The sequence below is a fragment of the Chlorobaculum tepidum TLS genome (assembly GCF_000006985.1).
Taxonomy (GTDB): Bacteria; Bacteroidota; Chlorobiia; order Chlorobiales; family Chlorobiaceae; genus Chlorobaculum; species Chlorobaculum tepidum.
Window position 1 is genome coordinate 1,811,676 of the sequence record NC_002932.3, and the last position, 115,343, is coordinate 1,927,018.

The following is a 115,343-nucleotide window of genomic DNA, read 5'->3' on the forward strand; positions in this document are numbered from 1 at the left end:
GTCATTTGGGTCAGGTTCATCAAAGCTTACTTGGCAGAATTGTTTGATGTAATTAGTGCTATCTTCTGATAGGATGCTATCAATAATACTTTTTCCAATCTGCGTATTACTTGTTTCAAAGAAGTTTAAAAGCATTAAGGTTCTTTCAAGGTCATTTGGATGTCTTGTAATTCCATAGGTAATAACTTCGTTTGCCTTTACACCATTAGGCAAAAGTTGCCAAACATTTTTAAGAGCGGAATTATTGTCCTGAACATTTTCATTTGCATACTCACCATTTGGGTCAAAAATAATTTGCCCTATTCGTAGCGGTCTGTCATTAGGATTTTCATTTTTTCTTAATTCAAATACTGATTTGGCGATAATTTTAGTGGTGTTTGATTTACCCGTTCTTGTCATACCGAACAATGCAGATTTTTGAGATAGCAAGTCCGCAGGATATATATAAACTGGAACATCATCTACTTGCTGATATTTACGATTTGTTGAAGCATAGCGAACAAATCCAAGTTTCACTCTCTCTGTGTTTCCGTATTTCTCTGTGTGAGCCTGAATACTTGTAGGGTCTGCGTAATTTACGATTTGTTCAAGTGCTTTTCCGTTTGGCTTATAAACTTTCAAGCCCCTGTTTGGGTAATAATTAGAAATATCGCTACCAAATTTCAGGTTAAGAGGGGCGTCACCATTTTGACCGTTTTCTTCAAGAAAGAATGTTCCAATAATTCGGCATTGAACACCAGCAAATCCAAGAATGTTTTTTGTTCGCAAGTCCATTGAACCTGCATCATCCCAATGTTTTTCAGTTTCTCCGCTTATTCTTTGAGCCGTTTCAACTCTAATTCTTTCTGCTTCTTTGTCTTGTGGTAAAGCTGCTGCATCCATTACTCGTAAAAGAACAAATGAAGCATCTTCCTTTTTAAAGTCAATATCTGTTTTACTTGGGTCAACTCGTGTCGCAATTAGAAAACTTAAACTTGGTATTCCACCAACTTTCTCTCTGTAAAAGTCGTGAATGATTACTCTTGCTGTCTCATAGTTGATAGAGTAAATGTCACCAACATACTGGTCTGCTTGAATAAGCTTTTGAAACCATTGTTGGCTTTCAACTTGTTTGTCGTTTTCTCGTCTTGAGTTAAGTCCCTGTTCTATACTCATATTGTCAATTTATTAGTTGTCAAATTTATTAATTTCTGTCGGTGCGTTGGCAAAAAAATGACTCTTTTGGTTTTTTGAGTTTTGGCTCATGTGTAGGCAAAAACCAAATGTGCCATTTGCGTGTCGGCTGTCTTTTTTACACTGACGCACAACTTGCTTATATGCGCTACTCTATTGCGCCTTACATCCCATATCAGACCAATAAGCGCAACAAAGTAGCGCGTTATTGCCCGGTGTTCTCTTGTCGTGTTTATTACAAATCATCAAATGGGCTTTTAATTCTCTCCAAACTTTGTTGGCTCCATTCCCCCCATCCGCATCCGAGACAACCCAACGACCGCAACTCCGCCAAACGCCTGACAGCAGCGGCTTTACACCTGCGAATTCGAGCAGCGCGTTCTTTATGGAAGTACTTGCGTGAGGCATTTGCTGTGGGAGAAAGGTGAAACTACCTTGTACTTCAGCCAACACATTCATTGAAAGTAAAAAATCTGTTCCGCCGCGCAAACAAATCAGGGAAACTTGCCACAGGATTTCCTTTTTCATCTCCCCCCAGAAACGCAAAAAACCGGGCGATGCCCGGCTTTTGCAATGGTGTCGATTGTCGAAAGAATCGTAAAAGCATGATGCGGAGCCTCCAGCTCCATTGCCGAGCAGGCGCTCGGCGCTCCCAGGGAAAATTCCCGCCCCTACCCTTCTCCCCCCTACTGCCGCAGCGAGTCGATCAGGGCGAAGAAATTCGGGAACGACACGCCCGCCACGTCGCGATCCGAGAGGCGCAGCGATGCGCCGGCGGCTTCGGCGGCGATGGTGAAGCTCATGGCGATGCGGTGGTCGTCGAAGCACTCGATCTCAACCTCTTCTGAAGCGACGGTTTTCCGTCCCTTCACCACAAAGCCATCGGCGTACTGCTCGCACTCGAAGCCGAGACGCTGAAGATTCACCACCAGCGCGTCGATGCGGTCGCTCTCCTTGGTGCGCAGCTCGGCGGCGTTGTGCAGCTCGAACTCGCCCGAGGCGAAGGCCGAGAGCACGGCAAGCATCGGCACCTCGTCGATCACCCCAGCCACAACGCCGTGGTCGCTGATGCGCAGCGGCTTCAAGCCGGAGCAGCTCCGGACGACGATATCACCCACCGGCTCGCCGCCCTCCGAACGCACGTTCTCGATGCCGAGGCCCGCGCCCGCCTCCTGCAACACGTCGATGTAGGCCACGCGCGTCGGATTGAGGCAGACGTTGCGCAGCACGATCTCCGAGCGCTCGCCGAGCAGGCCGAGGGCGATCATGAAGCAGGCCGCCGAGGGATCGGCGGGTACCTTGAACGGTTTGGCGGCAATCGGCTTGCGCCCGTCGATGATGATCTCGCGAACGCCGTCGGGCCGATCGATGGTTGCGAGGCCCAGCATCAGCTCGGTATGGTCGCGCGAACGGATCGGCTCGATGATTTTCGACTGGCCATCGGCGTGCAGCGCCGCAAAGGCCACGAGCGACTTCACCTGCGCCGAGGGCACCGGCAGACGGTACTCGATCGTCTTCAGCGCTTTGGTGCCGTGGATGACGACCGGCGCGGTTCCGGCGTCGGAAAGCGAAATTTCGGCGCCCATCTGCCGCAGCGGATCGGCGACGCGCTTCATCGGGCGCTTCATCAGCGAAGCGTCACCCACCAGCTCGCTCCGGAAAGGCTGCGCGGCCATAATACCCGCCATCATGCGCATCGTACTGCCGGAGTTGTTGCACATCAGCGGCACGGAGGGCTCACGGAAACTCCAGAGGCCGTTCGACTCGATCACCACGCGCCGCTCGATCCGCCCGTCACCGGCGGAAAGCTCCTCCTGTCGAATGGAAATACCGGCATCGCGCAGCACCGACAGGGTTGACTGGTTATCGTATCCACCCGAAAAGTTGGAAATCTCGGTCGTGCCTTCGGCGAGCGCGCCGATAAGCGCGGCGCGATGCGAAATCGATTTGTCCGGCGGAAGGGTCGTCACCTCGCCCTGAAAAGTGCTCATTGCTGGCTGTTTTTGAGTTCGATAAAAAAAGCAGCCCCAAGGGAGCTGCTTTTCAATACTGAATTCCTGAAAAATCAGGAGTTGCGCTCTTCGTTAGCGCGCTGTGCGCGACGCTTGCTTCTTGAACGCTTCAGACGTTTTTCGATCGAAGGCTTCACGAAGTACGCCTTTTTACGAAACTCCTTCAGAACGCCTGCTCTCTCGTATTTCTTTTTGAAACGTTTGAGCAGCTTGTCAATCGATTCGTTTTCATTCACCTGAACGCTGACCAATGAAATTCACCCCCTTGCCTGTGATTCGACTCTTAACGCCGTAATTTAAGTTTGATAATATCCGTAACCGACTCGGTGCTTTTCGGCTTGCCCTGGTTGAGCTGCACGTTTTCGAGAAGCTGCTTCCGGCCGCTTTTGCAAAATTCCACGATGATAACATGCGCGCCGCTTCCGGTCGCATGTTTTTCACGAACAACGCCCACTTCATCAAGGGATTTGTGATACAAAGCATCCCCCTGCGCATAGATTCCATGAGGAGTATAGAGCTGGCAATCCTCGGGCTTCAGCTCGTCGGGGCTCAGCTCCTTGTCGATCTGTATCTGCCACTCCTTGAGAAGATGCACCTGGTTGCAGGAGGTGCACCGGATCCAGTACTGGTTTTCGGCAGCCGAAGCCTCCTCTTCCGCGGCCGGATTCTTCTCCTTCGACTTTTTATCGGACAATCCGAAAAGCGGATCCTCATCCTTAGGCTTGTCGCTCGGCTTCCATTCACCAACAAACACCCGCTCGGTGACACAACCACAGCCATCGCAAAAACCAGGTTTGATCTTGCCTTCGAGTATGTACTGCCTTTTTCTGGACTCTACCTTCATAAATGTCGCTGTTGTTGGAGTGCATGTCCCTGCCCTCTGTCATGCGCTTGCACAAGGTTCGGAAGTACTTTCCTGAACAGGTTCCGGGGACGTTACCCGGTTTAGGCCATCGATCATGCCTCATGTCCAAGGAAATATGGCTTCAGCAGAGACGTACAGGAACCATAGCTGATGATGGTTCCGTAAAGCTCTCTGCTCAGGAGTGCTTAGATAAGTAAATCACCCCAAAAAAACAACCATATAATTCAGACAGACATCACTTGCGAGTCAGCACATCGATAAGGTCTGATTTGTTAATCAGTTGCAAGCGGCCATCGCTGAGGCTGATGAGCACGCCGGATGCATTTGTCTGCAATTTTTCCGACAGTTCGGAAATGGTTGCATCGGGCTGGCAGACCGGGAACGGCTTTTCCATGAAGGCAACCACCTTGGCGTTCATGGCCGAATCGTTCTCAATGAGAATCGAGAGAATCCTGTTTTCACTGATGCTGCCGATGGGCGCGCCGAACGAAACAATGGGCATCTGGGAAACGTCGTTCTGCTTCATTGTTTCGAAAACCTCGGCAAGCGTCTGCTCAGGCTGGGCGAAGATGAGGTCTTTGTGGGCCTTGCGTTGCAGAATGTCGTCCGCCGTGATCTGGTCGAGCGCGGTCTTGGATTTCCGGTAAAATCCCTGACGCCGCATCCAGTCATCGTTGTACATGCGCGACAGGTCGTAGCCGCCAAAGTCGGTCATCATCACCACCACCAGCGCGTCATCGCCGTACGCCTCGCCCTCCCGGAGAGCCGCAGCCATCGCCGCGCCGGAGGCTCCGCCCGCGAAGACCGCTTCGGCACGCAGCAACTCGCGGCCGCAGTTGAATGCGTCGGCATCGCTGACCTGCACGATCCGGTCGATCACGTTGGGGTCCCAGAAAGAGGTCGGCCTGACCGCGCCGATATCTTCGAGCTGGAACGCGGAGGGAGTGCCTTGGCTCTTGCCGCCATGCAGATCGCCGTAAACCGAACCCTCCGGCTCAACGCCAATGATCTGAACCTCCGGATTGACCGATTTGAAGTAGCGGCCGATCCCGGAGATCATCGCGCCCGAAGCCATCGGCACGAAGAGGTGCGTCACCTTGCCCTCAGTCTGCCGGAAAATCTCTGGCCCCGTGCCATCCTGATGCACCTGGCGGCTGACCGGATTTTGGTACATGTTGGCAAACCAGGCATTCGGCAGCGTGCGGACAAGGTTCTCGGCTACATCGACGCAGCTTTGCAGATCGCCCGGCAGCGCCTCGGACGGGGTGAGCACCAGCTCCGCGCCCAGCGCCCGAAGGACCTCCTGCTTCTCGCGGCAGATGCTCTCCGGCGCGGCGAGCAACACTTTGTAGCCCCGGCTGACGGCGGCCATCGCGAGCGCGATGCCGCTGGTGCCGAAGGTCCAGTCCACGAGCGTCATGCCGGGATGAATCGCCCCGCGCTCCTCGGCGTCACGCACGATGGCCCCCGAAACCCGGCAATAGTGCGAAAAGCAGGGGCTCATGTATTCGAGCTTCGCCATGAACCGTGCGCGCTTCTGCCGGGTAAGCTGCTTCATGAGAACCAGCGGAGTGTTGTCCGAGATGTCAAAAATGTCGTTGGTCATGGTGCTCGATACTCTGATAATGGTTTTTCCGTGAATAATAATACATAGAACAATAATTGTCCATTCCCGTCAGTTAATCGCCATTGTTTTGAAAATCATGGGCAAAAAGCGTTTTTTAGAGCATGTCCGGCTTCCAGCCTGAACCTCAACCATAAATCACCCTTGTGAGCGCCAGTCACGAACAGAACTCCGCCGCCGCGCCGAACGGCCCTAACCTTTCGGAAGCGCTCATTTCACTCGGCAATCTCCGCCACAACCTCGCCTGCATCCGCGCCATCACCGGGCCGCAATGCCGTGTCATGGGCATCGTCAAGGCCAACGCCTATGGTCACGGAGCCACGCAGGTCACGGCAACGCTCGAAGCAGAGGGAGTGCGGGATTTCGGCGTGGCCAACATTTACGAAGCGATCGAACTTCTTCAGGAGCACCGGATGCTGCCGGACTCGCGCATCCTCGCTTTCGCCTCGCCTCTCGCCGGACATATCGATCTGTATCTGCAACACGGCGTGGAAATGACCGTCTGCGACCACGAAACTGCCCGAGCTGCCGAATCGATTGCCGCCGCATGCGGTAGACGGCTCCAGGTGCAGCTCAAGGTCGATACCGGCATGGGGCGGCTCGGCGTCACGCCCGAAGAAGCAGCGGAACTGCTGGAGCTGATCGAGGCCTGCCCGAACCTTGAGTTGACCGGCATCTACACCCATTTCGCTGAAAGCGACAAGCCTGAAGGATTCACTGCCCGGCAACTCGAACGTTTCCTGCACGTAACCGGCGCTTACGAGCGTCGAACGGGCAAAACCGTGACGAAGCATGCGGCAAACAGCGGAGCCATTATCTCGATGCCAGACGCACGGCTCGACATGGTGCGCCCGGGGATTCTGCTCTATGGCTGCCATCCGGTTGACGCCGCACCCTCGACCGTTCCCGTCAGGCCGGTGATGCAGTTCCAGAGCCGTGTGATCTTCGTCAAGGAGGTGCCCGCAGGCACGGCCATCAGCTACAACCGCACATGGAGCGCGCCTAAAGCGACACGAATCGCGACGATCTCCGCCGGATATGCCGACGGCTTCCATCGCGCGCTTTCCAACCAAGCGCGGGTGAGCATCGGCGGCAAAAGCTTCCCGCAGGTCGGCACGATCACAATGGATCAGACGATGGTCAATCTGGGTAGTGATGATTCGGTCAAGGTCGGCGACACGGCAGTGCTCTTCGGCTGGGACGGCCCGTCGGCAGGTGAGCAGGCCCTCGCCGCCGGAACGATCAGCTACGAACTGCTCTGTTCGGTTTCCCGCCGCGTCAGAAGAATAGTTGTTTAACAAGCATCGCCATTGCGATGACCTGAATCCCCTAACAGAAAATTCAACCCCTATGAATTTTCTCAACAACATCGCCGTCAAACTCGGCATCACCAGAGCGGAAATAACCGCCGTCACACTGCTCACCTTCTTCCTGCTGCTCGGAGGAGCGCTGAAGTACAGCGGTTCGGTGCAGAATACCGACAAGGCGATCAAAAAAGCCGAAACGGCCCGCTACTCCGAAGCCGAGGTGGACAGTCTGCTCAGCCTCGCCATGAAGCCCGGCGATACGGTGGCGGCTGAAACCTCCGGCGTCGTTGCGGAAAATGCGGAACAGGAGGAGACAGCGCCGAAATCTTCGGCAAGGCGTACATCGAAAAAACAGTTTTCCGGAACCATCGTTTTCAGAACGGCGTCGGCTTCGCAACTCCAGATGATCCCCGGCGTCGGTCCGATGATGGCCAAGCGCCTTATCGAGTTCCGAAAACAGAATGGGGGAAAAGTCGAACATTTTAACGATTTTCTGAAAGTCAAGGGAATCGGCAAGAAAAAACTCGAACTCCTCCAAAAGCATCTTACCCTCAACTGATGAGCCGGAGCCAGACAGCCTGTGCGTTCGACGCGAACAGCACCACCATAGCGCGAGTCAAATCGACCGGTCACGGCTCGTTTACGATGACCATGTGCCGCACCATCGAGGGAGGGCTTGACGATCTGGGCAGTCCGAGAGGTTCGAAGCTCGCCGGAAAGCTCCTCTCAGCGCTCAAAGAGTGGCGAAACGAACCGGTCGCCCTCAGCTTTTCCCCCGCAGAACTCATGACCCTGCCGGCCTGGTTCCCGTCCGGAAGTTCTGCCGAATACTGCGACAGCCTGTGCAGGATAGAGGCTGGCTATTTTCTCCATGAGGCCGATAGATGGCAATGGCACGATATGGTGCTGGAACCAACCCCTGACCAGCCCTCCGGACTGGATCGGCGGATGCTGCTCTTCTATCCGGTCAAACCGGCGCAATTCATCGAAAACGAGCTATTAAAACATGCTCGTGTTGGCTGGCGGGGAGTACATGTCGAAGCAGTGGCCCGCCTGTCCTCCGTGACAGGAGAAACACTGGCAGTCCTGGAGCTCGAAGAACGCTATGCGGCGCTCTCTATTTCGACAAACGGTAAAATCAGCTATTTCCGGTACTGGCCGGTAAAGGATGGGAGTGAACGGGAATACTTTGCCATCAGAGAGCTGACCTCGGCTCCCATCGATGGAGCACCTGTTAAAGTGACCGGCTCGGCTGCGAGCGCAAAAGTCATTGAGCGCATCGGCCGGGAAACTGCCTGTGCTATCGAGCCGCTCGAACTGCACCCGTGGGTATCAGTAGAAAAAGGCGCCAGCAAAGGAAAATCACCAACCGCCACCATTCGCGCCGTCAGCACAGCCATCATGGCGCTGAACGGCGGGTGATCCACTATTTTTGACGAACTGCTAATGTTGTTTAGATTTGAAGAGTTGGTGGTTTCATTTTTCTGAATCCAGAGGGTGGTCGCTATCATGGATCGAAATTCATCGCGAAGAAAAAAACCACTTCTAATCAAGGGACTTGACCAGTGAGAATTGCAGAAGTTAATCCGCAACCGGATTGGGCGTTGTCGATTGTCGCGGAAGATGGCCGCCTTGACCTGTTGGATGTCGCTCCTTGTCTGGATGATAAAGCCTTTGAAAAGTTTGGCTCTTCGCAGAATATCGTGGAAAGCTGTGGCTGTAATGGGTAACTTGGCGTAGTCGTGCAATTCAAGCAAGCTAACCACATTGATCCGCCCATGCAGAGCCTGTCAAGCCATTACCACCAACTGTTAGGTCTTCCCTCAAACTGGGAAGTCGAGAACGTCAACTTGTCGATGAGTAGCCGGCAAGTGGAGATCAGACTGGCCTTTACCGGCAAGCAGGGCGAGTGTCCAATCTGCGGCCAATCATGCCTCATCTATGACCATGCCGCTGAGCAGCGGTGGCGTCATCTTGATACGATGCAGTTCGAGACGATTCTGGTGGCCCGTTTGCCTCGTTGCCAATGCAAGGAGCATGGAGTCAAAACCGTTCAGGCGCCATGGGCGGCACGGCATTCTCGTTTCACGTTGCTGTTCGAGAGCTTCGCCGTCGAGCTGTTGTTGCACTGTGCCAATATCAAGGCGGCGTCGCGCCTGTTGCGCTTGAACTGGCATACCGTCAATCAAATCATGCGACGCGCCGTTCAGCGAGGATTGGTTCGCCGGAAAACCGAAACCGTCGAGTATCTGGGCATCGATGAAAAAAGCTTCAAGGCGGGCCAGCATGACGTCACAACGCTGACTGATCTCGGCGAAAGGCGCGTGCTTGAGGTGGTCGAGCATCGCACGACCGAGGCGACCAAAGAGCTGCTTGCATCGCTGAACGACAGCCAGCAAGCAGGGGTCAAGGCGGTCTCGGTCGATATGTGGAAACCCTTTATCCATGCCGTTCAAGAGCTGTTGCCGAAGGCCGATCTGGTGCATGATCGCTTTCATATCAGCAAGTATCTCAATGAGGCTGTCGATCTGGTGCGTCGCAAGGAGTGTCGCCAACTCGACAAGGCCGGAGACAAACGCCTGATCGGCTCAACATATGTCTGGCTGCGTAATCCGGAAAACATGGGTGAGCAGCAACAGGCCGAGCTGGGCAAGCTGATGGACGCGGAGTTCAGAACCGGGAAGGCGTGGTCGTTGAAAAATATGTTTCGAGCCTTCTGGCAGCTTGGTTGCGCTGATGCCGGGACGTTTTTTTTCGAGTACTGGTCGAAGCGGATCGATGAGGTTGGTCTGGTTCCGTTGACGAAGGTCAAAGAGCTGCTTCAGCGCCATTTCGGCAACGTCTTGACCTGGTTCAAACACCCGATCACCAACGCAGTTTCCGAAGGCTTGAACAGCAAGATTCAGATCGTCAAGGCCTCTGCAAGAGGGTTTCACCGGTTCGAGAGTTACCGAATCCGGATTTTGTTTTACTGCGGAAAACTCAACATGGCTATCGGATCATGACGTAACCCAGCGCTCCTTTACCCACGATATTCTGCGAAGAACCCAAAAAAGCCTTCAATCTCTCCTGTCGCAGGCTCTGGAATATATTTTCATGACAATTCAGATCGTATCGGAAATAATTTTAATAATTATTTATATATCACCCGTGCATCAGCAACAAGCGGAAAGCGTTCCGGATTTTCTATAATTTCCTCCGTCAAATCGACATCCAGATCGGGCCACCAGAAATGACCGGGCGACTGCTCCTTGACGTTGAGAATCGATTTTACCGTCTGATCCCTAAACCACGGAAAATCAGCATACGACAAAAAAAGCTCTTTCCCGTGAGCAAGAAGCCAGATGCCGTGCTGTGATATATTCGACACCTCAACTGCTGAAATGCTTTCTCCATGCTTTAACAAGTTCATCGCTGTGCGCCTCCACTATTGATTCAATCTGCTTCAACTGAATTCTGGAATATCCATGATTCTTTGCAAGTTCAAGTTCAGGTTCCAGCCAAAACTTCGCCTCGCCGTCCCCCGATATAACGTGCACATGCATCCTTTTCTCTTCACGCAAAAAGAAGAAAAATCGAAATCCCTGCTCACAAAAAACGGTAGGACTCATACACGCTCCCCAAGATTTGGATTCCTCAACCGCAGAACAATATAACAATCCCTCTCCTCCCTCACCAAAAGCCAAAAACGCCCGCCCCTGCTGTCCTTGCCGTCCTGTCCTCCCAAATAAAAAGAGCGGCCACAAGAACCGCCCCTACAAGAAATTCAGTCACACATCAATCCTCACAGATTCCCCACCAGCAGCTCAGCAATCTGCACGGCATTGGTGGCGGCGCCTTTGCGGAGGTTGTCGGCAACGACCCAGAGATTCAGGGTGCGCGGGTGCCAGTAGTCGGGGCGCAGACGGCCCACGAACACCTCATCGCGCTCGTAGGAGGTCATCGGCATCGGGTAAAGACGCGCCGACGGGTCGTCCTGCATGACGATGCCCGGTGATCCCGCGAGCAGAGCACGCACCTGGTCGATATCGAAATCGCTCCTCAGCTCGACGTTCAGCGCTTCTCCGTGGCCGCCATAAACCGGAATGCGCACGGTGGTCGGCGAGACCTGGATGGTGTCGTCACCCATGATCTTTTTCGTCTCGTTAACCATCTTCATCTCCTCTTTGGTGTAGCCGTTCTCGGTGAAGGCGTCGATCTGCGGTACGGCGTTGAAGGCGATCTGGTGGAAGTGGGTGAACTCGTCGGGGATGTTGCCCGCCAGCTCGCTTTCGAGCGCATCGCGTCCGGCCTTGCCCTTGCCCGTCACCGACTGGTAGGTCGAAACCACCACGCGGCGGATGCCGTAGGCGTCGTAGAGCGGCTTGAGCACCACAACCATCTGGATGGTCGAGCAGTTGGGATTGGCGATGATCGGAGCCGCCTTGCCTTCGCGGTCGAAGATAGTTTCAGGATTGACCTCCGGGACAACAAGCGGAATTCCCTCGTCCATACGGAAAGCCGAGGAGTTGTCGATCACGATCGCGCCTGCCTCGGCGGCCACGGGCGCCCACTCCTTGCTCACCGTCGCGCCAGCCGAGAAGAGCGCAATGTCAACGCCTTTGAAAATCTCCGCCGACGGCACTTCGGTCACGAACTCGCGCCCATTGAAGGTGATCACTTCGCCCCGGCTCCGCGGAGAGGCGAGTGGCACCAGCTCGCTGACCGGAAAATTGCGCTCTTCGAGCACCTTGATCATGGTTCTGCCAACCAGGCCGGTTGCGCCAAGAACGGCTACTCGATAGCCTGCTTCACTGCTCATATACGTAAGAATGGATGATGGTTTAGTAATTGAGAATCAGTCTGGGCGAGTGATCGTTCAGGTTTTCACCCCCCTCCTTCAGAAGCCCCTCGCGGTCGAGCGCTTCGCACGCAGCCTCGAACTCCCGGAGCAATTCGACGATCACCGCCGGATCGGGTTCGCGCACCAGCAGGTTGCGCACTTTCGAAACACCGGGAAGTCCTTTCAGATAAGTCGAGTAGTGGCGGCGCATCTCAAGCACACCGTATTTCTCGCCCTTGTACTCCAGTGAAAGCCGAAGATGATCGACAGCAGCCTGAATCCGCTGACGATAGGACGGAGCCGAAAGGCGCACGCCCTCTTTGACAAGACTTTTCGCCTGCTCGAAAATGAAGGGGTTGCCGATCGAGCCGCGCCCGATCATGATGCCATCCGCACCGGTGCGCTCGAACATGGCCACCGCGTCTTCCGGCAGCCAGACGTCGCCATTAGCGATCACCGGAATGCTGCACGCCTGCTTCGCTTCGGCGATGCGTCCCCAGTCGGCCCGCCCCTTGTACATATCGCTGCGCGTCCGCCCATGCACCGCCACCGCCCGGATACCCGCATCTTCGAGCCGCCGCACAGTGTCGGTGATGTTGATCGAGTCGTGATCCCAGCCGATACGGGTCTTGGCCGTCACCGGCAGCGAGACCGCGTTGACCACTGCCGAGGCGATCTCCGAAAGCTTTTCCGGCTCCTTCAGCAGCGCAGCTCCGGCGCCGCGACCGGCAACCTTTTTCACCGGACAGCCAAAGTTGATGTCGAGGTAATCCGGCTCGTACGTCTCGGCAATCGCCGCCGCCTCGACCATCGACTCGACCGTGTTGCCGAAAATCTGCACCGCAACCGGCCGTTCGTGGTCGGCCACAGTGATCTTGCGAATCGATTTCTCCACGCCGCGCCGCAGTGCCTCCGCGCTGATGAACTCGGTATAGACGATATCCGCCCCGTGCTGCTTGCAGAGCTGCCGGAAGGCCCGATCGGTCACATCCTCCATGGGCGCGAGAATGATCGGGCGGTCGATGTCGATGGTTCCGATGCGCATGGCGCTTTGTTCCATTTATGCGGTTGGCGCTCCGGTGAGCATGTCGCGAACCTGCTGGCGGATCGTATTGCGCAGGGTCTCATCCTCCTTCAGCAGCTTCTTGACGTTCTCGCGCCCCTGACCGAGCTTTTCAGTGCCATAACTGAACCACGCGCCAGATTTCTTGATGATGCCGAACTCGACAGCCAGGTCGATCAGCTCACCCAGCACCGAAATGCCTTCACCATAGAGAATGTCGAACTCGGCGGTCTTGAAGGGCGGAGCGACCTTGTTCTTGACCACCTTGACCTTGGTTCGGTTGCCAACCAACTCTTCGCCATCCTTGATCTGCGCAATCTTGCGGATATCGAGCCGGACTGACGAGTAGAACTTCAGCGCCTTGCCGCCGGTGGTGGTTTCGGGGCTGCCGTACATCACGCCGATCTTGTCGCGAAGCTGGTTGATGAAGAGGCAGACGCTGCTCGACTTGGAGATCGCCCCGGTGAGCTTGCGCAACGCCTGGCTCATGAGGCGGGCCTGAAGGCCAACCACGCTGTCGCCCATCTCGCCTTCGAGTTCGGCCTGCGGCACCAGCGCCGCCACCGAGTCGATAACGATGATGTCAACCGCACCGCTGCGCACAAGCGTCTCGACGATGGAGAGCGCCTGCTCGCCCGATTCGGGCTGGCTGACCAGCAGCGCATTGATATCGACGCCGAGCTTCCGGGCGTAGGTCGGATCGAAAGCGTGCTCCGCATCGACCAGCGCCGCAATACCGCCGTTTTTCTGTGCCTCGGCGATGGCGTGCAGGGCGAGCGTGGTCTTGCCAGAGGATTCGGGGCCGTAAATCTCGGTCACGCGGCCTCGCGGCAAGCCGCCCACGCCAAGGGCGTAGTCGAGCGCCATCGAACCGGTGGAAATCACCTGCACGTGCATGACCGCCGAGTCGTCGCCAAGACGCATGATTGCACCTTTGCCGAACTGCTTTTCAAGTGTCTCTATCGCAAGATTGAGCTGTTTGAGCCTGGCCGGATCGACGACCGGCGGCTGTTGCTGCGGTGTTGCCTCTTTTTCCATAGGGGTATGCTCTGAATTTGTAAAAGTATGGTCCTGGTTTACTGCATAATAGCGCTTCGAAGCGTCTCCTCGAATGGGCGGTACGACATGCCTAGCTCGCGCACCGAACGCTGGTTGCTGTAGCGGGACAAATGCGCAGCCTGCCTGAGACTCTCGATGCTGATGAACGATGGCCGTTTCGTCAGAAGCGAAAAGAGTTCACCGCCGACGCCAGCCAGCATCCTGGCAACTCGGTTAACACGAAACACCTTGCCGCTCCGGCTGCCGGGCAGCGCGGCGATCCGCTCGAAAAGCTCTCTGAAAGAGAGATTCTCGCCAACGATGATGTAGCGCTCTCCCGCTTTTCCCTTCTGCCATGCGGCGATATGGGCGTCGGCCACGTCGCGCACATCGACGAATCCTGTCGCGCCATCGGGGCAAAGCGGCAGGCGGCCCTCGTAGATCATCCGGAGCACCTCGTTGGAACTGCTGCCAGACATCCCCGGCTCGGAATTCTTGCCGATCACCACGCCTGGATTGACCATCACCACGTCAAGCCCTTCGGCCACGCCGCGGCGGCATTCGAGCTCGGCCAGATACTTGGACTCCATGTACACGTTGTGACGCTGCCACTCGGTGAAGGGGGTCTGCTCGTTCGACTCCCGAATACCACTCTTCGCGTCGGACGAACCGACGGCGGCAATCGAGCTGGTGGCGACCAACCGCTTTACGCCCGCCTCCAGACAGGCATCGACAATGTGGCGGGTGCCGAGCACATTGGTATCGTAAAGCCGGTTGCGGAAATTTCTGGTGTAGGCGATCAGACCTGCGCAGTGGAAGACGACCTCCGCACCTTTGACCGCCTCGTTGACAGCGATCGGATCGTGCATGTCAGCCTGGGCGATCTCGACCGGCAAATTGCGGAGAAACGATGCGTCCGATCCCTCCCGAACGGTGACCCGGCAGCGGACGGAGTCGCCGTACCGTGCGATCATATCGACGAGAAGCCGTGCCCCTATGTAGCCGGTTGCACCGGTGATGAGAATCGGTATACCTGACATGAAAAAATGGCGTGTCTGCAAAACCTTCCGTTTGGTTCTCCGTCCGCTTGTGGCGGCACGGGAGATACCGCGGAACCGGCTGGAGCGCAATCCATGCAGATGCGGCCCAGAGCCAATTTGTGCTTAATAATAAGAAGAATAACTTACATTGCACCCAAATCCATCCGCAATCGTGAGAAAAAATATCGTATCGCCCTCCATCGGCAACGCCACACACCCTGCAGAACGCCTCTCAACCGGCATTGTCGAAAGTGGAACCCTTCCCAACGGCCTGCGCATCGTCAGCAATCAGGTGCCCTGGATTCACAGCGTCACGCTTGGCTTGTGGATCAACGCCGGTTCGCGCGAAGATCCCGAAGGATTCGAGGGTATGGCCCATTTCATCGAACACGCACTTTTCAAGGGCACGCAAAAGCGTGACTACGTCGAGATTGCCCGCTGCGTCGAAGAAACCGGTGGCTATATCGACGCCTGGACCACCAAGGAGCAGACCTGCCTGTGCGTCAGGTGCCTCCGGGAGCATCTGCATCTGGCTTTTGACCTGCTCGCCGATCTCTGCTGTAATCCGGTTTTTCCGCCCGACGAGATCGAGAAAGAAAAAGAGGTGGTGCTCGAAGAGATCGCCAGTGTGAACGACACCCCGGAAGAGCTGATCTTCGAGGATTTCGACCGCCGCGCCTTTTCCCGGCATCCCCTCGGCACAGCGATTCTCGGCACCGAAGAGAGCGTCGAAAGGCTCACCGGCAAAGAGATCAGAGACTTCATGCGCCGCCACTACGTGCCATCGAAAATGCTCGTCACCGCCATCGGCAACATCGAGCACGATGCAGTGACCGGGCTGGCGGAATCGTTTTGGGGCCACCTGAAGGACTCGCCGCAGGAAGATTCGGTGAGGCGGCTGTTCGATCTATCGGCGTACAGGCCATTTACAAAAACGCTGAAAAAAAGTGTCTTCCAGTCGCAGATTCTGCTCGGCACGATCTTCCCGCGAGACGACCGTCGCTTCTGGGGACTGATGGTGCTGAACGCCATGCTGTCGAGCGGCATGAGTTCGATCCTGAACCTCGAACTGCGCGAGAAGCGCGGACTGGTCTATCAGGCGTACTCTTCGGTCTCTTTCTACGACGAGGTCACTGAATTCAATGTTTATGCGGGCACCGACAAGGGCAAAACCTCGAAAACCCTCGACACGATCGCCGAACTCCTGACCGGCAACGTGCTGAAGGAACCCGATCCCTTCGAACTCGCGGCAGCCAAATCGAAGATGCTCGGTTCGATGATCCTCGGCATGGAAAAGATGACCCGGCGCATGTCGCACATAGCGCAGGATATGTTCTATTTCGGGCGATACCTTTCACCTTCTGAAAAGGCTGGAATGATTGATGGGGTGACGGCTGAAGATGTGGCGGTGGCTGCCGCCGCACTCGGCATCCCCGAGCAAATATCGACTCTGGTCTACAAGCCCGGCGGCAGGTAACTTTCGGCACTTGACGACGAAGTGTGGCCACGTTGAACGAAGTACGGAAAAACCCGTTGAACGATCCGTTTTAAAAAAGCCTGAAAAAATAGTATAATTCAGGCTTTAAAATTTCAGGGATACTCTCTGTACCGATCCACGCTTTCCGGCTCACCGGAAACGGAGAGACCCGCAACTTAACCGGTCACGAAAAGCCTTGCAAAAGAATATCACGAATGTCAGCGAAATCGCGCAGGAACTTGAAATTATTCTGACTGCCGAAGAGTACCAGCCCGAATATGACCAGCAGCTCGAAGAAGCGCGCAAGTCCGTCAGAATTAAAGGCTTCAGGCAGGGGCACGTGCCCGTGGGCATGCTCAAGCGCATTATCGGACCCTCCATCGAGGCCGAGGTTGCCGAGAAGATGGCCTCGAAGTATTTCGCAGCCATCGCCGAGGAGGAGAAGATCAACCCAGCCAGCCGCGCCCAGATCGAGAGCTACAACTACGAGGATGGCAAACTGACCATCAAAATTTCTTACGAAATCCACCCCGAATTCGAGTTGAAGGATTTCAGCGAATACACCTTCACACAGGCAGAATACACCATCTCCGACGAGGATGTCGATCGTGAAATCAAACTGATCCTGCGTGGTCACGGCACCATGGTAACCAGCGAAGATGCTGCAGCCGAGGGCGACACGGTCATCGGCGACGTTACGAAGCTTGACGCCGATGGTGCTGACATTGAAGGCTCGAAGAATGAAAACCACCATTTCAACCTCGAATACCTCCCGGCTGACAACCCGTTCCGCATGGCCCTCGAAGGCAAGAAAGCCGGGGATGTGGTCGATGTCACCGTCAAGCCAAAGGAAGAGGGCGGCGAAACGAACCGCTTCCGCATCGAAATCAAAGAGGTCAAACACCTCGAACTGCCCGAACTGGACGACGAACTGGTCAAGGAGATCAGCCAGCAGCGCTTCGAGAAGGTCGAGGACTTCAGAAACGACATCCGTTTGCAGCTCCAGGCACATTTCTCCGACAAATCCGAGTATGATCTGCTCGAAGCCATTTCGTCAAAGCTTATCGAAGAGCATCCGGTGCCCACGCCAAGCGCCATGGTGGCCCATTTCCAAAATATACTGCTCGAAAACGCCAAGCGCCAGGTTGGCGGCCAGTTCCCTAAAGGCTTTGACGAGAGAGAGTTCTTCAACGCCATGAAGCCGAATGCTGAAAAGCACGCCCGCTGGCTTCTGATCAGCCAGAAGATCGCCAAAGAGAACAATCTTGAGGTAACTGACGAGGATATCAAGGCATTTGCCGAAAAAGAGGCAGAAAAGGAACCGTCACTGACTGTGGATCAGCTTCTCAACACCTACCTGTCCACCGAGTTCAAGGACTACATCATCGACACGATCCTGAAAGAGAAAATCTACGATGTGATCAAATCGAAGGTGACCATCACCAAAGAAGCTACACCGGTTCCGGCGCACAACTGAAGTAATCGAAAAATAAGGCTTTCTGAAGCAAAAAGGCTCATCGACTGATGAGCCTTTTTTTATGCGCGACGGGGAAATTGCCGGATGCTCAGCGCGGCTCAAAGAGCGCCATCGCCACTGCGGAGTAGCGGTCGTGGGAGATTGAAATACTGACTCTACCGGAAAAGGAGGGCGCGTAAACGCTCACACAGGGTTTGCCCGTCTCGTCGTTCAACACCTCGATGGAGTGCCAGGTCAGGCCTTTGGCGATGCCAGTACCGAGAGCTTTCGAAACAGCCTCTTTGGCTGCAAAACGTCCGGCAAGGCTCGCCACGGGATCGGGTTTGGAAAGGCACTGGGCCATCTCGGCCGAGGTCAGAATTTTCTTCATGAAGGCCTCTCCGAAACGGTCATAACTCGAACGGATACGAGCTATCTCGACGATGTCAACCCCGATCTCCATCGACGGGATCAGGCACGTTCGATCTTCATGGACATATCGAGCGCCTTGACGCTATGAGTCAGCTCGCCGATTGAAATAAAATCGACGCCGGTCATGGCGACTTCGGAAACATTGTGCAGACCGATGTTTCCCGACGCTTCAAGCAGAATGTTGCCAAAACCGTTCGCCTTGATCCAGCGCACCGCTTCGGCCAGGTCATCAACCATGAAGTTGTCGAGAAGAATCATGTCCGGGCGGCTGGCACAGGCGCGAACCAGCTCGGAGATGCTGCGGACTTCAGTTTCAATCTTCGCTGAAACCCCCTGCTCCTGGCAATATGCCTTCGCCCGTCTTATGGCCTCCTCCACACTTCCGGCAGCATCAATGTGATTGTCCTTGATCAGGATCATATCGAAAAGCCCAAAGCGGTGATTGGTCCCGCCCCCGATCCGGACGGCTTCCTTGTCGTAATAACGCAGAGCTGGCGCTGTCTTCCGGGTATCGAGAATAGATGCGTTGGTGTGGCTGACCCGTTCGACATACATGTTCGTGCGGGTGGCGATGCCGGACATGCGCTGCATGAAATTGAGCGCCGTACGTTCACCAATCAGAATCGAGGCTATACGTCCCTTTACCTCGAGCACTCGTTCTCCAGGATAAACCCTCTTGCCATCCTTGACGTACGCCGTGAATTCAAGCGCGGCATCCAGTGACTGGAACACCTGTCTGGCGACCTCCACTCCGGCAATGATCCCTTCAGATTTGACCTCGATGTAACCAAGACCAAGCTGATTCTGATCGACAGTCGCCTCGGTAGTGATATCCCCCTGGAAACGGTCCTCTTCGAGTGCAAGTTGCATGGCCTTCAACCTGCATGTCTCAAAAAACTCCCTGAACGCATGATTGGTTCTTTTTTCTGCCATAACTGCCAAATCAGAAAGAGGTTAGAGGAATCCGGAAAACGCTCTGAGAACGTTAAATCCTTCTCATGCAAGGTAATACTTTTTTGGTATTCGCAATGTCTCACGGTACACGCCATTGCCATTTATACCGGCTGTCAGGAACCGTTTTGCAATGAAGTTGCGAATAGGTTACATTCTTGCAGATTCCTCCTGAATACTGATCTCTCGCCGCGCGACCATGAAGCTTCATCATCGTTCCTGTATCAGGCTTGTCAACGCCGTTTTTTACGCCCGGCACGGTGTCCACGAAGAGGAACGCCGTCTTGGCGGACGGTATGAGGTCGATGCCGAGCTTTTTTTTGACAGCACTGAGGCCGCCGCTGCCGATGATCTCTTGAAAACCATCGATTACGGGCAGGCATATACCATCATCAGCGAGGTTATGATTGCTGGTGAACCGGCGGCACTCATCGAGACGCTGGCCGCAAGAGCCGCCGCAAGGCTGATTGAGGAGCTGGCCCTCGCGGAGAAAGTCACCGTGAAGGTGCGCAAGCGAGCGCTGCCTCTCGGCGGGCTGTGCGATTATGCTGAAGCCGAACACGTGATTGAAAGGCACTGAACAATGGCGCCAGTTACCGCCTATATCGGCATCGGCTCGAATGTCGGAGACCGGCTCGGCTACCTTCAGCAGGCCGTTGACCACCTTGCACAACTGCCTGGCATGAGGGTGAGCGGAGCCTCACGGGTGTATATGACCGAGCCGTTCGGTGATCCCAACCAGGAACGCTATTTCAACGCCGTCATTGCAGTGCAGACATCGCTCGATCCGACTGACCTTCGCACCCGCTGCAAAGCAATCGAGCATGACCTGGGCCGCCCCGACCGGTACCAGCGCTGGAGTCCGAGAACCATCGATCTCGATATCCTGCTCTACAGCGATCTCTGCATCGAAAGCGATCTGCTCGTTATTCCTCATGCCGAGATGCACCACCGGAAATTCGTCCTTATACCACTGCTCGACCTCGCCAATCCGGTTCACCCCCGCCTGCGCCACTCCATCGCCGAGCTACTGAAAAGCTGCGAAGATCACTCGGTTCCTGTACGACTGGTGCAAGAGTTGAAGATCAGGCCGACCTGACTGACCCGGCTGATCTTCCAATAAAAAAAGCGGACCACCGTGAAGTAGCCCGCTTTTATATTAAAACCTCGCTTTCCGCTCAGTTCGCGAAAGTGATATTCAGTGTACCCTGTTCGAAATCGGCACCTTCGGTTTTGCGGCCTACCAGCACGTTGGGCAGCACGATGCTCTTACGGAAGTTGTTGATATCGACGAGCAGCTCGTCACCCTTGATGTTCACCGCGAGCTTGTCCACCTCAACGTTCGGCAGATAGAGGCTCAGTACGTACTTGCCGTTGATCTTTTCAAGCGTCTGGGTCTTGTCGTTGCTGTAGAGCACCTCCATCGGATTACGGCCACTGAAAAGCTCCTGGCTCAGGTCATACAGCCTGTCAGTACTGATAACCTCCTTGGAGGACTGCATCGCCCTGAAAATCGGCACCGGATAGAAGCAGTTGTCGATCACGCGGAGATACTTTGCCTGTTGATCGATCAGAGCCTGGAGGTAGGGATCGCTAGAGTTCGAAGGCAGCACCTTGTTGACAACCGCCGCGTCGAGCTTGTACCCAAAAAGGTTGAGATAGGTCTGAACGCGCAAAGCTTCTTTGATGACCATGTTCTCCGGATTAAGCACCACCCTGAAAGTGGTGATGCTCTTGTCCTGCAACATGCCGTGCAGCTCCTTCATGTGCTCGTTGACCTCGGGCATGAGCTTGAAGATGTTCTTCTTCGGCATGAAGCGGCTCAGAAGCGGCGCGGCAAAGCCGATCGCCTTGGAGTGCCAGCCGCCGATCTTCTCGGAGTACCAGCCGTAAGACTCGGGCATACCGAGCAGGCGCATCGTTTCGCCGGTCGGAGCGGCATCGACCACGACGGCGTCGTACTTCCCGGATTTTGCGGCTTTCCAGATGTAGCGAAGGCTGATCATCTCCTCCATGCCGGGCACGATGGCCAGCTCTTCGGCGACGATTTCATTTGTACCGTCGTGCATGAGAATCGAGGAGAAATAGGAGTACAGTTCGGTCCAGTTTTCCCTGATTTCAGCAAGAATGTTCACCTCCATGGCAAAGAGATTTTTCTCGACCTCCACAGGAGTCGAACTCAACTCGACGCCAAACGCATCGGCCAGGCTATGGGCGACATCAGTGCTCATGATCAGCACGCGCTTGCCACTGCGAGCGATCGCCGTCGCGGTGGAAGCAGATACGGTGGTCTTACCCACTCCACCTTTGCCCAAATAAAGGATGATTCTCATGGTGTTGAAAAACTATAGTGTAAACTTGACTGTAAACTGAATGCTTGCTTCCCTCAGGCTTATCACCGTCAGACTTATCTGCCGCGCCGTTTGCCGTGACTGACTTTCCCGGAAGAATGCCGGACCTGTTCAGGCTTTTTCTCGATAACCGGCTCGCTGACCGGCTCCTTGACCGGCTCACTAACCGCTCTGCGAACCGGAATGTCGGACTCAATGATCATATATTCTTGTGATATACTGGAACCTTCCATCTCCTCTATTTCGCCAAGGGCTGAAAAGATAACCTCTTCAGAGATATCGATCTCTTCTTCCGGCTCAGCCTCGATTTGGCTCGCCTTCTGAACAGGCACCTCCAGTTGTGGCTCAGGCTCAAGCATGGATTTGATTTCCAATTCAGGTGATACCACCGGCAGTTCCGGCTCAGTTTCAGTTTTGATCTGAATCTTTTTTCTGGTTGGCTCTTCTGGTTCAGCTTTAACTATAGGTTCGCTCTCTTGCTCGACGTCCGCCTTAATCTGGATTTTCTTTCTCCGGAGAGGCTCTGGCTCAGACGGCTCTTCACTGGAAACGCTTCCCGGAACTTCGCCAGACAACGCAGATGTAACCGCACTGCGTGATGCTTCGTCGTAATCCATCAGTTTCCGGGCAATATCCGCCTCCGCGCCACTGCCCTCTTCGGCTTTGATCGCGATCTTCTTGCGACGAATCCCGGAACCATTTTCAGTGCTTACGGCTGATGATGCTTCGACTGGAGCAGGTGACGGTGCCTCACGCTCGGGCTCGTCGTAACTCATCAGCTTCCGGGCGATCTCGTTGTCGTCCTCCATTTTGATTGAAAGCTTCTTGCGACGCCCACCCGGTTCCGCGCCTGAATCGCTGTCATCCGGAACGCTGCTGCGGGAAACTGGTGGACGACTCTCGCGGGAAGTGATCGGCTCGTCATTGCCTGCGAATAAATCAGCACCAGTATGATTGTCATCATCTTTGATGCTGATCTTCTTGCGGCGAATCGTCGAACCGTCCTCATCCGGCTCCTCATCGACAAACGGCGATTTCCGCTCCTTCGCAGTGCTACGCTCCTCTCGAGGTGACTCGTTCGCCGGTGGCCTCGAACTCTTTTTTCCACCGCCGCTGCCGAAACCGGTCATCTTGATGATTTTGCTGAGAGAACCAAGCACCCCGTCGTTGGCTACAGCGGTTTTGATTGCGTTCATGACGAAACGCTCGGCCATAGGATTGCCTGCGATATTGGAGAGAAGCTCGTTCAGGGCGTTCAGCACCGTGGCCATGTCTCCAGGCACATGCTGCAAATCTTTCATCACCTGGTCACGCATCTTGAACGGAGCATCGCCAACCATATTCTTGATCTGTTCGGCAATCCGTTTCAGTGATGCGGGATCAGCCGGCAACATCGACTCCAGACCACGCATGGCATCCTGCGACCCCATGGAACGGGGACTCGCCCCGCCAGTGCCCGAAGGCTGGTACGGCGGATAAGGCATTTGCGGTTGCTCATAACCAGCAGACGCACGATACTGTTCGAGCAGATCCTGCCCATAGCCAATACCAGCGTCAGGCGTGGGAGCCTGCGGAGTATCGAGCTGAAGAGCGATCTGTCTCGGCGGGCAGAGCGTCCTTGCTGCCTGAAAAATCCTGTCCGCAGTATCCTGGGGAATTTCCTGACGGTAATTGATACCGAGATAATCCTCGATAATCGATTCGACGAGAGTCTGAAGCCTGACGATTGTATCGGCCTCACGAATCTCGACCATGTCGAAAATCACGTAGATCGGCTCCTTGCCTTCACGACGGATCTTGAGATTCATGGTCGCGAAAGCGCTGTCCTTATTGCGGCTGTTGACCGAAACAGCACCAAGGCTGAACCGGTCAAGAAAGTCTTTCGAAGCTCCTCGCGCCCAGAGGTAGAGGGCCTTGTCGGTATAGATCAGATAATCCTGATACACGATGTTGCCCACCCGTTCCTGATGAGACTCGTAAAACACCCCGTCAAAAAAAGCGATGGGAGTTTCACCCTTGCCTATCAACCGCTTCTGGAAAAACTCGGAGACGTCATCCAGCTCTGTCTGTCCTGAGATATAGAGAGAAATATTAGCCATTTACCGCTTCCGGTCACGTTACCTGTAATACCCGTTCATCATCGATGGAATACCGAACAACTAAAATATGAAAACAAAAATAAATTACGTAACAAAGAGACAGAAAAGCAGGGTATGACGGCCAGCGGCAGCCAGCAGCAGAAAAGGCGGAAAGCGGCAACAAAGGAGGAATTGCGAAGGAAAGCTTGTAAACAAAAAAGCAGTGAAGGCGGAAAACCTGTCACTGCTTCTGAAAACCGGCTGAACGGTTTGCTTATTTGGCAAACTTCGATTCAACTTCTTTGGTAGGAACGGCATAGCCGGATACCTCGGGGGAAGAACCACGAAGGCTGCCACCACCCATGGAACCATAAGCATTACGGTTGATCCTCATGGTGCCTTTGCCCAGCGAGTCAAAAAGCATACCGACGGTTTCCCAGTGACCTTCGACCATAACCTCGAAAATACGGCCTGCGGCGGCTAAAATGTCGGTAAAGACGCCTCCTCCACTCATAACTCCTCCTTTTGGAATTTAATTGACGGAAAAAACAAAAATTAAAATTGAGACTCTAAGACAAAAATAATCGAATAAACGAAAAAACACAAATAAAAGATTTCATGGGCCAACCGCCTCTATGCCTTGGCGATGGCCGCCGGGGAAAACGGCCTTACTTGTTTCCGGTTGTTTTCTGGAATGAGCCAGCAATGTTCTTAACTGCCTCAGACGCCGAAACCCCTACATCACCAACCGCTTTTGCCGCGTTGCTGGTCGCGTTTTCGACATTCCTCACTGCATCGTTGTACAGCTCACCTGCCGAACGGGACACGTCCTTCACGGTAATCGCAACGCGATCAATGGTTTCCCCAACAACTCCGCCCGAACCACCAAGTATATTGGTGATACCAGATGCATCGATCAAAGAACCAACTGTTCCCGTAACCGTTTCTACAACCCTGCCAGCGACCTCAAGCCCGCCAACGATGGCGCTCTGACCGGTCAGGAGCAGGCTTTCCGCAAGAAAGGTCAGCCTGTCGGTAAAATCAAGTTCCTTGAAGTCCTTACGAAGTTTCTGATACGATTCTGACATGGTACTTCTCCTTTTTGCCGACGGCCGGTGCAGCCACCGGTTACTGGTTTTATGGTGAAATTTACATCTACTTAAACCTAATAAAAAAATCAGCCATGCTCAAACAGAACCAAGCCACGCGTTATGCCTTGTTATACTCCCTCGTGCGGTGATGCTGCCCCTGCTTTTCGAGATCAAACGGAATATGGAGCCACTTGTCCTTGAAAACGGCATCGCCGGGTTCCAGACCAGTCAGACTGACCGGCAGAGTGATGATCTTACGCTGGTTACCGATCTGCACAAACAACTCATCACCAGTCACCCACACGTCGATATCGACAGGGTTGGCAAACATAAGCTTGAGCTGAACTTCATACACGTCTCCTTGGCGGACAAACTTGATCGGCGGTTCGTCATACATCATACCGGACGGATCGGTATCGCCGTAGATGTCATGCGCGAAGACCTCCAGCGACTTCACGCCAACGATCTCCTGATCATACATTTTCAGCTTTTTGACTGGCAGCGGAGAGAATCCCTCTTCGATCTCACCGAGATATTTTTGTTGGATACCTTTCCACTTTTCAAGGTAACCGCTGTTCTCTTGCGCGTCGAGAAGTTTGTTGACCAGTACCATATCGACCTTGAAACCATAGAGGTTCAGGTAGGTCAAGGCGCGCATGGTCTCCTTGATTGACATCTTCTCAGCATTCATCACCAATCTGACGGTTGACTTGACGTTGTCAGTCAGAATCTCGCGGATATCTTCGAGCTCGTCGAACACCTGATCAACCGACTCGATGGCGTCTTCCGGAGGAATGTAGTAAGCAATCTTGTCCGACATCTTGGAAAGCGGTTTGCTGAGCGGACGGACAATGTATTTGTTGACGTTTTTGACCGCCTTCATGCCCCACGAAAGAGTATCGGGCAATGAGAGCAGGCGAAGGGTTTCACCGGTCGGCGCCGTATCAAGCACAAGCGCATCGTAGAGACCGGCGGATTTGTAGCGTTTGATGCGGAGCAGAGAAAAAAGCTCCTCCATGCCGGGAAGAATCGTCATTTCATCGGCCATGACGCCGGAGACGCCCTGGGCCATGAAAATACGGGTATAGTACTTCTGTACAGAATGCCAGTTCTGCTTGAGGTCAACATAGGGGTTCACCTCGATGGCGTGAAGGTTTTCCTTGATCTTGGTCGGCTCGGCGCCAAGCTGAATGTTGAACGAATCGGAAAGACTGTGGGCGGGGTCGGTGGAAAGCACGAGGGTGCGGTGACCCATTTCGGAAAGACGAACTGCCGTGGCGGCCGAGACGCTTGTCTTGCCCACACCACCCTTGCCAGTAAAAGTTAATATTCGCATGAACCAGGCATTGGAAGTTTATTGTACAGCCAAGATCGTTAAGATATACTTCTCACATCATTCTGCAAAGGAACATTCACCACATCGCACATGCAGAGCCCTACCGCACTGCGACACAGCAACGTATTCCCGAACTTCGCGAATTATTATATGATTTTTTTTCAATCGCTTATCTTGATTAAGACAAGTGTTGGCCGGGGATACTCATTTGCAAAATCCCGACAGGGACTCTTAATTATTGTCAAATACTTTTCAAAAGCGGGACGGCTGTAGACCAAAATTGCTCCGCTCGTCTGAAAACCGCAATCCGAAACGCTCGCACCCATGCTTCAAACCAGCGCTATTTCCGACGTCAGAACCCGCATTTCAGCCATCCGGCCTGCTGGAGCTGGCGTTTCGATCCTGTCGATGCCGTGCCCCAAAATCGCCGCTGCCGCAAAGCCGGGCAACTTCGTCAATATCAAGATCAACGCCGCCGATCAGCCGCTGCTCAGGCGTCCCTTCTGTATCCATAACGTGCAGGGCGACATCATCGATGTCATGGTCAAGAACGTCGGAAGAGGCACCGCGCTGCTCTGCGAAGCATCCTGCGGAGAGAGCCTCTTGGTGCTCGGCCCACTCGGCAACTCTTTCGGCACCGGCACCGGAGATTTCGATACCGCCCTGCTGGTATCCGGCGGCATTGGCACCGCGCCGATGCTGTTCCTCGAAAAAACACTGGCCGCAGCTGGCATTCCATTCCATCACCTGGTGGGTGGCCGGAGCCGTTCCGATCTCCTGACCACCAGCCTGTCCAACGTCAGCACCGCCACCGACGACGGCTCCGAAGGGTTTCACGGCAATGTCGTCCAGCTGCTCGAAAAATATCTGACTGAACAAACGGACGCCGGACGGGTCAAGGTGTTCGCCTGCGGCCCCAATCCGATGCTCAAGGCGCTCGCCAGCTTCTGCCGTGCTCGCGCCTTTCCGTGCGAGCTGTCGCTCGAGTCGATCATGGGTTGCGGCGTCGGTATCTGCTACGGCTGCATGGTCGAACTCAGCAACGCCGATGGGGAAAAGGAGAGCATTCTGCTTTGCCGAGAAGGGCCCGTCATCGACGGCAACCGATTCACCACCTGACTTGAACAATAACAAATAATCATGTAGCTTGTTGTGGGCGAAACCAACAACAAGAAAATTGCATAAATCCCGCACCATACTATGGCAAGAGGCTTGAACAAAGTAATGCTGATCGGTCACCTTGGTAACGATCCTGAACGCCGCGAAACCGCATCGGGCCAGTCCGTCGTCAATTTCACCCTTGCAACCAGCGAGGGCTTCAAGGACAGCAGTGGCAACCTCCAGGAGCGCACCGAATGGCACCGGATCGTCGCGTGGGGAAAGCTGGCCGACATTTGCAGCCAGTACCTCAAGAAAGGACGTCAGGTTTATATCGAAGGGCGCTTGCAAACGCGCTCATGGGATGACAACAAGACTGGTGACAAGAAATACGCGACGGAAATCGTGTGCACCGATATGCAGATGCTCGGAGCAAAAGATTCCGGCGGCGGCACGAGCGACGCTTCTTATTCGCAGAATCGCCCATCTTACTCGCGTCCGTCGAGGCCGGAACCATCTTCCGGCAATTACGGCGCAAGCCCATCATCTGGCGGAGCACAGGAGTTTGAAAAAGACGACTTGCCTTTCTGACCAGAATTTCCGGCACTGACCCCGCATGGCTGACCTGAAAAAACAGATTGCCTCAGGCAAAATCGCCCCTGTCTATTTTTTTCAGGGTCCGGAAAGCTGGCTCAAGGAGGAGATTGAAACGCAACTGAAGGCGGCCATTTTCCCTTCGGAAAACGAGGCTGCCCTCAACACGCTTGTCCTGTACGGGCCAGACCTCACCCTCGGCCAGATCGTTTCAGCGGCCTCAGAATACCCGATGTTCACCGAAAAGAAGCTGGTCGTCGTCCGCCAGTTCGACAAGCTGAAAAAGGTGACCGACAAAACGGAAAGCCAGCGGCAGGAGAAGTCGCTCCTGAGCTATCTTTCCGATCCGCCGTCATTTACCGTGCTGGTGCTCGATGCAGACGAGATCGAAAAAACGGAGCTTGAAAAAGCCCCGTACAAACATCTCAAAGCGTTTCGCCATGACTTCGGGGCGATCAAAAATGCGGAGATCTTCGCCGCTGAAAGAGCCCGGGAAGCGGGATGGGAGTTCGAGCCGGAAGCCCTGAAAACATTCTCGGGATACATCGAGCCATCATCGAGGCTGATCTGCCAGGAGATCGAGAAGCTCACGCTCTACGCCTCGAACAAACGCCCCGAACGGCGCATCACCCTCGACGACGTCTGCGACTGCGTCGGCATCTCTCGAAAATATAATGTCTTCGAGCTTGAAAAAGCACTGGTCAGCAAGAACCTCCGGCAGTGTAGCGGCATCGCTTTGATGATCATGGAGCAGGAGGGGCAGAAAGAGGGGCTCATGAACATCGTGCGCTACCTGACCACCTTTTTCCTGCGGATATGGAAGCTCCAGACACCGGGCGCACAGCAACTCTCCCTTCAGGAAACAGCAGCGATGCTCGGCATGTACGGACGCCAGGAGTATTTCGCCAAAAACTTCATCGGCTACGCCCGCCAGTTCAGCGCCGCCGAAACCGAAAATGCCATTCTCGCCCTGCGTGACGCCGATGCCGCCCTCAAAGGCATTATTCCCTCGCCCGACGACAGATTCACCCTGCTCAAACTGATGCAGCAACTCTTCAATTGAGGAAAACAGCAGCGGCTTGAGTGAACAGCTGTTCTCTACAGCCACCCCTGCTGCCGGTACCACACCAACGTTTCGGGAACCCCCGTTTCCAGTGGAATGCTCGCGGTAAACCCGAGTTCCCGCTCCGCTTTTTCCGGGCTGCATACCCAGAAATCCTGCACCAGTTCATTGGCTTTGTCCTTGTTGATCAGAGCTGGGCAGCCGGTCAACTTAGCAACGCCGCCGAGCACCGCGCCCAAACCGAACACCAGCGGCTTCGGCAGGTTGAGGCGAAGCAGTCGCCTGAAACCGAGCACCGGACGGGCCGCCGCGATCACCTCGTCCCAGGCGTAGCCGCGAGGCGAGGTGATAAAATAGTCCTGACCGGCGGCGTTTTCCGAGTCAAGTGCGAGCAAAATTCCGCGGATCAGCTCATCGACATGGATCATGCTGAAACGCTGGCGTCGCCCGGGACCCGCCGAGAGCAGATATCCGTTCTTCATCATGGTGAAAACTTCGAGAATATCGCGATCGCCAGGACCGTACACGGCAGGTGGCCGAACAATGGTGAGCGGAACGCTTCCGGCGTGTCGCCGCGCAACCGCTTCGCCGAGCAGCTTGCTGCGCCCGTAAGCGCTCACCGGGCGAGGCCGGTCAGATTCCATGACGCCCGGAGACGGTGACGATGCCGGGCCCATGGCGGCAAGCGACGAAACCAGCAAAAAACGGCCAAGCCCCGGATTGTGGCGTTTCACCGCTTCGAGCAGATTTTCAACCGGCCTCACGTTTCCCTCGGCAAATCCTGCTTCATCGACCGCTTTGGTCACGCCGGCAAGGTGGATGATCGATGCCACGCCAGAAACCGCTCTCCCGAGGGCTTCCGGATCGCCGTAAGCGGCGCAAACCTCTTCAACGCCTTCGCGATATCCCGCCGACAATGTGCTGCGGCTTTCAGGCCTGAGCAGTACCCGCACCCGCCGGCCCTGCCCAACGAGGGCATCGACCATTCTCGAGCCGATAAAACCGGTCGAACCGGTAACCAGAATCACTCCGTCCATAAACATTATCCTCTTTTATCCAGAAATTACCGTCCTTTACTGCCCGTGCACACCAACAGACAACGCCCTGACGAGCGGACAAAAAACACAGCCCTGTTTATCAAAAAAATGAAAATTTTAATACATTTCTGTTTCATAGCAGAATCCGCAATACTGCTCAAGCCTTGCTAACACGATTTGCGGAAGAGCTCCATCATCAATTTCAAGTGCCTGGCAAAAACGTGGAAGTAAAACCGCAAACTGTGGAAAAAACGAAAGATATATTCAAAAAGTGTGTGGATTTCACCCTTGCCGACGAAGTCAAAGCACTGGGAGTATATCCTTTTTTTCGCCCTATAGATGACTCCGAAGGGCCGGTCGTCTCTTTCGAGGGCCGGAAGCTCGTGATGGCCGGCTCGAACAACTACCTTGGCCTGACCAACGATCCGAACGTCAAGCAGGCCTCGATCGACGCCATCAAGAAATACGGCACGAGCTGTTCCGGCTCGCGCTACATGACCGGAACCGTCAGGCTTCATATCGAACTTGAAGAGCAGCTTGCCGACTTTTTCGAAAAAGAGTGCTGCCTGCTGTTCAGCACCGGCTACCAGACCGGCCAGGGCATCATTCCAACCCTCGTACAACGAGGAGAGTATGTTGTTGCTGACCGCGACAATCACGCGAGCCTCGTCGCCGCGTCGATCATGGCGATTGGCGGCGGCGCAAATCAGGTGCGCTACCGGCACAACGATATGGCCGACCTGGAGCGCGTGCTTCAGAACATTCCCGAAAGCGCAGGCAAGCTGATCGTTTCGGACGGCGTGTTTTCGGTCTCGGGCGAAATCGTCGATCTTCCGGCGCTGGTGGCGCTGGCCAAAAAGTACAATGCCCGCATCGTCATTGACGACGCGCACGCCGTCGGCGTCATCGGCAAGGGCGGACGCGGCACCCCCTCGGAGTTCGGGCTGGTGAACGAGGTCGATCTCATCATGGGCACCTTCTCCAAAACCTTTGGCTCGCTCGGAGGCTACGTCGTCGGTGAGCGCTCGGTCATCAACTACATCAAGCACACCGCCTCGTCACTCATCTTCAGCGCCTCTCCGACTCCCGCCAGCGTTGCGGCGGTGCTGGCGACTCTCAAGATCATCCGCGAGCAGCCGCAACTGACCGAACGCCTGATCGCCAACACCGACTACGTTCGCCAGGGATTGCTGAAAGCCGGATTCACGCTTATGCCGTCTCGTACGGCGATCGTAACCGTGCTGATCGCCGATCAGATGAAAACGCTCTATTTCTGGAAAAAGCTTTTCGATGCCGGAGTCTATGTCAATGCCTTCATCCGGCCTGGCGTCATGCCTGGCCACGAAGCGCTCCGCACCAGCTTCATGGCCACCCACGAAAAAGAGCACCTCGACAAGGTCATTACCGAATTCTGCTCCATAGGACGCGAACTTGGCGTGATATAAAGCGTTGCGTCAAATCATGCCATTGATTACCATCAAAGCCCTGCGAAACCCGCAGGGCTTTTTTTTCTGCGAACAGACCATCAGCAAAACGACATACTTTGGAGTTTGCGTTAATTCACCATAAATTTACAACGTTCTGCACGTCCCACAACATGATGCGATGATGCGTACGACCAGATATACCGATACCCTTCCTCCCGCGCCGATGAGCAACAGCGGATCGCAACAATCAACCACTGTCCGCTGGAAAGCTATGTCCTACAACGCTCAGACAACACAAACAACCCAATACTCACATTATGAAAAAGCAGCAGGCAAAGGGTTCTGGCATGAAAAGGCTCGCGCTTTCGGCGACCTTTCTTGCAACAACGCTGGCTCCAGTGACAACCTGGGGTGCGGATGGCGTCATCCGGGGACGCGTCACGGACAAGGCAGACGGTGAAGGCGTCGTCGGCGCCGCAGTATCGATCGCCGGCACCAACATCGCAACCGCCACAGACATCAACGGCAACTTCGTGCTCCGGAACGTTCCTGCCTCGAAACAGCAGAAAGTCATCGTGACCAGCATCGGTTACGCGCCAACGACGCAGGTCATCAACCTCGGCGATGGCCAGACCGCCACGCTGAATATCGCTCTCGGCCAGACCACCATCATGGCCTCGGAAGTGGTTGTCGGCGCCGCGCTGTACAAGCAGGACAGGCTTGACGTGCCGGTTACCGCTAACATTGTCACCAAAGAGCAGATCAGGGAAGAACCAAATCCGACACTCGATGAAGTGGTGCAAGACGTGCCCGGCGTCGTGGTCAGTCGCGCTGGCGGAACCTCGTCATCGAACTTGCAGATTCGCGGATCGAATACCTACAATGGCGGCGGTATTGGCACCAGGGTGAACGCTTTCTACGACGGCTTCCCGATCAACAGCCCGGACAGCGGCGAAATCGTCTGGCAATCGGTCAACATGAATGCTGCCGACAAGGTCGAGGTGCTCAAGGGCGCAGCCGCAACGCTCTACGGTTCCGGAGCCATGGGCGGCGTAGTGAACATCACGGGCCATTTGCCAGACAAATTTGAAGTCAAGGCGGGAAGCGGCATCGGCTTTTACGACAAAACGCCATCGAGCGATGAGAGCGAATATCGCAAAGGCTTCACCCCGGTATTCTGGAACACCTATGCCGGTTTCGGAAACAAGTCCGGCAAATGGACATACGACTTCCTTTACTCGCACAGCGATGACGACGGCTACCGCCAAAACGCCTGGAATTACATGAACGACGTCAAGTTCAAAGCACGGTACGACATCGATTCAAGGCAATACTTGCAGCTCACTTCGTTCTACAACTCGACGGTCGGCGGCTATGCGTACCAGTGGCCTTACAATGCGACAATATCGACATCCACATTCACCCCAATTCTCGATCAATCGTATGATGTATTTGTAAATGCCAGATTGTTTCCCACCCACACGGCGGCATTCTCGTACGCTCAAACCATGTATCCTACTAGCCCTTTTCTATGGGATATACTTGCAAATGCCTGGTCAACGTATACAAAATACGACGTCTATACCGATGACTTGATCAGCCGGAAAAACGCTCTGGTAGGCATCAATTATGTCAACCTGCTCAGCGACAAGCTGTCACTCGACACTCGTCTGTATTACACCTACAATGCCTCGCGAATCGAGTACAACCGCACTGATGCTGATCAGACATACGCAACCGGCAGAATCAGAACTATCGGCGAGTTCAATGAAACGGATGACAGCCGCTATGGCGCAGGGATAAAACTCGATTGGCGTGCCAGCGATAACCATCGCCTTCTGTTTGGTGTGGACGGCAATATCGTTGACACAAGAACAACTCAGGTTGCTGTGGAATATCCGGTAAAAAACGAGTTCAACAACATCCAGGAAAAGAATTTTGCTGTCTTCCTGCAAGACGAGTGGAAAATCACTGACAAGCTGACTTCACTGATGTCGTTGCGCTATGACTGGAGCGGTGTCAACAAAGATGAAGTAGAGATAACCCCGGGAGTCTGGATACCCATTAACAAAAAAAGCGTTGATGCCTTAAGCCCAAGGGTCGCCTTAAACTACAGAGCAACCGACGACATGGCACTTCGCGCATCTTGGGGCCGTAGTTTCCGTGCCCCGTCTTTATATGAGCGGTTCGTGCATGATGCGGGATTCCTGACCGTTGTACCAAATCCAGACCTTGACAAGGAAACCATGACAGCATGGGAGGCTGGCATTTTCAAGCAGTTCAGCGATAAAGTCTCACTCGACATCGCCGGGTTTATCAACAACTATGATAACCTTATCGAGTCGCGGCCTACCGCTGCTCCATTAACCTACATGTATGGCAACATAACCAAAGCTCGCATCTGGGGTATTGAGACAAACCTGAACTACAGACCAAACACAGACTGGAACCTGAGCGTGGGCTATACCTACATGAATGCAAAAAACCGTTCGTTCGATGCATCAACGGCCACCGCTACAGAACTGAACAACCCCGATCCGGAATGGCTGCCCTATCGGCCTGAGCACACGGCTTCGGCCAGCGTGACCTGGAAAGCAACCAAAAAACTGACTCTGAATGTCAACGGGCGTTACGTCGGCAAGTACAAGGCTGTCACCTTGTACACCAATCCTGATGGCAAGTGGTATCCCGGCGATTTCGTGGTGTTCAACGCTGGCTTGAAGTACCAGTTCAACAAGAACGTCACAGCCACACTGGCCTGCAACAACATCAACAACACACAGTACAGTGAGGCTGAGTGGTTCCGCGCTCCGAACCGCAGCTTCATCGCCGGTATCGATCTGACGTACTGATCGATCAAAACATCGTCTCGCCGCCAGCTCGGCACAAAAACGGAAGGGCTGTCACTGTGGCAGCCCTTCCGTTTTGTCTTCTCGTAACCATTAACATCACCAGCCGATAAAGCCGACCTGAAAGAAGCCCGCCAGGTATCGATTTCCTTTATTTTTCAACCCGATCACATTGTTGCCATTCCGGATCACCCCAGAGATCATGACTGCTTTCACTGCCTTCCATGCTCGCCACAAGCGACCGGCACCGCCAGATTCTTGATCCTTAACTCTTTTCATTTAACAACTATCCGGGAACGATCCGCAACTACTTCTCATTATCAGGAATACTGCTGGATCAACCGGCGAACAGCATCGCGCCAACCTGCCGATTCGCCTGTCGAGCCCGGCAAAAAGCCTCGTACATGTTTTTAGCCTGTTATATCAAAGCGGGATTTATTACATTACGTGGCCTGAAAAACCTCAATCAAAGCACATCTCAGTTATTTATGGGCGACAAAATCCGAATTGCCGCGGTGGTCGGAATGGAACAGTGCAACCAGCGCGTATGGAGAGAAGTGAAAGATTTGATCGGCCAGAACGCCGAGCTGACTCAGTGGACCGATCAGGATCTCGAACACCAGAACCCGGAGGCCGGTAAGGCGATCCGCGAAGCCGACTGCATCTTCACCACCCTGATACAGTTCAAGAATCAGGCAGACTGGCTTCGGGAGCAGATCGATCAGTCGAAGGTCAGGACGATCTTCGCCTACGAGTCGATGCCCGAAGTGATGCAGATGACCAAAGTCGGCAACTACGTCGTTTCCGAAGACGGTAGCGGGATGCCCGACATCGTCAAGAAAGTCGCCAAAATGCTCGTCAAAGGCCGCGATGAGGACGCCCTCTACGGCTATATGAAGCTTCTGAAGATCATGCGCACCATGCTGCCGCTGATCCCGAAGAAGGCTAAGGATTTCAAAAACTGGATGCAGGTTTACACCTACTGGATGCATCCGACCGCCGAAAATCTCGCCTCGATGTTCAATTACATCATGGCGGAGTATTTCGACGTAAACGTGAAGGCAGACAAGGTTCAGGAGGTACCGACCATGGGATTTTACCATCCCGATGCGCCGGAATACATGAAAGACCTGAACCACTACGAAAAGTGGCTGCATAAAAAGAGTCGCGACGCCAAATCCCGCAACAATATCGCAATGCTCTTCTTCCGCAAACACCTCTTGCAGGAGAAAGAGTATATCGACAACACCATCCGCGCCATCGAGGCCAAGGGACTGAATCCCCTACCGGTGTTCGTGATGGGCGTCGAGGGCCACGTGGCCGCGCGCGAGTGGTTCACCCACACCAAGATTGACATGCTCATCAACATGATGGGCTTCGGCTTCGTCGGTGGACCTGCCGGCGCAACCACGCCGGGCGCTTCGGCTGCCGCGCGCGAGGAGATTCTCGGCAAGCTCAACGCGCCGTACGTCGTCTCCCAGCCGCTCTTCATCCAGGACATCAACTCGTGGAAAACGCAGGGCGTCGTGCCGTTGCAGTCGGCCATGACCTACGCCCTTCCGGAGATGGACGGCGCAGTCTGCCCCGTCGTTCTCGGCGCGATCAAGGATGGCCGCCTGCACACCGTGCCTGACCGCCTCGACCGTCTTTCCACGCTTGCAAAAAAATTCTCTGAACTGCGCCACACCGCAAACCGCGACAAGAAGGTCGCTTTCGTGGTCTACGACTATCCGCCCGGCATGGGCCGCAAAGCCAGCGCTGCACTGCTCGACGTGCCAAAGAGCATCTACAAGATGTTGCAGCGCCTCCAGAACGAGGGCTACAACGTCGGCGAACTGCCGGAGTCCCCGGAAGCGCTGCTCGCCATGCTCGACCGCGCCACCGATTACGAAATCCAGGCGCACGAGCCGGACTGCTTCGCCATCGACCGCGCGACCTTCAACGCCATCACCACCGAGCGCGAGCGCGAACGCATCGAGGCTCGCTGGGGCGGCTTCCCCGGCGAAATCGCCCCGGTCGGCGTGGACAAGATGTTCCTCGGCGGGCTCACGCTCGGCAACGTCTTCATCGGCGTCCAGCCGCGCCTCGGCATCCAGGGCGACCCGATGCGCCTGCTCTTCGACAAGGAGAACACGCCGCACCACCAATACATCGCCTTCTACCGCTGGATCAGCCGCGAGTTCGGCGCGCACGCCCTTGTGCACGTCGGTATGCACGGCACGGTCGAGTGGATGCCCGGCCTTCAGCTCGGCGTCACCGGCGACTGCTGGCCCGACGCACTGCTCGGCGAGGTGCCGCACTTCTACATCTATCCGGTCAACAACCCGAGCGAGGCCAACATCGCTAAGCGCCGCGGTTACGCGACCATGATTTCGCACAACATTCCACCGCTCTCCCGCGCCGGTCTGTACAAGGAGCTTCCGGCCTTCAAGGAGATGCTCAACGACTACCGCGAGCGCGGCCTTGAAAAAATCGTCGATGTCGAAACCGAGATGGCCATCATCGAAAAGGCTGAAAACCTCAATCTGGCCGACGACTGCCCAAGGCTTGAAGGCGAACCGTTCAGCGACTACATCAGCCGCCTGTACATCTACCTGCTCGAACTCGAAACCAAGCTCATCTCCAACACGCTGCATGTGTTCGGGGAAACGCCGGAACTCGCGACCCAGGTCACCACGATCTCCGAGTACCTCAAGGTTCGCGGCAACGAGCGCTCACTGCCTTCGGTTATCATGCAGGCGATCGGTGAAAGCGAAACCTGGGGCGACTATGCCGCACTGGCCACCAAAGCCCGCAAAGGCGATCCAAAGGCGCTCAAGGTGAGAGAAAAAGTTGACGACATCACCCGTAACTTTATCGAACAGACCATCTTCGGTAATGCGAATGCCAGTAACGTCTTCAGCGTGCTGACCGGAGGCGCGAAAGCCAACGAAGAGATGGCTGCGGCGATCAACTCCGCCTTGCAGGAGGGCGTGGCTCTCAAGCAGGGACTCCAGGACAACAGCCACGAGATGGAGAGCTTCGTGCGCGCTCTGAACGGCGAGTACCTCCCCTCCGGCCCCGGCGGCGACCTGGTGCGCGACGGCGCTTCGGTGTTGCCGACCGGCCGCAACATTCACGCCATCGACCCGTGGAGAATTCCCTCGGAGCTGGCCTTCAAACGCGGCAAGCAGATCGCCGACACCATCATCCAGAAACATCGCGACGAGAACAACGGCGAGTATCCCGAAACTATCGCGCAGGTGCTCTGGGGTCTGGACACCATCAAGAGCAAGGGCGAAGCGGTCGCGGTCATCATTGCGCTCATAGGCGCGGAACCAGCCTACGACGCGCAGAACAAAATCAGCCACTACCGGCTCGTACCGCTCGAAAAGCTCGGACGCCCGAGAATCGACGTCCTGATCCAGATCAGCTCGATCTTCCGCGACACCTTCGGCGTCTTGGTCGATCACCTCGACAAACTGGTCAAGGACGCCGCCAAGGCCATCGAACCCGCCGAGATGAACCACATCAAGAAGCATGTCGATGAGGCGCTTGCCCAGGGCAAGGACTTTGAAAGTGCCACCTCGCGCCTCTTCACCCAGGCTCCAGGCACTTACGGATCGCAGATCGACGAGCTGGTCGAAGACTCCGCCTGGGAGTCCGAAGAGGATCTTGACAACATGTTCATCAAGCGCACCGCCTTTGCCTACGGCGGCAACCGCTACGGCGACGAGCAGTCGGACATTCTCAAGAATCTGCTCGGCACCGTCGATCGCGTCGTGCAGCAGGTGGACTCGGCGGAGTACGGTATTTCCGACATTGACCGCTACTTCTCCTCGTCGGGCGCGCTTCAGCTTTCAGCTCGCCGCCGCAACCCGAAAGGCGACAACGTCAAGCTGAACTATGTCGAAACCTACACGGCGGACATCAAGGTTGACGATGCCGAGAAGGCGCTCAAGGTTGAGTTCCGCACCAAGCTGCTCAACCCGAAATGGTTCGAGGGTATGCTTGCGCAGGGCCACAGCGGCGCAACCGAAATCAGCAACCGCTTCACCTACATGCTCGGCTGGGACGCCGTCACCAAGGGCGTTGACGACTGGGTGTACAAGGAGGCTGCCGAAACCTACGCCTTCGATCCGGCCATGCGCGACAAGCTGATGAAGCTTAATCCGAAAGCTTTCAAAAACATCGTTGGCAGAATGCTCGAAGCGAGTGGCCGCGGCATGTGGTCAGCCGATCCCGACACCATCGAAAAGCTTCAGGAGATCTACTCCGATCTGGAAGATCGCCTCGAAGGCATCGAGGTCTGAGAAGACTGAACGGGACAAAAAAAGAAGGGCGCTGAATCAGCGCCCTTCTTTTTTTGTCCCCCGCCTTAGTGAATAAAAAATAGTACGTCTGGAACACAGCAACAAGGCAAGAAACACCCGATTGACAGGCTTCTGCGCCTTCACTTTCAAAACATTGTTTCATATATTGATACTGTTTAAAAGCATATCATCCTTCTGTAATCAGTCGCTATTCCGAACGAAAAACTGCACTCGCCTGCATGACGTAGTAGCAACAAACTTATTGCGCAGATCAGGTCAGTAGCGCACTCACAGAACCAGTTTATGCATATCCGAAAACATAGCGTCTGCAGAAATATTCTCCGCACTTTCGAGATCGCACTATTTTTTGCAATCTCGGTGCTCGGATACGGCCTGCTGCTCAAAGCATCCTCATTTAACACCAAATCGAAAAAACGCGACCGTGAATCGATCGTTGTCCAGAACGCTGTTGATCTGAATGGACGGCACCGCGAACTAAAGGTACTCTCCGGCACGTTACTTTTTCCGAACGATACAAAAGCCGCCCTGCCGAACCGGTACACCTTTACCGGCCAGTCTTTTTTGGCTATCTCCCCATTGCCGGCTCTCGCCCTTCATCTCCTGTGTGAGAAAGAACTGACAGTCAACTATCGCAACAGGAACAGCCGAATATCCCGCCCATACAATCTTTTTGAACAGAACCCTGTACTGCTGAATTAGCCCCGGAACACGGCAAAGCGCCAGTACTTTGCCAAATGGCAGTCGCTGCTGTTGCCCATATCATCGGGCGCGCGACATCGGCCATATTTTGGTGGTCAGTCTTATGCTGCGTGTCAAACTTCTTAATTGACACGCCATATGACCTGAAAATGGTTTTTCGGGAAAGTTCTTATGAATGCGGGTAACGAAATCTGATCTATGCGATTTCTGTTCATCACCATGGAGCCGACGAACAACGGCGTGCTCAAGTCTGCGGCAGCCGAACTGAACCGTGAGTTCGACCTCGACCTGAAGGTTTCCATATTCAACCTCGGCCTGAATCATGGCCGCCACTTCTGGGAGAAGCTCGAACAGGAAATTCCCAGAGCTGATTTCATCTTCGGCTCGATGCTCTTCAGCGAGGAGATCGTACGCCCGCTCGAAGAGCTGCTCGCAACCGCCGCATGCCCGGTTTGCATGATTACGAGCAACCCGGCGCTCATCAACCAGACCAGGATTGGCAAGTTCTCGCTCCAGAAAAACGCTGAGAAGGAGAAACAACAGGGCATCTTCAAGCAGCTCGCCTCGAAGCTCAAACCGACCCACAGCAGCTCCGAAAGCCAGCGCCAGCTCTCGCTGGTGCGCAACGTCGGCAAGCTGATGAAGCACATCCCCGGCAAGGCGCGCGACATTCACACCTTCATCTCGGCGCACCAGTTCTGGCTCAACGGCTCGAAGGAGAACATGCGGCGCTTCCTGTGCCTGCTCATCGACCGCTACATTCCGGGCTACAAAGGGAAGCTGCCGCAGAACGACCCGATCTTCTATCCCGACACCGCGCTCTACCACCCAGACGCGGGCAAGCCCTTTTCGACCACTTTCGAACTCAGGGAGTGGCAGGAGAAGCACCTGCCTGCAAAAGGTGCGGGCCGGGTGGCAATTCTGGTCATGCGAGCCACGTTGCTCTCCGAGAACATGCTGCATGTCATCAATCTGCTGCGCGAACTCGAATCGCGTGACGTGCAGTGCTGCATCGCCTACAGCGGCGGCCTCGATTTCCGGCCAGCACTCGAAGGCTTTTTCGATCCCGCCAGCAGCGAATCAATATCCATCGATCTGATTATCAACGCCACAGGATTCTCGCTCGTGGGCGGCCCGGCGGAGACCCGGTCGGCGGAGGCGGTCGGCATTCTGAAAAAGATCGGCGTCCCCTGCTTCAACCTCATTCCGCTCGCCTTCCAGCCAATCAGTCAGTGGAGAGAGAACAACCTCGGCCTCGCGCCGTTGCAGGCCGCGTTGAGCGTAGCCGTACCGGAGCTCGACGGCGCCATCGAACCGCACGTCTTCGCGGGACTCGAAGAGGGAAGCGACCGCACCCTGCCGCTCGAATCCGAGACCCGCGCCCTGGCTGACCGGATCACACGGCTGGTAAGGCTGCGCAAAAAGTCGAATGCAGAGAAGAAGCTCGCCATCGTGCTCTTCAACTTCCCGCCAAATCTCGGAAACGCAGGCACAGCGGCCTTCCTCGATGTTTTCGAGAGCTTGCTGCAGTTGATGCGCAAGCTGAAAAACGAAGGATACGACATCGAGCTCCCGGCGTCGGTCGATGATCTGCGCAACAAGCTGCTCGAAGGCAACCGGCTCGTGTTCGGCACCGACGGCAATGTGGCGGCGCACTATCCGGTCGAGCAATACCGAAAGGCGTTTCCGGCTTACGAGCGAATCGAACCGTTCTGGGGCGACGCGCCCGGCGAGCTGCTCAACGACGGCAGCCGCTTCCACATTCTCGGCGCAATGTTCGGCAACCTGTTCATCGGCCAGCAGCCATCGTTCGGCTACGAACGCGACCCGATGCGCCTGCTCATGGCCAAGGACGCCGCACCGAACCACGCCTTCGCGGCGTTCTACTCGTGGCTCGACCGCGAGTTCGGCGCGGACGCGCTCTTGCACTTCGGCACGCACGGCGCGCTGGAGTTCATGCCGGGCAAGCAGGTCGGCCTCTCGCAGGAGTGCTGGCCGAAACAGTTGATCGGTGGACTGCCGCACTTCTACTGTTACTGCGTCAACAACCCGAGCGAAGCAGCGATAGCCAAGCGGCGCGGATTTGCCACGCTGGTGAGCTACATGGCCCCGCCGCTCGAACACGCCGGTCTGTACAAAGGAATGCGCCAGCTCCGTGAGCTGGTCGGCGCATGGCGCAGCCATCCTTCCGCCGAAGCGCTGGAGGAAATTCGCAAGATGGCCGGAACGCTTGACCTCGACCATCCGTCCGACGAAATCGGCGACGAGGAGTACGTCACCTGGCTCAACAACGAGCTCTACCTCATCGAGGAGCGCATGATTCCGCTCGGCCTGCACGTGCTTGGCCAGGCGCCATCAGCCGAAAGCCTCGTGGACAACCTTGCACTGCTGGTCAGCCACTCCCGCCCTGAACTTGATAACCGCTCACTGCCAGAGCTGGTCTGCACCGGTCTGCGCCTTGACTACGACAGACTGATCGAACACCACGAGGAGGAGATGCTGCTACGCGAATCGTGGCAGAAGGTCACCTCGATCTGCCACGAAGCGGTCAAACGTTTCGTTGGCAAACTTCCGGAAACGCTTCCCGAAGGCGTCAGCACCGCAGCCTTCCTCGAAGGAACGCTCCCCGTCCGCATGAACGAGGCAAACACGTGGCTCCAGAAATCGGCTGCTATCAAGCCCCGGCAGCTCGACAGGCTCTGGCACTTCCTGAACGGCATTCTTGCCGCCATGCTCGAAAACCGCGAAATCGAAGCAATCACGCAAGCGCTTGCCGGAGCCTACATCCCGCCATCGCCAGGCAACGATCTGGTGCGCAACCCGGCCATTGTGCCAACGGGACGCAACATCCACAGCCTTGACCCCTACAGCATTCCAACACCGTTCGCAACAAAGGCTGGCGAGCGTTCAGCCGAGGAGCTGCTGGAGCAATATCGGCGCGAAACCGGCGAGCTGCCGGAGTCGATCGCACTCATCCTCTGGGGCACCGACAACCTGAAAAGCGACGGCGAAGGGGTCGCGCAGGCGCTTGCGTTGCTCGGCGCACGAACGAAAACCGACGAACTCGGCAAAATCGGCGACGTAGAGCTGATTCCGCTCGAAAAGCTCGGACGGCCGCGCATCGACATCGTCGTAACGGTCAGCGGCATTTTCCGCGACCTGCTCTCCCACCAGGTGCGCCTGCTCGACCGCGCCGTCCGGCTGGCGGCGGCGGCGGACGAGCCAGAATCGATGAACTTCGTCCGCAAGCACGTGCTTCAGCAGGCTACCGAACTCGGGATCACGGCGAACGAAGCGGCAGACAGAATCTACTCCAACGCCCCCGGCTGCTACGGCTCGAACGTCAATCACCTGATCGAAAGCAGCACCTGGGAGGAGGAGCAGCAGCTCGCCGACGCCTTCGTCAACCGCAAAAGCTTCGCCTTCTCGCCGGAGGGCGACTGGCGGGAAAGTCCGGAAATCCTCCGTTCCGCCCTGAAAAATGTTACATTGACCTTTCAAAATATCGACAGTTTCGAAATCGGATTGTCTGATATTGACCACTATTATGAGTATCTTGGCGGCGTCTCGAAATCGGTCGAGGTGCTCGGCGGCACGAAACCAAAGGTCATGGTCGGCGACACTGGCGGATTCGGCAAGGGCCAGAAAATCCGCTCTCTGGAGAGCATGGTCGCTCTCGAAGCCCGCACCAAGCTCCTGAACCCGAAGTGGTACGAGGCCATGATCGAACATGGCTACGAAGGAGTCCGGGAGATCGAGGCGCACCTGACCAACACCTACGGGTGGAGCGCGACCGCCTCGGCGGTCAAAAACTGGACATACCAGCAGTTCACGGAGACCTTCCTGCAAGATCGCCAGATGCTGGAGCGCATGGCGGCGCTCAACCCCAACGCCACCATGTCGATGACCCGGCGGCTGCTCGAAGCCAGTTCGCGCGGCTTCTGGGAGGCTGACGAAGGCACCATCGAACAATTGCAGGAGCTGTACGACGAGCTTGAAACCAGAATCGAAGGCGCCCACACTCCGGAGGTTTGACCGGGAGCAAGCGACAAACCAACATCAACCACGATAAAACACCATGAGCAGCCCATCATTCAACGTCGAGGAACACAAAAAGATGCTTCAGTCCTATTTCAATGGCCAGGGCTTCCAGCGCTGGGCATCGATTTACGGCGACGACAAGCTCTCCACCGTCCGCTCCACCGTGCGGCAGGGCCACGCGGTCATGATGGACAAGGCGTTTGAATGGCTCCAGAAAACCGGCCTGCCCAAAGGCTCGAAAATTCTCGATGCCGGATGCGGCACCGGCCTGTTCACCATCCGCCTCGCCAAAAGCGGCTACCGCGTCAAGGCAGCGGACATCGCCGAGCAGATGGTCAACAAAACCCGCGAGGATGCCGAAAAAGCCGGCGTGGCGGGTAACGTCGAGTTTGAAGTGAATTCCATCGAGTCGGTGTCGGGCACATTTGACGCCGTCGTCTGTTTTGACGTCCTGATCCACTACCCGGCGGAAGGATTTGCCCATGCATTCAGCAACCTGGCGGGCCTCACCAAAGGACCAATCATCTTCACCTACGCCCCGTTCAACAACATCCTCGCCTTCCAGCACTGGATCGGCGGCTTCTTCCCGAAAAAAGAGCGCCGCACCACCATCCAGATGATCAAGGACAAGGAGATGCAGCGGGTGCTCAGTGAACTCGGCCTCAAGATCGTCAGCCAGCAAAAGATAAGCTTCGGCTTTTACCACACGATGCTGATGCACGTGGCTCGCCGCTGAACGGCGCGGATGCTGAATTCTGGCTCAGGAATTTTAGGGAATAAGTTGTAAATTAAAAATTCAAGAATTTTTTACAGCGCACACAGCGTTGCATAACAAGCGTGTAACCACATGCCGATCCAGTCGAATTTGTACACAACAATCTATCCGGAGGGTGGAAACAGATGAAAATTCTGATGATTCAGCCGAATTATCACTCAGGCGGCGCCGAAATTGCAGGCAACTGGACGCCAAGCTGGGTTGCCTACATCGGCGGTGCGTTGAAGCAGGCTGGCTTCAATCAGGTAAAGTTTGTGGATGCAATGGCTGACGACCTGCCGGACGAGACCATTGAAGAGATCATCCGCAAAAACCAGCCGGATGTGGTAATGACCACCAATATCACCCCGTCGATCTTCAAGGCGCAGGACATCATGAAGATCGCCAAGAAGGTCAACAAGAATATCCGCACCATCATGGGCGGCATTCACTCCACCTTCATGTACCCGCAGGTGCTCACCGAAGCCCCGGAGACCGATTACGTCGTTCGCGGCGAAGGCGAAGAGGTGACCGTCAACCTCATGAAGGCGATCGCGGCAGGGAACGACAAAGAGACACGCTCCGAAATCACCGGCATCGCCTATATCGATGAGAACGGTAAAGTATTCGCGACGGCGGCCCACCCGGTCATCGAAGACCTCGACACCCTGTCACCGGACTGGAGCCTCTACGACTGGGACAAGTACATCTACACCCCTCTGAACTGCCGTCTGGCCGTACCGAACTTCGCCAGAGGCTGCCCCTTCACCTGCACCTTCTGCTCGCAGTGGCAGTTCTGGCGCCGGTACCGCGCCCGCAGCCCGAAGAACTTCGTGGACGAAATCGAGATTCTGGTCAAGAAATACAAAGTAGGCTTCTTCATTCTCGCCGACGAAGAGCCGACCATTAACAAGCAGAAGTTCGTTTCGCTCTGCCAAGAACTGATCGACCGCAAGCTCGACGTCACTTGGGGCATCAACACCCGTGTGACCGACATCATGCGTGACGAAGACCTCCTGCCGTTCTACCGCAAGGCCGGCTTGGTGCACGTCTCTCTCGGCACCGAGGCCGCGAGCCAGATGAACCTGAACCGCTTCCGCAAGGAAACCACCATCGAAGAGAACAAGTACGCCATCAAGCTGCTCCAGAAAAACGGCATCGTAGCGGAAGCGCAGTTCGTGATGGGTCTCGAGCACGAAACTCCAGAGACCATCGAAGAGACCTACCAGCTCTGCAAGGACTGGGATCCCGACATGGCCAACTGGACGATCTACACGCCGTGGCCCTTCTCCGACCTCTTCAAGGAGCTTGGCGACCGCGTCGAAGTGCGTGACTACTCTCGCTACAACTTCGTCTCGCCGATCATCAAGCCAGACAACATGGAACGCGAGGACGTGCTCAAGGGCGTGCTGAAATCGTACGGTCGCTTTTACGCTCGCAAGACCTTCTTCAGCTACCCGTGGATCAAGGATCCGTATGTGCGCAAGTACATGCTCGGCTGCCTAAAAGCGTTCGCGAAGACTACGCTCACCAAGCGTTTCTACGACATCGACCGCGTCAAGACCAAGAACCGCAAGATCGAGATCGACCTCGGTTTCGACCAGTCGCGAATCCTGACGCAGGAAGAGGCGAAGAACCTGAAAGAGCGGAGGCCAGAAATGATCGCCGACATGAGCTTCGGTCTCAAGGAAGCCGGCTACCAGCGAGAGCACGACGAACACAACTGGGACGAGTTCGACGAATCAACGATCAGGGATCGTACATCCAGCACCGTCCGCAACTGCTGATCGTCAGCGACAACATCAACAGAAAACCCTCCGAACTCCGGGGGGTTTCTGTTTTTCTGATTCTCCCCTCTCTCAATCATACCAGAACGAACAGGCGACAGAAAGAGATTTCATAGTGGCAAGGATATACTCAAGACCTTCACGACGTTTTTCAACAAACACTACCTGCTCATGGAGATGCGACGGTTGGGAACGACGGATATGGAGCTCACGCCGGTCGGGTTCGGCTGCTGGGCTATCGGAGGCGCGAACTGAGCTTATGGCTGGGGAGCGCAGAGCGACCGTGACGCCATCGAGGCGATTGAGAAAGCTGTGGAGCGTGGCATCAACTGGATCGATACGGCGGCGGTGTACGGCCTCGGCCACGCCGAGGAGCTTGTAGGCAAAGCGCTGCGAGGTCTTTGCGAGAAGCCGCTGGTATTCACCAAGTGCGGGCTTGTGTGGGACGAGAACCGCGCCATCGGCGTCATCGTCTATTCGCCAATGCTTTCAGGAATGCTCACCGGCGCGATGACGCGCGAGCGGGCGCTGAACCTTCCTGCGGACGACTGGCAGCGCAACGCTTAAGCTCACCTGTCGTTATGGAGCGTAGCGGAATAGCGGTCAGGTGGAGCGCCTTGTTAGCTTTTACTGAGCATCTTTTGGGCCAATATGCCAAATGCTTCCGTCAGAGTAGGGTGCGGATGTATTGTTTCGGCGACATTTTTGAGAATTAATCGATTTGCTATAATCAATGAGGCTTCTCCTGCCAACGATGATGCGTTATTCATGCAAATGTGGACGCCTATAATTTCCGAGTTTTTTTTGTTGACCACATACTTCAGATAGCCAAAAGGCGAATTCATAACTTGAGCAGCTGCGTCAATTTTGTAATCATACACACCGGTAATAATATCATACCCTTCTTGAACGGCCTGAGCCTCTGTAAACCCTGCTGCAACAATCTCCGGCTCAGAGAATAGTACCCAGGTGTTTTTGGAAAAATCGACTTTCTGATTATTTCCCGCTGAAATATTTGCTGATGCTATATGAGCTTCATAGGTGGCAGTATGAGCAAATTTCGGCCCATGAGTGACATCGCCTGTAGCATAAATACCCTTCACGGAAGTTTCAAGATATTCATCAACGATGATCCCTTTTCGGTCGTATTTTATATCAGTCGAATCTAAATTGAGAGATTCAATATTCGGTACTTTTCCTGTAACTACAAGCACATCCTCGAAATTTTCTTTGTGCTCAGAGCCATTTGCATCTGTGAATGTCACATCAAAATGCCCATCGGACTTATTGATTTCCTGCACTTGGGATGAGGTGTAAATGTTGACTCCTAAGCTAGAAAGCTGATTGCTAATGATTGAGACAAACTCTGTCTCAACAACGCCATACAGAATGCTATCAAGCAGTTCAATGATTGTGCATTTCGTGCCTAACTTGGTAAGCATTTGAGCCAATTCAATACCGATTGGCCCCCCTCCGATAATAAGTAGTGATTCGGGAAGTTTATCTTGCGAAAAAAGTACTTCGCTTGTCAACACATCTTGAACACCATTGCCCTTGAAGGGAGGTATGAAAGAGTGAGACCCCGTGGCTATAATGGCCTTATTGAAGGTATATTTTTCTTTTCGTCCGGTATCTTTTTCGTTGATAACCAATTCATTATTAGAAACAAATTTGGCATGACCAGCAACAAACCTTAGATTTGACAAATGCTTTAACATTTGCATCGCTGCACCAGATCGTTGACTGAGAATGGTCTGCATTTTACGCATAATCTCATTCCACGCCGCTTCTCTGTCCTCTGGTGACAGAGCCTCCTGAGCAGAGTATTTGAGCTTAACAGCATACTCATCCGCCCAATGCCGGATAATCTTGGACGGAATGCAACCGACAAACAAACATGCACCTCCAAGTTTTCCAGATTCTTCAACAAGTAAAACGGTTTTGCCTTGAGAAGCTAACTGCATAGCGGCCGGGGTTCCACCAGGGCCACCTCCAATTATGATAACATCGAATTTAGTGCTCATAATAAGTCTCCTTTGAATAGTAAAAGCTAACGTTTGACAATATGAAACGGCTGGTTTTTTAGGCTACGTTCTTGTCCACCGATAAGAAAGTTGGCGCGAGAACCAAACCATCGCAAACCACTGAACCCTAACTGTTTTATATTGTGTGTTGTGTGCTTGGCGTTATTAATTTCAGTTTTTATTTTGCATTTTTAAAGGCTTTCAATCCTGCAAATTGAGCTGATTTACCCAATTCATTTTCAATCCGCATAAGTTGATTGAATTTTTCTATTCTTTCTCCTCGACAACCACTACCACTCTTAAGATGTCCAGCATTAATTCCTACTGTCAAATCGGCAATAAAACTATCAACCGTTTCTCCACTCCGATGGGAAACAAAACAATTATATGAATTTTTATATGCAAGTTCAATCGTTTCTAAAGTCTCTGTCACAGTACCTATTTGATTCAATTTTATCAGGATAGAATTTGCAACGCCTTTATTTATACCATTTAATAAAATTGATTTATTAGTACAGAACAAATCATCGCCAACAATCTCGATTTTGTTTCCGATTACATCTGTAAGATTTTTCCAACCTTCCCAGTCATTTTCAGCCATTCCATCTTCTAGTAATACAATTGGGTATTGATTTACCCAGCTTTCCCACAATTTCACCATTTCATCACTGGAAACCAATTTCTGAGTACTTTTAAAGAATTTGTATTTCCCATTTTCCCACATTTCACTTGAAGCCGGGTCAAGACAAATACTAACATCTACACTTGGCTTATAACCAGCTTTAGTAATCCCTTCTAATATCATTTCAACGGCTTGTTCATTGGATTTTAAGTCTGGAGCAAAACCGCCTTCATCTCCAACGCCAGTGCTTAATCCTTTTAACTTTAATACAGCTTTCAAGGCGTGAAAAACTTCTTCGCCCATACGGATTGATTCTCTAAACGATGGAGCGTTATGTGGAGCAATCATAAATTCCTGAAAGTCTATTGTATTGTCTGCATGTTTACCTCCATTGATGACATTCATACAGGGAACAGGCATAATGTGAGCATTACTGCCGCCTAAATATTGATATAGCGGAGTACGTGAACTTTGCGCTTTTGCACGGGCAAAAGCCATTGAAACACCAAGTATCGCATTAGCCCCTAGTTTAGATTTGTTATTAGTTTCGTCAAGTTCAATAAGAAAATAGTCCAATTCTCGTTGATTGGTAAAGTGTTTATTCTCAATGGCTTTTGCAATGGCTGAATTAACATTCTCGACAGCTTTTAAAACACCTTTACCGCCATAGCGCTTTTTGTCGCCATCTCTAAGTTCTGTTGCTTCTCTTTCTCCCGTTGATGCTCCACTTGGAACCATTGCACGAGAAATAGTACCGTCTTCAAGTTTTAAATTCACTTCAACGGTTGGGTTTCCTCTCGAATCGAGAATCTCGATAGCATTAACATTTTGAATTTTCATAACTTATTTCCTCCATTTTTTTAAAAAAAATTTTCAATCAATTTACAAAAATTAAGATGTTCAATCAATTTACAAAAATTAAGATGATGATGCGTATGTTTCTTCACCTTGCACACAATGTTTAACTCACTGGCTTGTCCATGTGTAGTGGCTTGTTGATATGCCCCTGGAAAGTGGGGGTGGTATAAGGCCACCTCTAAAAAGTCGGCAATAATATAAAGCGTTGAAATATATTGACGTAGCTGCGATATAAGTCTTGAAATATCCGTATGTTGACGTAGTACCTATCAACCCGACTGCGCTGCTATGAAAAACATCAACCCGCCTGGCTTTTTTGATGAGCATTTTCTGCTCGAACGCCTCACCAAACTCAAGGATCCGCTCGTCAAACTTGAAGCGCATATCGACTGGCAACTTTTTGCTCCCATTCTCGAAGTAGCTTTCAGCAAGCCAGCCAATCGCAAGAACATGGGTCGCCCACCGTTCGACCGGTTGATGATGTTCAAACTCCTCATTCTCCAGAGCCTGTACAACCTTTCCGACGACCAGATGGAGTACCAGATCACCGACCGTTTGAGCTTCAAGCGATTCCTTGGCCTGAAAGCGAGCGACAAGGTTCCGGACAGCAAAACCATCTGGAAATTCCGGGAAACCCTTATTCAGGAAGAACTTATCGAGGCGTTGTTTTTCCGCTTCAATCAGGCGCTCGATGAGCAGTGTATCTTTGCTCGAAACGGACAACTGGTCGATGCCAGCATTGTCGAGGTGCCGCGCCAGCGCAACAGCCGCGACCAAAACGCTCAGATCAAGCAGGGCCAGACGCCGGAAGCCTGGAAACAGAAGCCCAACAAGCTGCGCCAGAAAGATGTCGATGCCCGGTGGTTGAAGAAAACCATGTCAAGGTCGATAAAGGCACCAAACTCATCAACAACTGGATGGTAACGCCCGCCTGCAAGCACGATTCCCAAGAGCTGGAAGCGCTGCTCGAAAAACAAGATATGGGCCAGCCGCTGTACGGCGACAGCGCCTATGTCGGACAGCAAGCTATTATCGACGAGTGTGAAATGACCAATGAAGTCCACGAAAAAGGAACGAAAGGCCATCCGCTGACCGAAGAGCAAAAAGCCTCGAATCGGGTGAAATCAAAGAGCCGTGCGCGAGTCGAGCATGTGTTTGGCTTCATGACCAACTCGATGAAAGCGATGTATGTCAGAACGATCGGCTCTGTGCGGGCCGTTGCAAAGATCGGTCTGACGAACCTGACCCTACAACCTGATGCGCTGCACGCAGCTCAACAAAAAAGTGCACAACGTCTTTCTCTGGGGATAACTACGCCCTGTCGCGGCTGAAAAGCTGTTTACAGGGACAATACTGTCAATAAATAACTGCTTTGCAGGGCAGAATGGCCCTGTTTCGTTGAAATACAAAACCGGGAATATTTCAGATCACCCTTTTTAGAGGTGCCCATAATTCTCCTTTGACTGCGGCGAAGCCTTGCTTCGCTCTGTCCGTCATAACGAGCAAGCTGTGCGGCGCAAACTACGCTCCGCTTCGTTTGCGCCCAAACAAGCGCCTTGTTATGCGCTGTGTTCACGGAGTACCTGAGCATGCGTGCCACCTTTCCAGCCAGTATTTGATATTTTTACGAAATCTGTATGTTTGCAGTTTTCTCAATATAACTTAAACACCAAAGTGAACCCATGTTTAGTTTTTTTCTTAAAATTTAAGTTTTACGGGTTATCTGGTGTTTCTTCTCTCACTCCATACTCCAAAATACGCATAATATATTTATCAAGGCAATTGAGGGAAAAAAGTAAAAAACTATTTTTAGTAGGTTCTAAACTAGCAAAATATATTTTTCATGTTTCATCATTTTTTTCTTTTTTGACTTCAATGTTCAATGCCTCAAACAACGTCAGTATATTCTCATCTAATTCTGCATTACCCATGACAATCGTGTCTGTATGGATAGAAAGCAGATAGGCAACCAGCCTGAAAGCCTTGCCTTTGGGTGCTATAACTGCGGAATTTTTGACAAATTCCTTGCTGATTTGCTTATTATCTGCTTCAATATGCGTGATCTCCAACCATGCCGTTTGACCGAAGTGTATGCTCAGGTGTTTTTTGTCTTTATCCAGAAGCCTGACAACAGTCCTGTAGGGTGGATGATCGGGCTCATAATGGATGGTCACCGCTTCGAGTGTGTTTATCTCTTCATGCAACCTGTTGACCACTTCATCAATGCTTTTGTGTGCTTTTGCCGTAGCGACTTCTGCAATACTCAACTCGATATCGGCAAAATAGACGCTGCCCGATTTTCGTACATTTAATCGTTTGATATTAGTAATATCCGGCTCTGCCATGACGATGTTACGGATGGTATCGTTCATCTCTATGTCGGCTGCATCAAGCAAGGAAAGCAATCCCTCTTTTAGTACATCATAAGCGCCCTTTAGAATCATCAGTACAATGATGATCACCGAGACTTCCTGAGCATATGGGACCTTGTAATGATGGGCTACCAGACCGATGACGACGATCATCCCCGCTCCGATGTCTCCCAGCCAGTTTACCGCATCAGCTTTGACACCAGGCGATCCGAGCCGTTGTGCTGCTTTGAGCTCGAAAAAGTAGAAAGTGTACTGTATAAAGACAATCGCCAAAATGAAGCCAATCGTGGTCCAGATTGCTTCTGGAGTTTTGATACCTGCTTCAAAAAAGACCGAATGGATGATCTCATACCCTGCGTAGAGTATCCCCAAACCACCAAGGACTGCCGCCATATCTTCAAGTTTGTGCAAACCGTAGGGGAAGCGCTCGGATTTATGAGCGGCAAAAAAAAGCGCAAGGAAGATGAGCAGCGCCCCGAACACATCGGAGATGGAGTGTATACCGTCCGCGACAACGAGTGTGGAACCCATCATCCATCCCCATCCCAGTTTGGCCACTGCCAGCGTAGCATTGAGCAGTGTGGAAAAAAAGAGCCAGCGCTGTTTCTCGTCGGTTCTGCGTATATGGATGATCATTTTCTTTTCCACTTTATTTTAGGCATCCTTTCATGGCGGCCTCTGAGCCGTGATATGGCTTGCCATTATTAAATTTAAAGGCTGTCCATCTGAGTGCTGTGGGCACAAGATATTGCGACGTCATCTAAGGAATGCGCTCTTTTGTTCACCACCAATAGGGATTACAGCATTTACATGGATACCCCTTTTTAAATTTTGCCATTTATACATTTCTCATTTGTTTGCACATAACGCTTAAGCTCACCTGCCGTTATGGAACGTAGCAGAATAGCGGTCAGGTGGAGCGCCTTGTTAGCTCCTTGATATTTCATAACGAAACATCCGCACCATACAATAGAAAATATAGCCCTATTGATACAAATAATGCAATGTAACCTATGACGAGAAACTTGACAGTAAATCCAACAGTATCATTTGTACCCTTGTTTTTGACATATATTTTGTAAGCTATCAGATTTGCCAGTGAACCAAATAAACTGCCAAATCCTCCTGCATTCACGCCCCACAACAATGCCTGCCACTTGGGCGTGCAATTAGCAAACAACAGTGCTGCTGGAACATTACTCATAACCTGGCTTGCCAAGACTGAAAACAGGAAAATATGCTCAGAATGAGTGATTTTGGGACCTAAAATTACCTTGAGATTGTCGGCAATACCAAAAAAGAAAAGGAAACTAAATAATAGCGCATAATCAACATTCAGAGATTTTCGGTCAAAAATCAGCGCAAAAAGGATGACCACAACGGCACTTAAAACAGGAAGAACATGAAAGACTGCCAGGAGCACAATAGCAAGCAACACACCATAAACAAATGCTTTTTTATTTATGTTCTGAACATGGTTTTCCTGTAACACTCTTTTGGTTCTAAAAGAAAGCGAGGCAATTATTAACAAAACGAGAAACATCAAAGAAAACGGTGCTATTGTTTTGATAAATACGCCTGGGGGAACATTATAGAACCAGTAAATAAAAAGGTTTTGAGGATTGCCTACTGGTGTTAATGCCGACCCTGCATTGGCAGCCAATGCCTCGAGAATTACAAGTATTCCTTTCCTATTTACAGTAAGTGATAACGTGAGCGGTACAATAACTATTAGAGAAATATCGTTCGTTACCAGCATTGAAAGGAAAAATGTTATTACTACCAACTTTAAGGGTATGAGCTTCCCTTTCTCTATTTTTTGAGCGATTTTTAATATAGTTCCGCTTTTCAGCAGTCCATTTACTGCAATAAATAAAACAAACAGGAGAAATAGAACCTGTATTTCATTGGCTGAGTATTCTGGCAAACGCTTTATATAAACGGACGTCAACACCAAAACCACGCCAGAGCCTACCAGCAACCATTCCTTTAAGACAAAATCAATCAATGACGCTTGAACTTTCAAAAACACTCCGCTTATTGTATTTGGGGGCTAACGCCGAAGCTCAGGGGCGGACTGACCGACCGACGCGGAGCGGCGGTCGGTCAGTCCGCTGGAGCGCCTTGTTGGGCATCATTTTAGTCCGAGATCGACGAGAGCCTTATCGCTGGACCAGTATCCACCTGATACCTCTAACTTGTAGTGCTTGCCCCGCGGAACATCAAAAACAATATACCCGCGTTTCTCTACACCCGGATTCAAACTATCCAGAATACCGATGCTGCCATCAACCGACCATGCGTTGCTGCTTGTCTCATATTCGGCGCCGTTTTCGTCTATGAGCTTGAAGGGTGCGATTGTTCTCGCCTCTTTATCGTCGTTGCGAACCGTGATGTCGACGAACAGATACGCGGCATCTGGAGGTTGATTGATGTATGGATTATCACTGAGCTGGTTTCGGTAGAAGGCTTTCCATACAGCGTATGACATATACCCCACGTGTGCTGTCTCTCCAATCTTGTAATTCGTGGTCGTAGCGCCATCGTCGGAGTTTCCTGCCGCGCCAACGCCAAAGCTTCCTGCCGCCAATATACAGAGCATTAATAATAAAAGCCCAGACAGTACATGTTTATAGACCTTTTGCATCGCTTACCTCCTTTATTGCGTGATTTTTGTTACCTATGGTAATTGCTAGCGGAATGAAGATGAGCATTAGAGATATGTCAGTAGTATCGTAGGTTCCCGGAACGATTCCTACCAATTGGCCAATTTCGGAGCCAACTGCTGTCATGGAAAACAATAGCACCCAGAACATCCTCTCTGAACAGGCATCCTTCCAAATGCTGTAAAAAAGCAAGATGCCTCCAAACGCCCACAGTGCATTTGGCAAAGAAAAGTAAACCCATTCTGGCATGACCAATGAGTATGAATGAGCAAATTCTCTCAATAAGGCAACAAAAGGTTTTAGCCCTATGGAATAAAACCATGAAAACATGAGCAAGCTTTGCTTACGCCATAACACATAGATCATGCCTCCGAAAACAATGCTAAATATTCCGATTACCGTATTTCTGTTCTTTTTCATGTTCTTGAAGCTAACAAGTTATTAGTTCTTTTCTTCATATTTCGTTTCATGTGACGCTCATCAACAGTGTTCTGTAATGAAATCCCTTAAAAGCTACCACAAAAGCCAAGCAAAATCAAGAATAGTTTGAATTTTATCTTTATTGATATGATATTGAAAGCAGGATAAACGAGAATAAGGGTATCACTTATGATCACCTTGCCGAAAGCGCTTGTAGACAAATTCAACAGGGAGTTCCAGGAACCGCGCCTCTCCGCCAATCTTGAACTGGTCGAGCTTTTGCGCCGCATCGGCAAGCAGCACAACACCTCGCCGGGCGAAGTCGCCATCGACTGGACGCTCCGCCATCCGGCGGTCACGGCGGCGATTGTCGGCGGACGCACCGCGGTGCAGGTCGAAGACACGGTTAGGGCCGCCAGCCTCGCGCTTTCGGAGCAGAAGATCAGTGAGATCGAAGCCTTTCTCGCCTCCATGCCTGCATAAACGCGCAAAAAACAGCTACGCCAACCTCACCGGAGAAGCTATGAGCGGCATTTACGAAAGCAAATTGCGAGCGCTGCTCGAATCGGCGGGCATCGCCATCGGAGGCAGCAATCCGTGGGACATCACCGTCCACAATCCGCATTTCTACAAGCGCGTCGTCACTGAGTCGCACCTCGGCATCGGCGAATCGTACATGGACGGCTGGTGGGACTGCGAGGCGCTCGACCAGTTCTTTTACCGTGTGCTTCGCGCACGGCTCGACGCGAAAGTTTCGCAAGCGAGCCGCGCCCTCGGCAACATCCTCGGCGTGCTCGTCAACCTGCAAAAACCCTCGCGGGCATTCACGGTCGGCGAAGTCCACTACAACGTGGGCAACGACCTGTACGAGGCAATGCTCGACAAGCGGATGCTCTACAGTTGCGGCTACTGGAAAGACGCCCGCAACCTCAACGAAGCGCAGGAGAACAAACTGCGCCTCATCTTCAACAAGCTTGAACTCCAGCCCGGAATGCGGGTGCTCGACATCGGCTGCGGCTGGGGCGGCGCGGCACGCTTCGCAGCGGAGCACTACGGCGTGAGCGTCACCGGCGTCACGGTATCGAGCGAGCAGAAGAAGATGGCCGACAAGCTGCGAAACAACCTCCCGGTCGAGGTGCGGCTCGTCGATTACCGCCAGCTCGACGGCAGCTTTGACCGCATCTACTCCATCGGCATGTTCGAGCACGTGGGCGTAAAAAACTACCGGCGCTTTTTCGAGATCGCACGCAACTGCCTCAAAAGCGACGGCCTGTTCCTGCTGCATACCATCGGCAGCAAACGCTCCTCGACCCACACCGACAAATGGACGCACAAGTACATCTTTCCCAACTCTATGCTCCCGTCGGCCCGGCAGATCACCACAGCCGCCGAGGGCCAGCAGCTCATCGAGGACTGGCACGCCTTCGGCAACGACTACGACCGCACCCTCATGGCCTGGCACCGGAACTTCGAAGAGCACTGGCCGCAACTTCGCCACGCCTACGACGAGCGCTTCTACCGTATGTGGCGCTACTACCTGCTCAGCGCCGCCGGATCGTTCCGAGCCCGAAACGTCCAGCTCTGGCAGATACTCTTTTCAAACAACGGAATTACCGGGGATTATTACGTGCCGCGGGAACACAAAGCCGTCCTGTTGAAAAACTGACGGACACAATCGCCTTCCCCGCACCACGAAACCATAAAAAAAGCCCCATGTCTGAAACATGAGGCTGGGGAAGTCCTGTGTTCTGAAGAAAAATCAGCTGACGGCGATCTCTTTGCTCTTTTTCTGTTCGGGTTCCTTTTTCGGAATAACGACCTTCAGCACGCCATTATCGTAATTGGCGGTGATGTTGTCACTATCCACGTTGTCACCGATGGTGAAACTTCTTGACAGGCTACCCCACGAGCGTTCGACCCGGTGGTAGTTTTTCTTTTTCTCCTCCTCTTCCTGAGTGCGCTCCGCACTGATGCTAATGACATCGTCCTCAATGCTTACCTTTACATCCTCTTTCTTTACGCCGGGAATGTCGGCTGAGAGATAGATAGCCTTCTCATCTTCACTGATATCCACCTTGAAGGCCGGCGCCATCATCGAGCCCATCGAACTGATGAACGGTGTCAGCCTTTCGTTGAACACATCTTCGAACATCTTCAGGGGGTCTTTGCCATAAAGTGTGAGTGCCATAGTTATTTCCTCCTTTTATCTGTTCATAAAAAATGTTTGACAACAACAAGTACAAAACATTGAAACACTTTTCCACCCGCCAAAGTTCCATTCAGGCTCTCCGTGGGATCACCTCAGCGCAATGTCACCAAACCGGCACTGACGCGAAATCTGGCGAATTTTCTTGCTATTGCTATTTCAGACCGCTGAGCTCACGTTTCTTTGTACCAGATTTTTACATTGATATGTTACCCCGACCCCGCGCGCCAGCAATTCCGGTTCATTGTGGCCCGGTTGACCGTTTTTGCCTTGCATGACAACGCCGTTCAAACCTCACAACCCGATCGCATATGCGTCACTACCCCAAATCCCTGAAAAATGCGGATGCGCCCGTTGAGCATCCGCCGCTGCCGCTCGAACGCTGCCTCGCGAAATCACGGAAAATCGACGCCAGCCGCTCCGTTGCCGGGCGAACGGTGCTCGACCACTGCCGCATCGCGGGCGAGGTGGCACGGGAGCTGATCGCCCGCTCGCCCGCCTTCCTGCGCGAGTCGTTTTTTCCGGACGGCTCGGCGCTCGTCGCCGCCAGCCACGACATCGGCAAGGTCAGCCCGACCTTCCAGAAAAAAATCTACACGGCGATCGGGAACGCCGATCCGACGATTCTCGATGTGTTGAACGATGTCGATTCGGAGATCGAAAAAAATTGGGGCGGCCACGCGGGCGTCAGTCAGTGCGCTCTCGAAGCACTGGAGGCAGGCAAAGACATCGCCGCGATTGCCGGTTGCCACCACGGCTACGCGCCGAAACTCGCGGGCAAAACCGCTGATGCGGAGGCGTTCGGCGGCGCGGCGTGGCAACGTCAGCGGGCGCGGCTGCTGGAGCGGCTCGCGGAGGCGACAGGCGAGCGGTTCCCGAAAATCCGCAATTTGCTGCACGCCCGCGTGCTGGCCGGGCTGACCTCCGTGGCGGACTGGATCGGCTCCGGCGCGACGTTCGACGATCCCGGCGAGGCGTGGCAAAGCTGCATCGCCGACGCCGTCGATGCAGCCGGATTCACGCCGCCGCGCCTCAGGCCGGGGCTGTCGTTCCGGGAGATTTTCGGGTTCGAGGCGCGCCCGATCCAGCGCAGCCTGATAGAAAAGGCCTGTCGCCCCGGCGCGTACATCCTCGAAGCGCCGATGGGCATCGGCAAAACCGAGGCCGCGCTCTACGCCGCCTACGCCCTCGTATCGGCTGGCAAGGCTCGCGGCATCTACTTCGCCTTGCCGACGCAGCTCACCTCCAACCGCATCCACGAGCGGGTCGAGCGCTTTCTCGACAAAGTGCTCGAAGCGGACTCGCCCCACCGAAACGCGCTGCTCGTGCACAGCAACGCTGGGCTGCAAAAGTTCGAGTTCGGCGCGGATGCCGCCCCCGGCTGCTCGTGGTTCAGCGCATCGAAGCGCGGGCTGCTCGCCCCCTTCGCCGTCGGCACCATCGACCAGGCGCTGATGGCCTCGATGAACGTCAAACACGGCTTCGTCCGCGCCTTCGGCTTGGCGGGCAAAGTGGTCATTCTCGACGAAGTGCACAGCTACGACGCCTACACTGGCACCATTCTCGACCGGCTGGTGCGCGAGTTGCGGCAGCTGCATTGCACGGTCATCATCCTCAGCGCCACCCTCACCGGAGAGCGCCGAAGCGCCCTGCTCGGCGCGGCCCGAAGCGCGGAGGCGGCCTACCCGCTCATCTCCGCCCTGCCCGCCGAGGCGCGGGAACCGGTCGAAATCGCGCCGGAAACGATGCCCGGAAACCGTGTCGCCATCCACCAGACGCTCGACATCGACGAAGCAATGGATGAAGCGCTCAACCGGGCGGATTCCGGCCAGCAGGTGCTTTGGATCGAAAACACCGTCACCGAAGCGCAGGAGGCGTTCAAACTCCTCGCCGCCCGGTCGAGCGGCATGGCGATCGAGTGCGGCCTGCTCCATTCGCGCTTCATCCACTGCGACCGCGAGGCGCTCGAAGAGAAGTGGGTGACGCGCTACGGTGCGGATGGTGCGGCGGCGCGGCGCGAGCGGGGGCGGATTCTCGTTGGCACGCAGGTGCTCGAACAGTCGCTCGACATCGACGCCGATTTCCTCGTCACGCGCCTCTGCCCCACCGACATGCTTTTGCAGCGCATCGGACGCTTGTGGCGGCACAGCTTCCACCAGCGCCCTGCCGGAGCGAGGTGCGAGGCGTGGATCGTCAGCGCACAGTTCGAGGCCGCCGAGCAGAATCCCGGCGAGGCGTTCGGCAAAAGCGCGAAAGTCTATAGCCCATACGTGCTCTTGCGAACGCTTCAGGCGTGGAGCGGCGTGGAAGCGCTTTCGCTGCCGGGCGACATTCGCGACCTGCTCGAACGCACCTACGAAGCGAGGCCGGAGAGCGAGGCGATGGCAAAACACAAAGCCGACCTCCAGCGGCGCAGGGAGATACTCGAAAGCTTCGCGCTCCAGGGGGTCTCGTTCGGCCTCGACGCAAGACCCGACACCAATGTCGCCACCCGTTACAGCGACATCGACACCGTCGAGCTGCTCCTGCTGCAATCGGTCAGCCACAACCATGCGGCGCACGAAACCACGGTGACGCTGCTCGACGGCCAACAGCTCACCCTGCCGCACGACTTCGCCGCCGGGCGGAAGCGCGAGCAGCGGCAGCTCGCCGCCCGCCTCGCCACGCAAACCCTCAAGGTGGCCGAGTACGCCGCGCCCGCCGACCCCGGACGCAACACGCTCACGTGGCTCAAGCCCTACTTCTACCTCGGCGATCCGTCGAAGAGCGAAAGCCTTTTGCGCGTCGCCATCGTGGGCGAGGGTGGCCTGTTGAGGTTGCCCGGTGGCGGCGCGGCGGCGGAGAAATACGAACTGAGTTACAACCCACGACTGGGCTACCAGTACAAAAAACGATAACCCTCATCGACACAGCCATGCACAACCGTTTCAACCTGATCGACGAGCCGTGGATTCCGGCCATCGGCAAAGGCCTCGTGAGTCTCGCCGACATCTTCAGCGATCCACGCATTCCCGCGCTCGGCGGCAACCCCGTGCAGAAGATCGCCCTCACCAAGCTCCTGCTCGCCATCGGCCAGGCCGCCTGCACGCCGGAAACCACCGAGGCGCTCGAACAGCTCGACGCCGAAACTTTCCGCCGCGCCTGCCGCGCCTACCTCGAAAAATGGCGCGACCGCTTCTGGCTCTTCGGCGACAAGCCGTTTTTGCAGATGCCCGCAATTCTTGACTGGATGGAATCTCAACGCGCTGCCGGAATTTTATCTGAAACAGAGAATGCGAAACAAATTGGACCCGGATTTTATCCAAGTCTTCCGTCTGAAAATGATTCCATTCTGAGTCAGTTCCAGACACTTAAGGCTCAAACAGATGCCGAAAAAGCGTTATTCATTGTTTCGGTCATGAACTTCGCTTTTGGCGGAACGCAGATTAACAAGAACATTTATCCATCAGAAGAAAAAGTCAAAGGCAAAGGAAAACCGGCAAAACCCGGACCGAGTTTAGGTCGAAATGGTTATTTGCACACCTTTCTTTTCGGTTCGACGATAATTGATACGCTCATCATGAATCTTCTTTCGCAGGAAGAGATCGACAACTTGCCATTCTGGGAAAAAGGAATTGGAACTCCACCTTGGGAAAACATGCCTGTCAGCAGAGAATGCGACGCCGCACTATCTCTCAAAAAATCTTACATGGGGACTCTTGTATCGCTTTCACGATTCGTACTCTTGCACGACGACGGGATTTATTATATCGACGGCCTCCCTTATCCAAGTCATCAAGAGGGCTGGTTAGAACCAAGTATGACGATCGATAATCAGCAAAATCCGCCGAAAGCCATACTGGTCAATCCAGAGAAGCGCCCGTGGCGCGAGTTAGTATCAATCCTTGCTGTTTTCGATAGCAACAAAAACAACAAGTTTGTTTGTCTGTTCATAAAATACGGTTTGAGCAGATGGCCAAAACGATACAATAAACCTGGAGATAAAATCGGCGTTTGGTCGGGAGGACTTCAGGTGTCATTTCAAACTGGCGAGCAATATGCAAAAGCTACTAATGATTTTGTAGAATCATCGGTAGAACTCGACCCCGACATGTGGAACAACTTATGGTATGACAAATTCTTCGGAGAAATAAGCATTCTTGAAATAATGGCAAATAAAGTCAAAAATGGAGTCATAAATTATTATGACTCATTTGAACCAAAAAAAGAAAAAAAGCCCAAAGAAAGAGCTTCAACAATAATGGGGAAAAAAGCTGTAGAATTATTCTGGCAGCTCTGCGAACGGCGCTTCCCGGAGCTGGTCGATGCCTGCGGCGAGCCAGACAAGCTTCCCGCCATCCACGAGGCGATAAACTTGCTCGCCTTGCAGTCTTACGACGCCTACTGCCCGAAGGAGACGGCACGGCAGATCGATGCGTGGGCGGAGTGCCAAAAAGACCTTAAAAAATTCATCCGCGAATTGATGGAGGCAGATCGACGCGTGGGCGGAGTGCCGTCCGAATTTTGAGTAGAATTTCATCAACAACCGATAAATCCAACCGTTATGGACAACGAAAAAGAAAAGAAAACCGGTAGGCAGAAACAGTTCGTGGAGTTCGTGATCGGCCTGTGCCAGCGCGACAAGGGGGCCGCCGCCGCGCTTCGCCGAGCCGATAATCCGGCGACCGAGTACCAGAGCTGGGAGTACCTGGCGGGCTTCAACATCGACCTCGAAAAACCGTTCGAGCGCATTCCTTACGCCGCCATCGCCGCAGCCATCGCGCGGGCCAAAGCGGAGCGCAACGGCTCAGCGGGCATCGGCAAGGCTATCGCCTTCTGCTACGAAGATCGGAGCAAGAGCGATCAGGCCAAAGCGCGGCTCCGGCGGCTGCTTGCCTGCAATTCGGTTGAGGAGGCGTGCCGGATTCTGCGCCCGCTCTTCAGCCTTATCGACTCGAAAGCGGCGGTAACGCTCGACTACGCCGAGTTGCTCAGCCAGCTCCTCTGGTTCAATGACGACAGCAACCGCATCAAAACGGATTGGGCGACCGACTTTTACCGCCACGCCGCCAAAACCGAAAACGAGGAGGTGAAGGCATGATTGCCACGATGCTCACCCTCAGCCGCAAGGACGTCAAGGCCTTGCGCATTACGGACAGCTATTCGCTGCACCGCGTCATTTACAGCCTCTTCGAGGACGTGCGCTCGGAAGCCGAAAAGCGGTCGAGCGTGCCAAGCGGCTTTCTGTTCGCCGACAAGGGGGGCGACGCCAAAGGGCGCAAAATCCTCATCCTCTCCGACAGGCCGCCGCTGCAACCGGCGCACGGCGAACTGGTTTCCAGACCTGTGCCGGAAGAGTTCCTCCAGCACCGCTTCTACAAGTTCGAGGTAACGCTCAACCCCACGCGCAAGGAGAACAAAAGCGGCAAGCGCGTGCCCATCAAAACCCGCGAGGAGGTGGCGGCGTGGTTCGGCGGCAAGTCGCAGACGTCGTGGGGATTCAGCGTCGATCCGGCGCGGCTCGACGTGCGGATGCTGCCGGTGATGCAGTTCAGCAAGCAGGGCGACCGTACCGTCACCCACGGAGCGGCCCGCGTGTCGGGAATGCTGCGGGTCGAAAACCGCGACCTCTTCATCGAAAGCTTCAACAAAGGCATTGGCCGGGGCCGCGCGTTCGGCTTCGGGCTGTTGCAGATCGAACCTCTCAAAGACAACTCAAACCACTAAAACCATACCACCATGAACAACAATCCATTCAAGGGCCAGCGCATCGAATTCCACATCCTCCAGTCCTTTCCGGTTACCTGCCTGAACCGTGACGACGTTGGCGCTCCGAAAACGGCGATGGTCGGCGGCTCCACCCGCGCCCGCGTCAGCTCGCAGTGCTGGAAGCGGCAAGTGCGCCTCGAAATGCACGAACTCGGCGTGAGGCTCGGCATCCGCAGCAAAAAGGTCGCCGATTACGTTGCCAAAGCCTGCGTCGCACTCGGCGCGGATGATGAGGCTGCTAAGGCGTGTGGTGAGAAGATTGCCGCCGCCTTCAGCAACGACACGCTCTTCTTTTTCAGCGAAACAGAGGCCAGCGCCTACGCGCAGTACGCCGCCGAAAAGGAGTTCGACGCCGCGAAGTTCAACGACAAGGAGCTGGCGAAGCTCTCGAAGAAAACGCTCGACCCGGCCAAAGACGGCCTCGACATCGCGCTGTTCGGGCGGATGGTGGCGCAGGCTGCCGAGCTGAACGTCGAGGCTGCCGCGTCGTTCGCTCATGCCATTTCGACCCACAAGGTGAGCAACGAGGTCGAGTTCTTCACGGCGCTCGACGACCTTGCCGAAGAGCCGGGTTCGGCGCACATGGGCAGCCTTGAGTTCAACTCCGCCACCTACTACCGCTACGTCAGCCTCGACCTCGGCCAGCTTTCGGCGAACCTCGGCGGCGCGGACATTGCCGACGCGGTGGAGGCGTTCACCAAAGCGCTCTTCGTGGCCGTGCCGAGCGCCCGGCAAACAACGCAGTCGGGCGCGTCGCCGTGGGAGTTCGCGAAAATCTATATCCGCAAGGGCCAGCGCCTTCAGGTTCCGTTCGAGACTCCGGTCAAAGCCGAAAGAGGCGGCGGATTCCTCCAGCCGAGCATCAAGGCGCTCACCGACTATCTCACCAAAAAGGAGCAGCAGGCCGGCTCGCTCTTCGGCAAGGAAAAGGAGTTCACCTTCGGCGGCGAGGACGAAACGTTCAGCATCGACACGCTGGTCAGCGAAATCCGCAACTTTATCGAAGCGAAATCATGAGCAATCCATTCATCCTGTTATGGCTCGAAGCGCCCCTCCAGTCGTGGGGCGCTGACTCGCGCTTCGGACGGCGCGACACGCTCGATTTCCCCACGAAGTCGGGCTTGCTCGGGCTGCTCTGCTGCGCCCTCGGCGCGGGCGGCGAACAGCGCGAACTACTCGACGAAATGGCCGAACTCCGCCAGACGGTGCTCGCGTTCCAGCGCGAACGCGGCGAGCGACCGCCGCTGCTCCGCGACTTCCAGATGGTCGGCAGCGGCTACAACGAGAAAGACAAGTGGGAAACTTTGCTGATTCCGAAAAAGCGCGATGGCGGCGGCGCGGTGGGCGGCGGCACGAAGATGACCTACCGTTACTATTTGCAGGAGGCCGCGTTCGCCGCCGCATTGGAGGTTCCGGCGGCACGGGCCGGGGAGTTCGCCGAAGCGCTTAAGGCTCCCGTGTGGGACATCTACTTCGGGCGGAAGTGCTGCGCGCCGACCGATATGGTGTTCCGGGGCGAATTCGACTCGGAGGTGGCAGCGCTCGAAGCGGCCTCTTCGATCGCCAAAGAGAAGCGGCTCCGGGAGGCGTTCCGCGTTCGCGACTACGCGCCGGGCGACGAAGGCGAGGCGGAGGTGGTGGCACTCAACGACGTGCCGGTGCGGTTCGGCCCAAAGAAAAAATATCGCCAGCGGCGAGTAACCATAATCCACCACAACGATGAAGAGTAACACACTCGGCGACGAAGGAAATCCGGCCCGGCTCTTGATAAAAGTGACGCGGGAGACCCTTCCGCAGGTCAAGGAAAAGTATCCGTTTCTGTATCTTGAGAAGGGCCGGATAGAGATTGACGACAGCAGCATCAAGTGGATCGACTGCGACTGCAACGTCGTGCGTCTGCCGGTGGCCATGCTGAACTGTATTTTGCTCGGCCCCGGCACGACGGTAACGCACGAGGCCGTAAAAGTAATGGCCGCCGCCAATTGCGGCATCTGCTGGGTGGGCGACGACAGCCTGATGTTTTACGCGAGCGGGCAGACGCCGACCAGCAATACGCGGAACATGACGCATCAGATGAAGCTCGCGGCCAATCCGGCAAAAGCGCTTGAAGTGGCGCGGCGGCTCTTCGCCTATCGCTTTCCGGACGCGAATCTGGAGAACAAGACGCTGCCGCAAATGATGGGCATGGAGGGTTTGCGGGTGCGGAAGCTTTACGAAGAGATGGCCGTGAAGTACAAGGTCGGCTGGAAGGGGCGGCGGTTCGAGCCGGGAAAATTCGAAATGAGCGACACGACGAACAAGATTCTGACGGCGTCGAACGCGGCGCTGTACAGCATCATTCTGTCGGCGGTGCACAGCATGGGTTACTCGCCGCACATCGGGTTCATTCACTCCGGCAGTCCGCTACCGTTCATTTACGACCTGGCCGATCTGTACAAGCAGCAGGTCTCGATCGACCTGGCCTTTTCGCTGACCGCCGACATGGCCGGGTATTACGACCGGCACAAGATCGCCTCGGAGTTCCGGAAGCGCGTCATCGAAATCGACCTGCTTGGCAAGATCGGGCCGGACATCGAAACCATTCTGGGGAAAAAACAATGCTCGTCGTAGTCGCCAATGATCTGCCCCCGGCCGTGCGTGGCCGGATGAAGCTCTGGTTCATCGAACCACGGGCGAACGTTTTCGTCTCTGGTGTGCGGGACAGCCTGGCCAGAAAGGTGGTGGATTATCTGCACCAGCACTGCCCGCCGAAAAGCGGCCTGATGATTTTCAACAGCTCGAACACGTGCCCCGGCTACGAAATTTTCGGTTTGGGCGACACGCGCAAAGAGATCACGGAAATATCGGGCCTGCCGCTCGTGATCGAAAAATCCGCCGCCTCGCCACCAGAAAACCAAAACAGATTGACGCCAGAGGCCCCGAAAGTCCAGTAAAACCCAGTGTCTTCCCCACGCCCGTGGGGGTGTTTCCACCGAAACCGCGCAATTGCTGTACGCATGGGACGTCTTCCCCACGCCCGTGGGGGTGTTTCTTTCTACCCATTACCAACACAAGGGGCGCGCGTGTCTTCCCCACGCCCGTGGGGGTGTTTCCAACAACAACCAAAAAACTCAAAACTTACGGAGTCCGTCTTCCCCACGCCCGTGGGGGTGTTTCCATGCGACGCCTTTTGTCTAACTTGACAACGATGTCTTCCCCACGCCCGTGGGGGTGTTTCTCACGCGATTGCGGCGTTCGCGCTGATCAAAAAGGTCTTCCCCACGCCCGTGGGGGTGTTTCCCATGTTATCATTTCAGAAACAAGAAAAGAATGAGTCTTCCCCACGCCCGTGGGGGTGTTTCTGGGATAACCGTATAGGAAGCGTAGCAGTGCAGGGTCTTCCCCACGCCCGTGGGGGTGTTTCCCTTGATTGCCCGCGCCGTTATGGGCGGCGGGCGTCTTCCCCACGCCCGTGGGGGTGTTTCCAAGGAACAATTTGAAATTCTCACGCAAGGAACGTCTTCCCCACGCCCGTGGGGGTGTTTCCACTACAATATCATAAAGCAAGGCGTCTCCGCATGGTCTTCCCCACGCCCGTGGGGGTGTTTCCTCTTGGGGGATCGAGGGCCTTCAATTTGCCGGGTCTTCCCCACGCCCGTGGGGGTGTTTCTCACGCGCTGGCGGCAAAGGCGTTAATTGAACGCTGTCTTCCCCACGCCCGTGGGGGTGTTTCTAAAAAAGTGCTTGCTTTTTGGAAAAAATGAATGTCTTCCCCACGCCCGTGGGGGTGTTTCTGGTGTATAGCATCTAATCCAGTAATCTTTTTAGTCTTCCCCACGCCCGTGGGGGTGTTTCTGTCAGGACATATCACTTAGAGCTTATGAGCGAGTCTTCCCCACGCCCGTGGGGGTGTTTCCAAGTATATGGCTCACTTCCCGGATAATTACGGGTCTTCCCCACGCCCGTGGGGGTGTTTCCAAAAACCGGAGACCAACCATGAAACAGGAACAGGTCTTCCCCACGCCCGTGGGGGTGTTTCCGCCTCGGGTCGCCGGGGCGTTGTCTTTGACCCGTGTCTTCCCCACGCCCGTGGGGGTGTTTCCTTGTCCAGCCCGGATGGGGTTGCTTCGTTTGCGTAAAAAAAGGCGACCTCGCAAATCGAAATCGCCCCTGCAAAAACAGCAAACCCTGCCGCGCAATCACAACCTTGTGCCTATTCCAAGCAGGTCGGCGATGTTGGCTTTGGGGTCTATGACCGGGCGGATGCCGCGAGTGGCGCAGGTCATAATGGTGGTAACGCCGGGACCGTGGCCCGCTTCGCGGCAGTCGCTGTGCACCACGACGCCGATGGTGACGGCCCCCTTGCGGTAGGCTCGCCCGTAGCGATTGTCCTGGTCGAGCAGCGCCACGAAGTCGCCGAAGCGGATACGGTCGAGGCCAAACTCTTCGACCGCACCAGGATCGCTGGTCACGATGTCGTAATCGCCCTTGGCCACGTGCGCCGAACCGATACCGGAACCCATGCAGTACGCCGGGACCAGTGTCGTTACCGGCACTTCGAGCACACCGTCCTCGGCAATATTGATCTTCATTTTCGCCAGCAGCGCCGGGTCGAGGTTGAAGAGCGAAACATCCGGAAAGTCGGTCAGCTTGAGTCCCTGCCCTTTCGAGCGCACCATGATGGTGTCGCCATAGGCCATCTTCTCCTTCACTTCGCGCGGAAAATCGACAATGATGTGCTCCGAACCGCCGTGATGGCCGATCACCACCCCGCTCTCGCCCTTCGCCTCGCCGGAGACGATGGTGGCCGTGTTGCCCACGCAGCTCAGCATCTGCACGGTAACGTTGGGGTGCTCGAAAGGTTTGTGCGTATCGGCAGTGCAGCTCACGCCTGGCTCGATGTGGTCACCCTCCCAGCCAAACGCCGGGTCGCCGACCTGAAGATTGAGGGTGATGCCGCCAATGGAGGGCAAAATGAAGGGCGTGCCCTGATGATCAACCTCCCATGTGCCACGGGTACGTGGCTGGCCGGGCTGGCATTGAAGCAGGATTTCAACAAGGCGGTTTTCGTTGGTTGCAAGCATGGTAAAGTCAATGGTTTGATTGTGAAATAACACTACCCGAGAAGTACCCGGCGCGACGTAACGCTGTGACTACTCAACAATGAAAAGGTTCGATACAAACATCGCTATCCATGAAAAAATCCTCTTAAAAAAAGAACTTTTTCGTCAGCTTCGGGCAAATTCAGCGTATCAAAGAAGTAACTCATTTTCCTTTCCGGGCTTTTTTTATAACATTGTGATCTTTTAGGTCTCTGCGAGGTGGTTCCCCTTTGTTTTTCATGAATTTACACAGTCATCATGTCCAGTCCACAGTTTCACCATTTTCTCTTGCGATTACGCCGTTCAGCGCTTTTCCGAAGTCGTCCGCTTCTTCTCGCCTCATCGACGGCGCTACTCGTTGTCCTCTTCTTTTCTGTCAGCCTCATCCTTTCCGCCACATCCCGGCAAACACCATCCGGACACTGGTCAGCCTCACCAATTCACGCGCTCGGTAAATCCCTCGGCCTGAAGAGTGACGACGAGCTTGGCTTGAACAACGAGTCCGACAAGGTAACACTCGACGAGGGCGAAAACGATCCTGCCCACCGCGTCGAAAAGAAAATTCTCCAACGGGGCGAATCGATCTACACCATTCTGACCGCCGCCGGACTGACACCAGCAGAAGTCCACGAACTTACCTCGCAAATCAAGGGCAACCGTGCCATCAAAGGGCTGAGGGCCGGAAAAACCTATGAACTCGAAACAGGCAAAAACGGAACGTTCATCAGCTTTTCCATGCAATCGAGCCCGTACGAAGTCCTTCATCTCGTCAAGGATCAACAAACCGGCAAGCTGAGCGCCGAGAGCGAAACCATCGAATACGATACCCGCGTTGCCACCATCGAGGGTACCCTCCGCTCCTCGCTGTCGAGTGAGCTGCGCAGCCGGAACCGCGGTTCGCTCAACCCCAAGATCAGAAAAATTCTCTCCTCCCGACTCAATTTCAGAAGAGATATTCAACCCGGCGCAACCTACCGGATCCTGTTCCAGGAAATGTGGAACGAGAACCATTGTGTTGGAACCGGTGATATTCTCGCCATCGAAATCAACTCGAAAGGGCAGCGCTTCAACGCCTATCAGTTCACCAATGCCAAAGGCGATACGGCATACTACGATGAAAACGGACGCGCCATGATGCAGGGCCGCTCCATGTTCATCAAGCCGTGCAGCTACCGCCGCATTTCGAGCGGTTTCGGCTACCGCATCAACCCGGTCACCGGCCAGCACCAGTTCCACGGCGGCGTCGATCTGGCCGCGCCGGTCGGCACGCCGGTCAGAGCCGTGGCCGACGGGCGCGTCATTTTCCGCGGACGCAAGGGCAACGCTGGCAATCTGGTCACCATCGCGCATGGCGGCGGGCTGCATACAATGTACATGCACCTGAGCCGTTACGCAGCCTCCTGCCGTTACGGCAAGCGGGTCAAACAGGGTGACATTATCGGCTATATCGGCTCGACCGGACGTTCGACCGGGCCGCACCTCGATTTCAGAATCGTCAGAAATGGCCATTTGCAGAATCCGCTGGTTGCGCTGAAGCAGACCGCGCCGCGCCGCTCGCTTTCGCCCGCGGAGCTGCACAGCTTCTTGGCCAGGGTGCAAACCTATCAGCACCAGCTCAACACCGACCGTCCCGTCATGGTTGCCGATACCGGCAAATCCGGCGAGCCGGTGCTCTGACACTTCAGAGACATTTTGTCAAAAAGCCTCCGGAATGCTGATCGGTATTTCGGGGGTTTCTTTGTTTCGGTCGGGAACGTACAGAAAGGCTTCGACAAGCGGCTCAGAATTTACAATGAACAATATCCGTTATTTAAACACAACAACATCGACTCGCATTAACAACTTTACTGAAGCGATGAGTACCGTTCAGTTTTCTTTGAAGGCTTTTTTTTATAACCTTTACTAAAGGTTTTTGTGATGTGCCCGCACCTTCATGTTTTATGAATTTATGCCCTCACTATGTCTAATGAGCGTTTTCAACACTTTCTGTTGCGGTTAAAGCGTTCGGAGCTTTTCCAAAAACTCTTGCACTTCCGGGCCTCATCAGAGGCGTCGCTTTTTATTGCCCTGTTTTCAGTCACGTTCTTTTCAGTCAGTTTATTCCTTTTCGCAACATCCAGACAGGCATCATCTGAACATCCGTCAGACTCGCTGGTTCAAACAATGCTCAAATCCATCGGCTTTGCCAGTGACGCCGAGCCGGGCACGAACAACGAAGACCAAAACGATCCATCTCAGATGACCGGGCAAAACGCCCTTGGCAAAGAAGAGTCCGGCTACACCATTCTCACCGCTCCCGGGCTGACGCCAGCCGAAGTCCAGCAGATGACCGAACAACTCGAAAAGCTCACCCCCCGGCAGAAAACCATCGTTAACGATACCCGCATCGTCTCCATCAAAGGCACGCTCCACTCTTCGATGGCAAATGAGTTGCACAAACGGCACCTCTCGTGGCTCATTCCAAAACTCAATAAAATCCTCGATGCAAAATTCGATTTTGCAACAGACGTCAAGGCTGGAGCAACCTACCGGATTCTTTTCCAGGAACAGCGGAACGGCAGCCAATTCATCGGCACAGGAGATATTCTCGCCGTTGAAATAAGTTCGAAAGGGCGGAACTTCAACGCTTACCTGTTCACCAACGACACAGGTGAAACCGCATATTACGATGAGAACGGGTGGGCCATGTTACAGGTGCGAACCATGTATATCCAGCCCTGCCGCTACAGCCGCATTTCAAGCGGGTTCGGCTATCGCATCCATCCGATAACCGGCCGGAGCGAATTCCATGCAGGCATAGATCTGGTTGCGCCAATGGGCACACCGGTCTTTGCTGTCGCAGATGGGCGTATCGTTTTCAGTGGATGGTACGGCTATTCGGGCAATATGATCGCCATCGCCCATGATGCAGGAAGAATCCAGACCATGTATCTGCACCTGAGCGGTTTTTCCCCGGCCGTCCATTACGGCAACACGGTAAAACAGGGCGAAATAATCGGTTATGTCGGTTCGACCGGCCGCTCGACCGGGCCGCACCTCGATTTCAGAATCGTGAAAAACGGACAATGGCAGAATCCGCTGTTGGCACTCCAGCAACCCATGCTGTGGCGCTCGCTGTCTTCGACGGAATTTCAACACTTCATGGCCAAAGTGCAAACCTACCACGAGCAACTCGGCAGACAATCGCCGGACATGGTTGACCAATACCGGCAAACACCGCGAAACGTTGCACTGAAATGACGGACACGCCTCAGCGTTTTTTGCAACATTTTTGGCGCCGTTCAATCTTCTGTGCTCACCTCTTTTCTCGACGCCTTGAGTTCAGCTCTTTTGGCTTTCTGTTCGAGCCGTTTAACCGAGGCGCTTTTTGGCGGCTTCGTCGCTTTGCGCATTTTCTGTTCGACCAAAGCCTTGGTCAGAATGCCCTGAAACCGCTCGATGGCGTCCTGACGATTTTTCTCCTGCGTGCGGTAGCGCTGGGCGCGAATGACGATCACTCCCTCCCGCGTTATCCGGCGGTCTCGCTGCTGCATGAGCCGATCTTTCAGCTCCGGCGGCAGGAACGACGCGGCGATGTCGAAGCGCAGATGCACCGCCGTTTCGACCTTGTTGACATTCTGCCCGCCCGCGCCCTGCGCGCGCATGGTTGTGATTTCGATTTCACTGTCATCAACCGAAACGCCTCTGGCTATACAGATCATCGGCGCACCTCCTTTGCTGCGAAACGTTGCAAAAACGACGCCAGCTCCGGAACAGCATGCTTGCGATACCCGCCGCCGCACACGTGCGGGTGTTGACCTCACGGTCATCGATCAACAGAAATCCGGAAGCATTGAGTACATGCAGAAGCGTCTCTGGTGAGCGCTTGAGGTAGACGTGCTCGTGGGAAAAAAATAGCGCTCCATGATCACTGCCGCACCCTCTTCGCCGTCACGCGAAACCGCCCGGCAGAAACTTGCCAATATCGAGAAGAATGATACCCATACGAGAGAATTGTCATGATCGATCTCTGAAACAGGCGAAAAGAAGTGCTGCCGTCAGCCGACCCGAGGTTTATGACAGATATGTTAACCAAACGGCGGGAAAGAGACAATGACAAAAGAGCTCTTCCGGCGACAAAGCCTCGCCCTTGGAACTCTTTGCGCCTCCGCCGCGTCATCGTAAGGACACCCGTGCTAACGGGCAAACACCACATTCTACAGGAGGGGAAAAGCTATGGCCAACAAAGAGATGAAGCACCCGGGCAATGTGCCCGGCCCGTTTTACGTCACCAGCCCGGACGATCCCGACGGAGAGGGGTGCAGCGCCTGCACCATTTGCTACAACGCAGCGCCGGACTTCTTTGCCGAAGATCCGGACGGATACGCCTATGTAGCGCAGCAACCGCAATCGGATGCCGATATCGCTCTTTGCCGCGAACAGATAGCGGCCTGCCCGACAAACTCCATCGGCGATGACGGCTGACGCGCTCCAAACCTTCAAATTCTTCTCTTATCCACACCCATACGTCTATAAACAAAACTGCCGGGCATCAACCCGGCAGATTCGCTAAACTCCTGAAGCTTTAGACTACGCCCCAGAGCTTGATTTTGAAGTCGTCGCTTCCGCTGGCGATCACCTTGCCATCCGGCGAAAAGGCGACCGACTGTACTTCGTGGGTGTGACCACGGTAGGTGTGCACAAGCGCTCCCTTCGCCACATCCCAGAGCCTGACCGACTCGTCGTTGGCGGCGCTGGCGATGAGCGTGCCTGCCGGATTGTAGCAGAGAGCACGAACACCATCTTCATGACCTTCGAGCACCTTGAGCATCTGGCCGGTGGCCGCGTCGAGCACCTTGACCTTGGCGTCGCGACCGCACAGCGCGATCTGGCTGCCATCCGGGCTGAACGAGACGAAGTGCGAAAGCGTGTCGCCGGTCGGATAGTTGGCGATATTCTTGCCGGTTTCGAGATCCCAGATTTTCACCACAGGCTCCTCGCCGCAGCTCACGAGCTTTTTACCGTCGGCGCTGAAAGCGATGCACTCGATGTACGATTTGTGTCCGAAGAGGGTTTTCACCTCATTGCCGGTTTCAGTGTCCCAAAACTTGATGGTGGTGTCGCGCGAGCAGCTCGCCACCGTCTTGCCATCGGGGCTGAAAGCGATCATGCGCACCTCGGTATCGTGCCCCTTGCAGACGTGCAGGCACTGGCCGGTCGCCACGTCCCAGATGCGCACCGTACTGTCGATGCTGCCGCTGGCGACCTTGTCACCCTTGGGGCTGTAATCGACGCACTTGACCCAGGTAGTATGACCCGACATGGTATGGATCGCATTGCCGGTCTCGACATCCCACAGCTTCACCTTTTCGTCGAAACTGCCGCTGACCAGCTTCTTGCCATCGGGGCTGAAGCGCACGCCAAGCACCCGGTCTTCGTGACCGACGAGGGTTTTGATCAAGGCCGCGTCTTCGCGCACCTGAGGCCGTTTCAGTTCCACCTCTTTTTTGCCGAATATCTTCGAAAGAAAACCCATGAGTGTTGATCGTTTGATAGTTGCCGGGCGACGGCGCAATGATGCCGGAAAACGCCTGAAAAATTGTTCGCTAATTTAAAAAATTTTATCCGTAACACCACCCCTACCCGCTCTGCGGCGTCAGTGGCCGTGACCGGAAAGCGGATAGTTCCTCCCCTTCCACTCCGGACCTTTGCCGAACACTGTCAGACGAAAAGAGTTGAACGCGATCAGCAAAAGCATCACCTGCGAAAAAAGATGAAGAGCCGCCGGCCACGGCGGCTGCCGGAACTTCACGGCAATCAGGAAGCGGATGAAAAGTGCTACACCTACCTGCGCCAACGGCAGCCAGAACAAGGCAACGGTGCGGTCACCAAGCAGCGCCGATGAGGCGAGGAATGCATACGGCGCAAGGTAAAGAAGCGCGACAAACGCCATCAGAGCAAAGAGGCCGACGATGTTGTTGCCGAGTCCGGCGAAAAGATTTTTGGAAAATCCCTGCCACACCTCGCCGAAACCGCGATACATACGGCAGTTCACCACGTCGGTGCCATCGAAAGCCGCCACCTTGCCGCCCGAACGCTTGACCGCCTTGCAAAGCCAGACATCCTCGACGATGTTGTTACACACCGATCGGTGGCCGCCGATCTGCTCGTAAGCCTCGCGCCGGAACAGAATGAACTGACCGATAGCGTAACAGAAAGCCGGAGAAGAACTTTTCGAGACCATCGAGATGGGCAGATAGCTAAAGAGGATGTGGTAGACCAGCGGCACGATCAGCTTCTCCCAGAAGCTCTCCATCTCTTGCGCTGGAGTCAGCGAAAGCATCCCCGCGCCGCACCGGCGCATCGCCTCGACCGCCCGCGCGAGCGCGCTGGGCTGGTGGCGCGTGTCAGCGTCGGTGAAAAGCAGCAGCTCGCCCGTCGCCGCTTCGGCAAGCTGCTGGCAGGCCCACGCCTTGCCATGCCAACCCTCCGGTAGCTCGCGGCCTTCGAGAATGCGCAGTCTTGCGCCGGCTTTTGTGTCGGCAATCCGCCGAAGCACCGCCAGCGTGCTGTCGCTTGAGTGGTCGTCGAGCACGATCACCTCGAAATCCGGATAGCGCTGGCCAAGCAACGACAAAACGCACGCCTCGATATTCAGCTCCTCGTTGCGTGCAGGCACCAGCAACGACACTTTCGGACGATACGCCTCCTCACCCGTCACCTCAGGCAACGAACGAAGATCGCCGAGGTTCTTCAGCACAATGCCGAGAAATACCAGTAGCGAACCGAGGATGAAGAGCTGATAAAAGATGATCATAGTAAAAAAAAGGCCGCCCCCGGCGGCCTTGCAATGCATCTGATTGGCGTTTAATCAGGAATCAGTAGGTTTTCTCCTCTCAGTCCCTGTTGTCCTTAATCAATGAGTTTGTTGATGTTGTACTCGAAAATCCCCTCTGCGCCCGCACGTTTCAGCTCGGGAATGAGCGTGCGCACGATCTTCTCGGAGACGATCACTTCGAGCGCAACCCACTCCTTGTCGGCCAGGTCGGAGACGGTCGGCTGGCGCAGGGCGGGAATGCCGCTCATGATCTTGTCGAGCGCAGCCTTCGGGGCGTTCATCTTCAACCCCACCTTGCCCTGGGCGTTGATCGCACCTTGCAGCAGCATGGCCATGTTTTCGATCTTTTTGCGCTTCCACGGGTCTGCCCACGCCGCCTTGTTGGCGATCAACTGGGTATTGGACTGAAGCACCGTTTCGACGATGCGGAGTTTGTTAGCCCGCAACGAGGAACCGGTTTCGGTCACTTCGACAATGGCATCAGCCAGCTCCGGTGGTTTGACCTCGGTCGCGCCCCAACTGAACTCGACCGAGGCGTTCACGCCATTTTCGGCCAGATATTTTTTCGTGATGTTCACCACCTCGGTCGCAATGTGCTTGCCTTCAAGGTCTTTGACCGTCTTGATCGGCGAGCTTTCCGGCACAGCGAGCACCCAGCGCACCGGCCTCATCGAGGCTTTCGAGTAAACCAGATCGGCCACCTCCACCACATCGGCGTCGGTCTCGATGATCCAGTCCTTGCCGGTCAGACCAGCGTCGAACGCACCCAGAGAAACATAACGCCCCATCTCCTGCGCGCGGATCAGGATCGCCTCCAGCTCGTCATCGTCGATGGAGGGAAAGTAGGAGCGGCTCTGGACGGAAAAGTGGAAGCCGGCGTTGGCGAAAAGTTCGAGAGTCGAATCCTGAAGGCTGCCCTTCGGCAGACCCAGCTTGAGAACCTTGTTGTTGCTCATGTGATAAAATAGAATCTGATAGTTGACTTAAAGCTTTTCGAGCCGGAACTGCCCCTGTTCGTAAACGCCATAGTGATAGCGTCCTTCGATCCACGAGCCGAGATTGACGTAGGTACTGCCCGAATCATGCAGCGCCTGCACGCGCTCCGAGTGGTTATGACCGCAGACAAAGTAATCAAAATCACGTTCACGCGCCAAAGCGGCGGCAAAATCAAGGAGGCGCGTCGATTCAGCGCGCATATCGACCTTTTTGTGCTTTCGACTGAGCAGGGAAAAGTGCTTCATGAGCGCCGTCGAGAGGTCGGAGTGAAAAGCAGTCAGAAGGCCGAGATTGAAACGGTTGCGGATAAAACGGGCGAACAGCTTGTAACCGAGATCGCCCTCGCCCAGCCCGTCGCCATGCGCAACGAGAAACAGCTTGCCGTCGTAACGCACCTCCTGCAATCCGTAGCAGGTTTTGACGCCAAGCTCGTCGTCGAAAAAACTGCCGAGGTAAAAGTCGTGGTTGCCCGCCAACCAGGTCACTTCGACGCCACTCCGGACAAGCCCCGAAAGCATGCAGAAAAACCGGGTGAAGCCCTTGGGAACAACGTGGCGGAACTCCATCCAGTAGTCGAGAATGTCGCCGAGAAGGTAAAGAGCCCCGCCCTGTTCGCGGATAAGCGAAAAAAGTTTTTCGAGGCGTTCGAGTTTTTCCTGCTCCGCCTGAGGCTCTTGCAGGCCGAGATGAAGATCGCTGAGAAAATAGAGTCCAGGCATCGCGTAGAGTGAGCAGGTTCAGAGCACCGCGGCGAGCGCGATGACCTCCGCCGGAATGAGAATGTTGTCTACCTCTTTCGGGCTGAGCGCTTCAATGACGGTGGCCGCCACAGCGATCATGGCGATTTTCGCGGGATTAAAAGCCTGCGGCACGATCAGCCAGACGAAGAAGAGGCCCGCCGCGAGGCTGCCCGCGAGAAAGGCAATGCTCCCCTCGACGCTCCGTTCGCAGAACACCTTGTACTTCATTTTCCCCATCCTCGTACCGACAATGGGAGCAAGACCGTCACCCCAGCCCAGGATAGCCATTGCGAGCACACCCGCGAACTGCTTGTAGTAGAGAGTACCACAGATCATGGCGACGATCACGAAGTAGAGCGGGCCTTTGAGCAGCTCGCGCTTGTCGCCGGTGCGGGTCATGGTTTTGACCGCCTGGTCGTCATCGGCAGCGAACAGTCCTTTCTGGATGAGCAGCACCGTCCAGACGGCGAAGACCGTGATGTTCAGGTAGTGCGACCAGTCACCGTCGCGAAAGAGCGGCAGGAACACGATGACCGAACCGGCGCAGATGTGGGTGATCTTGCGGCTGATGTCTCGCGGCAGACCGTGGTTGGTTACGAGCCAGTCCATGAGCAGCGGCACGCTGAAGACATACGCGATCGTGAGCAGCATGACCAGAACGTTGTGCCACACGACAGGCAGGTCGAAAAAGGTAGGGGCTATGGCTGTCATGCCGCCTCCGGATGGTGAAGGTTATACGGAAGATGACCTGAAAAACGGATGTTCGTGCGGGGTATCGTCATCGTTTTTTCGCCCGGTATTCATTAGAACCGGCAGGCGGAACGAGTAATCGCAATCCACCTGCCACCTTCGGAAAGCTCACATGTACTTTGCGCCAATCAGCGCGGCGGCAAACATCTGGTTGGTCAGAAACAGAATGTTGTTAACCACCTGGAACCGCAGGAATGCGTTGTGCTCCTGTACCTCGCTCTTGCCGATAGCGTTGCCGAAGCCGTCGTCAACGGCGTGCTGCACCAGTGTAATGCCCGATTTGGGGTCGCGATAGATCGGAATCTGAATGATGATGTTCAGTACAAGTCCTGCAATGATAAAGTACATCAGGGTCGTGAACCCCCACATGTATGAGCGCCACGCGAAGACGGCGAACACCAGGTCGATGATGATGAAGGCGACAAGAAAGGTGTTCTTCGCGCCAATCATGACGGTCAGGGACTTCATGCCTTCTTTGGCATCACCCTCCTGCGACTTGAAGTCGTTCATGACGATGAGCGCCACGGCCATGAAGAAATTAAGTCCGGCAAGCCAGAGCACCTCGGGGCGAATATCGCTGAAAAGCGCATTGGCCGAAAGATAGGTGATAAAGCCGTAGGAAAAGCCGACCGCTGGAGCGGAAAAGAAGATGTTTTTCTTGAGCTTGAAAGGAGGCGCGGAGTAGAGATAACCAATGACAAGGCCGGCCAGGAGCGAACCAACGAAAATCATGCCGCGCTGGCCGCCGATGCTCGTGCCGATCCAGCTGCTCAGTGCCACAGCAATCACCAGCACGATGCTCCAGTTCCAGATTGCCTCTTTTTCCGACAGCCTTCCCGACGGAATAGGGCGGGTCGGCTCGTTGACCCGGTCGAGTTCGAGATCGTAGTAGTCGTTCACCGACTGGCTAAAGCCGGTTCCAAGTGGGCCGTAGAGCAAAAAAAGCGCCGCGAGCAGCAGGTAGTCGTGCACGGTGGGCTGCATCGCTCCGGATGCCATGACTCCCCCGGCGAGGCAAGGAAAAACGCTGATCCAGGTGACGGGATCGAGCAGTTCGAGATGGGCTTTTACTTTATCGACCAATCCTTGGCTTGCAACTGACATGACTGATGAGATAGTGAAAACGGCTCCGGGCCGGTTGAAAATGACTGTGTGAGCCTCCGGCGAGGAGATATTCCGCACCATGATGCTCCTCTATATGTTGCGTAAATTTACAAATCCCGCAGAAATAATAACATCATATCGGGAACAATTATGAAGGAAGTGCCCGCCCGTTGGGTGACCGGGCGCTAAACCGCCTCTCCGGAGAGCGTAGCCGAGGTGGCGCCCGTGATTTTCACCAGCAGCGTGTCGCTGGGATTGAACCTGCCCCGGCTGAAAACCACCACACGGTTTTCGGGGGTACGGCCCATGAGCATGGACTCCGATCGCTTGCTCTCGGCTTCGGCAAGCACCTCGACCGTCTTGCCGATCTCGCGCTGGAAAATCTCGCGCGATATGGCATTTTGCAGCTCGATGATCTCCTGAAGCCTCGCCTTTTTGACCGTGTCCGGCACATCGTCCGGCAGGTTACGCGCCGCCCAGGTGCCCGGGCGTACCGAATAGTGGAACATGAATGCCGTATCGTAACCGACTGCCTCCATCAGCGAAAGAGTCTCGCGATGATCCTTTTCGGTTTCGGTGCAGAATCCGGCAATCAGATCGGTGGTAATGGCCACCTCCGGAATGTAGCTGCGGATCATGGCGATCCGGTCGAGATACTCCTCACGGGTATGGCCACGCTTCATCAGGTCGAGCATTCGCGACGATCCTGACTGCACGGGCAAATGGATATGGTTGCAGAGATTCGGGCGCGCAGCGATGACCTTGACGAGCGCTTCGGAGATGTCCTTCGGATGCGAAGTGGTGAAACGGATGCGCATTGAAGGCACCGCGAGGCTCACGCCTTCGAGCAATCCGGCGAAGTCGAGCCCCTTTTCGGCGTCGCGCCATGAGTTGACGTTCTGGCCGAGCAGCGTCACCTCGCGGAATCCGGCTTTTTCCAGTGCAACCACCTCAGCCACCACGCGCTCGAAACCGACGCTGCGCTCGCGCCCGCGCGTCACTGGCACCACGCAGAAGGCGCAGTGGTTGTTGCAGCCGCGCATCACCGGCAGGAACGCGCTGATCGACCCGGCGCGAACCGGCTCGATGCCCGCGTAGGTCTCCGTCTGGTCGTAGTCAAGAAGAGCGGGGCGCGCCACCGCCTCGCGCAAGCCTGCGACGAGACCGGCAAGCTCGCGATAGTTGTCTGGCCCGACGATGAAATCGACAAAGGGATAGTCGCTGAACACCCGTTCACGTTCGAACTGCGGCACGCATCCAAGCACACCGATCACCAGCTCCTTGCACCGCCGCTTGCGCCCTTTGAGGTGCATGAGAATGTTGCCGAGCCGCTCCTCGGCATTCTCACGCACCGCACAGGAGTTGAGCAGCACGATATCGGCGTTCGTCTCATCTGCCGATGGAACAAACCCCTCGGCCCGAAGCAGCGCCGTGACGATCTCCGAGTCCGCCTGGTTCATCTGACAGCCGAAGGTGTGAATGTAAAATGATGATGGCATACGGCTCATTCGTTGACGCATAGTGCTTGCTCGATCTCAACTACCAGAACGGAGCGAGGCGCGATCTCGTGATTTGTCCGGCGAACCGGAGTCGTCACAAGGCGCGCCCTGCCGCCTCCTTCCCTTGAAACTGAATGCTCACCGACGGAATCCGTCAGGAGCCGAAGTGGAGGTGGATGTACTTCTGGAGTTCGTTTTCGGCATCCTCCCTGCACTGGCCGCACACCGTGCTGATCTTGGTGTGCTCCTGAAGCTCATAGAAGGTGCGCGCGCCTTCGAGCACCGCCTCCTCGATGTCGTGATCGGTTACGTTCATGCACTGGCAAACCGTGCGCGCCTGCACCTTCTGGACGCGGTCGCTCATGCCGTTGCGGATGAAGTAGTCGTTGATCGCCGCCCGCAGTGCCTTGTCGCCAAGCACCGAGCAATGAATCTTGTTCTCCGGCAAGCCGCCAAGCTCCTTGGCCACCTCTTTGGGCGAAATGTTGAACGCCTGGTCGAGCGTCATGCCTTTCACCATCTCGGAGAGTATCGAGGTGCTGGCGATCGCGCTGGCGCAGCCGTAAGTCTTCCACTGGCAATCGGTTATTTTTTCCGACTCCTTATCAACCTTGATGGCCACCATCATCTGGTCGCCGCACTGGAGGTTACCCTCCATGCCGACGCCGTCGAAGGCGCTGGTGTCGTTGCCCTGAAGAACATTTTTCGGACTCTCGAAATGCTCCTTGAGTTTTTCCGTATATGCCCATTCACCTGATTGCAGCATGCGGGCCTCCTTTGATATATGCAGTTGACATGTTTCTGATTCTTTCAATAATGCCCGGCAAAACGTCGAGCATGTACTCCACATCCTCGACGGTGGTCGAGCGGCCCATGCTGATGCGGATCGAGCCGTGAGCGCGCTCGGCATCGACGCCCGTGGCGAGCAGCACGTGCGACGGATCGAGCGACCCCGACGCGCAGGCCGAGCCGGTCGAAACCGCGATTCCCGCAAGGTCAAGGTAGAGTAAAATCGATTCGCCCTCTGCGCCGGGAAACGACACGTTGAGCGTGTTCGGTATCGAATCAGTCGGATGGCCATTGAAAAGCGCATCGTCGATCCGGGCCGAGATGCCTTCACGCAGCATCTCACGGAAACCGCGCAACCGTTCCGCCTCAGCCGCCATCTCGATCTTGCGCATATCGACCGCCATCGCCAAGCCCATGATACCAAGCGTGTTTTCGGTGCCCGCACGGCGGCCCCGCTCCTGGTGGCCTCCGCGGATGAAGGGGCAGTACGGCGTGCCCTTGCGGACGTACAGCGCACCAATCCCTTTCGGGCCGTAAATCTTGTGGCCGGAAATGGTCAGGAAATCGACACCGAGCTCATTCACATCGACCGGAATCTTGCCGAACGCCTGCACGGCGTCGGTGTGCATGAGCGCGCCGTACTGGTGAGCGAGGGCGCTGATGGCCGGAATATCCTGAATCGTGCCGATCTCGTTGTTGGCCATCATTACCGACACCAGCCCCACGCCGTCCGACTTCAGATACTCTTCGAGCTGCCCGAGATCGATCTTGCCATAAGCATCCACATCGAGATAGCTCACATCAACGCCGCGATGCACCAGGCATTGCGAGGTTTCCAGCACGCAGGGATGCTCGATTTTGGTGGTCACGATCTTCGGCTTCATACCCGGAAAGCACTGGCTCGTGCCGCACGCGAACAGCGACAGCACGGTATTGTTGCCTTCCGAACCGCTTCCGGTGAAAACGATCTCGCTCTCGTCGGCCCCCATGAAGGCCGCCACGCGGTGACGTGCATCCTCGACGTTGGCGCGGGCCTCGCGGCCAAACGCATGCATACTCGAAGGATTGCCGTACATCTCCATGGCCGCCACCAGCTCCTTCTTCACCTCGGGATGAAGCGGCGTGGTAGCATTGTTATCGAAGTAAATCTGTCTTGATGGCATAAAACTGGTTTCTGAATTTCGGTGATTTTTGCCGCAAGCAGGACAAATATAAGGTTATTACCGATGAACACCCATGCCAAAAGATAAGGTTCCCGGCATCAATAAATAAGGATAATTTTAGTCTTATTTGGTCTGAAAAGCAAGCGGGAAGAGAGAAAATCGCCCTTTCCAGGAATCGGGCAGGCTGGAAGAAAAGCAAAACCTGAGGCGGACGGCTTGCCGGAAACCATTTCAGAAAATCCCGGAGAAGAACAGCAGAAATATCAAGACAGCAAGAATGAGGGCGGCGGCCACTGCGGCCACAACCGGCCAGCGGCGCGTTTTGCCTCGCGGTTCCGACGCGGACTCACGCGGACTTTCCGTGACGACCTGGGCTGGAGGCAAAATTGAAAAATTCGATGCGGAAACCCCCAGCTCGTTCCGGCAGGCATCGAGCAGGGCATCGTCGCCAACGCCGAGTTCGGCAGCGTACTTCTTCAGGTAGGAGTAGATGTACAGGGGAGGCAGAAAACTGAAATCACCCTCTTCAAGCCGTTCGATATGAACCGTGCGAATTTTGACAAGGCGGGAAATTTCATCGACAGAGAGGGCTCTCTGGACACGCGCTTGCTTGAGCGCCCGGACAAGCCGCTCAAGTGAACTCCGGTCCAAAGTCTCATCGGGCATTGGAGGGGAATGGTTTTTTGTGATAAAAAAACGACCGATCTATTTTTAAATCTATAAAAAAAATAATGTTTTTCCCCAAAAGTAATCATCAGGATACCGCCAAGATTCAGCCGTGAAATGCAACAAAAAGCCGTCCTGATTGTTACGAAATGACAACAAACCAAAAGTACTCTTGCTTAATCCACCCGACGAATGCGGTGCCAGCATTACATCATGATAGCAGCCCCTTAAAGGGAAAAATCATTTGGCGCCATAAGGACCGAGCCATAGCCAGGCCTGAGCACCAATCGGACCGGAATGTTGTACAGCTTTTTTCAGGATATCCGAACTCGACGCTCCAGATTCGGATGCCTTTTTCAGAAGTTGTTTCAGGCCGGCATCCTCATTTTCCTGCATCGGTTTCCAGGAAAGAAACAGCTGGTCTTCCGGATGAAACAGCTTGTAAATCGCAGCCTTTTCAGGGTTTGACGCATCGAAAAACACAATATCACCTTGTGACTTAACGGCTGCATACAAAAGCAACTCGTCAGCAGAAAAAAGCCATGAAACCTGATGATCACTGCCAAGCATAGGGCCGCGACCAAGCAAGTGAAACGGCTCCGCGTTTCGTGAAACGAAGATAATGTGACGGTAATCAGAAAGGCGATCACCCATCGATTGCAGAAGCGTGCCGCTCAACCACCGACGATCATCATCGGCAGCAAGTATCGCCTCGAGATTCGGGCTGGCAGAGGCCAGCCGCTGCCGCAGCGCGGTAAAGCGGGCTCTGACCTGCTCTTTTGTCACCTTCGCGGTGACAATCTGCAACTCCCTGCTGCTGACCAGCATCGAGGTCGAAAGCGAGTCTCTGACAAGAAACCTGATGAGCGCCTCGTCTGAGCGGAGGCTTTTCTGGAGCGTGCGTAAGGTAAGAAGCCGGGGCTGCAACCGCTCGGGAACCGTGCTGTCAACTTTGGACGCCTCCACTATCAGTTCGATCAGCCGCCCCTGCTTCTCCCTGATGGCCTGGTCAACAACGGAAGCAAGCGCAAAACCCGTCCCCTCTTCAAGCATGTTGATCTTTCGCTGGAGCAATCCTGAAATATCCCTGGTCAGTTCAATGATCTCGTTCTGCACAGCTTCATGACCCGGCGGCAAACGGAATCCGGAAATACCTGCATATACCAGACGCCGATGTTCCAGGTAGTCAGCCATGGCGCTGGCGTCGAAAAGCTCGATGTATCGTCTTTCAGCAGCCAAAAGATCGCAAAGCTCACCAGCCGCCTCCCGCTCAAGGGTGACATAGTCGGTAGCCGTGGCTGGTATACCGTAATGCTGGCAGGCAGCAAGTCCGAGCCGGTATGCCTCGATCCGCTCGGCAGGAGTAAGCTCGACGGAACGACCGAGCATGAAGAGCGCCGCGACTTTCGCGAACGGCATGTTTCTCTGCCCGAAATATTCGATGACACTGCGATACGTATCAGGTTTACGGACAATGAGGTTGTTGGATTCATACTGGAGGATGGCCACGAGCCTGGGGTAACCGGCCTCCTGTGCAATGGCCAGCGCACGGAACAACAGATAGCTGGCGTTCGGACGCTGCTTTTCCATTTGCTGGAGACTCCTGGCTGCAATGCGCAACGCTTTGATCTTCACCTCCGGAGACGTATTCATCTTCATTACCCGGCCTGAAATCATGGCAATCTTTCCAGCCAGATTATCCGGCGTATCGAGACCGGTTACCCTGCCCGTCAGGGCGCAATCGAGAATCCCGGAGAGGCCTGATATTTTGATGGCATTATCATCTGAAACCGAAAGTTTCGTATAGATACGCAAGGCCTCAATGATCTTTCCTGCCCTGAACAAAAAGCGAGCCTCATCGAAGAGCTGCCACGCGTCGGGATTTCTGAGCGAAGCCATGACCGAAGCCGCCTGGCCGTACATGCCAAGCTCAGCATACATTTTTCCAGTATCAAGCGCGACAGCGGTGTGCAGCGAATCGGGCAGATTTTTGCCGCCATGCCGCCGGATCGCATCCCAGGTGCGGAATGCACCGGCATAACGCCCGGTCAGAAACTCGATCCGACTCTTCCGGCAAAGCGCATCCAGAGCCTTCTGGCTGAACCCATTCAGGGTATCCGCGGCCAGTGCCCGGTCGTAGCGGTCAAGTGCATCCGAATACTTCTTGAGCCGATAGAAGCGAGCTGCCTCGTCGTAAAGGGAAGCAGTATCCGCATCCTGCCCCTGATGGCTGCACGAAAAAAACGGCAGCACAACGATGAGCAACAAAAGGCTGCGAAAGCACAACGACCGAACAGTTTTCATAGCGAACCGGCAAAGTGATGGTGTATCTTTTTGATTTTACACAGAAATTCGCCGCTGGGCAAGCATCATCACTCTGACAATGGCAACGCCTTTCAATGAAACGTTCAAAACACCAAGCCGGTTATGTGAAGGTATTGCTGTATCTTGAGACATATCAAAGCATAACATGCCGGGTCACTGAACCTTAATTTATGAGTCCCCAAAGCGCAGAAGCGATCATCATCATCCTGCTGATCCTCTTCGAAGGAGTCCTCTCTCTGGCGGAGTTCGCCATCATCTCTTCGAGCCCGGCCCGCCTGCGTGAGCTGCGGGAAGCGGGATACCCATCGGCGTCTGTCGCGCTGAAACTTCAGGATAATGCCGCCCGGTTCCTGTCGTCCATCAAGGTCACAGCCATTCTGATCACCACGCTGACGAGCGTTTTAGGCGGACTTTTTCTTGCCGAACCACTTGCTGCGCTGTTCAGCCACCTCGCCATACTTGAGCCCTACAGCCATCCTCTTGCGCTCACGGTCGTCATTGCATCACTCGCTTACCTGACTCACGTGATCGGCGGACTGCTTCCGAAAAAATTCGCCCTGCGGCATCCAGAAGCAATCGCCGTGAGGATTGCCGGATTCATGAACAAACTTTGCACCATCAGCTCCCCTGCGGTGCTGCTTGCTGACGCCTCGGCAGCGCTGCTGCTCCGCGCATTCGGCATCGAGGCGAACGAAAAACCCCAGGTCAGCGACGAAGATGTGATGCTCATGATCCGGCAGGGCGCCAAGAAGGGGGTGTTCGAATCGGTCGAGTACGAGATGATCTCAAGAATTTTCCGCATGAGCGACAAGCGAGCCAGCGCCCTGATGACACCGCGCAACGAGATCGAGTGGCTCGATCTGGAGAGGCCGGACGAAGAACTGGTTGCACGGATCAAGGCGAGCGGCCGCTCACGCTTTCCGGTAGCAAAGGGCAGCCTCGACGAGCTTCAGGGCGTGGTAAGGTCTCTCGATCTGGTCAACTTCAGCCTCTCGTCAAAAGGCAGCATCCGGGAGGCGATCCGGGCATCAATGAAGCCGCCGCTCTTCGTGCCCGAATCGGTACCAGCCTTTCATGTGCTCGAACTCTTCAAAAAAAACCGCGCGCACATGGCGCTGGTGATCGACGAACACGGTTCGGTACAGGGAGCCATCACCCTCACCGATGTACTCGAAAGCATCGTCGGCGACGTGCCGGCGGACGACATGGAGGGCGACCAGAAAACCATCGTGCGCCGGAGCGAGCGCACCTGGCTGGTCGATGGCATGGTGCCGGTCGATGAGTTTCTCACGGCCTTCAACCTCGATGCTGAGAAGTTTTTCGAGGAGAACGAGCCCCGTTACGATACGATGGGCGGCTTCATGATGACCCGCCTCGGCGAGGTTCCCTCGGTCTCCGATACGGTCAAATGGGGCGGACTCACCTTCAAGGTGATCAAAATGAACGGAAAGCGTGTCGGACGCATTCTTGTTGAACAGGAGGCAAAAAACGCCGAGAAAAAAATAACCAAACTATAGAAAGCAATGATCGAAGAAGGTAAAATCGCCCCGGATTTCACGCTTCCCGACAGCACGGGCAAAATGGTTTCCCTGTCGGAGTTCAAAGGCCGCAAGGTGCTCCTGATTTTTTACCCCGGTGACGATACGCCGGTCTGCACGGCGCAGCTCTGCGACTATCGCAACAACGTCGCGGCATTCACCAGCCGTGGCATCACGGTGATAGGCATTAGCGGCGACAGCCCCGAGTCGCACAAGCAATTCGCCGAAAAGCACAAGCTCCCCTTCCTGCTCCTGAGCGATCAGGAACGCACGGTCGCCAAAGCCTACGATGCCCTCGGCTTTCTCGGCATGGCGCAACGGGCCTACGTACTCATCGACGAACAGGGCTTGGTGCTGCTCTCATACAGCGACTTCCTGCCGGTCACCTACCAGCCGATGAAGGATCTGCTCGCGCGCATCGATGCCTCGTAACGATTGATGCGGCGCGCTGGGATTGCCTGAATCCGAATCTTTTTTTGTATCTTCGCGGGCAAACTTTTCAGAACAAAATGCAGACCCGAATAATGGAACGTACCCTTACCATCCTGAAACCCGATTGCGTGCGCAAGCAGCTTATCGGCGCTGTCACCAATATGATCGAGCGCGCCGGTTTCCGCATCGTAGCGATGAAGAAAACCCGCCTCACCAAAGAGACTGCCGGCGCATTTTATGCCGTGCACAAGGAGCGCCCGTTCTACGGCGAGCTGGTCGAGTTCATGTCGTCCGGCCCGTGCGTGCCGATGATCCTCGAAAAAGAGAACGCTGTAGCCGACTTCCGCACACTGATTGGCGCAACCGATCCGGCGCAGGCTGACGAGGGCACCATCCGCAAGCTCTACGCCGACAGCAAAGGAGAGAACATCATCCACGGTTCCGACTCCGCGGAGAACGCCGCCATCGAAAGCGCCTTCTTCTTCGCTGCCGAAGAGGTGGTCCGGGTTGACTGATTGGAATCAGGACTGACCGGACTTCATAAAAAAAGAGCGGCCTGAATTCATCATCGGGCCGCTCTTTTTCGTTTTATTCACACGCTCCCTTGTCACAATCTCAGGGTGCCGATCCATCGCTTCCCGCCGCCTGCCCTCCGCCCGAACGCCGTTCGATCAGCGACTCGTTGAAGGTCTCGCCGTAAATATCCCACACCGTCACAAAGAGCGCTGCCACAACCGGACCGATAATGAAGCCGGGCAGACCGAACATGCCGATGCCGCCTAGCGTGCCGAAAAAAATGAACAGCTCGTGCATACTGGTGTCACGCCCAACCAGAATCGGACGGAGCACATTGTCGATCTGGCCAACGATGATGCTGCAAAAAAGAAAAAGGCCAATCGCCTGCGCATAGTTGCCCGACAAAGCCAGGATAATGACTGCCGGAACCCAGATAATGGGCGAACCGATGAGCGGCAACAGCGACAGCATCGCCATGATCGCTCCCCAAAACACCGCCTGGTTGATCCCGGCCACATAAAAAGCAAGACCGGCCAGAGTGCCCTGAATAACGGCGATGATGAGTGAGCCTTTCAGCGAGGCTCTTGTAACCGACACGAAACGGTCGAACAGGCGCCTCTGATCACTCTCGTTCAGGGGAAGGTAATACTTGATGCGCTCCAGAAGCTCATGCCCGTCCCTGAGCAAAAAAAACATGGTGTACCAGAAAATGATAAAAAGCACAAGATCATAGATCGCCGTCCAGGTGATCGCCGAAAAACTGCTGAGAACCGATGAACCGAGATTGCCGAGAATTTCGGCGGCTTTTTCAAGAATCAGGTCGCTATAGCTCTCGATATCCTTGTAAAAAGGCAGGCTGGAGAGCATCCGCAGGAACCCTTCCGGATCGCGAAGCTGTTCGCGAATCAGCGGAATGGCCGTGCTGCTCAGGGAAACCGCTTGCAGAATCACCACGGTAAACACTGCCAGCAGCGGGAGAAAAACCATCATGAAAAAGATGACGAGGGTCATCGAAGCGCTCAGGCTCCGGTGGCCCCGGGTCAGCGTAATAAACCGGCTGAAAAGCGGATAGGCCAGCCCGGTAAAAATTCCGGCCAGCAGAATCGTCACCAGAAACTGCCTGATCATCGTCAGAAAGAGCGCAGAGATCAGGAGCGTCGCGACAAGCACGGCGATCTTGTTGAATTGCGGTGTGTTCATCCGTACCATGGCAATAAGGGGCATCCATCGTTGCAAAAGCTCCCTCAATTTAACCTGCTCGCCGCATCACTGCAAAAAGTGATTCGACCGCAACGGGCCTGGATCAGAGACGCTTTGCGGGATCGGCCTCTGCCAGCAGCCTGGCCCGGACAAGGGCAACTGCGAAGATTCCAGCGGTCTCGGCCCGCAGCACCGATTCGCCGAAGGAGAGTGGCGTGAATCCGGCCTCGACAGCATCTGCGACTTCGGCGTCGGTAAAGCCCCCCTCGCCACCAACGAGAAAGAGTATCTTTTTCCCGGCTGGCTCGAAAGAAGGAAATGCATTCTCGCTTTCGTGAGCAATCAGGCGCAGATCATATCCGTCGAGAACAAGCGCCTCCCGGAAGGTGAGTGGACTCATAAGTTCGGGAAGATGGTACCGGCGGCTCTGGCGGGCTGCCGACTGCACGATGCCGCGCCACCGTTCGAGCTTGCGCCCAACCTTTCCGGAATCGGGCGTCGAAACGGTGCGCTTCGTGATCATTGGCACGATGCGGGCAGCGCCGAGTTCAGTCGCCTTTTCGAGGAAAAGATCGAAGCGCTGCGGCGACTTCAGGAGCGACAACGCCACAGTGACCTGCGTTTTCGGCGGCGGCACCGTGCGCGGGTTGCAGATCGCGCCATCGAGCGAGTGCTTGCCGATTGACCCGACCATCAGCTCCGCAGCAAAGCCCGCGCCGTCTGTAATCGGGACGACATCGCCCGGCTGGCAGCGCAACACGCGGGCGAGATGGTGGAACTCTTCACCGTCGATGATCGCCCAGGCATGTTCAAGATCGAGCTGGTGCGGCAAAACGTAAAAAAGATCCATCTCCGGCTACTCCTTTTCGGTGAGGGCAACGGTCGCAAAAGCCACCTCGACCGCGCCGGCGGCTTTCAGCACCTTTGCCGCCGACACCATTGTCGCGCCGGTCGTGAGTACGTCATCGACCAGCAGCACCCGCGCGGGGCAGCGTTCGCGGCCCGGGCGGAAGGCTCCCGCCATGTTTTCGCGCCGCGCCTCCAGGCCAAGCCCGGTCTGCGTGCCAGTATAGACACAACGCTCAAGACTCCGTGTCGCAACGGGCAGGCCGATCAGACCAGCCATGCCGCGGGCAAGCGCTTCGGCCTGGTTGTACGTGCGCTCGATGCGCTTGAGATGGTGCAGTGGCACCGGCACGATCGCATCGAACCCGACCGGCACACCCCCCTGACAGATAAGCTCCCCGAGCCGCTTACCGAACAGTTCACCCAAGGGAAACAGTCCGCCATATTTCATAGCATGCATCGCCTCGTGCAGACTGCCGCGGCTGCGGTAAGGGTAGAGGCACCATGCCGCCGCTGGAACCGCCTTCTCGCCAAAGTGCGCACGCACCGTGCTTTTGAGTGCCGCGCCTCCGGCAAGTACGGACGGAAACGGGTTGAAATCATTGAAGCATCCGGCGCAGATGTGCTCCTCGCCCTCACCGAGCGGCTTCTGGCAGAGAATGCAGACCTCGGGAAAGAGCAGATGCACCAGTCCGTCAAGCATCGCTTGCGGGAGGTTTTGCGGCGTTGAAACAGAGCGCTGCCGCGCCGTAGATCCCGGCCTTGTTGCCGAGCCGGGCTGGAACGATCTCCAGCCCATCGTGCATCGAGGGCAGGGTCGAGCGATGCAGTTGCATCATGGCCGGCTTGAAGATCAGCTCGCCAGCGGCAGCGATACCTCCGCCGATCACGAACTTGCGAATATCCATCAGGGCGGTGATGTTGGCCAGCCCGACACCGAGAATGGTGCCGATCCGCTCCCAGGTGCGCAGGGCGGCGGCGTCCCCCTCCCGGGCCGCCTGTTCGAGGTGGCGGGGAGAGAGGCGGGAAAAATCGCGGTTGCACAGCTCCGCGAGGCGCGGCGACCGCTCCGCCCCGATCTGTTCGCTGCACGCCATTTCGACGATGCGCTCCTTGCCGATCAACCCTTCGATGGTGCCCCGGATGCCCGCGTGAACGCTTTCGCCCTCGAAATCGACGATCATGAAGCCGATCTCCCCCGCCGTGCCGGTCGGGCCGCGATAGAGCTTGCGATCGAGAATGATGCCGCCGCCCACGCCGGTGCCGAGCGTCACGAGCATGAAGTCGCGGAAGGCGTTGCCGCCGCCGAAGATCGCCTCGCCGTAGGCGGCTGCGTTGGCGTCGTTCTCGATAATGACCGGCGACGAAAGACTGTGCGCCTCTTCGAGGCGGAGCCGGAGCTCGTCGCGCAAAGCCACGCGCCCCCAGCCGGGCAGGTTCGGCGGATAGGAGAGGGTGCCCTTCTCGGCATCGACCGCGCCCGGAGCACCGAGGCCGATTCCGGCGAACTCGCCGGCATCGAGCGTTTCCGTGGCGCGCTGGTAGAGTTCGCTGGCCATGAACGCCAGTTGCCGCACGACGCCATCGGGACCGGAAGGTACATCGGTCGGCTGGGTATCCTCGAAGAGAATCCCTTTCAACTCATCGACGACCGCTATCTTGATGTTCGTCCCGCCGAGATCGATGCCTAGCCCCCATGATGGCATATCCGTCACTGCTTATGAATTGAAGGGCTTGAGAAACTTCCGATTGTACACTCCCGAGGCGAAGAAGTCGAGGATTTCAACCACCTCCGGCGTTTGCGGAAGATCGTTGCGCACCGCTTCGAGCGCTTTGGAGAGCAACAGGCCCGACTGGAAAATAATGCGGTAGGCGTCCCGGATGTTGCCGAGTTGTTCGGAGGTAAAACCACGCCGTTTCAGGCCAATGACATTGAGTCCTTCGTACCGGAACGAGGCATGCCCACCAGCCATGACAAAGGGTGGGACATCAAGCGCCGCGCGGGAGATGCCGCCAACCATCGCGTACCGCCCAATCCTGACGARCTGGTGCACTCCGGCCAGACCGCCCACCACCACGTAATCGCCCACATGGCAGTGGCCGCCAAACTGCACCGAGTTGGCGATCACCACATGGTTGCCGATCACGCAGTCATGCCCCGCGTGGACGTAAGCCATGATGAGATTGTCGGAACCAACCACGGTCTTGCCACTGGCCTTGGTGCCGCGGTTCAGGGTCACACACTCGCGGATGACTGTACGGTCGCCGATGTGAAGATAGGTCTTCTCCCCGGCGTACTTGAGATCCTGTGGTGCGGTCGCAAGCACCGCGCCGGTCGAAATCCGGCACTCATTGCCGATGCGCGCCCCGTCGGCGATGTGAACATGAGGCCCGATGACCGTCCTGTCGCCGATGACGACATCATCTTCGATCACGGTGTAAGGCCCGATTTCGACCCCTTCGCCAAGCACGGCTCCGGAGCCGATGACCGCTGTTGCGTGAATATTGCGCATTGAAAAATAGAGACTATTGCTTGAGTGAATCCAGGCGCTTCCGCAGTTCAGGGAGCGCCGTTTCCAGTTCTTTCATGATCCGATCCGCCTCGTGAACCCTGCCCACCGCACGGTACGTCTGGGCCAGAGTGAAGTACAGATCGGGTTCCTGCTCCGCGCCGCTTTGGGCAGCCAGTGTTTCAAGATAATGAATATACGGATATGCTTTTTCGTTTGCACCGCCTGCCGCATACATAGCAACCACCGATCCGGCAAGCTTTGGCGTAACCGGATAACGGCTCAGCGGAAACAGCCGGGTATAGCGGTCGAGCACTTCGAGGGCGAGCTCTCCCCTGCGCACAGTTTTGTAAGCACCGGAAGCATCCGGGACCATCACCGCCTGTTCCGGCGATGCAGAGAGGGTGATGGCCAGACGGGCGAACAGTGGCGGATAGTTGCCGAGCAGGTTCCGGGAGGTTTCATCGATGTGGACCGCAAGATTACCGGTGTTGCGATAACGATAGACGTTAAACAGATTGCCGTACAGCGTGCCAGGGTCAGCGAAGCTCAACGCCGAATCGCTTTTCAGTGGCACGAGGCGATACACCAGCCCGTCGAGACGCAGATTGCGGTCGAGACCGGTCATCTCGGCAGGATCGACGGTCAGCGCGAAGTAGATCGGACGCTTGCCGAAATTGTCCACCACGATGGCATAAACGGCGATGTCCTGCGGGCGGAGGAATCCCTGGCCCTGGTAGGTCAGGGCGGGCTTCAGCGTCCAGCGCAGCGAATCGGAGGGCGCGCCCGGCAGAGCGACGCCAGAGCGCCGGGCGTCGTCGTAGAGCTTTCGAGCCTCCATCCCTGCAGGTACGGCCACGTTGACCGAATCGACCGGCACGTACGAGATGTTGGCGAGGTCATCGTCACGCATTTCGATGTTGACCGGCTTTGCGCCACGCGGGCTATCGTGCTTGAGTTGCAGCAGGTACCAGCCGGTATTGGCCAGACTGAGATTGACTACCCGCACGTCGGTACGGATGCGTTCCACCTCCTGAAGATACCAGAGTGGAAAGGTGTCGTTATCGCCGTTGGTAAAGAGGATGGCATCCTTCTCGCAACTCTGCAACATATTCCAGGCCCAGTCCCACGGCACGTAATTGCCGGAGCGGTCATGCGTGCGATAGTTGGCCATGAGCATCCGCCCGTTGATCGAGAGCAAGCCGGATGCCACCACCGCCACGGCAAGCCAGACGAGCTGCTTCGGATCGAGCGACTTGAGCCTGCCGGAAAACCAGGTAAAGAGCCGCTCGACACCGATGCCAATCCAAAGAGCGAAGGCAAAAAAGCTGCCGACGTAGCTGTAGTCGCGCTCGCGCGGCTGCGGTTCGGGCTGGTTGAGGTAAAGCACGAGGATCACACCGGTCATGAGGAAAAGCGTGGCCACAGGCAGCGCCATCTTCCAGTTTTTGCGAAAATGGGCACCCGCGCCGAAAAGCCCCACGAGGAAAGGGATCCCCCAAAGCTTTCCCCAGTCGACAACCGCCCCCTCGACATCAGCGGAACGGCCAATAAACTGCCATCCGAAATAGCGGAGATACATCTGGTTGAGCTGGTAGCGCCAGAAGTAGTCCCACTCGCTCGAATATTTCTGATAGAAGTACTGATAGACCGGCTCAGGCGACCAGCGCCTCGGCCACAGTGGCCACTCGCCGTACTGCTCGCGATTGACGTAGGAGAAAAAGGCCTGGAGCGTCGAGGGGTTATTCTCGTTGATCGGCGGACCGGCATGGGCACGAACAAAAATCAGCATGTAGGAGGTATAACCGAGAATAAGCAGCACTACCGAGAACAGCCCAAGGTTCAGCAGTACGAGCCGCTTCTTATGGCTGTACCAGATGCCGGATGCCAGCGCCGCAACAAGCAGGCTCATGCCCCACCAGGAGGTGGTGACAAGCAGCACCGGTATGCCCTTGATGATCAGCTTGTATATCAGAAAAAACAGCCCGAGGCTGAAAAGCGTCATCAGGCTGAACGATTTCAGATCGACGGTATATTTCTTAAAATAGTAGATCAGCACCAGCGCGAAGAGCGCCAGCAGGCAGAGCAGGTGCACGCCGATAGAGAGGCCGATCAGGTACATCACGCCGAGCAGCCACCGCTCGCTGCCGGGCGCGGGGTCTTCGTCATACCAGCAAAGCATCATCCAGAAGATGGTGGCCGTCAGCAGTGACGATGCCGCCCAGAGACCGGTTTCCGTGGCGTTGAACCAGAAGCTGTCGGAAAAGGCGAGCGCCAGAGCACCCACCACCCCGCCTCCGTAAGCAGCGATCTGTTCGTGCAGACTCCAGCCGTCCGGCTTCGAGTCGCGGTAGAGCGCAATCAGCCGGACAATAATCAGGTAGGTCAGCATGATGGTCGTCGAGCTGATCAGCGTGCTGAAGAAGTTGAGGCGCGCACCGATATCCTGGAAAAAAGGAAGCAGCGAAAAGAGGTGCCCGACCAGAAGGTAGAGCGGAGCGCCGGGCGGATGCGGAATACCGAGAGTGTACGAGGTGGCAATCACCTCCCCGCAGTCCCAAAACGAAAAGGTCGGGGCCATCGTCGAGAGATAGACCGCTTCGGCAACCAGAAATATTCCGGCGGCGATGATCCGGTTCGCGTTTCTGTGAGTCATTCGGGACTGGTTGTTAGACAATTCGTATCAGCCGGGCATTCACTCCGAAAGCAGTTCGGCGGCCACATGATCGGCAAAAAGAAAGCCTTCTTCGGTCAGCGTCACCGTGCCCTTTTTGACACCGATCCACCCTTTTTCCTGTAGCGTAACAAGGATGTCATCGAGATGCTGATGCCCTAATTTATGCCCTTTTCGCAAAAACCCAACAGACAGCGGTTTGCGGATTCTCAGGGAGAGAAAAACCTCTTCGTCGAAGCGCTGCGCTTCGGTCAACACCTCGCGAAAATCGACCGCGCCGACAGGATCAGTGAGGTAGCGCGTCAGGCTGCTCACGTTCGAGAAGCGCGTCTCGGCGTCGCCATCGACAAGAAAGCTGTGTGCCGCCGGGCCGAAACCGAGGTACGGCTCGCGCATCCAGCTCGCGAGGTTGTAGCGCGAGTGATGCCCTTCGAGCGCGAAGTTGGAAATTTCGTAGTGGCCGTACCCCGCATTGCCAAGCAACTCCGCCGCCATCCGGTACATCGCCGCCTGCGCCTCTTCGCCAGGCAGGTCACGGAGACCTTTCCGCACATCGCGCCACAGCCGGGTCTTCTCTTCGAGCGTGAGCATATAGATCGAGATGTGCTGCGGACAAAGATCGAGCGCCGCACGAAGGTCGCCCTCCCACTCGGCGAGCATCTCCCCCTCCGCGCCGCACATCAGATCGATGCTGACCGACGGAAAGCGTTCGAGCGCTTCCAAAACAACACGGCGGGCGTCGGCAGCCGAATGCGCCCGTCCGAGCGCCCGGAGCTTGCGGTCAGCAAAAGACTGCACACCAATAGAGAGCCGGTTGACGCCGACCGATTGCAGCGCATCGAGCGAGGCTGGCAAGAGATCCTCGGGATTGGCTTCGAGCGTGATTTCGGTTTCAGCGGAGATTCGGGCAATACCGGAGATTTGCGACAGCCAGCCGTCGATGAAGGAGGGCGGAACCAGAGAAGGCGTGCCGCCGCCGAAGTGAATCGCCTTGATCGACTGTCCCGCGAAGAGCGCCGCCTTCGCCGCCGTCTCAACGGCAAGCGCCTCGAAAAAGCGCTCGACGAAGCCGGGCCGCGTGACCAGAAAAAAGTCGCAGTAAGGGCAACGCTCCCGGCAGAAAGGAATGTGCAAATACAGGCAAATCATCGGGCGCCTTTCTCATTATTTTTCCAACACCCCGAAACCGATTCTCCAAACCCTGCTGTCCCTGAAGTCCTTTTCGTCCTTTCAGTCCCTTGATGTTGGCTGCCCCAAAATGTAGCCGGTGACAGCCTGGTAGAGATCGTCGGCGACATGATCCGGAAAAATCTGGTGCTGCTCGCAGAGCGACTCCTCGTTGTGGCCGGTTCTGACGAGTATCGTTTTCAACCCGGCCCGCTGGCCGCACTCGACATCAATGAGCTTGTCGCCGATGAAAAACGATGCGCTGCGATCCACCTCGAAGCCCTCCTCGCGCAGGTCGGCGATGGCCTGCTCCACCATGCGGGGCGAGGGTTTGCGGTGATCGATGAAGCGGTCGTACTCGGGATGTGGATAGTTTGGATGCGCCGGGCAGTAGTAGCAGCGGTCGAAAGAGGTCTGGCGCTCCGCCAGCAGTTCGTTGAGATAGTCGTTGACATCTTCGACATCCTGTGGTGTCACGATGCCACGGGCGATACCCGCCTGGTTGGTAATGAGCACGATCCGGAACCCCGCCTCGCGCGCAATCGCGATGGCCTCGTCCGCGCGGTCGATCAGGATGAACTCCTCGCGGCTCGAAACATAGCGGCCAATGTCGCGGTTGATCGTTCCGTCCCGGTCAAGAAAAAGCACCTTCGCAGACTCCATCGCACCACCTCAGCCAAGCAGATTTCGGTAGAGCTCGGCATACTGCCCCGCCGACGTGCTCCACGAAAAATCGCGCCCCATGCATTCGAGCATGAGCGCGCTCCAGCGCTCCCTGTTGGCAAACAGTGCCAGCGCCTCCTGCAACTTCGCCGTCAGCGCCTCGGGCGTGTAGTCGGTAAAGATGAAGCCGGTACCCTTGTCGCCGGAGACCTCCTCGATGGTATCGACAATGCCGCCGCCCGCGTAGGCAACCGGCACGGTGCCGTAGTTCATGGCAAACATCTGCATCATGCCGCACGCCTCGATGCGGGAGGTCATGAGCAAAATGTCAAGTCCGGCGATCATCTGGTGGTAAAACGCATCAGTGAATTCGGGCCGGAAGGCCATCTTCTCCTCGTTTTCCTCCGCGGTCTCCTTGAGCGCCTGGTCGAACTCCTTGTCGCCCGAACCGAACACGATGAGCTGAATGTCGAGCTCAAGCAGCTTCGCGAGGCTTGCCTTGACGATCTCCGCGCCCTGGTATTGATCGAAGCTTCCGATCACGCCGACAACCGGCGTCTCTTCGGAAAATGGCAGACCAACCTCTTCGAGCAGCACCTTCTTGTCCTCGAGTTTCATCTCCGGCTGTTCGGCGCTGTAGCGCTTCTTGATGAGCTTGTCCGAGGATGGATTCCACTGGCGAGTGTCCATGCCGTTGAGAATACCGTGGAAACGGTCGCCGCACGCCTTCAGCGCCTTGTCCATGCCGAACGAAAGCTCCGGATCATCGAGAAGCTGGCGGGCGTAGCGATCCGAGGTGGTGGTGACCAGATCGGCGTGCTTGATGCCGGTAGCCAGCAGGTTGACCTCGCCGCCCTCCATGTCGAGCGCGTCGCACACCTCCGGGTCGAGATGCTTCTGGAACGCCTTCGACGGAAAAACGCCCTGGCGGTAAACATTATGAATGGTCTGCACAACCTTCACCTTTTTGAAGAAGTCGTGTTTGGCGTATCGCGTCTTGGCGAGCAGCGCCACCAGACCGGCGTGCCAGTCATGGCAGTGGATAATGTCGGGCTGCCAGCCCAGGCGCACGAGCGTCTCCATGACGCCGACGCTGAAAAAGATGATTCGCTCCGCGCTGCCCTTGTGGTCTCCTCCGAGCGAAATGTCGGAGAAAAGCCCGTAGCGCTTGAAATATTTCTCGTTATAGAGGAAATAGGTTTGAATCTTGCTTGACGGGAGGGCGGTAACCTTTATGTGCAGCATGTCGGTCTTGTCCTTGAGAGGGACTTCAATGTCCGACAGCCTGAGCACATCATGCAAACGGAACTTCCGGTCGTTGATGATACCATATTTGGGCATCATGATTCTGGCCTCGAAACCCTCCTCTTCGAGCGCCTGGGGGAATGATGCCATGTAGTCGGCCAGAGAACTGACCCTTACAAAAGGAGAACTCTCGCCAGAGACATAAAGAACCTTAAAATTTCTTCTGGCCATCTATCTCACACTCTGTCTGATTTTTTTCTCAAATCGCTTTCATAGAATACCTTCAGTTTTTAATTTAAGAATTTTCATGCTGAGAAACAATTTAGCAGCTTTCAACTCTGAAGGAGCACGTCATTGAAAGAATTTCCCGGCCTGAAAATTCTGGCAGCCCTCCTGATTCCCCTGCTCTTCTGCGCCTGCGCCGTTGACCGCCCCCCAACAGGCGGCCCGCCTGATCGCTCGCCATTGAGCGTAACCTCCACGCTTCCGGCCTCCGCGTCGGTCAATACATCGCCACAAACGATCCGCATCGCCTTCAACCATTATGTCGGCAGGAATGATCTTTCGAAATCGATTTTTTTCGCCCCTCGTATCGATGATTACGAGGTGTCGATCCACGGAAAAGAGGCCGACATCCGGCTATACTCGCCGTTGCAACAAAACCGCACCTACACACTCACGCTGCGCACCCCACTGAAAAGCCTGGACGGAAACCACCAACTCGACCGGAGCTGGGTGCTCGCCTTTTCAACCGGCCCCGTTATCGATCAGGGGACGATCGAAGGGCGTGTATGGACAAACCGTTTGGCTCCAATGCAGAACGCCACGGTGATGGCCTACAATGCTTCACGCTCAAACGCCGTTCCGGAGAGAAGACCGGATTATATCGCCCAGAGCGGCCCGTCCGGTGAGTATCGTTTCGAATATCTCGCTCCCGGCAGCTACCGCATCGTGGCCATAACTGATAATAACGGCAACCTGCAATTCGATCCCGAAACGGAAGTGTTCGCCGTCGCCGCTACGCCAACGGTTCAAACAGGCATGGCCGGCGTCGGGTTGCGCTTCGCGCCAGAGGACTATTCGGCGAGATCACTGCAATCATGCCGCATCATCAACAACCGGGAAATCGAGATCACCTTCAAAAACGCCATTCCCGCGCGGAGCTTCGAGCTGTCCGCTATACGGATCGAAAATACCGCCACCGGCGCAAGCCTGCCAGTGCTTGGCTATTTCTCGCTGTCGAGAAGCAGCGAGGATACTACCTACCGCATCCTGACCGCGCCGATGGAGGATCGGGCCTTTTACCGCCTCCGGTTCTCGCCCGGCGATGCCGAAAGTCAGACCTCGGAGCTGACCTTTTCCGGCAATGCACACACGGAGCGCTACCCGGAGCTTTCGGTCAGTATCGTTCCGGCCAATGGAGCGGACAACGTCATCACCGAAACGATCCGTCCTGAATCCGGCTCGTCGATTGAGTTGCAATGCAACCTGCCGGTGGTCGAATCATCGGTCAAGCCAGCCGTAACGCTTTCTTTGTCCGAAAAAGGCCAGCAGATACCGGTACCGTTCACCATCTCCCGAATCGACAGCCGAACGTTCGCCATCGTGGCATCACAGGGGTTCCAGCACAGCAAGGACTACCTGGTACAGGTCAAGCCCGGGATACTCAAGGGACTTGTCGGCGAACCGTCAAAAACAGCATTGGTGCAATCGCGCTTCAGCACCGCTGGCCCTGACGCGTATGGAGAAATCAGCGGCTCTGGCAGGGCAAACGCTCCAGCGGTTGTCGTCGAAGCCCGGCGCACAGGCTCGGAAGCATCCCGGCGCATGGTAGCGAAAACCGACGCCAGCGGAACATTCCGTTTCGATTTCCACGATCTTCCGGCGGGTGAGTACACCATCGCCGGATTCATTCCGTCTGCATCGGGCGCGATCTCGCCCATGACCCGGTGGAACAGCGGTTCTGTCGCGCCGTTCGCGCCATCCGATCCCTTCGCTGCCCTGACCATTACCGTTCGCGGCGGATGGACAACCGAGGATGTCCGGCTCGACATTCCATCGGCCAGACGATCCGGCCCTGACGATGCAAAATCGCCAGAGAAGCCGTAACCTGAAATCAACGCACAAACAGACTTTTTTATTTTTCAATGAGCAGCAGCCCATCACGAATCGGACCCAATTCCATCATACAGACCGTCGGCGCCCTTGAAACCGCTTACGGCAAAAACGAAACCGAAAAGCTTCTGAAAAAGATTGGTCAGGGCTACCTGATCAACAACCTGCCATCGGAGATGGTCGAAGAGTCCAAATTCCACGCGCTGGTCACGGCCTTGCAGAAAGAACTCGGCGAAACGGCCACAGCGGGAATCCTCAAGGAGTCGGGTGAACGTACCGCGAAGTATCTGCTAAAGGTTCGCATTCCCGGCCCGTTCCAGACGATCGTCAAGCTGCTTCCCGCAGGTCTGGCTTTCAAAGTACTCCTCTTCGCCATCAGCAAGAACGCCTGGACCTTCGCCGGAAGCGGCGAGTTCAGTTACGGCTCGAAGCCGTCGCCGAACGTGATGGTCAAGGTCACCTTCCCGTCGCATCCGGTGGTGAGCAACTTCTACCTCGGCACCTTCACCGCCCTGCTGCGCGAGCTGGTCAGCCCCAAGACCGAGATCAAGGCCGACATCCGCAAGGAGGGTAGCGCGATTCGCTGCAACTACCTCTGCAAAATCTGAACATACTCCGACAGCAAGGCGACCGGGAAGCTCCCGGATGCCTCGCCGACGACGCATCGGAACGTCTCGACGAAATGCCTCACTCCTTGCCGATCCAGTCGAAACAGTCATTGCGCTGCTGACGGGCACGGCAGTAGCAGGCGAGCTTGAAGGCGATATCTTTTTTCTGCCGCTCGCACAATGCTTCGAGGGCGGCCACCAGCTGAGCGACTTGGTCCCGATCCGGATGTTTTTCAGCGTCGAAACACCAAGCAGCGGTTGCATGTATTTTTTTGATAAGCATAGTACTCATCACCATCGGATCGCCACCCGTAAAAATGACATCCTTCACCTCCGGATGCTGTTCGAGATACTCGACCAGCCGCTCTATGCTGTCGTTGGCGAATTTCAGGTTCTCCACTCCGGAGAACTGCGGCCACCGGAAACAGTAGGTGCAATAGGCGTGGCAAACCTGCGCTTCGAGCGGGAAAAACAGGACGCTTTCGCGATACTTGTGCTGCATTCCGTGAAAGGGTTCATCATCGAGCCATGGAGTGTTCAGCTCCATCTGGCCCGCGGGATTCGGATTCTGCCGAAGCTGAATCTTCCTCGCTTCCTCGCGGATGATCGAGGGATCGGCATTCGATGCTACCAGGCCGGAGAGCATCGTGTAGTCGTCGGCCGAGAGCATTCCAGCCTGCGGAAAGGTGAGGCGGAACATCGGGTCGTCGGGAATGTTGCTCCAGTCGATGAGGTTTTCGGCGACATGGCTGTTGACCCTGAACGGGTAAACCTCGAAACCACCTTGATCGCATGAAGTTGCTCCAGAGAGATACAGTCGAATTGCGGAAGCTCGTGGATATTGTTTGCTGTGTAGGACTGGTAAGAGAGCATAAAATATCCTTTCTCGCTTTGCTGCGAGCAGGCTCATGACCGGCGAAAAGCCGTGAAGTCACGTTGGCGGACACCTGGGAATTTGGCTGAAAATCGAGCAGAAAGGATATTTCGGATCGGCAAACACTGGCCGCGAGAAAAACCACATGCGGTCAGAGATACTCGTGCACTGAGGAGAGCAGGTACCGAGAGGCTCAACAGATAGTGGGAGATGTCCTTCTGTGATGCCCGCTCGATGAATGATTTCTATAACTTATGCGCTTTTACATGGTAGCAATCAAATCGCTTAATACCAAAACCTCGCCGGTAACAGCTCTAGAAAGCCTCACACATCACCCTGTTGGGTTCTTCCGTTCACGCGGTTCCCACAACGGGATATCACTGCTTCTGATATGCAGGTCGGTCTGCGGGAAGGGAATCTCGATACCGTTCTTCCTGAAGGCATCGAAAATCCTGTAGTTCAGTTCGCTCCGCAGAAAGCGTGGCGTCTGGATTCGTGTCTCTGTCCAGACAAGAAGTTCAAAATCCAGCGAACTGTTGCCAAAATCGGAAAAAAGCACCGCTGGAGAAGGCTTGGTCAGAATATCGGGGTGATTCTCCGCAACACCAAGCAGCACATGCTTAACCTGTTCCGGATCGGAACCATAGGCAACTCCGACAGGCACCGACACCCTGAGACTCCGGTCATTGTGGCTCCAGTTGATGACCTGCTTTGAAACGAATTCCGAATTCGGAATGATGATGTTGATATTGTCGTTGGTCAGAAGCGTCGTTGAGCGGATGGCTATCCTGACAACATCCCCGTTGATCTCTCCGACCTGAATGCGGTCGCCAACCTTGACCGGGCGTTCCAGCAAAATGATCAGGCCGCTGAAAAAGTTATCGGCGATATTCTGCAATCCGAAACCGATACCAAGACCGATAGTACCCGACAGCACGGTTAAGGAGCTGAGATCGATCCCCGCCGATTGCAGCACGATGAGGATACCAAAAAAAACGATCAGGTACTGAAGAATGGTAGCCAGAGCTGAGCGGGTCCCTGTATCGTGCACCGAAGAGACCAGAAGCCGCCCGACAAGCATCCGCTTCAGAAACTTCGCAGCAGCGACGATCAGCGCAACCGACAGGATGATGGTCACGATTTTGACAATCGATATTTCAGCATGACCGATCACGACGAGCGGCCTTACAAGCCAGTCGGTTACGTGAGATAGATCACGCAATGATGTTGATTCCATACCCGTTTGGTTTGCATGAAAGCATGTATGTCAGTTCCAATGAAAACACTGAAACCATTTTGTGTATCGATCTGCGTTTTCTACAACCAAAGTCAACCCCGAACGTCACTCGCCACTTCAAAGCCGCCCGATGATCGAAAGGAATTTCAGCCACCAGACCATCCAGACCGCCTCAACAATATTTTTCCTGGTCATTTTCGATTTGCCTACGCTTCTGTCAACAAAAATGATCGGCACCTCATGGATAACGAGGTTTTTTTTCCATACCCGAAAATCGATCTCGATCTGAAAGGAGTAGCCTTGTGAACGCACCCTGTCAAGCGCTATGAATCGCAGCGCCTTGGCACTGATGCATTTGAACCCGCTGGTTGGATCGGATACCGGCATACCGGTGATCCATCTGCTGTAAATACTGGCTGACTTGGAAAGGATAAGGCGCGACAACGGCCAGTTGACCACGTTGACCGTGTTGTTCATGTACCTTGATCCAATAACCATATCCGCGCCATCCATGGCTTTGATCAGAGATGCAATCGAGGCCGGATCATGCGAAAAATCGGCATCCATCTCGATGACGCGCTCATACCCACGTTCGAGTGCATAGCGAAACCCCGTGAGATAGGCCGTGCCAAGCCCCAATTTCGACGGTCTTGACAAAAGCATGACGCGCGGCTCATTTTTCATGATCGCCTTGACAATACCGGCTGTACCATCCGGAGAACTGTCATCAATAACGAGAAGCTCTAGCCCCTCCGGATAACGATCGAGAATATCCTCGACAAGAGGCCTTATGTTTTCCGCTTCGTTGTAAGTCGGTATGATGACCAGTGTTTTCACGATGAGCATTTTATTCTTTCTGGCCTGTACTGCCTGATCCTGCACGTTGCTGCGAATTAACAGAACTGGACTTGAATCAAATAAAAAAAGCATTGCCTTTTTGCAAAGCAATGCTTTTTCATTTTTGTGGGCTTCGGAATACGATTCCTGACTATCTGGCTTCGCGATGGAAACGGTGCAGGAAACGGAGATCGAAATCAAGCCTTTCCGGAGGCGTATAGGAAAAATCAAGCACTTCGCCGTCAGGAAGAACTTCGATCAGTGCGCCAGATGGGCACTCATCTCCTGAAAAACATGCCGAGCAGGAAATGCAAGCCGCCTGATCGATATAGCATCTGAAGCCGCCTTCCTGAACATCGCCATAGAATTTGTATCCGATGGCATTGACCTTTGGCGGACATTTGTCGAGACACAAGCCGCAACCAACGCAGAGGTTCTCGATAATGAAGTAATGCTTCTTGGCTTTCGGAGCAGCTTTGGCTACCGGAGCACCCGGCGCAGCTTTTGCCGCGGGAGCTGCAGGAGCACCTTTGGGAGCCGGCGCGCCTTTAGCGGCCGGTGCTGCCGGTTTCGGAGGCGGCACCGCTTTCGGCTTGACATATGGAAGCGCAGACTCCTGACGAACACCGGAACGCCCAAGAGTCACCCCCAGCGAAGCAAGCCTTGGCTTCCCTGCTTGTTTTGCGGCGGAGGCGCCAGTTTTTGCGGCTGGTGCTCCTGCCTTCGGTGCAACTGGCCCTTTTGGTGCAGCAGGTGCTCCGGCTTTCGGAGCCGCCGGAGCGCCTTTCGGCGGAACTTTCGCTCCCGGAGCTGGTGCCTGGTTTTTATTTTCAACAGGTTCGGCCATACAAACCCCCCTCTCTAAAATTGTTTTACGTGGTAAACGTTATTGCTCAAGATGGCCGAAGGGGCATAAGCCCCTTCGTACCGAAATGTTACGCAATCATTTTCATCAGCGTATCGACCAGCTGGGCCAGCATCTGCTGTCCGGAAACCGCTGCATGGCTGACGGGAGGCGGCAACGGAGAGTTGGTCTGATAAAACCCGTTGGCAAGGAACAGGAAGACGAGCATGAAAGTACCGCCAAAGTACAGGAAGGTACCGGCAAGCTTGGAATCCGAAATGGTCAGTACCGGGAATCGGAAGTTAACGTCCCTGTTAAGGAACTTCTTGCCCAACCAGCGGATAGTGCGGGTCTGGATGTCAGCACCTTCGAGACGCGAACCACGATCCTCGAACCACACAGCAAAGCTGATGAACCACACCAGGTGACCGATCATAAGAATGGTCGAGAGGTGCGAGCTGGAGAAGATCGTCACGGTCTCTGTCCAGAAGTAGTAGAAGATACCCGATGTGTAGTGATGATGCAGGTGGGCAATCGAATCCCAAGCCTTTGCATCAGCAGCAGGCACACCGTACATCATCGACGCGATCCACGCGCCATCGATGTACCAGCAGACTGCCGAGAGACCTTTGATACCCCAGAGCATGGCGAACCAGAGCTGGTCCTGAATAGAGACACCGCAAGTACCACCATAGACAGGGCCAAGGCACGGGAAAGAGTAAGAGTTCTTCTTCAGTCCCAAGTCATCCCACAGCGGAGAGGTATGAGCGAAGAAAGCGATACGAACCAGAGCGATCAGCGAGAAGAGCGAACCTGCCGTGATAACGTGAGCCATCACCCAGTCATTGATGCTCGGATCGGCGAACATCCACTGGAAAATCGGCAGCGGCTTGAGCCAGTAGAACGACATCGTGATGTTGGTGCCGAAAATGTTCAGCTCACAGATGGTGTTCCAGACAATAACAGCATAAACCGAAAGCATGGTCGCGAAGCAAAGCGCCATGACGGTACCAAGAATCTTGACCTGAACTTCCTGATCACGCCCCTTGGTGATCCAGATCGACTTGATCTGGTTGTACATACCGTTGAGCTGGATCTTGAGGAGATACTGACCACCATGATATACGCCCGCAAAGACATAGAGCACACCACAAATAATGTGGTTGAAGACAATCAGGTTGGTGACAACCCTTGCCATGCCAAACGCCTCGCCGCTCTTGGGCAGAATGGCATAGGCAGGGAAGTCGGCAAACTCCTTCGCACCAGAGATAACCTTACCGCCCTGCTCGACAAAGTTGAAGCTGACACGATTGAACGGTTCGCCATAGAGGTAGAAGACCAGCTTGTCGAGTTCCTTGTAGTACGGAGCGAATGACGGCTGCTGGAAAGCCACGAAAGCAATACAGCCAAGCGCAATGTTGATGTAGCCGATAGCGGTCAGGTGAACCGAAAAGGCGGCTTTCATGTCATCGTTGAGGTGAATAGCCGCATTCGGAGGGTTGTTCCACCAGTAAATGCCGAGAGCGAAGAAGATCACGGCAAAGACGAACGACATGAAGGTCTCGGAGTTGATCGTCTGGAAATCCGGAATCGGAGCGAAACCGAGAATAGCCCACATTACGATTCCCCAGCCAAGGAAGAGAAGCGACATGTACACGGCGTGTGGCCCAAGAGCCTCTTTGTACGACTTTGCACTGGTGCCGTTGAAAACCACATCACCAAACTTGCCGAGGAAACGGAAATCGCGGAAGTTACCGCAACGGCCAGTGAAGGGGTTCGTCAGATTGTGCGTCCAGTGACGCCATCCTCCAAAAATGAGCACAGAACCGACAAGGAAATGGAAGGCTGCCCATCCGAGAAGCCTTGCACCAGCAGCCTCGAGGTCGGCAGTCTTGGTGCTGTAGGTGTCGATGCCGAGCGAAACCATTCTCGGCTTGATGGTCAGGTAGAACCAGTTGTCATGGAAACCCGGAGCGCCCCAGGGAAAAACCTGGATTCCCGAGATGTAGTAGATCCCCATGATGAAGCCCAGAACACCGAGCAAGGCAAGATGGCCACCAACCACCTGCTCATCATCGAGCTTTTCGGTATCAAAGATCTGGTACCACTTCGTTGAGCGTGTTTCCGTTCGCTGAAACAGAAAACGTCTCATTTTGGCGGCATCCTGTTCTTTAATGACCGATGCTCCGCCTGGCGCGCCATTTGCCTTCGGAGCTGGTGCGTTCCCTTTGGGAGGAGGCACTGTCCCCTTCGGCTTGACCCCTGCGGGTTTCACTTGTTCAGCCATTGTATGTTCTCCTTTGTTTGAACGTATTTTCAGGTTGAAGAAACCGAAAAAACCGGCAACCTTTTTCCCGTCTATGCGGTCAACGCTGTGTCACGGCACGGTAACCGGCGACGAACAATTGACATAGAGAGATTCCCGGAAAAAACATTTTTGCAGTCTGGCTCAAGAAAAGGTACCCTGCAACAGTAGCAAATAAAATAAGAAAATTTCTTTAATAAGAAAGTTTTTTGCCCGCTGGCTCCGCAATCAACAGTATTTGAAAAGTAAAATCAAACAACTTCATTTTCCATGTTAATATCGGGTAAAACTAATATTTTACTGAAAACTGACCTTCAAAAAAAAGAGACATGCACATCGATTTCACCAAAATGTCGGGAGCTGGCAACGACTTCATCGTCATCGACAACCGTCAGGGATTGTTTAACCTGACCCATGAGCAGGTGCGCGCCATGTGCACCCGCAGAACCGGCATCGGAGCTGACGGATTGATCCTTCTCGAAACTTCAGAAACCGCCGACTTCAGGATGAACTACCATAATGCAGATGGCTTTCCGGGCACAATGTGCGGCAACGGCGGTCGATGCGCTGTCTGGTTTGCCCACCTCATCGGCATCCGGCCAACAGGGAAACACTACCGTTTCGAAGCCGGCCCGAGCACATACGAAGCTGAAGTGACCGGCGAGGAGTCGGTCAGACTGCACATGCTTCCACCATCGGATTTCAGGGATGGATTGCAAGCCGGTGCTTGGAACTGCCATTTCGTCGATACCGGTTCGCCGCACGCCATCGCTTACGTCAACAACCTTGACCAGCTCGATGTATTGACCGAAGGCGGAAACATCCGCCACAACAAGGAATTGTTCCCTGATGGCACCAACGTCAACTTCCTTGAAATCACCGCTCCGGATGCGCTCAGCATCAGAACGTTCGAGCGAGGCGTCGAGGATGAAACCCTCGCCTGCGGCACCGGCACCGTAGCCGCAGCCTTGATGAGCTTCCGGCTGGGCAAGGTTACGTCGTCACTTGTCAGGGTAAAGGTCAAAAGCGGCGAAACACTGATGGTGGGATTCAATGAAATGATGGACGAGATATACCTTGAAGGCCCAGCCCGAGCAGTTTACCGGGGAACCATCACGCTGTAAGCCCGTCTTACAGTTAGTTTGTCGGCGGCGGGATAGGCTGTCTTGCCTGAACGTACAGACTCCGTCAACCATGCATGTGGCAAACTTTTATCATGTGGCCCCAGACGGGGTGCTTCAGTGCGACCTCTGCCGTCACTACTGCCGCATCAGACCGGGGCGGACTGGCTTGTGCCGTGTGAGGTAAAACATAGACGGCCAGCTGGTCTCGCTCTCTTACGGCCGGGCGATCTCGCTGGCCGCCGATCCGGTGGAGAAAAAGCCGCTCTACCATTTCATGCCTGGCACCATGACCTGGTCGTTCGGCACGCCCGGTTGCAACTTCAAATGCGCCAACCGCCAGAACTGGGCGATCAGCCAGATGGGCCAGGACAAATCGATTCCGCTGGCCACGCCCGAGGCGATTGTCCGCAATGCCATGAACACCGGATGCTCCTCGATCTCCTGCACCTACACCGAACCGACCATCTTCGCCGAATATGCGCTCGACGTCATGCAACTTGCGCGGCAGACAGGTCTCCGGAACATCTGGATCAGCAACGGCTACCTGTCGCCGTTGTGCCTCAAAACTGTCACCCCCTGGCTCGACGCAATCAACGTTGGTCTGCAGTCGATGGACGACGCATTTTACCGGCGCGTCTGCGGCGCACGGCTCGATCCGGTGCTCGACAGTCTCCGGCTGATTCAGGAAAGCGGCATGCACCTCGAAATCACTACTCTCGTCATTCCCGGCCATTCAAGCGATCCAGCCATGCTCGAACGGCTCGCCGGATTCATCGCGCACGACCTCGGAACCGGGGTGCCCTGGCATATCATCCCGTTTTATCCGGAGATTTCATGGAAAATGCAGGACACTCCGCCAACTCCGGCTGAGTCGATTGAACAAGCGTTTGAGATCGGGCGAAAAGCCGGATTGTCATTCATCTATGCGGGCAACGCACATAGCGATACCTTTTGCGACCAATGCAGCGCCAGACTGGTCGGAAGAAAAGCGAGCCCTTTTGGTGACTACCGGATAGAGCGATTCGACACCGGCGGCCGATGCCCTGTATGCCATGCCCCGTCACCGATGCGCGATTGACCGGACAACTTTTCGTGAATCCTGAAATTTTTTCAATCTCTCGAACACTCCCCTCATGCAGTCATCGAACGATCATCCCCAGCCAGCCACGGAGCCATTCGTGCTTGACAACTGCTCAATGGCCGGACTTACCAAAGAAAATCCTTTCGACATCGCCCGCCGCCAGCTCGATGCTGCCGCTGGAATCATCGGTCTTGACGCCGAAGTGCTCGAACTGCTGCGCTGGCCGATGCGGGAAATGCATGTCACCATTCCGGTCAAAATGGACGACGGAGCGGTACGCGCTTTTCACGGCTTCAGGGTGCAGTACAACGACGCACGTGGCCCCAACAAGGGGGGCATCCGCTTTCATCCCGACGAAACTATCGACACGGTCCGGGCGCTTGCAGCATGGATGACCTGGAAAACCGCCGTCATGGACATTCCGCTCGGCGGCGCCAAAGGGGGCGTTATCTGCAATCCGAAAACGATGTCGCCCGGCGAACTCGAACGGCTGTCGCGCAGCTACATCCGGCAGGTCGGCCGCCTGCTCGACCTCGAAAAGGATGTGCCTGCACCCGACGTTTACACCACGCCACAGATCATGGCCTGGATGGCTGACGAATACTCTTTCATGCAGGGGCACAACGATTTCGGCGTCATTACCGGCAAACCGCTGGCGCTCGGCGGATCGCTCGGGCGCGGCGACGCGACGGCGCGGGGAGGCATTATCTGCATCCGTGAAGCCGCGAAGATGCTCGGCATCAATCTGCGCGGGAAACCCGCCGCCATCAACGGCTTCGGCAACGCCGGAGCCTTCGCCCACAAGCTCGCCGTCGAGCTGCTCGGCATGAAAGTGGTGGCCGTCTCCGACTCGAAAGGCAGCATTTACAACCCGGATGGATTCGATCATCAAGCCCTCATGGAGTACAAAAAGCAACACGGATCGGTCGCCGATTTTCCCGGCTCCACGCCGCTGACCGACGCCGGACTGCTGGAACTGGATGTGACCGTGCTCATACCGGCGGCCCTTGAAGATGAAATTTCCTGCCGCAACGCGCGGAACATCCAGGCGAAAATCGTCGCCGAACTGGCCAACGGTCCGACCACCCCGGAAGCTGACAAAATTTTGCACGAGCGCGGCGTCTATCTCATTCCCGACCTGCTCTGCAACGCGGGTGGCGTAACCGTCTCCTATTTCGAAATGGTACAGAACGCCAGTGGATGGTACTGGGAAGAGGAGGTCGTACATCGCCAGCTCGAAAAGAAAATGGCCGCCGCAATCAAAGCCGTGCATCAGGCCGCCGTGCAGTACAGCGTCGATAACCGCACAGCAGCCATGATCGTGGCGATTCGCCGCGTGGCCGAGGCGATGAAGCTGCGTGGCTGGGTGTGAGGCTCAGAATGCGAATTGCAAGTGCCGGACAGGCCGTCCGGCACTTTGCGTTCATGACCGGAATACCGCCGGTGGGGAGTTTCACCCCGCCCTGAGAATTCGCTTCAGGGAAAAGCCCGAAGCAGCGGCAAGATAGTAACGAATTCAAACGCGCCAAAACCTCCGCGGCACCTCCAAAAAAAGTGAACTTTTTATTTCACTCGAGACTTTACTTGACTATTGATTGATGATATGACCAAAGATGAGGCATCAGTCTGAACGTCAAGGCTTTTGTTTCCATTAAACCTTATCCAAAAGGAGATAAAGTTATGCAGAAATGGGTTTGTGTCCCCTGCGGCTATGAATACGATCCGGCAGACGGCGATCCGGAAAACGGTATCGAGCCAGGAACGGCTTTCGAAGATCTTCCGGAAGACTGGGTCTGCCCCGTGTGCGGCGTAGACAAGTCTTTCTTCGAACCGGTTTCCTGACCCCTTACCGATTTCACGCTTCAGTCCGGCAAAGTCCTTTATTTGCCGGACTGGGTGTTTTCAGACGTATCTTCAGCGGCCGGTTCCGGTGTTGATTCCTGCTTGATGCTGTCAGGCTGAGAAGCCTGGTGGATCAGTTGTTCCGGTACGCCGACCACGATTGAATCCGGCGGTTGAACGACCGGTGCATCGGGAGCGGTCATCACTTCACTGTAATCCGGGACCACAAGCCCTCGCCTCACCATGATGGCGTAGATGTGTTTGGCGCGCGCCTTCACAAAACGCGAAGAGCCGGTTGGCGGATAGAGAATCGGGTTCGGAAGTGCCGCCGCCAACCTCGCCGACTGGCTGGCCGTCAGTTGTGATGCTCTGACGCCGTAATAGTGCCGGGCAGCCGCCTCGATACCAAAAATCCCGTCTCCCCACTCGGCTACGTTGACGTAGATTTCCAGAATCCGTCGCTTTGACAGCGTCTGTTCTATCCGCCAGGTCAGAATCGCCTCTTTGATCTTTCTCAAAGGATTTTTCGATGGGGAGAGATACAGGTTTTTGGCAAGCTGCTGACTGATGGTGCTGGCTCCAAATTTGAACTCACCAGCCTTGATATTCTTTTCAATCGCACCCTCCATAGCCTCGAAATCGAACCCCTCATGATGCCAGAAGTTGTTATCCTCCGAAATGAGCACCGCCTTTATCAGCGAGGGAGAGACCCGCTTCAGCGGCACCCAGCGCTGCTCGATGGTTTTATCGCGCCCTTCGCTGCGCCATTCGGCCTCGCGATACTCCATGAAGGCGGTTTTTCCGGGATTGGTGTGAACCAGCCGGGAAACATCGGGCACAAAGAAATAGCGGCCAACATCGACCGCCAGCAACAGAAGAATAAACAGAACGATGTTTCTGAGAAATTTCATGGGGATAACTACGATTCCAGTTGATATGCCGCGCTTTTCCTGAACATACGGTTTTATGGGCGCGGAAAAAACGGCTCTCGCCATGAACGGGTTTTGGCGCGGGTTTTTCCTTTTTTTAACTACCTTTAAACGGGTTAAAGAATCTCTTCGTTGCCCGTATGTGAAACCCATGATTATGTACAAGCCATGAAACACTCAAACAAAACGTTCGGCGTCGTCCTTGCCATCGGCATGGGCGTGCTGTCAACCGGAACTCTTCCGGCAAACGCCTCGGCGGCGGTGGACGGTAAGATTGTCTTCGACAAAAATTGCAGCGTTTGTCACTCGATCGCCCCACCGCCAAAATCGGCTCCTCCCATTCTGCCCATCTCCGCCCGCTACCATCAGCGCTTTTCATCGCGCGCCAAAGGCATTAAATACATGGCTGACTTCATAAAGTCACCGTCAAAAGAGAAAGTGCTTGCCGACCAGCAGGCGATCACCCGCTTCGGTCTGATGCCACCGGTGCCGCTCAACGCCGAAGAGCTGAACGCCGTGGCCGCATGGGTTTGGGATCAAAACACGGGCGGCAACTGGGGACCAGGCCGTGGCGCACGACAGGGAAACGGTTACCAGCGCTGAGCAATTGCCGTCAAAACCGGCCAACAAAAAAAGCAGCAGGTGCGACCCTGCTGCTTTCTCCCGCCTGAACAGCCTCATTATGAGTGGTGAGGAGTACCCTTGGGCAGACTCGAACTGCCGACCAACAGTTTAGGAAACTGCTGCTCTATCCACTGAGCTACAAGGGTATCATTGCTCTGGGCGGAAATCTACGAACTTATTTTTCAGGAAACAAACCTCTGAAAAGAGGCCCTCGGCTTTTTTCATATCTTTTTTGATCCACGATGTCCGCAACATTCGCGGCTAACCGCTCCTATGTTCTTCCGAACATGCGGTCGAGTTCGCCGAGTGAAAGCCTTATGATCACCGGACGACCGTGCGGACAGACATAGGGCATCCGGGTGGCGAAAAGGCGGTCGATGAGCATTCGCATCTCTTCAACACTGAGCTTCTGGCCAGTCATGATAGCATTGCGGCAAGAGTAGGATTTGGCGAGGTTGTCGCGCTTTTCGAGCTTCAGCTTCGCGGCGTTCTCCTGGTACTCGGCGATCATATCCTGTAAAATCGTTGCCTCCGCGCCGTCTCGCACGTCGGGCGGCACCCCCTCGATCATGACGCTCATGCCGCCAAACGGCCGAATGTTAAAGCCGAGCCGGTACAACTCGTCGCTGATCTCCTCGAAAACCTCGTACTGCCACGGTTTGAGGTCGATCTTCTGCGGAAAAAGCAACTGCTGCGAATTCGGCGCGGCCTCGTTCATGATGTCGATGGCGCGTTCGTAGAGCACCCGCTCGTGCGCCACATGCTGGTCGATAATCATCAGCCCGGTCTTGATCTGGCAGATGATGTACTTGTTGTGCAACTGCCAGATTTTCGGTTCCTTCTCCGGCGCAACCGGATTCTCCCCGTCACCGGTATCGGGCTGGTCCACCGACGGGGTCAGCAGCGACTCCTGAACCATCGGAGTGGGGCGACTTCCGGCGGACAGCGATGTTTCCAGCGAAGAATCGAAAAGCATCGGAGAAACGGATGAAGGAGCACTGAACGCTCCCGCCCGGTAGTTCCGGTACAGATCGCCGGTGGTCGACGCTTTGCCTGAAAACGAGGAATACGAAAGCTTCCGCGACGAAACTTCCGGCAAGTCAACCTCGCCGGAAACTGTGGGTGCGGATGGAGCCGCAAACGACGCCTCGGATGAAAAATCAGCCGTTCGGACGGCTCGCTTGACCACCGGATAAACCATGCTCCGGATGCTTTTTTCATCCTCGAAACGCACTTCGAGCTTGGCCGGATGGACATTCACATCCACCAGCGACGGGTCGAGACCGAGAAAGAGCAATGCGAATGGCGACTGCCGCTCTTCGAGCAGCTCGCCATAAGCCTGCTGCACCGCCTGCACGAGCATCCGGTTCTGGATGAGGCGCCGGTTGATAAAAAAGTACTGATCGTACTTCTGCCGCACCATCATGCCTGGCTTGCCGAGGTAGCCGCCGATAGTCATGTAGTCATTCTCCTCGGTCACCTCGATGAGGCTCTCGCCGAATCCCTCCCCATAAAAGTGGCTCAGCCGCTCGCGCACGTCGGAGGTGCGGAAGTGGAACAGCTCCTCGTCATCGTTCATCATCCGCCACTCGATCTCGGGATAGGAGAGCACGAACGCCTTGACCGTCTCATGGATGTGCTTGAACTCGGTAGCGTTGGATTTGAGGAACTTGCGCCGGGCGGGCACGTTAAAAAAGAGGTTCCGGACAGCGATGGAGGTGCCGGGTTCGCACTGCGCGGGTTGCGGTGTTTCGATGACGCCGCCGTCGCTCCTGAGCAGCGTACCGAGCGAATTGCCTGCCTTGCGAGTCTTCAACTCGAAATGTGAGACCGAGGAGATGCTCGCCAGCGCCTCGCCACGGAAGCCGAGCGTACGGAGCGCGTCAAGGTCGTCAACCTCAGAAATCTTGCTGGTGGCAAAGCGCTCAACGCTGAGCAGCACATCGTCGCTCTCCATGCCGCAGCCATTATCGATGATCTGCACGAGCTGCCGCCCGGCATCTTTTATGATGACGGTGATGCGGCTCGCGCCGGCGTCAATGGAGTTTTCGATCAGCTCCTTGACCACCGAGGCAGGGCGCTGCACCACCTCGCCAGCTGAAATTTTGTTAGCGACAATATCAGGAAGTCTTGCAATGGAAGCCATACAATGAACACACGGTTTTCAATGAATCCAGTCTCGTTCGGGGCACTCCCAGGTCATAAGTATCATTCGACAAATGTGGCATATTCCGGAAGCTTTTGAAAGCGTCGCTGAAAAATATCAAAACTCCATCTCTTTCAGACGAACCAGAAGTCCCCGAAGGGCGGCTTCGCTGAAGCGGATTTTGTTCTGATGACGATCTCCGTGCATAACGAAGCGGGCAGCCTCTACCCGAACCGCGCCGTCAGGCAACTTCGAGGCGATGCCGACGCAGACCGTGCCGACCGGCTTTTCCGGCGTTCCGCCACCCGGCCCGGCGATGCCAGTGGTGGAAACGGAAATGTCTGCGCCGCTCCGTTCGAGGCAGCCGCGCGCCATCTCCTTGGCGACAGGCTCACTGACCGCGCCGTGCGCTTCGATGGTGGCCGGATCAACGCCGAGCAACCGCACCTTCGCCTGGTTGCTATAGGTGACCAAGCCTTCGAGAAAGCAGCCTGACGATCCGGGCACGTCGGTCAGGCGACTCCCAAGCAGCCCGCCAGTGCAGGACTCGGCAACAGCCACCGTGAGCTTCCTTTCGAGCAAGAGATTCACAACCACCTCTTCGAGCGTCACCTCCGAGGTCGCGTAAACAAAGCGGCCCGCTTTCGCCACGATGGCTTCGACCACGCGGCGGTTCTCCGCATCGACATCCTCGCGACGGGCACCCGACGTGCTGACCATGAGGCTAACGCCGGCGGCGTGCGGCAGGTAGGCGAGGGTTGTGCCCGACGGCAGCGAGTCCTCGACCTCCACGATCATGTCCGCGAGCTGCGTTTCACCGATGCCCATCGTCATGACGGGGGTGTGGCGGATAAAGGCTCCGGAGAGCGGCGCAAAGAACGGCACAACCGTCAAACGCATCATCGCCTCCATCTCGGCGGGCACGCCAGGCATGAGCACCAGATGGCGACCGGCGAAGCGCGGGGCGCACTCGATAATCATGCCGGGAGCGGTGCCCTTCGTGTTCGGAATCGCAATCGAACCTTCGATCACCATCGCCTGATCTTTCATCACCTCGGTCACGGGGCGATTGCGGCGGCGGAAGTAATCAGCGATGCGCTCGAACGACGGTTCGTCAAGCGCCAGCCCGCGTCCAAGCAGCGCCCGAACTGCGTCACGCGTCCGGTCGTCGTTGGTTGGGCCAAGGCCGCCAGTCACGAACACCGCCTCGGCCTCCGTGAGCGCCAACGTCACCGAATCACGGATCGCCTGCGGATCATCCGAACAGGTAATGATGCGGGTCACGGGAATACCGATGTTGCCGAGTTCACGAGCGATAAAGGGCGCGTTGGTGTTGACCCGGTGCCCCTTGAGCAACTCGTC

General features: G+C 55.3%; 99 protein-coding genes, 1 tRNA gene, 3 pseudogenes and 1 CRISPR repeat array (2 of these 104 cut by a window edge). Of the genes and pseudogenes, 44 read left to right on the top strand and 59 right to left on the bottom strand.

Annotation, left to right across the window (positions count from 1 at the left end; all coding sequences use genetic code 11):
- The 6 genes from AYT24_RS08655 to AYT24_RS08680 form a co-directional block, all read right to left on the bottom strand.
- Positions 1 to 1,155 carry the 5' portion of a helicase HerA domain-containing protein gene (locus AYT24_RS08655; RefSeq protein ID WP_010933573.1) on the bottom strand. The gene continues 951 nt to the left of window position 1, outside the view, so the window shows 1,155 of its 2,106 coding nt (coding positions 1–1,155); it begins with the start codon at positions 1,153 to 1,155; its stop codon lies beyond the left edge, outside the window.
- Positions 1,156 to 1,326: 171 nt separating this feature from the next.
- Positions 1,327 to 1,701, bottom strand: coding sequence for a hypothetical protein (locus tag AYT24_RS08660; protein WP_164927118.1), 375 nt, complete (start codon positions 1,699 to 1,701; stop codon positions 1,327 to 1,329).
- 158 nt (positions 1,702 to 1,859) lie between these two features.
- Positions 1,860 to 3,164: a 3-phosphoshikimate 1-carboxyvinyltransferase gene (gene aroA, locus AYT24_RS08665; protein WP_010933576.1), complete on the bottom strand. Its 1,305-nt coding sequence runs from the start codon at positions 3,162 to 3,164 to the stop codon at positions 1,860 to 1,862.
- 74 nt (positions 3,165 to 3,238) lie between these two features.
- A complete protein-coding gene (gene rpsU, locus AYT24_RS08670) occupies positions 3,239 to 3,436 on the bottom strand; it encodes a 30S ribosomal protein S21 (protein WP_010933577.1) in 198 nt (65 codons plus the stop codon).
- A 32-nt stretch (positions 3,437 to 3,468) separates the two neighbouring features.
- Complete coding sequence (locus AYT24_RS08675) at positions 3,469 to 4,029, bottom strand: hypothetical protein (RefSeq protein WP_010933578.1); 561 nt, start codon at positions 4,027 to 4,029, stop codon at positions 3,469 to 3,471.
- 256 nt (positions 4,030 to 4,285) lie between these two features.
- A complete protein-coding gene (locus AYT24_RS08680) occupies positions 4,286 to 5,656 on the bottom strand; it encodes a cystathionine beta-synthase (RefSeq protein WP_010933579.1) in 1,371 nt (456 codons plus the stop codon).
- 164 nt (positions 5,657 to 5,820) lie between these two features.
- Between AYT24_RS08680 and alr the strand changes: the two genes are divergently transcribed.
- From alr to AYT24_RS08705, 5 genes are all read left to right on the top strand, one after another.
- The gene (gene alr, locus AYT24_RS08685) at positions 5,821 to 6,972 is read left to right on the top strand and encodes an alanine racemase (RefSeq protein WP_010933580.1); all 1,152 of its coding nucleotides are present in this window, start codon (positions 5,821 to 5,823) and stop codon (positions 6,970 to 6,972) included.
- Between the two features lie 52 nt (positions 6,973 to 7,024).
- Positions 7,025 to 7,540 carry a ComEA family DNA-binding protein gene (locus tag AYT24_RS08690; RefSeq protein WP_010933581.1) on the top strand — a complete coding sequence of 172 codons (516 nt, stop codon included), beginning with the start codon at positions 7,025 to 7,027 and terminating at the stop codon, positions 7,538 to 7,540.
- Positions 7,540 to 8,403: a hypothetical protein gene (locus tag AYT24_RS08695; protein ID WP_010933582.1), complete on the top strand. Its 864-nt coding sequence runs from the start codon at positions 7,540 to 7,542 to the stop codon at positions 8,401 to 8,403. The genes AYT24_RS08690 and AYT24_RS08695 overlap by 1 nt, the downstream gene beginning before the upstream one ends.
- Positions 8,404 to 8,546: 143 nt before the next feature.
- Positions 8,547 to 8,711, top strand: a complete 165-nt coding sequence (locus tag AYT24_RS08700; RefSeq protein WP_164927119.1) for a hypothetical protein — start codon at positions 8,547 to 8,549, stop codon at positions 8,709 to 8,711.
- A 48-nt stretch (positions 8,712 to 8,759) separates the two neighbouring features.
- Positions 8,760 to 9,986: an ISL3 family transposase gene (locus tag AYT24_RS08705; RefSeq protein ID WP_010932135.1), complete on the top strand. Its 1,227-nt coding sequence runs from the start codon at positions 8,760 to 8,762 to the stop codon at positions 9,984 to 9,986.
- A gap of 128 nt (positions 9,987 to 10,114) precedes the next feature.
- Here the strand turns inward: AYT24_RS08705 and AYT24_RS08710 are convergent, their stop codons facing one another.
- The 6 genes from AYT24_RS08710 to AYT24_RS08735 all read right to left on the bottom strand — a co-directional run bounded on the left by AYT24_RS08710 (position 10,115) and on the right by AYT24_RS08735 (position 14,944).
- A complete protein-coding gene (locus AYT24_RS08710; RefSeq protein ID WP_164927120.1) occupies positions 10,115 to 10,393 on the bottom strand; it encodes a DUF2442 domain-containing protein in 279 nt (92 codons plus the stop codon).
- Positions 10,353 to 10,592: a DUF4160 domain-containing protein gene (locus AYT24_RS08715; RefSeq protein WP_010933584.1), complete on the bottom strand. Its 240-nt coding sequence runs from the start codon at positions 10,590 to 10,592 to the stop codon at positions 10,353 to 10,355. Before AYT24_RS08715 ends, AYT24_RS08710 begins: the two co-directional genes overlap by 41 nt.
- A 173-nt stretch (positions 10,593 to 10,765) precedes the next feature.
- Positions 10,766 to 11,782 (bottom strand): aspartate-semialdehyde dehydrogenase, encoded by a 1,017-nt coding sequence (locus tag AYT24_RS08720; protein ID WP_010933585.1) that lies wholly within the window; start codon positions 11,780 to 11,782, stop codon positions 10,766 to 10,768.
- 22 nt (positions 11,783 to 11,804) lie between these two features.
- Entirely contained in the window at positions 11,805 to 12,848 is a 1,044-nt protein-coding gene (dusB, locus tag AYT24_RS08725) for a tRNA dihydrouridine synthase DusB (RefSeq protein ID WP_164927287.1), read from the bottom strand.
- Positions 12,849 to 12,863: 15 nt separating this feature from the next.
- Positions 12,864 to 13,904 carry a recombinase RecA gene (gene recA / locus AYT24_RS08730; protein ID WP_010933587.1) on the bottom strand — a complete coding sequence of 347 codons (1,041 nt, stop codon included), beginning with the start codon at positions 13,902 to 13,904 and terminating at the stop codon, positions 12,864 to 12,866.
- Positions 13,905 to 13,942: 38 nt separating this feature from the next.
- The gene (locus tag AYT24_RS08735; protein WP_010933588.1) at positions 13,943 to 14,944 is read right to left on the bottom strand and encodes an SDR family oxidoreductase; all 1,002 of its coding nucleotides are present in this window, start codon (positions 14,942 to 14,944) and stop codon (positions 13,943 to 13,945) included.
- 172 nt (positions 14,945 to 15,116) lie between these two features.
- Here AYT24_RS08735 and AYT24_RS08740 point away from each other — a divergent pair, with 172 nt between their 5' ends.
- Both AYT24_RS08740 and tig read left to right on the top strand, forming a co-directional pair.
- Positions 15,117 to 16,421 carry a M16 family metallopeptidase gene (locus tag AYT24_RS08740; RefSeq protein ID WP_226986805.1) on the top strand — a complete coding sequence of 435 codons (1,305 nt, stop codon included), beginning with the start codon at positions 15,117 to 15,119 and terminating at the stop codon, positions 16,419 to 16,421.
- 196 nt (positions 16,422 to 16,617) lie between these two features.
- A complete protein-coding gene (tig, locus tag AYT24_RS08745) occupies positions 16,618 to 17,898 on the top strand; it encodes a trigger factor (protein ID WP_010933591.1) in 1,281 nt (426 codons plus the stop codon).
- Between the two features lie 88 nt (positions 17,899 to 17,986).
- Here the strand turns inward: tig and acpS are convergent, their stop codons facing one another.
- Complete coding sequence (gene acpS / locus AYT24_RS08750; RefSeq protein ID WP_010933592.1) at positions 17,987 to 18,340, bottom strand: holo-ACP synthase; 354 nt, start codon at positions 18,338 to 18,340, stop codon at positions 17,987 to 17,989.
- An 8-nt stretch (positions 18,341 to 18,348) separates the two neighbouring features.
- Positions 18,349 to 19,242 carry a carboxylating nicotinate-nucleotide diphosphorylase gene (gene nadC, locus AYT24_RS08755; RefSeq protein ID WP_164927121.1) on the bottom strand — a complete coding sequence of 298 codons (894 nt, stop codon included), beginning with the start codon at positions 19,240 to 19,242 and terminating at the stop codon, positions 18,349 to 18,351.
- A gap of 217 nt (positions 19,243 to 19,459) precedes the next feature.
- Here nadC and folB point away from each other — a divergent pair, with 217 nt between their 5' ends.
- Positions 19,460 to 19,840: a dihydroneopterin aldolase gene (gene folB / locus AYT24_RS08760; protein WP_010933594.1), complete on the top strand. Its 381-nt coding sequence runs from the start codon at positions 19,460 to 19,462 to the stop codon at positions 19,838 to 19,840.
- A 3-nt stretch (positions 19,841 to 19,843) separates the two neighbouring features.
- Entirely contained in the window at positions 19,844 to 20,359 is a 516-nt protein-coding gene (gene folK / locus AYT24_RS08765) for a 2-amino-4-hydroxy-6-hydroxymethyldihydropteridine diphosphokinase (protein WP_010933595.1), read from the top strand.
- A gap of 79 nt (positions 20,360 to 20,438) precedes the next feature.
- On the opposite strand, the gene AYT24_RS08770 is transcribed toward folK, so the two are convergent.
- The 5 genes from AYT24_RS08770 to AYT24_RS08790 form a co-directional block, all read right to left on the bottom strand.
- Entirely contained in the window at positions 20,439 to 21,593 is a 1,155-nt protein-coding gene (locus AYT24_RS08770) for an ArsA family ATPase (RefSeq protein WP_010933596.1), read from the bottom strand.
- Positions 21,594 to 21,667: 74 nt separating this feature from the next.
- Positions 21,668 to 23,710, bottom strand: coding sequence for a hypothetical protein (locus AYT24_RS08775; protein WP_010933597.1), 2,043 nt, complete (start codon positions 23,708 to 23,710; stop codon positions 21,668 to 21,670).
- 253 nt (positions 23,711 to 23,963) lie between these two features.
- A complete protein-coding gene (locus tag AYT24_RS08780; RefSeq protein ID WP_010933599.1) occupies positions 23,964 to 24,203 on the bottom strand; it encodes a bacteriochlorophyll c-binding family protein in 240 nt (79 codons plus the stop codon).
- 154 nt (positions 24,204 to 24,357) lie between these two features.
- Positions 24,358 to 24,777, bottom strand: coding sequence for a chlorosome protein C (locus AYT24_RS08785; RefSeq protein ID WP_010933600.1), 420 nt, complete (start codon positions 24,775 to 24,777; stop codon positions 24,358 to 24,360).
- 121 nt (positions 24,778 to 24,898) lie between these two features.
- Positions 24,899 to 26,116 (bottom strand): TRC40/GET3/ArsA family transport-energizing ATPase, encoded by a 1,218-nt coding sequence (locus AYT24_RS08790; protein WP_010933602.1) that lies wholly within the window; start codon positions 26,114 to 26,116, stop codon positions 24,899 to 24,901.
- Between the two features lie 324 nt (positions 26,117 to 26,440).
- Between AYT24_RS08790 and AYT24_RS08795 the strand changes: the two genes are divergently transcribed.
- From AYT24_RS08795 to holA, 3 genes are all read left to right on the top strand, one after another.
- A complete protein-coding gene (locus AYT24_RS08795; RefSeq protein WP_010933603.1) occupies positions 26,441 to 27,235 on the top strand; it encodes a dihydroorotate dehydrogenase electron transfer subunit in 795 nt (264 codons plus the stop codon).
- Positions 27,236 to 27,316: 81 nt separating this feature from the next.
- Complete coding sequence (locus tag AYT24_RS08800; RefSeq protein ID WP_010933604.1) at positions 27,317 to 27,805, top strand: single-stranded DNA-binding protein; 489 nt, start codon at positions 27,317 to 27,319, stop codon at positions 27,803 to 27,805.
- Positions 27,806 to 27,830: 25 nt separating this feature from the next.
- Positions 27,831 to 28,871 carry a DNA polymerase III subunit delta gene (gene holA / locus AYT24_RS08805; RefSeq protein ID WP_010933605.1) on the top strand — a complete coding sequence of 347 codons (1,041 nt, stop codon included), beginning with the start codon at positions 27,831 to 27,833 and terminating at the stop codon, positions 28,869 to 28,871.
- A 35-nt stretch (positions 28,872 to 28,906) separates the two neighbouring features.
- On the opposite strand, the gene AYT24_RS08810 is transcribed toward holA, so the two are convergent.
- Entirely contained in the window at positions 28,907 to 29,908 is a 1,002-nt protein-coding gene (locus AYT24_RS08810) for an NAD-dependent epimerase/dehydratase family protein (protein ID WP_164927122.1), read from the bottom strand.
- A gap of 242 nt (positions 29,909 to 30,150) precedes the next feature.
- Here AYT24_RS08810 and AYT24_RS08815 point away from each other — a divergent pair, with 242 nt between their 5' ends.
- Positions 30,151 to 31,353, top strand: a complete 1,203-nt coding sequence (locus AYT24_RS08815) for an aminotransferase class I/II-fold pyridoxal phosphate-dependent enzyme (RefSeq protein WP_164927123.1) — start codon at positions 30,151 to 30,153, stop codon at positions 31,351 to 31,353.
- 299 nt (positions 31,354 to 31,652) lie between these two features.
- Positions 31,653 to 34,187, top strand: a complete 2,535-nt coding sequence (locus tag AYT24_RS08820) for a TonB-dependent receptor (RefSeq protein WP_010933610.1) — start codon at positions 31,653 to 31,655, stop codon at positions 34,185 to 34,187.
- Positions 34,188 to 34,283: 96 nt separating this feature from the next.
- On the opposite strand, the gene AYT24_RS08825 is transcribed toward AYT24_RS08820, so the two are convergent.
- Positions 34,284 to 34,463, bottom strand: a complete 180-nt coding sequence (locus AYT24_RS08825) for a hypothetical protein (protein ID WP_010933611.1) — start codon at positions 34,461 to 34,463, stop codon at positions 34,284 to 34,286.
- 209 nt (positions 34,464 to 34,672) lie between these two features.
- On the opposite strand from AYT24_RS08825, the gene bchH reads away from it, so the two are divergent.
- The 6 genes and pseudogenes from bchH to AYT24_RS08855 form a co-directional block, all read left to right on the top strand.
- Complete coding sequence (gene bchH / locus AYT24_RS08830) at positions 34,673 to 38,476, top strand: magnesium chelatase subunit H (RefSeq protein ID WP_164927124.1); 3,804 nt, start codon at positions 34,673 to 34,675, stop codon at positions 38,474 to 38,476.
- 303 nt (positions 38,477 to 38,779) lie between these two features.
- Entirely contained in the window at positions 38,780 to 39,196 is a 417-nt protein-coding gene (locus AYT24_RS08835) for a hypothetical protein (protein WP_010933613.1), read from the top strand.
- Between the two features lie 198 nt (positions 39,197 to 39,394).
- Entirely contained in the window at positions 39,395 to 43,231 is a 3,837-nt protein-coding gene (locus AYT24_RS08840; protein WP_010933614.1) for a magnesium chelatase subunit H, read from the top strand.
- Between the two features lie 43 nt (positions 43,232 to 43,274).
- Entirely contained in the window at positions 43,275 to 43,973 is a 699-nt protein-coding gene (bchM, locus tag AYT24_RS08845; RefSeq protein WP_010933615.1) for a magnesium protoporphyrin IX methyltransferase, read from the top strand.
- A 164-nt stretch (positions 43,974 to 44,137) separates the two neighbouring features.
- Positions 44,138 to 45,778 carry a magnesium-protoporphyrin IX monomethyl ester anaerobic oxidative cyclase gene (gene bchE / locus AYT24_RS08850; protein WP_010933616.1) on the top strand — a complete coding sequence of 547 codons (1,641 nt, stop codon included), beginning with the start codon at positions 44,138 to 44,140 and terminating at the stop codon, positions 45,776 to 45,778.
- 171 nt (positions 45,779 to 45,949) lie between these two features.
- Positions 45,950 to 46,339: pseudogene (locus tag AYT24_RS08855) on the top strand (aldo/keto reductase); the annotation flags it as partial.
- Between the two features lie 59 nt (positions 46,340 to 46,398).
- Here AYT24_RS08855 and AYT24_RS08860 read toward each other — a convergent pair.
- Both AYT24_RS08860 and eno read right to left on the bottom strand, forming a co-directional pair.
- On the bottom strand, positions 46,399 to 47,802 hold the full coding sequence (locus tag AYT24_RS08860) for a dihydrolipoyl dehydrogenase family protein (RefSeq protein ID WP_010933618.1): 1,404 nt from the start codon (positions 47,800 to 47,802) through the stop codon (positions 46,399 to 46,401).
- A 178-nt stretch (positions 47,803 to 47,980) separates the two neighbouring features.
- On the bottom strand, positions 47,981 to 49,264 hold the full coding sequence (gene eno, locus AYT24_RS08865; protein ID WP_010933619.1) for a phosphopyruvate hydratase: 1,284 nt from the start codon (positions 49,262 to 49,264) through the stop codon (positions 47,981 to 47,983).
- A 306-nt stretch (positions 49,265 to 49,570) separates the two neighbouring features.
- Here eno and AYT24_RS08870 point away from each other — a divergent pair.
- Positions 49,571 to 50,593 (top strand): annotated as a pseudogene (locus AYT24_RS08870) (IS5 family transposase).
- Between the two features lie 530 nt (positions 50,594 to 51,123).
- Here AYT24_RS08870 and AYT24_RS08875 read toward each other — a convergent pair.
- From AYT24_RS08875 to AYT24_RS08890, 4 genes are all read right to left on the bottom strand, one after another.
- Positions 51,124 to 52,302, bottom strand: coding sequence for a cation diffusion facilitator family transporter (locus AYT24_RS08875; protein ID WP_226986806.1), 1,179 nt, complete (start codon positions 52,300 to 52,302; stop codon positions 51,124 to 51,126).
- 295 nt (positions 52,303 to 52,597) lie between these two features.
- Entirely contained in the window at positions 52,598 to 53,680 is a 1,083-nt protein-coding gene (locus tag AYT24_RS08880) for an SLC13 family permease (RefSeq protein ID WP_164927125.1), read from the bottom strand.
- A gap of 108 nt (positions 53,681 to 53,788) precedes the next feature.
- A complete protein-coding gene (locus AYT24_RS08885; RefSeq protein ID WP_010933622.1) occupies positions 53,789 to 54,301 on the bottom strand; it encodes a DUF4352 domain-containing protein in 513 nt (170 codons plus the stop codon).
- Positions 54,285 to 54,740, bottom strand: a complete 456-nt coding sequence (locus AYT24_RS08890) for a hypothetical protein (protein WP_010933623.1) — start codon at positions 54,738 to 54,740, stop codon at positions 54,285 to 54,287. Before AYT24_RS08890 ends, AYT24_RS08885 begins: the two co-directional genes overlap by 17 nt.
- Before the next feature lie 225 nt (positions 54,741 to 54,965).
- Here AYT24_RS08890 and AYT24_RS08895 point away from each other — a divergent pair.
- Positions 54,966 to 55,223, top strand: a pseudogene (locus AYT24_RS08895) (aldo/keto reductase); the annotation flags it as partial.
- 40 nt (positions 55,224 to 55,263) lie between these two features.
- A complete protein-coding gene (gene cfa, locus AYT24_RS08900) occupies positions 55,264 to 56,406 on the top strand; it encodes a cyclopropane fatty acyl phospholipid synthase (protein ID WP_010933625.1) in 1,143 nt (380 codons plus the stop codon).
- Between the two features lie 93 nt (positions 56,407 to 56,499).
- Here the strand turns inward: cfa and AYT24_RS08905 are convergent, their stop codons facing one another.
- Complete coding sequence (locus tag AYT24_RS08905) at positions 56,500 to 56,928, bottom strand: Hsp20/alpha crystallin family protein (protein WP_010933626.1); 429 nt, start codon at positions 56,926 to 56,928, stop codon at positions 56,500 to 56,502.
- A 329-nt stretch (positions 56,929 to 57,257) separates the two neighbouring features.
- Between AYT24_RS08905 and AYT24_RS08910 the strand changes: the two genes are divergently transcribed.
- From AYT24_RS08910 to cas2e, 8 genes are read left to right on the top strand one after another with little or no spacing between them, the layout of a single operon-like run.
- Positions 57,258 to 59,843, top strand: coding sequence for a CRISPR-associated helicase/endonuclease Cas3 (locus AYT24_RS08910; protein ID WP_010933627.1), 2,586 nt, complete (start codon positions 57,258 to 57,260; stop codon positions 59,841 to 59,843).
- Between the two features lie 17 nt (positions 59,844 to 59,860).
- The gene (gene casA / locus AYT24_RS08915) at positions 59,861 to 61,453 is read left to right on the top strand and encodes a type I-E CRISPR-associated protein Cse1/CasA (protein WP_010933628.1); all 1,593 of its coding nucleotides are present in this window, start codon (positions 59,861 to 59,863) and stop codon (positions 61,451 to 61,453) included.
- Positions 61,454 to 61,489: 36 nt separating this feature from the next.
- Complete coding sequence (gene casB, locus AYT24_RS08920; RefSeq protein WP_010933629.1) at positions 61,490 to 62,026, top strand: type I-E CRISPR-associated protein Cse2/CasB; 537 nt, start codon at positions 61,490 to 61,492, stop codon at positions 62,024 to 62,026.
- Positions 62,023 to 62,652, top strand: a complete 630-nt coding sequence (gene cas6e / locus AYT24_RS08925; protein WP_010933630.1) for a type I-E CRISPR-associated protein Cas6/Cse3/CasE — start codon at positions 62,023 to 62,025, stop codon at positions 62,650 to 62,652. Before casB ends, cas6e begins: the two co-directional genes overlap by 4 nt.
- Positions 62,653 to 62,664: 12 nt before the next feature.
- On the top strand, positions 62,665 to 63,711 hold the full coding sequence (gene cas7e, locus AYT24_RS08930; RefSeq protein ID WP_010933631.1) for a type I-E CRISPR-associated protein Cas7/Cse4/CasC: 1,047 nt from the start codon (positions 62,665 to 62,667) through the stop codon (positions 63,709 to 63,711).
- On the top strand, positions 63,708 to 64,424 hold the full coding sequence (gene cas5e, locus AYT24_RS08935; RefSeq protein WP_010933632.1) for a type I-E CRISPR-associated protein Cas5/CasD: 717 nt from the start codon (positions 63,708 to 63,710) through the stop codon (positions 64,422 to 64,424). The genes cas7e and cas5e overlap by 4 nt, the downstream gene beginning before the upstream one ends.
- Entirely contained in the window at positions 64,414 to 65,304 is an 891-nt protein-coding gene (gene cas1e, locus AYT24_RS08940) for a type I-E CRISPR-associated endonuclease Cas1e (RefSeq protein ID WP_010933633.1), read from the top strand. The genes cas5e and cas1e overlap by 11 nt, the downstream gene beginning before the upstream one ends.
- Complete coding sequence (gene cas2e, locus AYT24_RS08945; RefSeq protein ID WP_010933634.1) at positions 65,292 to 65,627, top strand: type I-E CRISPR-associated endoribonuclease Cas2e; 336 nt, start codon at positions 65,292 to 65,294, stop codon at positions 65,625 to 65,627. Before cas1e ends, cas2e begins: the two co-directional genes overlap by 13 nt.
- 8 nt (positions 65,628 to 65,635) lie before the next feature.
- Positions 65,636 to 66,775: direct repeats of the CRISPR family, unit length 28 nt; unit sequence GTCTTCCCCACGCCCGTGGGGGTGTTTC.
- 97 nt (positions 66,776 to 66,872) lie between these two features.
- On the opposite strand, the gene AYT24_RS08950 is transcribed toward cas2e, so the two are convergent.
- The gene (locus tag AYT24_RS08950; RefSeq protein ID WP_164927126.1) at positions 66,873 to 67,757 is read right to left on the bottom strand and encodes a DUF4438 domain-containing protein; all 885 of its coding nucleotides are present in this window, start codon (positions 67,755 to 67,757) and stop codon (positions 66,873 to 66,875) included.
- Between the two features lie 276 nt (positions 67,758 to 68,033).
- Between AYT24_RS08950 and AYT24_RS08955 the strand changes: the two genes are divergently transcribed.
- Complete coding sequence (locus AYT24_RS08955; protein WP_164927127.1) at positions 68,034 to 69,452, top strand: M23 family metallopeptidase; 1,419 nt, start codon at positions 68,034 to 68,036, stop codon at positions 69,450 to 69,452.
- Between the two features lie 486 nt (positions 69,453 to 69,938).
- Positions 69,939 to 71,015, top strand: a complete 1,077-nt coding sequence (locus AYT24_RS08960; RefSeq protein ID WP_164927128.1) for a M23 family metallopeptidase — start codon at positions 69,939 to 69,941, stop codon at positions 71,013 to 71,015.
- A 41-nt stretch (positions 71,016 to 71,056) separates the two neighbouring features.
- Here AYT24_RS08960 and arfB read toward each other — a convergent pair whose 3' ends face one another.
- Positions 71,057 to 71,476, bottom strand: a complete 420-nt coding sequence (gene arfB, locus AYT24_RS08965; protein WP_010933639.1) for an alternative ribosome rescue aminoacyl-tRNA hydrolase ArfB — start codon at positions 71,474 to 71,476, stop codon at positions 71,057 to 71,059.
- Positions 71,477 to 71,990: 514 nt separating this feature from the next.
- Here arfB and AYT24_RS08970 point away from each other — a divergent pair.
- Positions 71,991 to 72,239, top strand: coding sequence for a ferredoxin (locus tag AYT24_RS08970; RefSeq protein ID WP_010933641.1), 249 nt, complete (start codon positions 71,991 to 71,993; stop codon positions 72,237 to 72,239).
- A gap of 100 nt (positions 72,240 to 72,339) precedes the next feature.
- Here AYT24_RS08970 and AYT24_RS08975 read toward each other — a convergent pair whose 3' ends face one another.
- The 11 genes from AYT24_RS08975 to AYT24_RS09025 form a co-directional block, all read right to left on the bottom strand.
- Complete coding sequence (locus AYT24_RS08975) at positions 72,340 to 73,290, bottom strand: WD40 repeat domain-containing protein (protein ID WP_164927129.1); 951 nt, start codon at positions 73,288 to 73,290, stop codon at positions 72,340 to 72,342.
- A gap of 120 nt (positions 73,291 to 73,410) precedes the next feature.
- On the bottom strand, positions 73,411 to 74,610 hold the full coding sequence (cruC, locus tag AYT24_RS08980; RefSeq protein ID WP_010933643.1) for a hydroxychlorobactene glucosyltransferase CruC: 1,200 nt from the start codon (positions 74,608 to 74,610) through the stop codon (positions 73,411 to 73,413).
- A gap of 56 nt (positions 74,611 to 74,666) precedes the next feature.
- On the bottom strand, positions 74,667 to 75,548 hold the full coding sequence (gene hisG / locus AYT24_RS08985; protein ID WP_010933644.1) for an ATP phosphoribosyltransferase: 882 nt from the start codon (positions 75,546 to 75,548) through the stop codon (positions 74,667 to 74,669).
- Positions 75,549 to 75,575: 27 nt separating this feature from the next.
- Positions 75,576 to 76,307, bottom strand: coding sequence for a UDP-2,3-diacylglucosamine diphosphatase (locus tag AYT24_RS08990; protein WP_010933645.1), 732 nt, complete (start codon positions 76,305 to 76,307; stop codon positions 75,576 to 75,578).
- An 18-nt stretch (positions 76,308 to 76,325) separates the two neighbouring features.
- On the bottom strand, positions 76,326 to 77,039 hold the full coding sequence (locus AYT24_RS08995; RefSeq protein ID WP_010933646.1) for a diacylglycerol/polyprenol kinase family protein: 714 nt from the start codon (positions 77,037 to 77,039) through the stop codon (positions 76,326 to 76,328).
- A 147-nt stretch (positions 77,040 to 77,186) separates the two neighbouring features.
- Complete coding sequence (locus tag AYT24_RS09000) at positions 77,187 to 78,182, bottom strand: UbiA family prenyltransferase (protein ID WP_164927130.1); 996 nt, start codon at positions 78,180 to 78,182, stop codon at positions 77,187 to 77,189.
- A gap of 185 nt (positions 78,183 to 78,367) precedes the next feature.
- Positions 78,368 to 79,681, bottom strand: a complete 1,314-nt coding sequence (miaB, locus tag AYT24_RS09005) for a tRNA (N6-isopentenyl adenosine(37)-C2)-methylthiotransferase MiaB (protein WP_226986807.1) — start codon at positions 79,679 to 79,681, stop codon at positions 78,368 to 78,370.
- Between the two features lie 154 nt (positions 79,682 to 79,835).
- Complete coding sequence (locus tag AYT24_RS09010) at positions 79,836 to 80,447, bottom strand: iron-sulfur cluster assembly scaffold protein (RefSeq protein ID WP_010933650.1); 612 nt, start codon at positions 80,445 to 80,447, stop codon at positions 79,836 to 79,838.
- Positions 80,431 to 81,633: a cysteine desulfurase family protein gene (locus AYT24_RS09015; protein ID WP_010933651.1), complete on the bottom strand. Its 1,203-nt coding sequence runs from the start codon at positions 81,631 to 81,633 to the stop codon at positions 80,431 to 80,433. The genes AYT24_RS09010 and AYT24_RS09015 overlap by 17 nt, the downstream gene beginning before the upstream one ends.
- A 231-nt stretch (positions 81,634 to 81,864) precedes the next feature.
- Complete coding sequence (locus AYT24_RS09020) at positions 81,865 to 82,299, bottom strand: helix-turn-helix domain-containing protein (protein ID WP_010933653.1); 435 nt, start codon at positions 82,297 to 82,299, stop codon at positions 81,865 to 81,867.
- Positions 82,300 to 82,539: 240 nt separating this feature from the next.
- Positions 82,540 to 84,585: a tetratricopeptide repeat protein gene (locus AYT24_RS09025; RefSeq protein WP_164927131.1), complete on the bottom strand. Its 2,046-nt coding sequence runs from the start codon at positions 84,583 to 84,585 to the stop codon at positions 82,540 to 82,542.
- 209 nt (positions 84,586 to 84,794) lie between these two features.
- Here AYT24_RS09025 and AYT24_RS09030 point away from each other — a divergent pair, with 209 nt between their 5' ends.
- The 3 genes from AYT24_RS09030 (at position 84,795) to AYT24_RS09040 (ending at position 87,109) form a co-directional block, all read left to right on the top strand.
- Positions 84,795 to 86,141, top strand: a complete 1,347-nt coding sequence (locus tag AYT24_RS09030; RefSeq protein ID WP_010933656.1) for a hemolysin family protein — start codon at positions 84,795 to 84,797, stop codon at positions 86,139 to 86,141.
- A 6-nt stretch (positions 86,142 to 86,147) separates the two neighbouring features.
- Positions 86,148 to 86,594 (top strand): peroxiredoxin, encoded by a 447-nt coding sequence (locus AYT24_RS09035; RefSeq protein ID WP_010933657.1) that lies wholly within the window; start codon positions 86,148 to 86,150, stop codon positions 86,592 to 86,594.
- Positions 86,595 to 86,686: 92 nt separating this feature from the next.
- Positions 86,687 to 87,109 (top strand): nucleoside-diphosphate kinase, encoded by a 423-nt coding sequence (locus tag AYT24_RS09040; protein ID WP_010933658.1) that lies wholly within the window; start codon positions 86,687 to 86,689, stop codon positions 87,107 to 87,109.
- A 100-nt stretch (positions 87,110 to 87,209) separates the two neighbouring features.
- On the opposite strand, the gene AYT24_RS09045 is transcribed toward AYT24_RS09040, so the two are convergent.
- The 9 genes from AYT24_RS09045 to AYT24_RS09085 form a co-directional block, all read right to left on the bottom strand.
- Positions 87,210 to 88,310, bottom strand: coding sequence for an AI-2E family transporter (locus tag AYT24_RS09045; RefSeq protein ID WP_010933660.1), 1,101 nt, complete (start codon positions 88,308 to 88,310; stop codon positions 87,210 to 87,212).
- A gap of 103 nt (positions 88,311 to 88,413) precedes the next feature.
- Positions 88,414 to 89,160: a 16S rRNA (uracil(1498)-N(3))-methyltransferase gene (locus AYT24_RS09050; RefSeq protein ID WP_010933661.1), complete on the bottom strand. Its 747-nt coding sequence runs from the start codon at positions 89,158 to 89,160 to the stop codon at positions 88,414 to 88,416.
- Positions 89,161 to 89,166: 6 nt separating this feature from the next.
- Positions 89,167 to 89,859, bottom strand: coding sequence for a ComF family protein (locus tag AYT24_RS09055; RefSeq protein WP_226986808.1), 693 nt, complete (start codon positions 89,857 to 89,859; stop codon positions 89,167 to 89,169).
- On the bottom strand, positions 89,852 to 90,862 hold the full coding sequence (locus AYT24_RS09060; protein WP_010933663.1) for an ROK family protein: 1,011 nt from the start codon (positions 90,860 to 90,862) through the stop codon (positions 89,852 to 89,854). Before AYT24_RS09060 ends, AYT24_RS09055 begins: the two co-directional genes overlap by 8 nt.
- Before the next feature lie 12 nt (positions 90,863 to 90,874).
- On the bottom strand, positions 90,875 to 91,669 hold the full coding sequence (lpxA, locus tag AYT24_RS09065) for an acyl-ACP--UDP-N-acetylglucosamine O-acyltransferase (protein ID WP_010933664.1): 795 nt from the start codon (positions 91,667 to 91,669) through the stop codon (positions 90,875 to 90,877).
- Between the two features lie 13 nt (positions 91,670 to 91,682).
- A complete protein-coding gene (locus AYT24_RS09070; protein ID WP_164927134.1) occupies positions 91,683 to 94,322 on the bottom strand; it encodes a glycosyltransferase family 117 protein in 2,640 nt (879 codons plus the stop codon).
- A gap of 39 nt (positions 94,323 to 94,361) precedes the next feature.
- A complete protein-coding gene (gene hemW / locus AYT24_RS09075) occupies positions 94,362 to 95,489 on the bottom strand; it encodes a radical SAM family heme chaperone HemW (RefSeq protein ID WP_010933666.1) in 1,128 nt (375 codons plus the stop codon).
- A gap of 81 nt (positions 95,490 to 95,570) precedes the next feature.
- On the bottom strand, positions 95,571 to 96,170 hold the full coding sequence (locus AYT24_RS09080; protein WP_010933667.1) for a D-glycero-alpha-D-manno-heptose-1,7-bisphosphate 7-phosphatase: 600 nt from the start codon (positions 96,168 to 96,170) through the stop codon (positions 95,571 to 95,573).
- 9 nt (positions 96,171 to 96,179) lie between these two features.
- Positions 96,180 to 97,646, bottom strand: coding sequence for a starch synthase (locus AYT24_RS09085; protein WP_010933668.1), 1,467 nt, complete (start codon positions 97,644 to 97,646; stop codon positions 96,180 to 96,182).
- A 123-nt stretch (positions 97,647 to 97,769) separates the two neighbouring features.
- Here AYT24_RS09085 and AYT24_RS09090 point away from each other — a divergent pair, with 123 nt between their 5' ends.
- The gene (locus AYT24_RS09090) at positions 97,770 to 99,524 is read left to right on the top strand and encodes an Ig-like domain-containing protein (protein ID WP_010933669.1); all 1,755 of its coding nucleotides are present in this window, start codon (positions 97,770 to 97,772) and stop codon (positions 99,522 to 99,524) included.
- A 38-nt stretch (positions 99,525 to 99,562) separates the two neighbouring features.
- Positions 99,563 to 100,138: a bacteriochlorophyll 4-vinyl reductase gene (gene bchJ, locus AYT24_RS09095; protein WP_010933670.1), complete on the top strand. Its 576-nt coding sequence runs from the start codon at positions 99,563 to 99,565 to the stop codon at positions 100,136 to 100,138.
- Between the two features lie 79 nt (positions 100,139 to 100,217).
- Here the strand turns inward: bchJ and AYT24_RS09100 are convergent, their stop codons facing one another.
- The 5 genes from AYT24_RS09100 to AYT24_RS09120 all read right to left on the bottom strand — a co-directional run bounded on the left by AYT24_RS09100 (position 100,218) and on the right by AYT24_RS09120 (position 106,217).
- Entirely contained in the window at positions 100,218 to 101,048 is an 831-nt protein-coding gene (locus AYT24_RS09100) for a 4Fe-4S cluster-binding domain-containing protein (protein ID WP_226986809.1), read from the bottom strand.
- A gap of 295 nt (positions 101,049 to 101,343) precedes the next feature.
- The gene (locus tag AYT24_RS09105; protein ID WP_010933671.1) at positions 101,344 to 102,249 is read right to left on the bottom strand and encodes a mechanosensitive ion channel family protein; all 906 of its coding nucleotides are present in this window, start codon (positions 102,247 to 102,249) and stop codon (positions 101,344 to 101,346) included.
- A gap of 117 nt (positions 102,250 to 102,366) precedes the next feature.
- On the bottom strand, positions 102,367 to 103,095 hold the full coding sequence (locus AYT24_RS09110; protein ID WP_010933673.1) for a polyprenol monophosphomannose synthase: 729 nt from the start codon (positions 103,093 to 103,095) through the stop codon (positions 102,367 to 102,369).
- Between the two features lie 142 nt (positions 103,096 to 103,237).
- Entirely contained in the window at positions 103,238 to 103,933 is a 696-nt protein-coding gene (locus AYT24_RS09115) for an indolepyruvate ferredoxin oxidoreductase subunit alpha (RefSeq protein WP_010933674.1), read from the bottom strand.
- Between the two features lie 88 nt (positions 103,934 to 104,021).
- Entirely contained in the window at positions 104,022 to 106,217 is a 2,196-nt protein-coding gene (locus AYT24_RS09120; protein ID WP_010933675.1) for a photosystem I reaction center subunit IX, read from the bottom strand.
- Between the two features lie 347 nt (positions 106,218 to 106,564).
- On the opposite strand from AYT24_RS09120, the gene dapF reads away from it, so the two are divergent.
- The 4 genes from dapF (at position 106,565) to rd (ending at position 110,282) form a co-directional block, all read left to right on the top strand.
- Positions 106,565 to 107,359 carry a diaminopimelate epimerase gene (dapF, locus tag AYT24_RS09125; RefSeq protein WP_164927135.1) on the top strand — a complete coding sequence of 265 codons (795 nt, stop codon included), beginning with the start codon at positions 106,565 to 106,567 and terminating at the stop codon, positions 107,357 to 107,359.
- Between the two features lie 199 nt (positions 107,360 to 107,558).
- Complete coding sequence (gene amrS, locus AYT24_RS09130; protein WP_226986897.1) at positions 107,559 to 108,437, top strand: AmmeMemoRadiSam system radical SAM enzyme; 879 nt, start codon at positions 107,559 to 107,561, stop codon at positions 108,435 to 108,437.
- Between the two features lie 118 nt (positions 108,438 to 108,555).
- Positions 108,556 to 109,812: a Glu/Leu/Phe/Val family dehydrogenase gene (locus AYT24_RS09135; protein WP_010933678.1), complete on the top strand. Its 1,257-nt coding sequence runs from the start codon at positions 108,556 to 108,558 to the stop codon at positions 109,810 to 109,812.
- A gap of 308 nt (positions 109,813 to 110,120) precedes the next feature.
- On the top strand, positions 110,121 to 110,282 hold the full coding sequence (rd, locus tag AYT24_RS09140) for a rubredoxin (protein ID WP_010933679.1): 162 nt from the start codon (positions 110,121 to 110,123) through the stop codon (positions 110,280 to 110,282).
- A 38-nt stretch (positions 110,283 to 110,320) separates the two neighbouring features.
- Here the strand turns inward: rd and mtgA are convergent, their stop codons facing one another.
- A complete protein-coding gene (gene mtgA / locus AYT24_RS09145) occupies positions 110,321 to 111,193 on the bottom strand; it encodes a monofunctional biosynthetic peptidoglycan transglycosylase (protein WP_010933680.1) in 873 nt (290 codons plus the stop codon).
- Positions 111,194 to 111,379: 186 nt separating this feature from the next.
- On the opposite strand from mtgA, the gene AYT24_RS09150 reads away from it, so the two are divergent.
- Positions 111,380 to 111,814 carry a cytochrome c gene (locus AYT24_RS09150; RefSeq protein ID WP_164927137.1) on the top strand — a complete coding sequence of 145 codons (435 nt, stop codon included), beginning with the start codon at positions 111,380 to 111,382 and terminating at the stop codon, positions 111,812 to 111,814.
- A gap of 94 nt (positions 111,815 to 111,908) precedes the next feature.
- On the opposite strand, the gene AYT24_RS09155 is transcribed toward AYT24_RS09150, so the two are convergent.
- From AYT24_RS09155 to AYT24_RS09165, 3 genes are all read right to left on the bottom strand, one after another.
- A tRNA-Arg gene (locus tag AYT24_RS09155) sits at positions 111,909 to 111,981 on the bottom strand.
- Between the two features lie 125 nt (positions 111,982 to 112,106).
- A complete protein-coding gene (gene mutL / locus AYT24_RS09160; protein WP_010933683.1) occupies positions 112,107 to 113,981 on the bottom strand; it encodes a DNA mismatch repair endonuclease MutL in 1,875 nt (624 codons plus the stop codon).
- Between the two features lie 117 nt (positions 113,982 to 114,098).
- Positions 114,099 to 115,343, bottom strand: partial view of a competence/damage-inducible protein A gene (locus tag AYT24_RS09165; protein ID WP_010933684.1) — the 3' portion only. It continues 27 nt past the right edge of the window; 1,245 of the gene's 1,272 nt are visible here — the last part of the coding sequence; its start codon lies beyond the right edge, outside the window — the gene reads right to left on this strand; it ends in the stop codon at positions 114,099 to 114,101.

Bases quoted from the DNA above. Each gene is read 5' to 3' on its own strand.
- AYT24_RS08695 (WP_010933582.1), top strand. From the start codon at position 7,540: ATGAGCCGGAGCCAGACAGCCTGTGCGTTCGACGCGAACAGCACCACC.
- folK (WP_010933595.1), top strand. From the start codon at position 19,844: ATGGCGCCAGTTACCGCCTATATCGGCATCGGCTCGAATGTCGGAGAC.
- AYT24_RS09150 (WP_164927137.1), top strand. From the start codon at position 111,380: ATGAAACACTCAAACAAAACGTTCGGCGTCGTCCTTGCCATCGGCATG.
- nadC (WP_164927121.1), bottom strand. From the start codon at position 19,242: ATGGCAGAAAAAAGAACCAATCATGCGTTCAGGGAGTTTTTTGAGACA.
- AYT24_RS08800 (WP_010933604.1), top strand. From the start codon at position 27,317: ATGGCAAGAGGCTTGAACAAAGTAATGCTGATCGGTCACCTTGGTAAC.
- cas2e (WP_010933634.1), top strand. From the start codon at position 65,292: ATGCTCGTCGTAGTCGCCAATGATCTGCCCCCGGCCGTGCGTGGCCGG.
- AYT24_RS08990 (WP_010933645.1), bottom strand. From the start codon at position 76,307: ATGCCTGGACTCTATTTTCTCAGCGATCTTCATCTCGGCCTGCAAGAG.
- eno (WP_010933619.1), bottom strand. From the start codon at position 49,264: ATGAAAATTCAAAATGTTAATGCTATCGAGATTCTCGATTCGAGAGGA.
- AYT24_RS08810 (WP_164927122.1), bottom strand. From the start codon at position 29,908: ATGGACGGAGTGATTCTGGTTACCGGTTCGACCGGTTTTATCGGCTCG.
- AYT24_RS08885 (WP_010933622.1), bottom strand. From the start codon at position 54,301: ATGCAAAAGGTCTATAAACATGTACTGTCTGGGCTTTTATTATTAATG.
- AYT24_RS09120 (WP_010933675.1), bottom strand. From the start codon at position 106,217: ATGGCTGAACAAGTGAAACCCGCAGGGGTCAAGCCGAAGGGGACAGTG.
- AYT24_RS08860 (WP_010933618.1), bottom strand. From the start codon at position 47,802: ATGAGCACTAAATTCGATGTTATCATAATTGGAGGTGGCCCTGGTGGA.
- AYT24_RS09035 (WP_010933657.1), top strand. From the start codon at position 86,148: ATGATCGAAGAAGGTAAAATCGCCCCGGATTTCACGCTTCCCGACAGC.
- AYT24_RS08975 (WP_164927129.1), bottom strand. From the start codon at position 73,290: ATGGGTTTTCTTTCGAAGATATTCGGCAAAAAAGAGGTGGAACTGAAA.
- dapF (WP_164927135.1), top strand. From the start codon at position 106,565: ATGCACATCGATTTCACCAAAATGTCGGGAGCTGGCAACGACTTCATC.
- AYT24_RS08970 (WP_010933641.1), top strand. From the start codon at position 71,991: ATGGCCAACAAAGAGATGAAGCACCCGGGCAATGTGCCCGGCCCGTTT.
- AYT24_RS08995 (WP_010933646.1), bottom strand. From the start codon at position 77,039: ATGACAGCCATAGCCCCTACCTTTTTCGACCTGCCTGTCGTGTGGCAC.
- acpS (WP_010933592.1), bottom strand. From the start codon at position 18,340: ATGGAGATCGGGGTTGACATCGTCGAGATAGCTCGTATCCGTTCGAGT.
- AYT24_RS09100 (WP_226986809.1), bottom strand. From the start codon at position 101,048: ATGAGCCTGCTCGCAGCAAAGCGAGAAAGGATATTTTATGCTCTCTTA.
- AYT24_RS08835 (WP_010933613.1), top strand. From the start codon at position 38,780: ATGCATATCCGAAAACATAGCGTCTGCAGAAATATTCTCCGCACTTTC.
- AYT24_RS09020 (WP_010933653.1), bottom strand. From the start codon at position 82,299: ATGCCCGATGAGACTTTGGACCGGAGTTCACTTGAGCGGCTTGTCCGG.
- AYT24_RS09045 (WP_010933660.1), bottom strand. From the start codon at position 88,310: ATGAACACACCGCAATTCAACAAGATCGCCGTGCTTGTCGCGACGCTC.
- bchE (WP_010933616.1), top strand. From the start codon at position 44,138: ATGAAAATTCTGATGATTCAGCCGAATTATCACTCAGGCGGCGCCGAA.
- AYT24_RS09080 (WP_010933667.1), bottom strand. From the start codon at position 96,170: ATGGAGTCTGCGAAGGTGCTTTTTCTTGACCGGGACGGAACGATCAAC.
- holA (WP_010933605.1), top strand. From the start codon at position 27,831: ATGGCTGACCTGAAAAAACAGATTGCCTCAGGCAAAATCGCCCCTGTC.
- dusB (WP_164927287.1), bottom strand. From the start codon at position 12,848: ATGCGCATCGGAACCATCGACATCGACCGCCCGATCATTCTCGCGCCC.
- AYT24_RS09055 (WP_226986808.1), bottom strand. From the start codon at position 89,859: ATGCTTGACGGACTGGTGCATCTGCTCTTTCCCGAGGTCTGCATTCTC.
- miaB (WP_226986807.1), bottom strand. From the start codon at position 79,681: ATGCCATCATCATTTTACATTCACACCTTCGGCTGTCAGATGAACCAG.
- AYT24_RS09000 (WP_164927130.1), bottom strand. From the start codon at position 78,182: ATGTCAGTTGCAAGCCAAGGATTGGTCGATAAAGTAAAAGCCCATCTC.
- AYT24_RS08950 (WP_164927126.1), bottom strand. From the start codon at position 67,757: ATGCTTGCAACCAACGAAAACCGCCTTGTTGAAATCCTGCTTCAATGC.
- AYT24_RS08770 (WP_010933596.1), bottom strand. From the start codon at position 21,593: ATGAGAATCATCCTTTATTTGGGCAAAGGTGGAGTGGGTAAGACCACC.
- AYT24_RS09070 (WP_164927134.1), bottom strand. From the start codon at position 94,322: ATGACTCACAGAAACGCGAACCGGATCATCGCCGCCGGAATATTTCTG.
- AYT24_RS08660 (WP_164927118.1), bottom strand. From the start codon at position 1,701: ATGAAAAAGGAAATCCTGTGGCAAGTTTCCCTGATTTGTTTGCGCGGC.
- AYT24_RS09105 (WP_010933671.1), bottom strand. From the start codon at position 102,249: ATGGAATCAACATCATTGCGTGATCTATCTCACGTAACCGACTGGCTT.
- AYT24_RS08675 (WP_010933578.1), bottom strand. From the start codon at position 4,029: ATGAAGGTAGAGTCCAGAAAAAGGCAGTACATACTCGAAGGCAAGATC.
- AYT24_RS08735 (WP_010933588.1), bottom strand. From the start codon at position 14,944: ATGTCAGGTATACCGATTCTCATCACCGGTGCAACCGGCTACATAGGG.
- AYT24_RS08795 (WP_010933603.1), top strand. From the start codon at position 26,441: ATGCTTCAAACCAGCGCTATTTCCGACGTCAGAACCCGCATTTCAGCC.
- arfB (WP_010933639.1), bottom strand. From the start codon at position 71,476: ATGATCTGTATAGCCAGAGGCGTTTCGGTTGATGACAGTGAAATCGAA.
- AYT24_RS08680 (WP_010933579.1), bottom strand. From the start codon at position 5,656: ATGACCAACGACATTTTTGACATCTCGGACAACACTCCGCTGGTTCTC.
- casA (WP_010933628.1), top strand. From the start codon at position 59,861: ATGCACAACCGTTTCAACCTGATCGACGAGCCGTGGATTCCGGCCATC.
- hisG (WP_010933644.1), bottom strand. From the start codon at position 75,548: ATGAGCAACAACAAGGTTCTCAAGCTGGGTCTGCCGAAGGGCAGCCTT.
- AYT24_RS08790 (WP_010933602.1), bottom strand. From the start codon at position 26,116: ATGCGAATATTAACTTTTACTGGCAAGGGTGGTGTGGGCAAGACAAGC.
- AYT24_RS08825 (WP_010933611.1), bottom strand. From the start codon at position 34,463: ATGAAAAGAGTTAAGGATCAAGAATCTGGCGGTGCCGGTCGCTTGTGG.
- AYT24_RS09030 (WP_010933656.1), top strand. From the start codon at position 84,795: ATGAGTCCCCAAAGCGCAGAAGCGATCATCATCATCCTGCTGATCCTC.
- AYT24_RS08955 (WP_164927127.1), top strand. From the start codon at position 68,034: ATGTCCAGTCCACAGTTTCACCATTTTCTCTTGCGATTACGCCGTTCA.
- mtgA (WP_010933680.1), bottom strand. From the start codon at position 111,193: ATGAAATTTCTCAGAAACATCGTTCTGTTTATTCTTCTGTTGCTGGCG.
- bchH (WP_164927124.1), top strand. From the start codon at position 34,673: ATGGGCGACAAAATCCGAATTGCCGCGGTGGTCGGAATGGAACAGTGC.
- AYT24_RS08690 (WP_010933581.1), top strand. From the start codon at position 7,025: ATGAATTTTCTCAACAACATCGCCGTCAAACTCGGCATCACCAGAGCG.
- AYT24_RS09115 (WP_010933674.1), bottom strand. From the start codon at position 103,933: ATGGCCGAACCTGTTGAAAATAAAAACCAGGCACCAGCTCCGGGAGCG.
- casB (WP_010933629.1), top strand. From the start codon at position 61,490: ATGGACAACGAAAAAGAAAAGAAAACCGGTAGGCAGAAACAGTTCGTG.
- cas6e (WP_010933630.1), top strand. From the start codon at position 62,023: ATGATTGCCACGATGCTCACCCTCAGCCGCAAGGACGTCAAGGCCTTG.
- AYT24_RS08840 (WP_010933614.1), top strand. From the start codon at position 39,395: ATGCGATTTCTGTTCATCACCATGGAGCCGACGAACAACGGCGTGCTC.
- AYT24_RS09110 (WP_010933673.1), bottom strand. From the start codon at position 103,095: ATGCTCATCGTGAAAACACTGGTCATCATACCGACTTACAACGAAGCG.
- cruC (WP_010933643.1), bottom strand. From the start codon at position 74,610: ATGCATTGCAAGGCCGCCGGGGGCGGCCTTTTTTTTACTATGATCATC.
- AYT24_RS08775 (WP_010933597.1), bottom strand. From the start codon at position 23,710: ATGGCTAATATTTCTCTCTATATCTCAGGACAGACAGAGCTGGATGAC.
- cas7e (WP_010933631.1), top strand. From the start codon at position 62,665: ATGAACAACAATCCATTCAAGGGCCAGCGCATCGAATTCCACATCCTC.
- cas5e (WP_010933632.1), top strand. From the start codon at position 63,708: ATGAGCAATCCATTCATCCTGTTATGGCTCGAAGCGCCCCTCCAGTCG.
- AYT24_RS09050 (WP_010933661.1), bottom strand. From the start codon at position 89,160: ATGGATCTTTTTTACGTTTTGCCGCACCAGCTCGATCTTGAACATGCC.
- cfa (WP_010933625.1), top strand. From the start codon at position 55,264: ATGAGCGGCATTTACGAAAGCAAATTGCGAGCGCTGCTCGAATCGGCG.
- AYT24_RS08905 (WP_010933626.1), bottom strand. From the start codon at position 56,928: ATGGCACTCACACTTTATGGCAAAGACCCCCTGAAGATGTTCGAAGAT.
- bchJ (WP_010933670.1), top strand. From the start codon at position 99,563: ATGAGCAGCAGCCCATCACGAATCGGACCCAATTCCATCATACAGACC.
- AYT24_RS09040 (WP_010933658.1), top strand. From the start codon at position 86,687: ATGGAACGTACCCTTACCATCCTGAAACCCGATTGCGTGCGCAAGCAG.
- AYT24_RS08720 (WP_010933585.1), bottom strand. From the start codon at position 11,782: ATGAGCAGTGAAGCAGGCTATCGAGTAGCCGTTCTTGGCGCAACCGGC.
- aroA (WP_010933576.1), bottom strand. From the start codon at position 3,164: ATGAGCACTTTTCAGGGCGAGGTGACGACCCTTCCGCCGGACAAATCG.
- AYT24_RS09015 (WP_010933651.1), bottom strand. From the start codon at position 81,633: ATGCCATCAAGACAGATTTACTTCGATAACAATGCTACCACGCCGCTT.
- AYT24_RS08910 (WP_010933627.1), top strand. From the start codon at position 57,258: ATGCGTCACTACCCCAAATCCCTGAAAAATGCGGATGCGCCCGTTGAG.
- AYT24_RS08960 (WP_164927128.1), top strand. From the start codon at position 69,939: ATGCTCAAATCCATCGGCTTTGCCAGTGACGCCGAGCCGGGCACGAAC.
- recA (WP_010933587.1), bottom strand. From the start codon at position 13,904: ATGGAAAAAGAGGCAACACCGCAGCAACAGCCGCCGGTCGTCGATCCG.
- AYT24_RS08705 (WP_010932135.1), top strand. From the start codon at position 8,760: ATGCAGAGCCTGTCAAGCCATTACCACCAACTGTTAGGTCTTCCCTCA.
- hemW (WP_010933666.1), bottom strand. From the start codon at position 95,489: ATGATTTGCCTGTATTTGCACATTCCTTTCTGCCGGGAGCGTTGCCCT.
- cas1e (WP_010933633.1), top strand. From the start codon at position 64,414: ATGAAGAGTAACACACTCGGCGACGAAGGAAATCCGGCCCGGCTCTTG.
- AYT24_RS09135 (WP_010933678.1), top strand. From the start codon at position 108,556: ATGGCCGGACTTACCAAAGAAAATCCTTTCGACATCGCCCGCCGCCAG.
- AYT24_RS09085 (WP_010933668.1), bottom strand. From the start codon at position 97,646: ATGGCCAGAAGAAATTTTAAGGTTCTTTATGTCTCTGGCGAGAGTTCT.
- AYT24_RS08715 (WP_010933584.1), bottom strand. From the start codon at position 10,592: ATGAGTCCTACCGTTTTTTGTGAGCAGGGATTTCGATTTTTCTTCTTT.
- AYT24_RS09010 (WP_010933650.1), bottom strand. From the start codon at position 80,447: ATGCTGCAATCAGGTGAATGGGCATATACGGAAAAACTCAAGGAGCAT.
- rd (WP_010933679.1), top strand. From the start codon at position 110,121: ATGCAGAAATGGGTTTGTGTCCCCTGCGGCTATGAATACGATCCGGCA.
- AYT24_RS08785 (WP_010933600.1), bottom strand. From the start codon at position 24,777: ATGTCAGAATCGTATCAGAAACTTCGTAAGGACTTCAAGGAACTTGAT.
- AYT24_RS08820 (WP_010933610.1), top strand. From the start codon at position 31,653: ATGAAAAAGCAGCAGGCAAAGGGTTCTGGCATGAAAAGGCTCGCGCTT.
- AYT24_RS08780 (WP_010933599.1), bottom strand. From the start codon at position 24,203: ATGAGTGGAGGAGGCGTCTTTACCGACATTTTAGCCGCCGCAGGCCGT.
- AYT24_RS08710 (WP_164927120.1), bottom strand. From the start codon at position 10,393: ATGAACTTGTTAAAGCATGGAGAAAGCATTTCAGCAGTTGAGGTGTCG.
- mutL (WP_010933683.1), bottom strand. From the start codon at position 113,981: ATGGCTTCCATTGCAAGACTTCCTGATATTGTCGCTAACAAAATTTCA.
- folB (WP_010933594.1), top strand. From the start codon at position 19,460: ATGAAGCTTCATCATCGTTCCTGTATCAGGCTTGTCAACGCCGTTTTT.
- bchM (WP_010933615.1), top strand. From the start codon at position 43,275: ATGAGCAGCCCATCATTCAACGTCGAGGAACACAAAAAGATGCTTCAG.
- AYT24_RS08890 (WP_010933623.1), bottom strand. From the start codon at position 54,740: ATGAAAAAGAACAGAAATACGGTAATCGGAATATTTAGCATTGTTTTC.
- AYT24_RS09060 (WP_010933663.1), bottom strand. From the start codon at position 90,862: ATGCCATCATGGGGGCTAGGCATCGATCTCGGCGGGACGAACATCAAG.